The sequence below is a fragment of the Burkholderia sp. MSMB1826 genome (assembly GCF_001526325.1).
In the GTDB taxonomy this organism is placed as follows: Bacteria; Pseudomonadota; Gammaproteobacteria; order Burkholderiales; family Burkholderiaceae; genus Burkholderia.
Genome location: NZ_LOYN01000057.1, coordinates 57,672 through 156,794 on the forward strand (window position 1 = coordinate 57,672; position 99,123 = coordinate 156,794).

91 protein-coding genes (1 of these 91 cut by a window edge) are annotated in these 99,123 nt (G+C 66.6%); 53 read left to right on the top strand and 38 right to left on the bottom strand.

Annotation, left to right across the window (positions count from 1 at the left end):
• Window positions 1-417, bottom strand: the 5' portion of a protein-coding gene (kduI, locus tag WS95_RS30455) for a 5-dehydro-4-deoxy-D-glucuronate isomerase (protein ID WP_059827768.1). It extends 420 nt beyond the left edge of the window; 417 of the gene's 837 nt are visible here — the first part of the coding sequence; it begins with the start codon at window positions 415-417; the stop codon falls past the left edge of the window.
• Between the two features lie 280 nt (window positions 418-697).
• On the opposite strand from kduI, the gene kdgT reads away from it, so the two are divergent.
• Window positions 698-1,717, top strand: coding sequence for a 2-keto-3-deoxygluconate transporter (gene kdgT / locus WS95_RS30460; RefSeq protein WP_059827770.1), 1,020 nt, complete (start codon window positions 698-700; stop codon window positions 1,715-1,717).
• Window positions 1,718-1,890: 173 nt separating this feature from the next.
• On the opposite strand, the gene WS95_RS30465 is transcribed toward kdgT, so the two are convergent.
• Complete coding sequence (locus WS95_RS30465; RefSeq protein WP_059827771.1) at window positions 1,891-2,265, bottom strand: nuclear transport factor 2 family protein; 375 nt, start codon at window positions 2,263-2,265, stop codon at window positions 1,891-1,893.
• 100 nt (window positions 2,266-2,365) lie between these two features.
• Between WS95_RS30465 and WS95_RS30470 the strand changes: the two genes are divergently transcribed.
• From WS95_RS30470 to WS95_RS30485, 4 genes are all read left to right on the top strand, one after another.
• Window positions 2,366-3,349, top strand: a complete 984-nt coding sequence (locus tag WS95_RS30470; RefSeq protein ID WP_257139974.1) for a LysR family transcriptional regulator — start codon at window positions 2,366-2,368, stop codon at window positions 3,347-3,349.
• Between the two features lie 184 nt (window positions 3,350-3,533).
• Window positions 3,534-5,912, top strand: coding sequence for a DNA polymerase II (locus WS95_RS30475; protein ID WP_059827773.1), 2,379 nt, complete (start codon window positions 3,534-3,536; stop codon window positions 5,910-5,912).
• A 210-nt stretch (window positions 5,913-6,122) separates the two neighbouring features.
• The gene (locus WS95_RS30480) at window positions 6,123-6,440 is read left to right on the top strand and encodes a DUF4148 domain-containing protein (RefSeq protein ID WP_059827775.1); all 318 of its coding nucleotides are present in this window, start codon (window positions 6,123-6,125) and stop codon (window positions 6,438-6,440) included.
• Window positions 6,441-6,527: 87 nt separating this feature from the next.
• On the top strand, window positions 6,528-7,655 hold the full coding sequence (locus WS95_RS30485) for a J domain-containing protein (RefSeq protein WP_059827777.1): 1,128 nt from the start codon (window positions 6,528-6,530) through the stop codon (window positions 7,653-7,655).
• A 200-nt stretch (window positions 7,656-7,855) separates the two neighbouring features.
• On the opposite strand, the gene WS95_RS30490 is transcribed toward WS95_RS30485, so the two are convergent.
• From WS95_RS30490 to WS95_RS30525, 8 genes are all read right to left on the bottom strand, one after another.
• Complete coding sequence (locus WS95_RS30490) at window positions 7,856-13,345, bottom strand: AAA domain-containing protein (protein WP_059827779.1); 5,490 nt, start codon at window positions 13,343-13,345, stop codon at window positions 7,856-7,858.
• The gene (locus tag WS95_RS30495; protein ID WP_059827781.1) at window positions 13,342-14,538 is read right to left on the bottom strand and encodes a M48 family metalloprotease; all 1,197 of its coding nucleotides are present in this window, start codon (window positions 14,536-14,538) and stop codon (window positions 13,342-13,344) included. Before WS95_RS30495 ends, WS95_RS30490 begins: the two co-directional genes overlap by 4 nt.
• 146 nt (window positions 14,539-14,684) lie before the next feature.
• Window positions 14,685-15,590, bottom strand: a complete 906-nt coding sequence (locus WS95_RS30500; protein ID WP_059827783.1) for a LysR family transcriptional regulator — start codon at window positions 15,588-15,590, stop codon at window positions 14,685-14,687.
• A 61-nt stretch (window positions 15,591-15,651) separates the two neighbouring features.
• Window positions 15,652-16,896: an acyl-CoA dehydrogenase family protein gene (locus WS95_RS30505; protein WP_059827785.1), complete on the bottom strand. Its 1,245-nt coding sequence runs from the start codon at window positions 16,894-16,896 to the stop codon at window positions 15,652-15,654.
• A 39-nt stretch (window positions 16,897-16,935) separates the two neighbouring features.
• A complete protein-coding gene (locus WS95_RS30510) occupies window positions 16,936-17,694 on the bottom strand; it encodes an SDR family NAD(P)-dependent oxidoreductase (protein ID WP_059827787.1) in 759 nt (252 codons plus the stop codon).
• A gap of 7 nt (window positions 17,695-17,701) precedes the next feature.
• Window positions 17,702-18,466, bottom strand: coding sequence for an SDR family oxidoreductase (locus WS95_RS30515; RefSeq protein WP_059827896.1), 765 nt, complete (start codon window positions 18,464-18,466; stop codon window positions 17,702-17,704).
• Window positions 18,467-18,546: 80 nt separating this feature from the next.
• Entirely contained in the window at window positions 18,547-19,578 is a 1,032-nt protein-coding gene (locus tag WS95_RS30520) for a phosphotransferase (RefSeq protein WP_059827789.1), read from the bottom strand.
• Between the two features lie 19 nt (window positions 19,579-19,597).
• Window positions 19,598-20,272, bottom strand: a complete 675-nt coding sequence (locus WS95_RS30525; RefSeq protein WP_059827791.1) for a histidine phosphatase family protein — start codon at window positions 20,270-20,272, stop codon at window positions 19,598-19,600.
• A gap of 204 nt (window positions 20,273-20,476) precedes the next feature.
• Between WS95_RS30525 and WS95_RS34430 the strand changes: the two genes are divergently transcribed.
• The 4 genes from WS95_RS34430 to WS95_RS30540 all read left to right on the top strand — a co-directional run bounded on the left by WS95_RS34430 (window position 20,477) and on the right by WS95_RS30540 (window position 24,469).
• Window positions 20,477-20,632, top strand: coding sequence for a DUF3309 family protein (locus WS95_RS34430; protein ID WP_082747036.1), 156 nt, complete (start codon window positions 20,477-20,479; stop codon window positions 20,630-20,632).
• Between the two features lie 363 nt (window positions 20,633-20,995).
• The gene (locus WS95_RS30530; RefSeq protein WP_059503617.1) at window positions 20,996-21,733 is read left to right on the top strand and encodes a response regulator; all 738 of its coding nucleotides are present in this window, start codon (window positions 20,996-20,998) and stop codon (window positions 21,731-21,733) included.
• The gene (locus WS95_RS30535) at window positions 21,730-22,815 is read left to right on the top strand and encodes an ATP-binding protein (protein WP_059827794.1); all 1,086 of its coding nucleotides are present in this window, start codon (window positions 21,730-21,732) and stop codon (window positions 22,813-22,815) included. The genes WS95_RS30530 and WS95_RS30535 overlap by 4 nt, the downstream gene beginning before the upstream one ends.
• A gap of 382 nt (window positions 22,816-23,197) precedes the next feature.
• On the top strand, window positions 23,198-24,469 hold the full coding sequence (locus WS95_RS30540; RefSeq protein ID WP_059827796.1) for an MFS transporter: 1,272 nt from the start codon (window positions 23,198-23,200) through the stop codon (window positions 24,467-24,469).
• 92 nt (window positions 24,470-24,561) lie between these two features.
• On the opposite strand, the gene WS95_RS30545 is transcribed toward WS95_RS30540, so the two are convergent.
• Entirely contained in the window at window positions 24,562-25,509 is a 948-nt protein-coding gene (locus tag WS95_RS30545; protein ID WP_059827798.1) for a LysR family transcriptional regulator, read from the bottom strand.
• Between the two features lie 115 nt (window positions 25,510-25,624).
• Between WS95_RS30545 and WS95_RS30550 the strand changes: the two genes are divergently transcribed.
• The 16 genes from WS95_RS30550 to WS95_RS30625 all read left to right on the top strand — a co-directional run bounded on the left by WS95_RS30550 (window position 25,625) and on the right by WS95_RS30625 (window position 43,027).
• Entirely contained in the window at window positions 25,625-26,680 is a 1,056-nt protein-coding gene (locus WS95_RS30550; protein WP_059827799.1) for a 4-hydroxythreonine-4-phosphate dehydrogenase PdxA, read from the top strand.
• 48 nt (window positions 26,681-26,728) lie between these two features.
• Window positions 26,729-27,901, top strand: a complete 1,173-nt coding sequence (locus WS95_RS30555) for an L-rhamnonate dehydratase (RefSeq protein ID WP_059792118.1) — start codon at window positions 26,729-26,731, stop codon at window positions 27,899-27,901.
• A gap of 8 nt (window positions 27,902-27,909) precedes the next feature.
• Window positions 27,910-28,827 carry a dihydrodipicolinate synthase family protein gene (locus WS95_RS30560; protein ID WP_059827801.1) on the top strand — a complete coding sequence of 306 codons (918 nt, stop codon included), beginning with the start codon at window positions 27,910-27,912 and terminating at the stop codon, window positions 28,825-28,827.
• Window positions 28,828-28,924: 97 nt separating this feature from the next.
• Window positions 28,925-30,217 (top strand): MFS transporter, encoded by a 1,293-nt coding sequence (locus WS95_RS30565; RefSeq protein ID WP_059827803.1) that lies wholly within the window; start codon window positions 28,925-28,927, stop codon window positions 30,215-30,217.
• A 51-nt stretch (window positions 30,218-30,268) separates the two neighbouring features.
• Window positions 30,269-31,216 carry a YncE family protein gene (locus WS95_RS30570; RefSeq protein WP_059827805.1) on the top strand — a complete coding sequence of 316 codons (948 nt, stop codon included), beginning with the start codon at window positions 30,269-30,271 and terminating at the stop codon, window positions 31,214-31,216.
• A gap of 1 nt (window position 31,217) precedes the next feature.
• Entirely contained in the window at window positions 31,218-32,180 is a 963-nt protein-coding gene (locus tag WS95_RS30575) for an amidohydrolase family protein (RefSeq protein ID WP_059827806.1), read from the top strand.
• 208 nt (window positions 32,181-32,388) lie between these two features.
• Window positions 32,389-33,654, top strand: a complete 1,266-nt coding sequence (locus tag WS95_RS30580; protein ID WP_373557175.1) for an ABC transporter substrate-binding protein — start codon at window positions 32,389-32,391, stop codon at window positions 33,652-33,654.
• Window positions 33,638-34,597 (top strand): carbohydrate ABC transporter permease, encoded by a 960-nt coding sequence (locus WS95_RS30585; RefSeq protein WP_257139975.1) that lies wholly within the window; start codon window positions 33,638-33,640, stop codon window positions 34,595-34,597. Before WS95_RS30580 ends, WS95_RS30585 begins: the two co-directional genes overlap by 17 nt.
• Window positions 34,585-35,427 carry a carbohydrate ABC transporter permease gene (locus tag WS95_RS30590; RefSeq protein ID WP_059827810.1) on the top strand — a complete coding sequence of 281 codons (843 nt, stop codon included), beginning with the start codon at window positions 34,585-34,587 and terminating at the stop codon, window positions 35,425-35,427. The genes WS95_RS30585 and WS95_RS30590 overlap by 13 nt, the downstream gene beginning before the upstream one ends.
• A gap of 10 nt (window positions 35,428-35,437) precedes the next feature.
• Window positions 35,438-36,472, top strand: a complete 1,035-nt coding sequence (locus WS95_RS30595; RefSeq protein WP_059827813.1) for an NAD(P)-dependent alcohol dehydrogenase — start codon at window positions 35,438-35,440, stop codon at window positions 36,470-36,472.
• A 3-nt stretch (window positions 36,473-36,475) separates the two neighbouring features.
• Window positions 36,476-37,672, top strand: a complete 1,197-nt coding sequence (locus WS95_RS30600; RefSeq protein ID WP_059827815.1) for an ABC transporter ATP-binding protein — start codon at window positions 36,476-36,478, stop codon at window positions 37,670-37,672.
• A gap of 29 nt (window positions 37,673-37,701) precedes the next feature.
• Window positions 37,702-38,637 carry an AraC family transcriptional regulator gene (locus WS95_RS30605; RefSeq protein ID WP_059827816.1) on the top strand — a complete coding sequence of 312 codons (936 nt, stop codon included), beginning with the start codon at window positions 37,702-37,704 and terminating at the stop codon, window positions 38,635-38,637.
• The gene (xylB, locus tag WS95_RS30610; protein WP_059827818.1) at window positions 38,634-40,100 is read left to right on the top strand and encodes a xylulokinase; all 1,467 of its coding nucleotides are present in this window, start codon (window positions 38,634-38,636) and stop codon (window positions 40,098-40,100) included. The genes WS95_RS30605 and xylB overlap by 4 nt, the downstream gene beginning before the upstream one ends.
• Window positions 40,101-40,182: 82 nt before the next feature.
• On the top strand, window positions 40,183-41,259 hold the full coding sequence (locus WS95_RS30615; protein WP_059827820.1) for a MerR family transcriptional regulator: 1,077 nt from the start codon (window positions 40,183-40,185) through the stop codon (window positions 41,257-41,259).
• 334 nt (window positions 41,260-41,593) lie between these two features.
• A complete protein-coding gene (locus WS95_RS30620; protein WP_059827822.1) occupies window positions 41,594-42,547 on the top strand; it encodes a hypothetical protein in 954 nt (317 codons plus the stop codon).
• A 42-nt stretch (window positions 42,548-42,589) separates the two neighbouring features.
• The gene (locus WS95_RS30625; RefSeq protein ID WP_059827824.1) at window positions 42,590-43,027 is read left to right on the top strand and encodes a GNAT family N-acetyltransferase; all 438 of its coding nucleotides are present in this window, start codon (window positions 42,590-42,592) and stop codon (window positions 43,025-43,027) included.
• A 111-nt stretch (window positions 43,028-43,138) separates the two neighbouring features.
• Here WS95_RS30625 and WS95_RS30630 read toward each other — a convergent pair whose 3' ends face one another.
• The 3 genes from WS95_RS30630 to WS95_RS30640 form a co-directional block, all read right to left on the bottom strand.
• Window positions 43,139-46,024 (bottom strand): beta-propeller fold lactonase family protein, encoded by a 2,886-nt coding sequence (locus WS95_RS30630; RefSeq protein WP_059827826.1) that lies wholly within the window; start codon window positions 46,022-46,024, stop codon window positions 43,139-43,141.
• Window positions 46,025-46,293: 269 nt separating this feature from the next.
• Window positions 46,294-48,228 carry an SMP-30/gluconolactonase/LRE family protein gene (locus WS95_RS30635; RefSeq protein ID WP_059827828.1) on the bottom strand — a complete coding sequence of 645 codons (1,935 nt, stop codon included), beginning with the start codon at window positions 48,226-48,228 and terminating at the stop codon, window positions 46,294-46,296.
• 451 nt (window positions 48,229-48,679) lie between these two features.
• Entirely contained in the window at window positions 48,680-49,987 is a 1,308-nt protein-coding gene (locus WS95_RS30640) for a dicarboxylate/amino acid:cation symporter (RefSeq protein WP_059786353.1), read from the bottom strand.
• 579 nt (window positions 49,988-50,566) lie between these two features.
• On the opposite strand from WS95_RS30640, the gene WS95_RS30645 reads away from it, so the two are divergent.
• From WS95_RS30645 to WS95_RS30655, 3 genes are read left to right on the top strand one after another with little or no spacing between them, the layout of a single operon-like run.
• A complete protein-coding gene (locus WS95_RS30645; RefSeq protein WP_059827831.1) occupies window positions 50,567-51,721 on the top strand; it encodes a glycosyltransferase in 1,155 nt (384 codons plus the stop codon).
• The gene (locus tag WS95_RS30650; RefSeq protein WP_059786608.1) at window positions 51,718-52,278 is read left to right on the top strand and encodes a hypothetical protein; all 561 of its coding nucleotides are present in this window, start codon (window positions 51,718-51,720) and stop codon (window positions 52,276-52,278) included. The genes WS95_RS30645 and WS95_RS30650 overlap by 4 nt, the downstream gene beginning before the upstream one ends.
• 24 nt (window positions 52,279-52,302) lie before the next feature.
• Window positions 52,303-53,043 (top strand): polysaccharide deacetylase family protein, encoded by a 741-nt coding sequence (locus tag WS95_RS30655; protein WP_059786348.1) that lies wholly within the window; start codon window positions 52,303-52,305, stop codon window positions 53,041-53,043.
• Window positions 53,044-53,163: 120 nt separating this feature from the next.
• On the opposite strand, the gene WS95_RS30660 is transcribed toward WS95_RS30655, so the two are convergent.
• The 7 genes from WS95_RS30660 to WS95_RS30690 all read right to left on the bottom strand — a co-directional run bounded on the left by WS95_RS30660 (window position 53,164) and on the right by WS95_RS30690 (window position 61,973).
• A complete protein-coding gene (locus WS95_RS30660; protein WP_082747037.1) occupies window positions 53,164-54,411 on the bottom strand; it encodes a DUF3443 domain-containing protein in 1,248 nt (415 codons plus the stop codon).
• Between the two features lie 5 nt (window positions 54,412-54,416).
• Window positions 54,417-54,908 (bottom strand): DUF2844 domain-containing protein, encoded by a 492-nt coding sequence (locus WS95_RS30665; protein ID WP_059827833.1) that lies wholly within the window; start codon window positions 54,906-54,908, stop codon window positions 54,417-54,419.
• Window positions 54,909-55,308: 400 nt separating this feature from the next.
• Window positions 55,309-56,034: an OmpW/AlkL family protein gene (locus tag WS95_RS30670; protein ID WP_059827835.1), complete on the bottom strand. Its 726-nt coding sequence runs from the start codon at window positions 56,032-56,034 to the stop codon at window positions 55,309-55,311.
• 215 nt (window positions 56,035-56,249) lie between these two features.
• Window positions 56,250-58,211, bottom strand: coding sequence for an acyl-CoA synthetase (locus WS95_RS30675; RefSeq protein WP_059827837.1), 1,962 nt, complete (start codon window positions 58,209-58,211; stop codon window positions 56,250-56,252).
• Window positions 58,208-59,164 carry a fumarylacetoacetate hydrolase family protein gene (locus WS95_RS30680; RefSeq protein WP_059827839.1) on the bottom strand — a complete coding sequence of 319 codons (957 nt, stop codon included), beginning with the start codon at window positions 59,162-59,164 and terminating at the stop codon, window positions 58,208-58,210. Before WS95_RS30680 ends, WS95_RS30675 begins: the two co-directional genes overlap by 4 nt.
• Before the next feature lie 36 nt (window positions 59,165-59,200).
• The gene (locus WS95_RS30685; protein WP_059827841.1) at window positions 59,201-60,271 is read right to left on the bottom strand and encodes a VOC family protein; all 1,071 of its coding nucleotides are present in this window, start codon (window positions 60,269-60,271) and stop codon (window positions 59,201-59,203) included.
• Window positions 60,272-60,278: 7 nt separating this feature from the next.
• Window positions 60,279-61,973, bottom strand: a complete 1,695-nt coding sequence (locus WS95_RS30690; protein ID WP_059827843.1) for a bifunctional 3-(3-hydroxy-phenyl)propionate/3-hydroxycinnamic acid hydroxylase — start codon at window positions 61,971-61,973, stop codon at window positions 60,279-60,281.
• Between the two features lie 130 nt (window positions 61,974-62,103).
• Here WS95_RS30690 and WS95_RS30695 point away from each other — a divergent pair, with 130 nt between their 5' ends.
• The 3 genes from WS95_RS30695 (at window position 62,104) to WS95_RS30705 (ending at window position 64,034) form a co-directional block, all read left to right on the top strand.
• On the top strand, window positions 62,104-62,874 hold the full coding sequence (locus WS95_RS30695) for a TetR/AcrR family transcriptional regulator (protein WP_059827845.1): 771 nt from the start codon (window positions 62,104-62,106) through the stop codon (window positions 62,872-62,874).
• Window positions 62,875-63,057: 183 nt separating this feature from the next.
• Entirely contained in the window at window positions 63,058-63,675 is a 618-nt protein-coding gene (locus tag WS95_RS30700; RefSeq protein WP_034205764.1) for a LysE family translocator, read from the top strand.
• A 110-nt stretch (window positions 63,676-63,785) separates the two neighbouring features.
• Window positions 63,786-64,034 carry a hypothetical protein gene (locus WS95_RS30705; protein ID WP_034205765.1) on the top strand — a complete coding sequence of 83 codons (249 nt, stop codon included), beginning with the start codon at window positions 63,786-63,788 and terminating at the stop codon, window positions 64,032-64,034.
• A gap of 131 nt (window positions 64,035-64,165) precedes the next feature.
• Here WS95_RS30705 and WS95_RS30710 read toward each other — a convergent pair whose 3' ends face one another.
• From WS95_RS30710 to pobA, 7 genes are all read right to left on the bottom strand, one after another.
• Entirely contained in the window at window positions 64,166-65,524 is a 1,359-nt protein-coding gene (locus WS95_RS30710) for an MFS transporter (protein WP_059827847.1), read from the bottom strand.
• Window positions 65,525-65,716: 192 nt separating this feature from the next.
• Window positions 65,717-66,103 (bottom strand): 4-carboxymuconolactone decarboxylase, encoded by a 387-nt coding sequence (pcaC, locus tag WS95_RS30715; RefSeq protein ID WP_034206288.1) that lies wholly within the window; start codon window positions 66,101-66,103, stop codon window positions 65,717-65,719.
• Window positions 66,104-66,113: 10 nt separating this feature from the next.
• The gene (gene pcaD / locus WS95_RS30720; RefSeq protein ID WP_059827849.1) at window positions 66,114-66,899 is read right to left on the bottom strand and encodes a 3-oxoadipate enol-lactonase; all 786 of its coding nucleotides are present in this window, start codon (window positions 66,897-66,899) and stop codon (window positions 66,114-66,116) included.
• Window positions 66,899-68,272: a 3-carboxy-cis,cis-muconate cycloisomerase gene (locus WS95_RS30725; protein ID WP_059827851.1), complete on the bottom strand. Its 1,374-nt coding sequence runs from the start codon at window positions 68,270-68,272 to the stop codon at window positions 66,899-66,901. The genes pcaD and WS95_RS30725 overlap by 1 nt, the downstream gene beginning before the upstream one ends.
• 88 nt (window positions 68,273-68,360) lie before the next feature.
• Window positions 68,361-69,017, bottom strand: coding sequence for a CoA transferase subunit B (locus WS95_RS30730; protein WP_034205769.1), 657 nt, complete (start codon window positions 69,015-69,017; stop codon window positions 68,361-68,363).
• A 20-nt stretch (window positions 69,018-69,037) separates the two neighbouring features.
• The gene (locus tag WS95_RS30735; RefSeq protein ID WP_034205770.1) at window positions 69,038-69,754 is read right to left on the bottom strand and encodes a 3-oxoacid CoA-transferase subunit A; all 717 of its coding nucleotides are present in this window, start codon (window positions 69,752-69,754) and stop codon (window positions 69,038-69,040) included.
• Window positions 69,755-69,897: 143 nt separating this feature from the next.
• Entirely contained in the window at window positions 69,898-71,130 is a 1,233-nt protein-coding gene (gene pobA / locus WS95_RS30740) for a 4-hydroxybenzoate 3-monooxygenase (protein WP_059827903.1), read from the bottom strand.
• A 163-nt stretch (window positions 71,131-71,293) separates the two neighbouring features.
• On the opposite strand from pobA, the gene WS95_RS30745 reads away from it, so the two are divergent.
• The 3 genes from WS95_RS30745 (at window position 71,294) to WS95_RS30755 (ending at window position 73,754) form a co-directional block, all read left to right on the top strand.
• Window positions 71,294-72,220: a LysR family transcriptional regulator gene (locus tag WS95_RS30745; RefSeq protein ID WP_034205772.1), complete on the top strand. Its 927-nt coding sequence runs from the start codon at window positions 71,294-71,296 to the stop codon at window positions 72,218-72,220.
• A gap of 95 nt (window positions 72,221-72,315) precedes the next feature.
• Window positions 72,316-72,951, top strand: a complete 636-nt coding sequence (folE, locus tag WS95_RS30750) for a GTP cyclohydrolase I FolE (RefSeq protein WP_034205773.1) — start codon at window positions 72,316-72,318, stop codon at window positions 72,949-72,951.
• Window positions 72,951-73,754, top strand: a complete 804-nt coding sequence (locus WS95_RS30755) for an SDR family oxidoreductase (protein ID WP_059827853.1) — start codon at window positions 72,951-72,953, stop codon at window positions 73,752-73,754. The genes folE and WS95_RS30755 overlap by 1 nt, the downstream gene beginning before the upstream one ends.
• Before the next feature lie 49 nt (window positions 73,755-73,803).
• Here the strand turns inward: WS95_RS30755 and epsC are convergent, their stop codons facing one another.
• Window positions 73,804-74,724, bottom strand: coding sequence for a serine O-acetyltransferase EpsC (epsC, locus tag WS95_RS30760; protein WP_059786325.1), 921 nt, complete (start codon window positions 74,722-74,724; stop codon window positions 73,804-73,806).
• Between the two features lie 137 nt (window positions 74,725-74,861).
• Window positions 74,862-75,095 (bottom strand): hypothetical protein, encoded by a 234-nt coding sequence (locus WS95_RS30765; protein ID WP_006480138.1) that lies wholly within the window; start codon window positions 75,093-75,095, stop codon window positions 74,862-74,864.
• A gap of 278 nt (window positions 75,096-75,373) precedes the next feature.
• On the opposite strand from WS95_RS30765, the gene WS95_RS30770 reads away from it, so the two are divergent.
• The 3 genes from WS95_RS30770 (at window position 75,374) to fnr (ending at window position 77,601) form a co-directional block, all read left to right on the top strand.
• On the top strand, window positions 75,374-75,781 hold the full coding sequence (locus WS95_RS30770) for a DUF3005 domain-containing protein (protein WP_059786321.1): 408 nt from the start codon (window positions 75,374-75,376) through the stop codon (window positions 75,779-75,781).
• A gap of 502 nt (window positions 75,782-76,283) precedes the next feature.
• Window positions 76,284-76,751: a universal stress protein gene (locus WS95_RS30775; protein WP_034205776.1), complete on the top strand. Its 468-nt coding sequence runs from the start codon at window positions 76,284-76,286 to the stop codon at window positions 76,749-76,751.
• Window positions 76,752-76,854: 103 nt separating this feature from the next.
• Window positions 76,855-77,601 (top strand): fumarate/nitrate reduction transcriptional regulator Fnr, encoded by a 747-nt coding sequence (fnr, locus tag WS95_RS30780; RefSeq protein ID WP_027809557.1) that lies wholly within the window; start codon window positions 76,855-76,857, stop codon window positions 77,599-77,601.
• 46 nt (window positions 77,602-77,647) lie between these two features.
• Here fnr and WS95_RS30785 read toward each other — a convergent pair whose 3' ends face one another.
• Entirely contained in the window at window positions 77,648-78,541 is an 894-nt protein-coding gene (locus tag WS95_RS30785) for a LysR family transcriptional regulator ArgP (RefSeq protein ID WP_034205777.1), read from the bottom strand.
• Between the two features lie 111 nt (window positions 78,542-78,652).
• Here WS95_RS30785 and WS95_RS30790 point away from each other — a divergent pair, with 111 nt between their 5' ends.
• Entirely contained in the window at window positions 78,653-79,273 is a 621-nt protein-coding gene (locus WS95_RS30790) for a LysE/ArgO family amino acid transporter (RefSeq protein WP_034205778.1), read from the top strand.
• A 207-nt stretch (window positions 79,274-79,480) separates the two neighbouring features.
• Here WS95_RS30790 and WS95_RS30795 read toward each other — a convergent pair whose 3' ends face one another.
• Entirely contained in the window at window positions 79,481-79,726 is a 246-nt protein-coding gene (locus WS95_RS30795) for a hypothetical protein (RefSeq protein ID WP_257139978.1), read from the bottom strand.
• A gap of 363 nt (window positions 79,727-80,089) precedes the next feature.
• Between WS95_RS30795 and WS95_RS30805 the strand changes: the two genes are divergently transcribed.
• Window positions 80,090-81,037, top strand: coding sequence for an aldo/keto reductase (locus WS95_RS30805; protein ID WP_059786311.1), 948 nt, complete (start codon window positions 80,090-80,092; stop codon window positions 81,035-81,037).
• Between the two features lie 138 nt (window positions 81,038-81,175).
• Here the strand turns inward: WS95_RS30805 and WS95_RS30810 are convergent, their stop codons facing one another.
• The gene (locus WS95_RS30810) at window positions 81,176-82,156 is read right to left on the bottom strand and encodes a helix-turn-helix domain-containing protein (RefSeq protein ID WP_059827856.1); all 981 of its coding nucleotides are present in this window, start codon (window positions 82,154-82,156) and stop codon (window positions 81,176-81,178) included.
• Between the two features lie 177 nt (window positions 82,157-82,333).
• On the opposite strand from WS95_RS30810, the gene WS95_RS30815 reads away from it, so the two are divergent.
• From WS95_RS30815 to WS95_RS30835, 5 genes are all read left to right on the top strand, one after another.
• Window positions 82,334-82,867, top strand: a complete 534-nt coding sequence (locus tag WS95_RS30815; protein ID WP_059827858.1) for a 2,4'-dihydroxyacetophenone dioxygenase family protein — start codon at window positions 82,334-82,336, stop codon at window positions 82,865-82,867.
• Between the two features lie 18 nt (window positions 82,868-82,885).
• Window positions 82,886-84,190: an MFS transporter gene (locus tag WS95_RS30820; protein WP_059827860.1), complete on the top strand. Its 1,305-nt coding sequence runs from the start codon at window positions 82,886-82,888 to the stop codon at window positions 84,188-84,190.
• Window position 84,191: 1 nt separating this feature from the next.
• Window positions 84,192-85,313 (top strand): 2,3-butanediol dehydrogenase, encoded by a 1,122-nt coding sequence (locus WS95_RS30825; RefSeq protein ID WP_059827862.1) that lies wholly within the window; start codon window positions 84,192-84,194, stop codon window positions 85,311-85,313.
• The gene (locus WS95_RS30830; RefSeq protein ID WP_034205785.1) at window positions 85,291-86,013 is read left to right on the top strand and encodes an SDR family NAD(P)-dependent oxidoreductase; all 723 of its coding nucleotides are present in this window, start codon (window positions 85,291-85,293) and stop codon (window positions 86,011-86,013) included. The genes WS95_RS30825 and WS95_RS30830 overlap by 23 nt, the downstream gene beginning before the upstream one ends.
• A gap of 170 nt (window positions 86,014-86,183) precedes the next feature.
• Window positions 86,184-87,275: a porin gene (locus WS95_RS30835; protein WP_059827864.1), complete on the top strand. Its 1,092-nt coding sequence runs from the start codon at window positions 86,184-86,186 to the stop codon at window positions 87,273-87,275.
• Window positions 87,276-87,433: 158 nt separating this feature from the next.
• Here WS95_RS30835 and WS95_RS30840 read toward each other — a convergent pair whose 3' ends face one another.
• Window positions 87,434-88,564: an alpha/beta fold hydrolase gene (locus WS95_RS30840; protein WP_059827866.1), complete on the bottom strand. Its 1,131-nt coding sequence runs from the start codon at window positions 88,562-88,564 to the stop codon at window positions 87,434-87,436.
• A 255-nt stretch (window positions 88,565-88,819) separates the two neighbouring features.
• Here WS95_RS30840 and WS95_RS30845 point away from each other — a divergent pair, with 255 nt between their 5' ends.
• The 3 genes from WS95_RS30845 to WS95_RS30855 all read left to right on the top strand — a co-directional run bounded on the left by WS95_RS30845 (window position 88,820) and on the right by WS95_RS30855 (window position 91,061).
• The gene (locus WS95_RS30845; protein ID WP_059827869.1) at window positions 88,820-89,401 is read left to right on the top strand and encodes a TetR/AcrR family transcriptional regulator; all 582 of its coding nucleotides are present in this window, start codon (window positions 88,820-88,822) and stop codon (window positions 89,399-89,401) included.
• A gap of 140 nt (window positions 89,402-89,541) precedes the next feature.
• Window positions 89,542-90,063 (top strand): DUF2867 domain-containing protein, encoded by a 522-nt coding sequence (locus WS95_RS30850; RefSeq protein WP_059827905.1) that lies wholly within the window; start codon window positions 89,542-89,544, stop codon window positions 90,061-90,063.
• A gap of 173 nt (window positions 90,064-90,236) precedes the next feature.
• Entirely contained in the window at window positions 90,237-91,061 is an 825-nt protein-coding gene (locus tag WS95_RS30855; protein WP_059827871.1) for a hypothetical protein, read from the top strand.
• A gap of 67 nt (window positions 91,062-91,128) precedes the next feature.
• Here the strand turns inward: WS95_RS30855 and WS95_RS30860 are convergent, their stop codons facing one another.
• The 3 genes from WS95_RS30860 to WS95_RS30870 all read right to left on the bottom strand — a co-directional run bounded on the left by WS95_RS30860 (window position 91,129) and on the right by WS95_RS30870 (window position 93,591).
• Entirely contained in the window at window positions 91,129-91,491 is a 363-nt protein-coding gene (locus WS95_RS30860; RefSeq protein ID WP_156444617.1) for a hypothetical protein, read from the bottom strand.
• 100 nt (window positions 91,492-91,591) lie between these two features.
• Window positions 91,592-92,617 carry an alpha/beta hydrolase gene (locus WS95_RS30865; protein WP_059827876.1) on the bottom strand — a complete coding sequence of 342 codons (1,026 nt, stop codon included), beginning with the start codon at window positions 92,615-92,617 and terminating at the stop codon, window positions 91,592-91,594.
• 62 nt (window positions 92,618-92,679) lie between these two features.
• On the bottom strand, window positions 92,680-93,591 hold the full coding sequence (locus WS95_RS30870) for a DMT family transporter (protein ID WP_059827877.1): 912 nt from the start codon (window positions 93,589-93,591) through the stop codon (window positions 92,680-92,682).
• Between the two features lie 258 nt (window positions 93,592-93,849).
• On the opposite strand from WS95_RS30870, the gene WS95_RS30875 reads away from it, so the two are divergent.
• The 4 genes from WS95_RS30875 (at window position 93,850) to WS95_RS30890 (ending at window position 97,150) form a co-directional block, all read left to right on the top strand.
• Window positions 93,850-94,806 (top strand): LysR family transcriptional regulator, encoded by a 957-nt coding sequence (locus WS95_RS30875; RefSeq protein WP_059827879.1) that lies wholly within the window; start codon window positions 93,850-93,852, stop codon window positions 94,804-94,806.
• A gap of 385 nt (window positions 94,807-95,191) precedes the next feature.
• Complete coding sequence (locus tag WS95_RS30880) at window positions 95,192-95,902, top strand: PadR family transcriptional regulator (RefSeq protein WP_059827881.1); 711 nt, start codon at window positions 95,192-95,194, stop codon at window positions 95,900-95,902.
• A gap of 38 nt (window positions 95,903-95,940) precedes the next feature.
• Window positions 95,941-96,762, top strand: a complete 822-nt coding sequence (locus WS95_RS30885; RefSeq protein ID WP_059827883.1) for a siderophore-interacting protein — start codon at window positions 95,941-95,943, stop codon at window positions 96,760-96,762.
• 154 nt (window positions 96,763-96,916) lie between these two features.
• Complete coding sequence (locus WS95_RS30890; RefSeq protein WP_034205794.1) at window positions 96,917-97,150, top strand: hypothetical protein; 234 nt, start codon at window positions 96,917-96,919, stop codon at window positions 97,148-97,150.
• Between the two features lie 24 nt (window positions 97,151-97,174).
• Here the strand turns inward: WS95_RS30890 and WS95_RS30895 are convergent, their stop codons facing one another.
• Window positions 97,175-97,756 (bottom strand): undecaprenyl-diphosphatase, encoded by a 582-nt coding sequence (locus WS95_RS30895; protein ID WP_059786264.1) that lies wholly within the window; start codon window positions 97,754-97,756, stop codon window positions 97,175-97,177.
• Between the two features lie 433 nt (window positions 97,757-98,189).
• On the opposite strand from WS95_RS30895, the gene WS95_RS30900 reads away from it, so the two are divergent.
• Together WS95_RS30900 and WS95_RS30905 are read left to right on the top strand one after the other, a co-directional pair.
• Window positions 98,190-98,930, top strand: coding sequence for an acetoacetate decarboxylase (locus WS95_RS30900; protein ID WP_006485181.1), 741 nt, complete (start codon window positions 98,190-98,192; stop codon window positions 98,928-98,930).
• Window positions 98,931-98,981: 51 nt separating this feature from the next.
• On the top strand, window positions 98,982-99,123 hold a 142-nt coding region (locus tag WS95_RS30905; RefSeq protein WP_131932263.1), incomplete at its 3' end, for an SDR family NAD(P)-dependent oxidoreductase.

Here is a 99,123-nt window from a genome sequence, read left to right on the forward strand (position 1 = left end):
GGTCGGATAGGCCGTGTGCGCGGGCGCGCAGTTCAGGTAGAACTTCGCGGATTGCGCGCGATCGTCGCTGCCGAACACGACACCCTGCCCGCCTTGCCCGATGTAGATCGCCTCCTCCGTGCCCACCGCATGACGCTGGCCGTCGACCTCGACCCAGCCGGGCCCGCCGATGTTGATCGCCCCGAGTTCGCGCCGCTCCAGCAGATGGCTCACGCCCATCGCGGCGCCGAGCGACGCCGGCACCTCGACCGGCCGCGTCGCGGGCCACGCGCCGCCGACGACGATGCGGTCGATATGGCTGTAGGTGAGCGACAGTGCGTCCGGCGCGAACACCTTCTCCACCAGGAAATGCCGGCGCAGGCCGGCCGTGTCGAGCGTCTTCGCGTGTTCGCCGTGAATGCCATGCCGCACGTCCATGCCGGTTCTCCATCGGGAAGGGGGCCGCCGCCGGCACCGTCGCCGCCGGTCGCCCCGATGAGGATTGAAGCACACATTTCTTGAATTCGGAACGTCGATCCGGATTTTCGATCTCGTCTGGCGGATCGATAAATTCCTTTCAGATCAGCGCTATCTAGCATTACGGGTATACGACTACCGTCGAAACTCACAAAAACGGAACATCGTTCCGAATCCTGTCCTATAGTCAGTCAGCAGACATCATTCGACAACGGGACGCATCGACGTCCACGGAGGAGACGTGAAGCTGAAACAGGCCATCGACCGCATTCCGGGCGGACTCATGCTGGTCCCGATGCTGCTGGGCGCGTGCGTGCACACGTTCGCGCCGAACGCCGGGAAGTACTTCGGCTCTTTCACCAACGGCCTGATCGCGGGCACGGTGCCGATTCTCGCCGTCTGGTTCTTCTGCATGGGCGCGACAATCGACCTGCGCGCGACGGGCGTCGTGCTGCGCAAATCGGGCACGCTGCTCGCGACGAAAATCGCGGTCGCATGGCTCGCGACGGTGATCGCCGCGCGCTTCATCCCCGACGACGGCATCCGCACGGGCCTGTTCGCGGGCCTGTCGCTGCTCGCGATCACGACGTCGATGGACATGACCAATGGCGGCCTCTATGCGGCCGTGATGCAGCAGTACGGCACCCGGGAAGAAGCCGGCGCGTTCGTGCTGATGTCGATCGAATCGGGGCCGCTCGTCAGCATGCTGATTCTCGGCGCGGCCGGCGTCGCGGTGTTCGAGACGCGGCTGTTCGTCGGCGCGGTGCTGCCGTTCCTGATCGGCTTCACGCTCGGCAACCTCGACGTGGAGCTGCGCGAATTGTTCGGACGCTGCGTGCATCCGCTGATTCCGTTCTTCGGATTCGCGCTCGGCAACGGCATCGATCTGAACGTGATCGCGAAGAGCGGGCTGCCGGGCATCGCGCTCGGGCTCGCGGTGATCGTCGTGACGGGCGTGCCGTTGATGCTCGCCGACAAGGTCCTGGGCGGCGGCAACGGGACGGCCGGGCTTGCCGCGTCGTCGACGGCGGGCGCTGCGGTCGCGAACCCGGCGATCATCGGCGAGATGATTCCGAAGTTCAAGCCGATGGTGCCGGCGGCCACCGCGATCGTCGCGACCGCGTGCCTCGTGACGGCGATACTCGTGCCGATCCTGACGGCGATGTGGGCGAAGCGGGTAGCCAGAGCATCAGGGGTGCCGGTGAGGGGCGCGGCGCAAGTGGCGCATGGCGGGGCGATCGAGCACGAGGGGCATGTTTGAGGCGCAGGTTCGAGTCCGGTCCGCGGCACGCGATTCAAGCCAGTCGATGTTCTGCAGCCCAAAACCCCGGGGATTCGATGCATTCCCCGGGGGTTTTGTTCGTCGCTGTCAGCCCGCATCCGGTCGCCCGCTTGCGAAAACCGGACACCGATGCGCATCCGCCGCGCCGCGCTTCAGTCGAACGTACGCACGATGGCGGACGCCTTGGTCGCGATCAACCAGCTGCCCTCCACCTTATGCATGACGAAGTGATCGTTGAACAGCCGGTTGCCGATCCGCACCCGCACCGTCGCCGTTGAAAGGCCGTCAGAGACATGCTCCATCGAGAGAATCGCCTCGTCTCGAGGCGCGCCGGTCGATCGAGGACTGGGCCTCCCGCCGATGAGCGCCGCGTACTCCGACGACGACAGCGTGCGCAACCGGCCTTCATCCAGCCACTGAACGAAGCCGTTCGGATGGAAAATCTTGTCGAAGTCACGGCTCTGCGGCTCATAAGCGAGGTTGAAATAATCGTCGATCAAAGCGACGACGGCTTGGGTCTGGGTCATTGTCGGCTTTCCTCGGTAGTGAACGGCTCGTATAGTGAGCGATCCTTCCCGCTCTCTGCTACGGCGACCCGGTTATCGCTGCCATTACAGGAACACATGGATGATGGAAGACCTCGATGGAGGGCTGGTCAGCGGCTTGCTCGTCCTGGCAGCCCTGGCCGAATCCGGCAGCTTCAGCCGTGCAGCATCTCGTCTGGGCAAGACTCAGCCGGCGGTCAGTCGCGCCATCCAGCGACTGGAGGACCGCCTGCGCGCAAAGCTCGTGCATCGCACCAGCCGGCACGTCGAAGTGACGGACGCCGGCCATGCGTTGTTGTCGAAAGTGCTGCCGTTACTCCACGGAATCGAAGAGGCGGCCGTCGACGCCTCCGATCAGACCTCGGTCGTCAACGGAACGCTCCGTGTCGCATGCGATGCCGTGTTCGCACGCCTCGTGCTGGCGCCGGAGCTGACCCGGTTCATGAAGGATCACCCCGCGCTTCACCTGAAGCTGGAAACCCGGAGCGATCTCTCGGACCTGGTCAGCGAGGGATTCGATCTCGCCATCCGATTTGGACCGCCGTCCATTTCGACCTTGGTCTGCCGCAGGCTATACAGTCCGCGGGTACTGACTCTGGCCGCGCCGTCCTACCTGGAGCAGCGCGGTCGGCCGAGGTCGCCGCAGGATCTCGTCGACGGCGGCCATGAATGCATCCTCGCGATCGACCCGGCCACCGGCAGACCCTTCGACTGGGAGTTCTGGCGCGACGACGAGAAAGTGAAAGTGGCCGTCAGCGGCACCCTGACCGTCACGGATGCGGGAACCAAAATCGGCGCCTGCCTCGCAGGCTTCGGGATCGCCCAGGTGATCGACCTCGGAATCGACGCACACCTGCGTGCGGGCACGCTGGAGCCGGTTCTGACGGACTGGTGCGACGAGACGTTCCCGCTTTACGTCTACTATCCCAGTCGAAACCACGTTCCGGCCAAGGTAAGGGCGTTCATCGACTTCGTGGTCGGCATGATGCCCAGGCTACAGTCGACCGGCTATGGCGCCGGCCAGCGGTCGCCGGCAACCGTGCTCGAAACGCTGCATCGCGAATAGCGTCCTTCGTCCGTCGAGTGCCTGGCCGTCTACCCCGGCCGTCATCGCCATGCCGTCGCTTCCGTTGCGCCGCATCCGCATCGCTCGACGGCTTCCTGCCGCCTGTTGCCAAGCGCCCGCAGCGGCACGACAGCCGTTCAAGCGCTAAAATCCGCCGCCTGGGCATCCACGACGAGCAAGCGTTTTGACGGCGTTCGAGCAGGGTTTCATCCTTACCCGCCACTGGCGGGACACCGCATCCGGCATCGAGATCGAGTTCTGGCTGGCGACCGAACGCGGTCCGCGCCGCGTGCGGTTGCGCCCGCAGGAAGCCGTCGCGTTCATTCCGGCCGAACAGCAGGCGCTCGCCGAACACACGCTGGCCGGCGAACGCGAGGCGGAACTGCGCCCGCTCGCGCTGCGCGATTTCAGCCGGCGCCCGGTCGTCGGCCTCTATTGCCGGCGCTATCGCCACCTGTCCGGGCTCCAGAAGCGCCTCGCGGCGGCCGGCGTCGACGTCTACGAAGCCGACGTGCAGCCGCCCGATCGCTATGCGATGGAGCGCTTCATCACCGCATGCGTCGAGTTTCGCGGCCAGCCCGGCCGCGACGGCACGCTGACCGGCGCCGAGCTGAAGCCCGCGACCGGCTATCGCCCGGCGCTGCGCTGCGTGTCGCTCGACATCGAAACCAGCGTCCACGGCGAGCTGTATTCGATCGCGCTCGAAGGCTGCGGGCAACGGCAGGTCTACATGCTCGGACCGCCGAACGGCGATGCCGACGCGAGCGCCGTCGACTTCCGCCTCGACTACTGCGACACCCGGCCCGCGATGCTCGCGCGCCTGAACGACTGGTTCGACGAACACGATCCCGATGCGGTGATCGGCTGGAACCTCGTGCAGTTCGACCTGCGCATCCTGCATGCGCACGCGGAGCAATACGGCGTGCCGCTCAAGCTCGGGCGCGGCGGCAGCGTGCTCGACTGGCGCGCGCACGGCCAGCAGCCCGACCACTTCTTCGCAGGCGCGGCCGGCCGGCTGATCCTCGACGGCATCGACATGCTGAAATCGGCGACGTGGACGTTCCCGTCGTTCAGCCTCGAATACGTGTCGCAAGCGTTGCTCGGCGAAGGCAAGTCGATCGACAATCCGTACCAGCGCATGGACGAAATCCAGCGCCGCTTCGATCACGACAAGCCCGCGCTCGCGCGCTACAACCTGAAGGACTGCGAACTCGTCACGCGCATCTTCGACAAGGCCGACCTGCTGTCCTTCTCGCTGGAACGGGCGAGCGTCACGGGGCTCGCGGCCGACCGCACCGGCGGGTCGGTGGCAGCCTTCACGCACCTGTACCTGCCGCGCATGCACCGGCTCGGCTATGTCGCGCCGAACCTCGGCGACGTGACGGGGCAGAACAGCCCCGGTGGCTTCGTGATGGATTCGCGCCCCGGGCTGTACGACTCGGTGCTCGTGTTCGACTACAAGAGCCTCTATCCGTCGATCATCCGTACGTTCCTGATCGATCCCGTCGGGTTGATCGAAGGGCTCGCGAATCCCGGCGACGACGCATCGGTGCCCGGCTTTCTCGGCGCGCGCTTCTCGCGCACCGCGCACTGCCTGCCCGACATCGTGCGCCGCGTGTGGGAGGGCCGCGACGACGCGAAGCGGCAGCGCAACGCGCCGCTGTCGCAGGCGCTGAAGATCATCATGAATTCGTTTTACGGCGTGCTCGGCTCGACCGGTTGCCGCTTCTTCGACCCGCGCCTCGCGTCGTCGATCACGATGCGCGGCCACGAGATCATGCATCGCACGCGCAAGCTGATCGAAGCGCAGGGGTACGAAGTGATTTACGGCGATACCGATTCGACCTTCGTGTGGCTCGGCCGCGCGCACGACGACGACGAAGCCGGCGCCAAGGGCCGCGCGCTCGTCGAGCACGTGAATCGCTGGTGGCATGCGCACCTGCGCGACCAATTCGGGCTCGACAGCGCGCTGGAGCTGCAGTACGAGCGGCATTACCGCCGGTTCCTGATGCCGACCGTGCGCGGTGCGGAAGAAGGCAGCAAGAAGCGCTACGCGGGCCTCGCGGCGACCGCCGACGGTAGCGAGGATCTCGTGTTCAAGGGGCTCGAGACGGTGCGCACGGACTGGACGCCGCTCGCGCAGCAGTTCCAGCGCGAGCTGTACCGGCGCGTGTTCAGGCGCGAGCCGTACCGGGATTTCATTCGCGATTACGTGCGGCGCACGCTCGCCGGCGAATTCGACGACCAGCTCGTCTACCGCAAGCGCGTGCGCCGACCGCTGCGCGAGTACGAACGCAACGTGCCGCCGCACGTGCGCGCGGCGCGCATCGCCGACGAGTTCAACCTCGCGCAAGGCCGGCCGCTGCAGTATCAGCGCGGCGGCTGGATCAGCTACGTGATGACGACGGCCGGCCCCGAGCCGCTGGAGACGATGCGTTCGCCGATCGACTATGCGTTCTATCTGAGTCGTCAGCTGCAACCCGTCGCCGATGCGATCCTGCCGTTCCTGCGGGACGATTTCGAACGCGTGATCTCCGGGCAGGGGCAGTTGTTCGGCGACTGACGGAACGATGACGCGCCGGAACACGCGTCAGCGCAGTCGTCGCATCGCGCTTTCACATAACGTCGATCTCCATCGCGTTCCGTCAGCATCGCGCACTCTCACTCATTCTGGAACACAGTTCGCCTGGAATCGCCATTTATCAGGCCGGTCAAGGCTCCTAAACTTTCCTCGTCGGTTCAGCAAACCGCAACGAAATCGTCCGAGGAAACCGTGAAATCCATCATCGCCGCCATCGCCACTGTCGCCGCTACCGCCCTTCTCGCCGCACCGGCCGCGTCGTACGCACAGTCGTCGCACTCGACGCTCACGCGCGCGCAAGTGCGCCAGGAACTGCTCGATCTCGAGTCGGTCGGCTACGAGCCGGTCGCCGGTGACGGCGACAACTATCCGGGCGACATCGTCGCCGCGCAGGAACGCCTCGCCGCCAAGCGCCTCGCGGAACGCAAAAGCGCGGAAGCCGCCTACGGGGCGAACGGCGCACCGGGCATGGACTCGGGCGCGCCGGCGGCTGCGACGATGAAGCGCTAACGCGCCGCGAGCCGTTTCGGGGGGCGCACCCATCCGGCTAAAATACCGGCCTGCCGCGCCTCCTGCCGCGGCCGGAGGACATCGATCATGACCGCACGTCGCGGTGCCGCGGTCGCCATCGCGCCCAGCCACGAGACAGCCAGCCTGTCGAAAGCCCAGAAGACGTTCAATACGCTCGTCGAGCAAATCGAAAAGCGGCGCGAACGTCTCGGTGCGTGGGAAGCCGTCATGCCGGCATTCCAGAAGAAATTCGTCGACGCTCTATTGCCGCTCGAACAGGAGGCAACGGCGCTGCGCATCCGGCTGATCCATCTGCTCGACGACGCGTTCCTGCAGAAGGGATTGAGCAAGGCCGAGCAGCGCACGCTGTCCGACCTGATCGCCGACATGGCGCGCGATTTGCTGCACACCAGCGACGACGCGGCGTGGAAGGTGATTTACCACCGGCATGCCGGATCCGACCACGTCGGCAACGCAACGGCCGCTCCCGAGCCGACGAAACCGAAACGGGAACCCGAATCGCAGTCGCCCTCGCCCGAGGATCTCGCCTCGCTGTCCGCCGACGAACTCGCCGAGCGGATGCAGGCCGAACTCGACGCCCAGTTCGAGCGCGACATGGCCGCTCACGCGGCCCGCGAGGCGCAGCGTGCGAAGCGCAAGAAAGCACCGAAGCAATCGGCCGCGCAGGCGCGGATCGAGGCCGAACAGGCTGAATCGAACAAATCGATCCGCGAAATCTATCGCAAGCTGGCCAGCGCGCTGCACCCCGATCGCGAATCCTATCCGAACGAACAGGCACGCAAGACCGCGCTGATGCAGCGCGTCAATCACGCTTACGACAAGGGCAACCTGCTGCAGTTGCTGGAATTGCAACTGGAAATCGAACAGATCGACCGGCGCGCGATCGACGGCCTCGGCGAAGCGCGGCTGACGCGCTACAACGGCATCCTCGAGGAACAGTTGCGCGAGCTCGATCGGGAGATCGTGCACGTCGAGAACGATTTCAGGGGCACGTACGGGATCGCGTCGTCCACCAAGGTCGCGCCCGATACCGTGCTGCGCATGCTGACGCGCGACATTGCCGGCATGCAGCGGAGCAACCAGGACCTGGCCGTCGCGCTGCGCGAATTCGAGGATCCGGACAACGTCAGGCGCTGGCTGAAGGACATGAAGCGCCAGCCGGCGGCGTCTCGCTTCGACGACGATTCATACTAACGATACGGCGGCACGCATCCGCGCGCCGCCGCTATCCCCGTTCATCCGCCCCGCGTGAACACCCGGCGTCCCGGGATCGCCCCGTTTCGTCCGGTCAAATCGAACACGCCGTCGATCCACGCGAGGAACGTCGAAAACGTGAAGTCGGACCGCAGTTGCGTGCGGAACGCTTGCGTAAGCGGCGTATCGGACGCCGGCCATCACCCGGCCGGGTCTTCGACATAGCCCTTGCGTAGTTTCTCCGCCACCAGCTTGTCCATCTCGCGCTGTGCACGCTCGACGGTTTCGAATTGCTTGAGGTTGGCTTGTCCGGCCGATCCGATCCGACCGTACGTCACGTTCAGCTCCGTGCCTCGCAGGCGGGCGCGCCAGAACTTGCTGGAAGTGCCTTGCTCGCATCGCAGCGATCTCACGCGTTCCGTCGGCGCGCCAGTCGCCGCTGCAGTCTCGCCCTGCACAGTTTCCGCCTCCTGCGCGGGCGTCTGAACAACCGGCGTCGGCAGCTCGATTTCCTGATCGAGTGCTCGATCTTCACCGTCAGCAAGCATTGCCTCGATGCGCGCCAGCACCGCGGCCGGGTCATCAAGCCAATCTTTCCCGGGGATGTCCAGCACACGCCAGCCGAAGCCGCGCAGGATGCCGGGCCGGAATACATAGCGCTCCGCCGTATCGGTCACGACATGGGCTGGGTTGTCGAGCAGGATCGCAAGCGCGTAGTCCCGCTTCGACGAATCGACGATCGCCAGGTCGCAGCGGAATTGCGAACGGCCGACGTCGATATCGACCTGGTGACCGCGTGCGCGCAGTGCTTCGGCCAACGCATCGCGAATGGCGTCAGGCGATGTCCGCCGCGTGAACGCATCGCGCGCCCCCTGATTCAGCGCACCGAGCACCGCCTGTGCACGGTCGAACTGGCCCGTGGCGCTCGCCTGCGCAAATTGCAGGAATGCCCGCAGCGCGGCCGCGCCGTCGTTGTGCACGTTCGTGATCGCATCGGCTTGAATCGTGGAAACCACCGCCATCCGGTGCCTTGCGCGGCTGAAGATGACGTTCAGACGCTTTTCGCCGCCACGCTGGTTGATCGGCCCGAAATTCATCAGCATCCTGCCGTCCGGGCCCGGTGCGTAGCAGATGCTGAGGATGATCACATCGCGTTCGTCGCCCTGAACGTTTTCCAGGTTCTTGACGAACAGGCCGTTGAACTGGTCGTCGTCCTCGCGCACGTACTCGCGCTCGAGCCGCGTGGCGAAGTCGGCGTCTTCGGCCGCCAGTGCCTCCAGCGCCGCTTCGATCGCGTTCTGCTGCGCCTCGGAAAACGCGACGATGCCGAGGCTCAGGCCCGTCTCCCGGCGCAGCATCTCGCGTACGAGCGACGCGATATAGCGCGCTTCGGGCACGTTGCCCCGCTCGACGTACACGCCGTCGTCGAGCCGATGAAAACTGATCGGCCGCGCGAGCAACGCATCGGCGCCCACGATGCCGGCATCGTCCTGGCTCGACCGCACCGACCACCCGTCCTCGTCGGCGCGCTCCAGCACGCGGTCCGGAATCGTAACGAGACGACCGTCGTAGAACGCCGCATTGGAGAAGCTGATCAATGCTTCGTGCCGGCTGCGGTAATGCCACGCCAGCAGCGTCGCGGGCAGATTGCGCGCCGCCTGATTCAACAAGCTGTCGGAGTCGAGATTGATGGCGATGCGCTCGCCCTCTTCCTCGATCACGATCTCGTCGTCGCCATCCGCGCCCGCTGCCGTGAAAAAGCTCGTCGGCGGCAACTGCATCTCGTCGCCGACCACCACGACCTGACGGGCACGGCTGAGCGCAGGCACGGCTTCCTCGGTGGGAATCTGACTGGCCTCATCGAAAATCACCACGTCGAACAGATCGGGCGACAGCGGCAGCGTATCGGATACGGATAGCGGGCTCATCAGCCAGATCGGCTTCAGGTCGTTGACGACCATGCCCGTTTCGTCATCGGCGAGATCGCGGATCGAACGGTGGCGCATGCTTTTGCCGAACTCGTGTTCGAGCTCGCGCCGGCCGGTTGCGTAGCGCTTCTTGAAGGTCTTGCCGTCGGCATCGAGTTGCGTCGCCGATAACGACGACTGGCGCACGTGGTCGGCAAACTGCCGATGCAACGTCGCGCTCACGACCTGGGCATTCACGGTCAGCAATTCGCGCTGGATCCGGGCCGCGGCACGCGCGGCCTGTGCGAGCGCCACGCCGCCGAATCGCGCGAGCACCGGATTCTCGCGCTCCAGGCGGCGCAACGCCTCGTCGGCAATCAGCGCCTCCAGCTCCGCGGGCGCGAGGTCGACGGACTGCAGCGTCGCCGCATAGGCGGGGTCGGCCGCGTGGACCGCACGCAACAGCGGCAGCAAATCAGGCAGGTCGTCCAGTCCCTCCCGAAGATCGCGCAGCGCCTCGGCGATTTCGGCCAGCGACACGTCATCGTCCATGACCAGGTTGTCGCGGATGCGACGCTCGAGCTTGTCGAGGGCCTCGCGTGCGCCGGCATCGATACGCGCGGCAGCAAGCGGATCGACCGCCTGACGCAGATTCGCGATCCGTTCGCGCAGATCGCCGTCCGACGCCAGCCGCGCCTCCAGCTCGGCCAGCGCGCGCAGAAACGCCGCCATTTCGCTCACGCCATAGCGCTTGCGGCACTCGACATCGGCTGCGTCGAGTGCCGCAGCCGCGGCCTGCTCGGCGGCAAGCTGCTCCAGCACCTTGACGTAGCCGGGATGCACCGCATGCTGCGCGAAGTCGTAGCGACGCCGAAGCTCGCCGCGCAACCGCCACCATGCCGGCTGCAGCCATCGCATCGCCGACGCCTCGAGCCGGCGCGCGAGTGCGAGCGCCGACACGGTATCGCCCGGCGACAGCTTGTCTCGCCAGTGCACGGTGGCAGCCTGCGCGGCCGTGAGCGCGTCTGCGTGCGCCGACAACGCATCGCGGGCTTCTCGCAATACCGTCTGTGCGGACGACGCCGGATCGAGCACGTCGAGATGCGCGGCGAGGCCGGTATCGATCAGCCACTGGTAATCGGCTGCGATCGCGCATGCGCGCGACAGCGCCGTGGCGTGTCCGATCGACGCCACCGTGCTGTCGAGCACTGGATCGAGCGCGTCGAACAGCGCGTCGGCGTCCTGGCACAGTTGCTCGACCCGCCCGAATGCCCGCTCGTCGGCCAGCAGCGCCGCAGACAGCCGTGCGAAAGGTTGCGAGGCCAGACTGTTCGCGCCGAACCGTTCGCGCATCGCACGATGCACGCGTCGGGTCAGCTCGCCATGCCGGTCCCAAACGGCCAGCGCCGGCAAGCGCTCGCGCAACGTAAAGCCGACATCCGGTACCGCCGGCAGCGCGACCAGCCGCCGCAGCAAGGTGCGCACGCTGCCACCCAGCGCGTCGGGCGCAGCCGCCATCGCCGCTTCGAATGCATCGATACGTCGCTGCTGCACGTCGAGCGCGTCGATCAGCGCCGTTCGTCGCGCGTGCAACGCTTCGCTGTCGTGCGGTTGGGCGATCCAGCGCTCGTAGCAGCTCTTCAGATCGGCGACGAACGCCTTCTTGTCCGACTGCGAATCGTGGATGAGGCAACACAGCGCGTCCAGCCCGCTCTGCTTGAGCCGGTGGAACACCACGTCCAGCGCCGCACGCTTTTCGCATACGAACAGCACACGCTTGCCGCGCCCCGCGTAATCGGCGATGAGGTTGGTAATGGTTTGCGACTTGCCGGTGCCCGGCGGCCCTTGGATGATGAAGCTGCGCTGGCTGCGCGCCAGGCTCACCGACGCATTCTGGGTCGCATCGGAAGCCACCACGTTCCATTGCTCGCCTGCCGGCAGCGGCGCGGCCGCCGACGTTTCCACCTCGCGCGGCTCGATCGAGAACACCCGGTCGAATGCGGGATTCACGGTGGTCTCGTCGAGCAGTTGCGCGTAGTCGCGCACCAGCGACATCTTCCGGTAGTTGAAATTGGCCAGCGTGACCTGCGTCAGATCGAAATCCCACGCGTAGCGATGCCCGTCGGATTCCTGCAGCACGTAACCCTGCCGATCGTCGACGGCCTCCGCCGCTGCGTCGGCCATCTGAGGCCGACGCAGGCTGGCGCCCGGCGTGGCGCCGGCCTCGAAACGTTGCGGCAGTTCGCTCGGCCGCACCCATTCCTCGAACAACGCGCGGCCGAGCGGTCGGTAATCGTCTTGCGCATAGCTGAAAGAGGGCAGCCGACCGCCGTGCGAACCGCCTGCACGTGCCGCGGGCTTCCGCCGTCGGTATTGCTGCATGCGCTGTTGTGCCTTCTGGCGCACCAGCCGTACGGACGCCTTGTCGACGAGCCGAAGTTCGACCGAAGGTTCCGACCTCCGGATCTGCGTCAGGATATCCGCATGAATCTCAGCCAGCGTGATCTTGCCCAGGTCGACCGTCTCGGGTAACCGGATGTCGTAGAGCTGACTGAGATGGTGCCGCAGCGCCGGATTGAATTCGGCGTCGCCGCCAGCGCACTGGATCACGTACTGATCGCGCACGCCCTTGCGCTTGACGAGTTCGACCGGCAACCAGAGCAGGGGCGAGACGATACGCTCGTCGGGGGCGTCCTTCAGGTTGTGCCAGCGCAGGAACGCGATCACGAGACGCAGGTTGCTGAAGCCGAATTCGGCCCGTTCGCGGCGAGTATCGGCGATCAGCCGGTCCAGCGACGCGGGCAGGTACGGTTGATCGTCGAACCGCAGCCATTGCTGCAACGGCACCGCCTTGCCGGCCACGAGGTCGGCGGCGAACGGTCCGCCCCACGTGCAGATGTGCTCCGGGCGCACGCTTTCGATATGCAGCATCAGCGGCACGCTGGCCACGGTCAGGTTGACGGTCGCCGCGGTCGGCCGGAAATGCAGCAGCCGGTTGCGACGCGACAGATCGAACAAGCGATCGCGCAGGTGCGTCAGCACTGCACCGCGACGCGACGCCGCCCCTGTCGCCCCGGCCAATGCACGCTCGACGTCCAGGCCGAGCGGCTGCTCGCGCCACGTGCGCAGGCGCATCGCAAGCGCGGCCACGTCGGTCGCGCGGTCGTGACGGTTCACTTCCGTCATTTCGACGATCGCCGCCGCAACGATCGGATGCAGCCGTTCGTGAAGCACGAACAGATTGCGTCGATGCTCGACGAACGCGCGCAGGTCGCTTTCCGCTTCGAAGTTCAGCCCGCATGCGAGGCTGGCCAGCACCATCCCCAGCATGAACACGTCGGTGATCTCGTCGTGATGCCCGATGGATCGCTCCCAGCTCGCGTACCCTGGCAAATAGACGGGCCGCACGACCAGAGCCGCTGCGTCAAGCTGCAATGCAAGATCGGTCTGGCTGTGATGGCCATCGGGCGTGTGCTCCAGTTGCAGCGCACCGACGATGTTCAGGCCCGACGCAGGGTGCGGCTGGACGCGATGCACGGCGCCGACGTCCATCTGCGGCGCTTCGCCGTCGGGGCGTCGCAGCGCCAGGCTGCCCCCTTCGTCGATCACGATGCTGTCCGCGTCCAGCGACGCCACCTTGCCCTGCGCGTGAAGCTCCGCCACCTGCGCGAACAACGGCAGCACCAACACGAGCACGTCGTCGGTCGACAATGCCGCGCCGGCCTGCGCGGCAATCAGCGTACGCAGCGTGCGCGGCGCACCGTCGGCGATCCTGTCGTTCATGCGTCCTTCTCCTCGGCCAGTTGCCGCTTGTAGCGTTCGAGTTCGCGCTTGCCGAGGCCCGCGTCGCGCCGGAGGTTGAGCTGCAATGCGTCGAGACTGCCGAGCGACCGGGCAACCTGCCCGGCGCGCAACAACGCCACGTCGCGCTGATCGGGGTCCGCCAGCGCGAGATCCATCATCAGTGCGTTCAGGTAGCTGCGCACGCTGTCGTCGACACCTGCCGCGTCGAATGCATCCGGGCCGGCGACGGGCTCATCGTCGCGCCAGTCCGGGAACAGCATGCGCACCTGGGCCAGCACGGCGTCGCTGGCCAGCGACGCGCCGTCGAGGTAATGCGCGAGGAATCCGCGCGTCAGCGCCTGCAGGCGCGCCTGACCCGGCAAGTCGAGCCGCTCCAGCGAAAGCGGGCCGTGCAGGCGCGTGTCGATCCAGCTGTCGAGGCTTGCCTCGCCGTCCCACCACAGCGCAAGCGCACGGGCACGGATGAAAGTCTCGGGGTGGCTCAATGCCGCGCTGGCGCCCGATTCGTTCGATTCGATCTCGGCGGCCTGACGCAGATAAGCCGCTGCATCCACCGTGCTGATGCCCGTCTGCACCTTCACGAGTGTCGAAACGGCAGGCGCCACCGCATTCGCCGCCAATGCGCCGCCGCGATCGGCAAAGAGTTCGGTGTGCAACGCATAACGCCGAAACGTCTCGCGATGGCTGTCGGCTCCGCCGGGAGCGGCCACCGCGTCGTTCAGGATCCGATCGGCCGTCAGGAACCGGCCGCCGTCGAGCGACCACAGCAGATAGTGTGCGAGTTCGTGCCCGAGAATCGCCAGCAGCTCCTCCGGTGCCAGCCGCTCCAGAACCGGGCCCTGCAACAGGATGTGGATCTCGCCCGGTACGAATACGAGCGACGCATTCATCTGGGTGCCTGGCGACTGATAGAGCGTGGCCGGCACGTCGACGATCCCGAGCCGCTCCATCGCCAGCGCCAGGGCGGCATGGACGTTGCCGTGCGCATCGGCGTCGATCCGGTAGGTTTCCCGCAGCAACGAAGCGCGCAGCGATTCGAGCTGTTCGGCATGCGTCTGGCGCTCGCCGGTCCAGCGCCAGACGTCCGGCTCGTGCCGGCGCAAATAGTCGGCTACGGTTTCGTGGTACGCGAGCGGCGCCAGCGCGTGGCGATTCGGGGCGTGAGAGTCCATGCGAGGCACTCCGGTAGGGAAGTACCGATTCTACCGACGGATGACGTCGCCGCAACTGTCGAAAAGCGCCTTATCGATGGCCACCGCTCAGGACGGTGCGTGCGGCCGATCGCGTCGACGGAAACGACCGCATGCACGACATTCCCTCACCGCCCCTCCTCCATTCCGCCCATCAGCGCCATCAACTGCCCGCGCAGCCACTGGCTGCCCTGATCCTGATCGGCGCTGCGATGCCAGTAGCAGAAGTAGTCGAGCCCCGGCATCTCGAACGGCAGTTCGACAATCCGCGCCGGATAGCGCCGCAGCAGCCGCAGCGGCGCCGTCAGCGCGAGATCGCCGCGCATCGCGATCAGCGGCGCGACCATGTAGTGCTGCACGCGCATCTGGATGTTGCGGCGCAGCCCGAGCCGCGTCAGTTCCGCGTCGACGTGCCCGCTGCCTTTGCGCCGGCTCGATACGTGGATGTGGCCCATCGACAGGTAGTCGTCCATGGTCAGCGTGTCGCCCTTGAACGGGTGATCGGCGCGGATCATGCACGCGTAGCGGTCCTGCACGAGCAGCGCCTGGTGCAGGTGCGGGTCGCCGATCAGCGGCGCGTCGATCGCGAGGTCGACCGACCCGTTCGCGAGCGCGGTCGCGACTTCGCGTCGATCCATCGTGTAGCTGCGCACGTGCATGCCAGGCGCATGCGTCTGCAGCAACTCGCCGAGCGCCGGCAGCAGCAGCGCTTCGGTCAGGTCGCTCATGCTGAGCCGGAATACGCGCTCGGACGAAGCCGGATCGAACACGTCGCCTTCGTGCGCGCTCGAATCGAGCAGTTGCAACGCCTCGCGCACGCGGCCGACGATGTTCTCGGCCATCGGCGTCGGCATCATCCCGGCCGGCGTGCTGACGAACAGCGGATCGTTCAGCGTCTTGCGCAGCCGCGCCAGCGCGTTGCTGACGGCCGGCTGCGTGAGATTCAGCACCTCGGCCGCACGCGTCAGGTTGCGCTTGTTGTAGATCGCCTCGAATACGACGAACAGGTTCAGATCAATCTTCGAAAGGCGCATCGCCGGATCTCCTTGCCGAGATCTTACGGCGGGCGCCGTTCGTTCGTCCACGTCGCCCCGCTCAGCCGCGCGGCGGCGGCGTCAGGTACGGCGCCGTCGCACCGGGCTCGCCGTCCTTGATCTCCATCCGCGCGATCGCCTGCAGGTGCACCTCGTCCGGGCCGTCGGCGAAGCGCAGCGCGCGGCCCCAGGTCCACAGGTCAGCCAGCGGCGTATCCGGGCTCAAGCCCGCTGCGCCGAATACCTGCATCGCGCGGTCGCACACGTTGGTGTAGACGGTCGGCACGAGCGCCTTGATCATCGAGATCTCCTTGCGCGCGGCCTTCGCGCCGACCTTGTCGATCATCCACGCGGCCTTCAGCACCAGCAGGCGCGCCTGGTCGATCTCGATGCGCGAGCGCGCGATCCACTCACCGACGGTACCGTGTCGGTTCAGCGGCTTGCCGAACGCGACGCGCGACTGCGCGCGGTCGATCATCAGTTCCAGCGCCAGCTCGGCCGCACCGATCGAACGCATGCAGTGGTGGATGCGGCCCGGCCCGAGGCGCGCCTGCGCGAGCGCGAAGCCGCTGCCTTCCTCGCCGAGCAGGTTGCGCGCCGGCACGCGCACGTCGTCGAACGTGATCTCGCAGTGCCCTTCCGGCGCGTGGTGATTGACCACCGTGATGTTGCGCACGACCGTCACGCCCGGCGTGTCGCGCGGCACGAGGATCATGCTTTGCTGCTGGTGCGATTCGGCATCGGGATCGGTCTTGCCCATCACGATGAAGATCTTGCAGTTCGGATGCGCGGCGTTCGTGATGAACCATTTGCGGCCGTTGATCACGTACTCGTCGCCCACGCGCTCGATACGCGTCGTGATGTTGGTCGCATCCGACGACGCGACGTCGGGCTCGGTCATCGCGAACGCCGAACGGATGTCGCCGCGCAGCAGCGGCAGCAGCCACTGTTCGCGCTGCTCGGGCGTCGCGAACATGTGCAGCAGCTCCATGTTGCCGGTGTCCGGCGCGTTGCAGTTGAACACCTCCGACGCCCAGCTCACGCGCCCCATGATCTCGGCGAGCGGCGCGTATTCGAGGTTCGTCAGGCCCGTGCCCGGCTCGTCGTCCTTCAGGTGCGGCAGGAACAGGTTCCACAGGCCTTCCGCTTTCGCGCGCTCCTTCAGTTCCTCCATGAACGACACCGGATACCCGCCCGCGTGCACTTCGTCGTTCCACTGACGGATGCGCGGCACGATGTGCGCGTCCATGAACGCGCGCACGCGTTCGCGCAGCGCTTCCACTTTCGGGGTGTAGCCAAAGTCCATGATCGACTCCTCGAGATTGTCGTGTTCCGTTCGTTCGGTTCAGAAAGCCGAGACACCGCCGTCGACGGCGACGGCCTGCCCGGTCAGATAGGTGTTTTCCTTCGCGCACAGCATCAGCATCGCCGCGACGACTTCGTCGGGCCGGCCGAGCCGCTTCATCGGCGAGCCCTTTGCGAGAAAATCCTGGCGCTCGCCGATATCGCCGTCGGTGACCATCGGCGTCGTGCTGTAGAACGGACACACCGCGTTCACGCGGATGCCATGGCGCGCGTATTCGAGCGCGGCCGTCTTCGTGAGCCCGACCACCGCATGTTTCGACGCCGCATACGCGGCCAGCTTCGGCGCGCCGCCGAGCCCGGCCATCGACGCGACGTTCAGGATCACGCCTTCGCGCTGCGCGAGCATCTGGCGGATCTGGTGCTTCATCCCGAAGAACACGCCTTTCGCGTTCACCGCGAAGCTCAGGTCGAGATCGGCTTCGTCGGTGTCGATCAGCGCCTTCATCGGCGGTGCGATGCCCGCGTTGTTGATGCCGACGTCGAGCCGCCCGAAACGCGCGACGGCGTCATGCACCAGCGCCGCGACGTCCGTTTCGACGCGCACGTCGCAGCGCTGCGCGAGCACGTCGGCGCCGGCCGCGCGCAGCGGCGCGGCCACGCGTTCCAGCGCCTCGCCGTTCAGGTCGCCGAGCGCGAGCCGCGCGCCCATCGCGGCGAGTTCGCTCGCGAGCAGCGCGCCGAAGCCGCTCGCGGCGCCGGTGATCATCACGGCCTGCCCGGCGTAGCTGTCGAGTTTCATCGCGCACTCAGATCGTCAGACCGCCGTCGACGACGATGCATTCGCCGTTCGTGTAGCTCGCCGCATCCGACACGAGATACAGCACGGTGCCGGCCATTTCGCGCGGCTCCGCGTGGCGGCGCAGCGGGATCTTCGTCATCCACGCTTCGTAGATGTCCTTGTCGGCGAACAGCGCACCCGCGAACTTGGTCTTCGTGAGCCCCGGCAGCAGCGCGTTCACGCGGATGCCGAACGGCCCGCATTCCTTCGCGAACGCCTTCGTCATGTTGACGACGGCCGCCTTCGTGATCGAGTAGATGCCTTGCCGGTCGCCCGGCTGCAGCGCATTCACCGACGCCGTGTTGACGATCGCGCCGCCGCCGTGCGTTTTCATCAGCTTGCCGGCCTCGACCGACATGAAGAAGTAGCCGCGGATGTTCACGTCGACGGTCTTCTCGTACGCGGCGAGATCGGTATCGAGGATGTGCCCGAAATACGGGTTCGCGGCCGCGTTGTTCACGAGGATGTCGAGGCGGCCGTGCTTGCCGCGGATATGCTCGAACGTCGCGGCGATGTCCTCCAGACGCCCGACGTGGCACGCCAGCGCCTCGGCGCGACCGCCCGCCGCGACGATCGCATCGGCCACGGCCCGGCAGTCGTCGAGCTTGCGGCTGGATACGATCACGTGCGCGCCCTGCTCCGCGAGCAGCTTCGCGATTTCCTCGCCGATGCCGCGGCTCGCGCCCGTCACCAGTGCGATCTTGCCCGTCAGGTCGAACAGGTTCGTTGCCATGTTGCTGTGCTCCTCCATTGATTGGGATGTCGTGTCGCCGTGCGGCACTTCGCGGCAATGCGTAGCGCTTCGCGGCGCCGTCAGCGATGCGCGTCGATCGCGCCGACGGCCATTTCGGCCAGCCGGCCGGCCATTTCGCCGACGCGCAGCGCCTGCTCGCTCGATGCGTTGCCCTGCAGCGCGCGCGCCTTCACGCCCTGCGCGATCGCCGCGAGCCGGAAGAAACTGAATGCGAGGTAGAAATGCCAGTCGCGGATCGGCGCGATGCCGCGCAGCTCGCAGTAGCGCGCGACGATCGCCGCTTCGTCAGGAATGCCGAGCGCCGCGCGATCCTGGCCCGCCAGCCCGCGCACCTGCCCGCCGGATGGCAGCCGCAGGCACATGCAAAAATACGCGAGGTCGGCGAGCGGGTTGCCGAGCGTCGACAGTTCCCAGTCGAGCACGGCCTGCACGCGATAGCCGTCACGCGCGAACATCAGGTTGTCGATCCGGAAATCGCCGTGCACCAACGCCGGCCGGCCCGTGTCCTCGGGGCACGCTTTGGGCAGCCAGTCGATCAGCGTCTCCATCGCGTCGAGGCGCCCGGTTTCGGCCGCGCGATACTGCTTCGTCCACACGCCGATCTGGCGTTCGAAGTAGTTGCCCGGGCGGCCGTAGTCGGCGAGGCCCACCGCGTCGACATCGACGTCGTGCAGCGCGGCCATCGTCTGCAGCAGCGCGTCGTAGCAGGTCGCGCGCTCGGCCTTCGGCAGTTCCGGCAGCGCGGGATCCCAGAAGATCCGGCCATCCTCGAAACTCATCACGTAGAACAGGCTGCCGATCACGTCGCGGTCTTCGCAGAGGTGATACGGATGCGCGACCGGCACCGCGGTGCCCGACAGCGCGCGCAGCACGCGGAATTCGCGGTCGACCGCGTGCGCGGATTTCAGCAGTTCGCCCGGCGGCTGGCGGCGCAGCACGTAGCGGCCGCTCTTCGCCTTCAGCAGGAAAGTCGGATTCGACTGGCCGCCGGCAAACTTCTCCATGTCGACCGGGCCTTCGAAGCCCGGCACGTGCGTTTCCAGATAACGCGTGAGGCGGGCTACGTCGAGTTGCGGGGAAGGGTTCGTCATCGTCGCGATCGTTCGTGGGTCAGCCGTAGGTCCGCAGCGCGTGTCGTTCGGGATCCTCCAGATGCGGGATGCCGTTGAACGACGCGAGGTGGAACGCGTCGGCGTTGAAGAAAAACTGCGAAAGACTGCTGTTGCGGATCTGCAGGTTCAGCGCGATCGCGCTCGACGGCGGCGCCGCGAGCACCTGCTGCACGGTGACCGCGATCGGGCCGCCGGAACTCACCGCCAGCACGCGCTGGCCGCCGCCGTGGCGGATCGCGGCGCGCGCGTCGGCCACGCGCTGCTGGAAATGGGCCCAGGTCTCGGGGGCCGCGTCGCCGAGCTTGTCCTCGGCCCACAGGTGCAGCACCTGCCGCAGCGCGCGGAAGTGTTCCTTCATCGAGCCGGCCGCGAGCCGCGCGATCTCCGGGTAGTCGCTGGCGGCTGCCGCGAACAGCCCGTGGAAATCGTATTCGTTCAGGCCCGGATGGCGGTCGACCGCGACGCCTTCGCGGCCCATTCCGCGCAGGATCGCGGCGACCGTCTGCGCATGGCGGTTCATCGTGCCGCAGATCACGCGGTCGAACGTCAGGCCCTGCCGCGCGAAGTATTCGCCGAGCCAGACGCCCTGCCGGTCGCCCGCCGCGGACAGCCGGTCGTAGTCGTCGGTGCCGAACGACGCCTGCCCGTGCCGTACCAGAAAGAGTTCAGCCATTGCGCTCGCCTGAGGGAAAACCGAAGGTCCAGCATAGCGACCGGGCATGCATTTTTGAAATTTATTTTCTGAATTGGCCGGTATTCATCGCATGAATTTTCGGGATTCGAACAATGCGCTTGCGCCGGCTTTCACCGGCCACCGCGTCGCGGCACGCGGATTGCGTCGGCGCAGACCGTGTCGAATAAATTCAGGAGGGGTGCGATGCTCGGTACGATCCTCATCGTCGTTCTGATTCTGCTGCTCATCGGAGCTTTTCCTTCATGGCCGCATAGCCGAAGCTGGGGTTATTGGCCATCGGGGACCGTCGGGCTGATCGTCGTCATTGTCGTGATACTGGTGCTGCTCGGCCGCATCTGAGTACGGGCGCGCGTGCCGCTGGATGGGCACGCGCGCTTCGATAACACCATCGTGACTTCTTTACATCGGAGAGTAAGCCATAAAGAAAAACGCCACGGCATTGCATACGCTTACTCGCGCACACGCTCGGGCCCGGTCCGGCCACCCACGCACACGCGACGGTGCAGCGTGTGATCACGCGCGCCACTTCCGGCGGCCACGACGTCTCGCCGCTGCGCAGGTGCGGCATCCGATGATCCATCTGTAGTGCGTAATATGGCACGTTGCGGCGATTCGCGCGCCTCGCCCGTCTCCGTTCGGTTGCGCGGGCCGTGCGGTAGTATGGCGATTCGATGGAACCCCGATAGATCCGAACGAGTGGCCATGCCCGAATTTTCTTCATCTCCCGGCGCCGGCCAGCGCGCACAGGCGCTCGTCCTCATCGCCGAGGACGAACCCGAGATCGCCGAGATCCTGATTGCCTATTTCGCGCGCAACGGGCTGCGTACCGTGCACGCCGCCGACGGCCGCCGCGCGCTCGAACTCCACCTGTCGCTGAAGCCCGACCTCGTGCTGCTCGACGTGCAGATGCCGCACGTCGACGGCTGGAAGGTGCTCGCCGAGATCCGCCATCGCGGCGATACGCCGGTCATCATGCTGACCGCGCTCGACCAGGACATCGACAAGCTGACCGGGCTGCGCATCGGCGCCGACGACTACGTGGTCAAGCCGTTCAACCCGGCCGAAGTCGTCGCGCGCGCCCAGGCGGTGCTGCGCCGGTCGATGGGCGGCTCGCGCCAGGAAGAGCAGCGCGTGCTGCGCGCCGCGCCGTTCGAGATCGATCTCGAGCACCACGAAGCGACGGTCGAAGTCGACGGCGCGCGCCACACGCTCGTGCTGACGCTCACCGAATTCAAGCTGCTCGCGCAGCTCGCGCGCGCGCCGCGCCGCGTGTTCAGCCGCGCCGAGCTGATGGCGACCTGCCTGCCGGAAGGCGACGCGCTGGAGCGCACGGTCGACAGCCACGTCAGCAAGCTGCGCAAGAAACTCGACGATCTCGGCGTCGCGGGCGTGCCGGCCAGCGTGCGCGGCGTCGGCTACAAACTGTGGAGCGGCGAGTGAGACTCGATGGCCTGAGCCGCCAGATCGCGCTGACGATGGGCGCGATCGCCTTCGGCATCACGGTGCTGATCGTCGTGACGGCCTATGCGTTCTACTACCTGCTGTACCAGTACTCGCCGGAGTCGTTCCAGCCGCAGAGCTGGCTCCCGAGCGGGCCTGAGTGGGTGTGGATCGTCTCGACCACGCTGGTCGGCCTGCTGATTGCCGTCATCGTCGCGATCAATCTGTCGCGCCGCATCCTCGTGCCGCTGAATTCGGTGACGGACAGCATCCGCCGCGTCGCGCGCGGCGATCTCGGCGCACGCGCGGTCGCCGGCGACCGTTCGTTGAAGGAAGCGGCGCTGCTCGCCGACAACTTCAACGCGCTCGCGAGCGAACTGCAGCGCGTGACCGACGAGCAAACCTTCTGGAACGCGGCGATCGCGCACGAGCTGCGCACGCCCGTGACCGTGCTGCGCGGCCGGCTGCAGGGGCTTGCCGAAGGCGTGTTCACGCCGAGCGACGCGCTGTACCGCAGCCTGCTCGCGCAGGTCGAAGGGCTGACGCGGCTGATCGAGGATCTGCGCGTGGTCAGCCTCGCCGACAGCGGCCACCTGAGCATCGAGATCCGCGACACCGATCTCGCCGCCGAAGTGCGCGCCGTGGTCGACGTGTTCGCGCACGCGCTGCAGGCCGCCGGCCAGCATCCGGAACTCGATCTCGACCCGCGTCGCATGCGCTGCGACCCGGTCCGTATCCGCCAGGCGTTGCTCGCGCTGCTGGAGAACGCACGCCGCCATGCGGTGCCCGGCGCGATCCGGATCCAGACGCGCATCGAGAACGGCATGTGCCGGCTGCGCGTCGAGGACGACGGCCCGGGCATTCCCGCCGAGTTCGCGCCGCACGTGTTCCAGGCGTTCCGGCGCGTCGACGAGTCACAACCCGGCGGCACCGGCCTCGGGCTCGCCGTCGTCGCGGCGATCGCGCATGCGCATCGCGGCGAAGCGCTGTGCGTGCCGACCGGCGCGGGCGGCACGCGATTCGACGTGCAGTGGCCCGACGATCTCGTGCCGGCGGCCGACGGCGAGCGCTTCCCGACCTGACGCGCGGGCCTTGCCGCTCATGCGCGGCTCGCGCCCGCCCTGTTCGAGCGGTGGGCCGAATCCGGGCGCCGTGTATTTCATCGCCGATACCGTTCCCATCTCCGGCCGCACCGTACGCGACCACCGCGCGCACGGCGCCGGCGCGGTCGACTGTCGGCGGCATGCCGACGGCCGCCTCGCGCAATGCCTCCCGCGCCTCGGTCCGCGCGGTCGCCCGCTTGCGCGCCGCGCGGACACGTGCGGCCGAAACGGAAATGAATACCTGCGGTTATCGATTGATCCCGAAGATTCATTGGACAGTGTCTTCGCCGCCGCGCGATGCTGGGCTCGCCCGTGAACGCAGCGTCATTGCAACGCCGCGCACGCACATGGAGTGAGACACATGCCCACCGACCACCGTCAACGGCGCCACACGCTGTGGCTGCTGTGCGCGCTTTCGTTCATCCTCTACGTCGACCGCGTCAATCTCGCGACCGCGGCCGGCGCGATCAAGGCCGAACTCGGGCTGTCGAATACCGAGCTTGGCGTCGCCTTCTCCGCGTTCGCGTATTCGTATGCAATTTGCCAGATCGGCGGCGGCTGGATCGCCGACCGGTTCGGCGCCCGCATCACGCTGATCGGCTGCGGGCTGATCTGGGTCGTCTCCACGTTCGCGACCGGGCTCGTGCACAGCCTCGGGCTGCTGTTCGCTGCGCGCCTGCTGCTCGGTATCGGCGAAGGCGCAACGCTGCCGGCCCAGGCCCGGGCGATCACGCAGTGGTTCCCGCGCGAGCGGCGCGGTGTCGTGCAGGGCTTCACGCATTCGTTCTCGCGGCTCGGCAACGCGGTCACGCCGCCGATCGTCGCCGCGCTGATGACGTGGCTGTCGTGGCGCGCGGCGTTCTTCGTGATCGGCGCGGTCACACTGGCGTGGCTTGCATGGTGGATCGCCGGTTTCCGCGAGCATCCGCTGGGCGACGACGATGGCCACACGCGCGCCCGCCGCGCCACCGCATCCTCCGGGCCCACGCCGTGGGGGCCGCTGTCTCGCCGGATGGCGCCGACCATCTTCGTCTACTTCTGCTACGGCTGGACCGCGTGGCTGTTCTTCACGTGGCTGCCGACCTTTTTCCTGAACGGCCAGGGCCTCAACCTGAAATCGACCGCGTTGTTCGCGTCCGGCGTGTTCTTCGCGGGCGTGGTCGGCGACACGCTCGGCGGCTGGCTCTGCGACCGCATCTACCGGAAGACCGGCAACCTCGCGCTGTCGCGCCAGAGCGTGATCGTGACGAGCTTCGTCGGTGCGCTCGCGTGCCTACTGCCGCTCGCGTTCGTGCACTCGACGGCCGGCGTCGCGCTGTGCCTGTCGGGATCGTTCCTGTGCCTCGAACTGACGATCGGGCCGATCTGGGCCGTGCCGAGCGATATCGCGCCGGCCCATGCCGGCATCGCGAGCGGGATGATGAACGCCGGTTCCGCGATCTCGGGAATCCTGTCGCCGATCCTGTTCGGCTATCTCGTCGATCGCACCGGCAGCTGGACGGTGCCGTTCGTCGGCTCGGTCGCGATGCTGCTGTTCGGCATCGTCGCCGCGCTGCGGATTCGGCCGGACCGCGCGCTGTCCGACTCGATGCCGGCGCTCGGCGACGCGCCCGCCGCGCCGTCGGCACGCTGAAGCCGGTCTTCGCTGCCGCCGTCCCTTCCGCGCCGTCGTCACGCATCGCCGCGTTCCACGACGCGTGACCGGCGCGGCGGCGCACCGCCGGATCAGGCGCCGCCGTCCGCGCCCACGGCGTCCTGGTGAAACAGCGCGAGAAACTGCTGGGCGGGAATGCTCAACGGCCGGTCGCGCCGCACGAGGCTGCCGTACGACGGCAGCTTCTGCTCGAGCGTGTAGTCGACGATCGCGACGAGCCCGTGCGCCGCGTTGCGCTGCGCGACCGTCAGCGGAATCACGCCGAGCATCGACGAACGGTCGACGAGGTTCATCGTGGTCAGGATCGAGCCCGTTTCGACGAGCCCGCGCGGCATCGGCTGGTGACGCGCGCGGAATTCGCGCTCCACGACCTCGCGCGCCGGGCTGCCGGCCGGCTGCAGGATCCATGCGTAATCGAGCAGCGCGTCGAACTCGACCGGCCCCGCGCCCGCGAGCGGATGCGCGCGGCCCGCGATGATCGCGAGCGCCTCGTCGTCGACCACGCGGAAGTCGCAGTCGGTCCCGGCGTTGCGCCCGATCACCACTTCGAGCACGCCTTCGCGAAGCTGCGGCATCAGCCGGTCGCTCGTATCCACCGCGATGTCGATCGCGAGCAGCGGATAACGCGCCTTCAGCCGCACCAGCGCCTCGGTCAGCCGCCCCGGCGACGCCGCCATGATGCTGCCGATCGCGAGCCGCCCCGCGCTGCCCAGTTGCAGCTCGCCGAGCTCGCGGTTCAGCGCCTCCATGCTGCCGCGGATGCCGCGGAAATAGCCGAGCACGCGCTCGCCGGCCGCATTCAGCACGAGCCCGCGCCCGATGCGATCGAACAGCCGCTGGCCGAGCGCGCTCTCCAGCTCGGCCAGCATCTTCGTCGCGGCCGGTTGCGTGAGGCCCATCTGCTCGGCCGCCGCGCGCAGCGTCGAGCATTCGTCCACGGCGAGCAGCAGCGCGATCTGCCGCATCCGCAGCCGGTTCAGCAGTTGCGGGGTCGAATCTCGTCGGTCGATCGAGCCCATCTTTGATTACTCCAGGTTATCGATTCATCAAGAGTTTTCAATTTACCGACTCATTCCGTCTACCTAGCATCAACCCCATAGACCAACGGCCGCGCGCCGCCACCGGAGACACCGTATGCACACCCCCTCGACCGACGCCGCCCTGCCCGTCGTCGCGCTGACGCTCGGCGACCCCGCCGGCATCGGCGCCGAACTGATCGCGAAACTGCTCGCCCGCCCCGACGCGACCGCCCGCGCGAACCTCGTACTGATCGGTGATCGCTGGCTGTGGGAAGCCGGCCAGCGTGTCGCCGGCGTCGAGGTCGACGTCGAACCCGTCGCGTCGCTCGCCGCCGTGCGCGGCCGGCCGTCCACCGAGCGCGCCGCGTTCGTCGCGGTCGATACGGTCGATCCCGCGCTGGTCACGGTCGGCCAGGCGGGCGCTGCCGGCGGCCGCTCGGCGCTGACCGTGCTCGACCGTTGCCTCGACGCCGCGCGCGCCGGCGACGTCGACGCGATCTGCTTCGCACCGCTGAACAAGTACGCGATGAAGCTCGGCGGCCTGCGTCACGACGACGAACTGCACCACTTCGCCGAAGCGCTCGGCGTGACCGGCTACTTCTGCGAATTCAACACGCTCGGCGAACTGTGGACGGCGCGGATCTCGTCGCACATTCCGCTCAAGGATGCGGCCGCCCAGCTGAGCATCGAACGGATCGAACAGGCGTCGGAGCTGATCTACCGGTCGCTGCTCGCGAACGGCGTCGCCGCGCCGAAGGTCGCGATCGCCGCGTTCAACCCGCACGGCGGCGACGGCGGCAGTTGCGGCCGCGAGGAAGTCGACGTCATCGAGCCGGCCGTGCGCCGGTTGCAGGCGCGCGACTGGCCGACCGACGCGCCGTTCCACGGCCCGTTCCCGGCCGACACGATCTTCCTGAAGGCACAGGCCGGCGATTACCAGGCGGTCGTCACGATGTATCACGACCAGGGGCAGATCGCGATCAAGCTGCTCGGCTTCTCGCGCGGCGTGACCGTGCAGGGCGGGCTGCCCGTGCCGATCACGACGCCCGCGCACGGCACCGCGTACGACATCGCGGGCCGCGGCACGGCCGACGTCGGCGCGTCCTGGCAGGCGCTGCAGATCGCGTGCCGAATGGGCGCCGCGCGGCGCTCGCCCACCGTTTCGGCGTGACGCTCGCACGCCTTCTACACCGACGACATCGATTCCGGAGACACCCTCATGAAGATCCGATCCGTACGCGCCCGCGTATTCCAGTGGAAAGGCAAGACCGTCCCGCCGCAAGGCAACTTCTGCTCGAACGCGATGGACCTGCTGTATGCGCCGCAGGAAACGATGAGCACGTTCCGCTTCCATGCGTGGACGGTCGTCGAAGTCGAAACCGACGACGGCATCGTCGGCCTCGGCAACGTCGCGCTCGCGCCGCACGTCGCGAAGGCGATCGTCGACCAGTACCTCGCGCCGCTCGTGATCGGCCAGGACCCGTGGGACTACGAGTACCTGAGCCAGCGCATGTACCGCGCGACGCACGCCTGGGGCCGCAAGGGCATCGGCATGGCCGCGATCTCGGCGGTCGACATCGCGATCTGGGACATCCTCGGCAAGAGCGTCGGCAAGCCCGTGTTCAAGCTGCTCGGCGGCCGCACCAAGGAAAGGATCCCCTGCTACTACTCGAAGCTCTACCGCACCGACCTGAGGGCAATGCAGGAGGAAGCGCAGCAGTACCTGAAGGAAGGTTTCCGCGCGTTCAAGATGCGCTTCGGCTACGGGCCCGCGCACGGGCAGCAGGGCGTGGTCGAGAACCTGAAGTCGGTCGCGGCGATCCGCGAAGTGATCGGCTACGACAACGACCTGATGCTCGAGTGCTACATGGGCTGGAACCTCGAGTATGCGAAGCGCATCCTGCCGAAGCTGGAGAAGTACCAGCCGCGCTGGCTGGAAGAGCCGGTGATCGCCGACGACATCGACGGCTACGCGGAACTGAACCGGCTCACGACCATCCCGATCTCCGGCGGCGAGCACGAATTCACGCTGTACGGCTTCAAGCAGCTGCTCGACCGCAAGGCCGTGTCGGTCGTCCAGTACGACACGAACCGCGTCGGCGGGATCACGATGGCGCACAAGATCAACGCGCTGTGCGAGGCGTACAGCGTGCCGGTGATTCCGCACGCGGGCCAGATGCACAACTACCACCTGACGATGAGCACGCTCGCGTCACCGATGAGCGAGTACTTCCCGATGTTCGACGTCGAGGTCGGCAACGAGCTGTTCTATTACATCTTCGACGGCGAGCCGGTGGCCGAGAACGGCTTCCTGCAACTGCGCGACGACGTGCCGGGCCTCGGCCTCACGTTGAAGACCGAATTCCTCGACCAGTTCGACATCGTCGAGTGAGGCCGGCCATGAGCACACGCTACCAGGGCGTCTTTCCCGTCGTGCCGACGATTTTCGACGCGCACGGCGCGCTCGATCTCGACGGCCAGCGCCGCTGCATCGATTTCATGATCGATGCCGGCTCGCACGGCCTCTGCATCCACGCGAACTATTCCGAGCAGTTCGCGCTCGGCGACGACGAACGCGATCTGCTCACGCGCACCACGCTCGAGCACGTCGCGGGGCGCGTGCCGGTGATCGTCACGACGTCGCACTTCAGCGCGCGGATCTGCGCGCAACGCAACCGGCACGCCCAGGCGCTCGGCGCCGCGATGGTAATGGCGATGCCGCCGTACCACGGCGCGACGTTCCGCGTCTCCGACGCGCAGATCCGCGCGTACTTCCGCGAAGTCGCCGACGGCCTCGCCATTCCGCTGATGATTCAGGATGCGCCGGCCAGCGGCGTCGCGCTGCCCGCGTCGCTGCTCGCGACGCTCGCGCGCGAGATCGACGCCGTGTCGTACTTCAAGATCGAGACCGCCGGCGCCGCGTCGAAGCTGCGCGAGCTGATCGCGCTCGGCGGCGACGCGATCGAAGGGCCGTGGGACGGCGAGGAAGGCATCACGCTGCTCGCCGACCTCGATGCCGGCGCGACCGGTGCGATGACGGGCGGCGGCTATCCGGACGGGATTCGCCGGATCACCGACGCGTATTTCGCCGGGCGTCGCGACGACGCGTACGACGAGTACGCGCGCTGGCTGCCGCTAATCAACTATGAGAACCGCCAGTCGGGCTTCCTCACCGCGAAGGCGCTGATGAAGGAAGGCGGCGTGATCGCGTGCGACCGGCCGCGCGCGCCGTGGCCCGAGCTGCATCCGCAGGTACGTGCCGGCCTGCTCGACACCGCGCGGCGGCTCGACCCGCTCGTGCTGCGCTGGGGGCGCTAGACATCGTTTTTTCACCCGCAACGCGCGCGCGTTGCGCATCGGCGTGACGGCGGCCCGACAGAAGGCCGCCGCCGCTCATCGGAAGGACGGAGACACCATGAATCTGCTGAACCCCGCGACCCCGGCATACGAAGCCGGCGAAGCCATTCCGCGCCGCCGCTGGCTGCGCGTGATCCCGCCGCTGCTGCTCGCCTGCATCATTTCCTACATGGACCGCGTGAACATCGCGTTCGCGATGCCGGGCGGGATGAACGCCGATCTCGGCATGGACGCGACGATGGCCGGCCTCGCCGGCGGCATCTTCTTCTTCGGCTACCTGTTCCTGCAGATTCCCGGCGGCCGACATGCGGCGCTCGGCAGCGGCAAGGCCTTCATCGCGTGGTCGCTCGTGAGCTGGGCCGTGCTGTCGGCGCTGACCGGGCTCGTCACCCATACGTGGCAACTGTTGACGCTACGCTTCCTGCTCGGCGTGGCCGAGGGCGGGATGCTGCCCGTCGTGCTGACGATGGTCAGCCACTGGTTTCCCGATCGCGAACGCGGCCGCGCGAATGCGATGGTCATCCTGTTCGTGCCGCTCGCCGGGATGATCACCGCGCCGCTGTCCGGTTTCATCCTCGCCGCGTACGACTGGCATCACCTGTTCTTCAGCGCGGGCGCGCTGTCGCTGCTGTGCCTGGTCGTGTGGATGCTGTTCGCCGACGACGGCCCGCAGACCGCACGCTGGGTGTCGCCGCGCGAGAAGGCGTACATCCTCGACGCGCTGCGCGACGAGCAGGAACGCAAGCGCGCGGCCGGCACGCCGGCGGCCGCCTCGTTCGGCGCGCTGCTGCGCCACCCGACGATCTGGCTGCTCATCGCGATCAACTTCTGCTATCAGGCCGGCATCTACGGCTATACGATGTGGCTGCCGACCCTGCTGAAAAACCTCACGCACAGCGGGATGGGCAGGATCGGCCTGCTCGCGATGCTGCCGTACGTCGCGATGGTGATCGGGATGCTCGTCACGTCGTATTGGTCCGACCGGACCGGAAAGCGGCGGCTGTTCGTGCTGCTGCCGCTCGTCGGCTTCGCCGCGTGCCTCGCGCTGTCGGTGCTCACGCATGCGTCGATGGCCGTGTCGTTCGCGTTCCTGATCGGCTGCGGCTTCTTCCTGCAGGCGGCGGCCGGCGTGTTCTGGGCGATTCCGCCGAAGCTCTGCAGCGTCGAGGCGGCCGGCAGCGCACGCGGCCTGATCAACGCGCTCGGCAACCTCGGCGGCTTCTGCGGCCCGTATGCGGTCGGCGTGCTGACGCAGCACGTGAGCGCGGCGGCCGGCGTGTACAGCCTCGCCGTCACGCTGGCCGTGGCAGGCTTGCTCGCGCTGACGCTGCCCCGCCGCTGCGAAGACTGACGCGCGCGCCGACACACGGCGGGCACGCGAACGAAACAACGGAGACACACCATGAACGACATCCTGTTGCTGGTGCAGAAATGCGCCCACACCTTCAGCTTCTACGATCTCGAAACCCACGCCGCGCTCAAGCACATCGTGTTGCCGAACTTTCCGCACGAGTTCACCGTCGACGTGAACGACCGCTACGCGTACGTCGGCATTTTCGGGATCGAGACTGCGTGGTCGCGCGGTCATGAAGGCGATCACCGGATCGCCGAGATCGATCTCGTCGAGCGCACGCACACGCGCATGCTCGACCTGTGGCCGTACTACCGGCCGCACGGGATGGCGAGCGACCGCGACGGGAGGCTGTACGCGATGAGCGAGGCGCACGACATGCTGCTCGTATTCGACGAGCCGACCCGGCAATCGGTACCGAACATGGCCGTGCCGTCCGGCGGCGTGAAGACGCACCTCGTGACGCTCTCGCGCGACGCGAGCCGCGCGTACGGCGTGCATCTGCTGTCGAACACGGTCACGCAATTCCATCCGCGCGACGCGACGGTCGCGCCGCGCGCGGTGATGCCCGGCCCGCGCCCGGAAGGCAATGCGCTGTCGAGCGACGAGCGCACGCTGTTCGTCGCGAATCGCGGCGACGACACGCTGGTCGAGATCGACACCGAAACGATGACCTGCCGCCGCCGCGTGAAAACCCGCAGCGATCCGAACCGCATCTATCGGGCGAGCGCGCCCGACGGTCGGGACCTGCTGCTGCTGACCAATTCGGGCGAACGGTCGATCTCGGTATTCGACGCGCGCCAGCTCGAGGAGATCGAGCGCATCGCGCTGCCCGCGAACCCGACCGCGCTGTCGTTTCATCCGTCGCGGCGCGTCGCATACGTATCGTTCCAGGACGACCATGTGCGCGAACTCGACCTCGACGCATGGCGCTTCGTCGGTGCGCTGCCGACGCTGCGCGAGCCCGATGCGTCGTACGTGCTCGCCGGCGCGCTCTGACATGCGCGACGACGCGCCGCCCGACGGCATGCCCGACGCGCTCGTCGACGCGCATCATCATCTGTGGCGACTCGATGCGGGCGCGCACTACCCGTGGCTGCAGACGCACTACGACCCGGCGCGCTTCATGTTCGGCGACTACGCGGCGCTGTGCCGCAACTTCGGCGTCGACGATTTCCGGCGCGCGGCACGATGCGCGCCGCTCGTCGCCAGCGTGCACGTCGAAGCCGAACGTGCGCGTGACGAAGCGCTCGCGGAAACGCGCTGGCTGCACGAGGTCGCGGCCGCGCACGCGCTGCCGTCGGCGCTCGTCGCGTGGGTCGACCTGCTGGCCGGCGACGCGGACGAACGGCTCGCCGAACAGGCCGCATGGCCGCGCGTGCGCGGCGTCCGTTTCAAGCCGCGCACCGCGGCAGCGCCCGATGCATCGATCGACGAACCGGGCGCACTGCACGATCCGCGCTGGCCGGCGGCGCTCGAACGTCTCGCCGCGCACGGCCTGAGCTGGGATCTGCGCGTGCCGTTCTGGCATCTCGGCGACGCGGCCGCGATGCTGGCCGATGCGCCCGAAGTCGACGTCGTGCTCGAACACGCGGGGCTGCCGTGGGATCGTTCCGAAGCCGGGCTCGCGCGCTGGCGCCGCGGCATGACCGCGCTCGCCGCGTTGCCGCGCGTGACCGTGAAAATCTCCGAGCTCGGCTTGCGCGATGCGGCATGGAATGACGCGAACAACGCGCGGATCGTCCGCGACACGATCACGATCTTCGGCTGGCGGCGTTGCCTGTTCGCGAGCAATTTCCCGGTGGCCGGGCTGCGCGTGTCCTATCCCGCGCTGCTGCGCACGTTCGCCGGCGCGATCGCGCATCTCGACGGCCCCGCGCGCCGCGCGATCTGGCATGACAACGCGCTGCGCGTCTACCGGATCGCGCTCGACGATGCGCCGCAGCGTCCGTCGCGCGGGTAACGCCGCATTGGCCTCCCGTCGGTCGGTCGCCGTGCCCGCGCCCACCCCGACCACCACATTTTGTGCATCGCACGACCCGACCTGAGCAAAAAGTATCGGTTTGCAAACTCTTTTGATGTGGTGATCGCATCGCCCGCGTCACACCATTGTTCCTGCCGTCATCGGCGGCATTCGAACAAGCAGAATCAAGGAGACACGGGTGAACAAGATGCGAATCGTCGCAGCCGGCGTGCTGCTCGGCGCCTGTCTGCCGGGCGTCGCGGCCGCGCAGGTCTGCAAGGTGCCGACCCTTCGGGTGCTCGCGCAGAAGAGCCTCGGCCTGTCGGTGATGGAGAAATCGCTGGCCGACTACGAGAAGAAGAGCGGCACGAAGGTCGAGATCAGCTATTTCGGCGAGAACGACCGCCGCGCGAAATCGCGGCTCGACGCGTCGACCGGCGCGGGCTCCTACCAGATCTACTACGTCGACGAGGCGAACGTCGCCGAATTCGCGTCGGCCAACTGGATCGTGCCGCTCCTCAAGTACTACCCGAAGGAATACGACTACGACGACTTCCTGCCCGGCCGCCGCGCGGTCGCGAGCTACAACGGCGTCGCGTACTTCGCGCCGCTGATCGGCGGCGGCGACTTCCTGTTCTACCGCCGCGACCTGCTCGACGCCGCGCACATCCCCGTGCCGAAGACGCTCGACCAGCTCGTCGCCGCGATCAAGAAGCTCAACGCGCCGCCGAAGCTGTACGGCTGGGTCGCGCGCGGCCAGCGCGGCTCGGGGATGAACGTGTGGCGCTGGTCGCCGTTCATGCTCGGCATGGGCGGCGCGTGGACCGACAAGGGCGGCCAGCCCGCGTTCAATTCGCCGGCCGCCGTGAAGGCCACGCAGCTCTACGGCGACCTGTTCAAGTACGCGCCGCCGGGCGCCGCCACCTACGACTGGAGCAACGCGCTCGAAGCGTTCCGCTCCGGCAAGGTCGCGTTTATGATCGAGTCGACGCCGTTCGCGGACTGGATGGAAGACGCGAGCAAGTCGAGCGTGGCCGGCAAGGTCGGCTACACGCGGCCGCCCGCGCCGCTGCCGTCGGCCGCGTACGGTCACGGCTTCGCGATCTCGGCCGTCGGCGCGAAGGACGACTGCACGCGCATGGCCGCCGGCCGCTTCATCGCATGGGCGACCAGCAAGGACCAGGAGCAGGCACGGCTGCGCAACGGCGTGTTCAGCGACTACAACCGCTCGAGCACGATCGCCAGCCCGTACTTCAAGCAACACGTCGCGCCGCAGATCCAGGCCGGGCTGAACGACACCAACCCCGTCACGCAGGTGACGATCTGGCGCACGCCGCAGTGGCCGGATATCGGCGACAACCTCGGCATCGCGCTCGAACAGGTGTTCACCGGCACGCAGACGGACATCCGCAGCACGCTCGACGACGCGGACCAGTACGCGAAGGACGCGCTCGAACATGTCGCTCGCAAATGACGGCGCCGGCGGACGCGCGCTCGGCGTCCGCCCGGCCCCTTCCCAGCCTTCGGCCCGGCGCGCCGGCGCGCGCCGCGACCGCACGAGCCTGCCGTGGGTGTTCCTCGCGCCGACGCTCGTGCTGCTCGCGGTCCTGAGCCTCGTCCCGACGATCGCCGCGATCAACCTCGCGTTGCGCAACCGCGTGCTGCGCTACCCGGACAGCGAATACGTCGGCCTGCGCAACTTCGTCCGGCTCGCGTCGGACCGGCGCTTCCTGAACGCGATCGAGGTGTCGGTGCTGTGGGAAGTCGTCACGGTCGCCGGCGCGGTGCTGGTCGGCATCGCGCTCGCGGTGTTCCTGTTCGAGCGCGTGCACGGTCGCTGGCGCCGTGTCGCGTCGCTGGTGCTGATCATGCCGGTGCTGCTGCCGCGCGTGTCGGCCGCGTTCATCTGGAAGTTCATGTACGCGCCGCTCACCGGGATCCTGAGCTGGCTGCTCGGCATGCTCGGCGTCGAGCACACCGCGTTTCTCGCCGATCCGCATCTCGCGCTGTATGCGGTCGCGCTCGTCGACGTGTGGCAGTGGGGTCTGTTCTTCGCGGTCGTGATCCTGAAGCTGCTGGAGACGCTGCCGCCCGAGCCGCTCGAAGCCGCGCGGCTCGACTACGCGACGACGTGGCAGGTGCATGCGTACATCGCGCTGCCGATGCTGAAGGCGCCGCTCGTGAGCCTCGTGTTCATCAAGATGGTCGAATCGCTGCGCTCGTTCGACCTGATCTACGTGATGACCAAGGGCGGCCCCGGCATCGCGACCGAAACACTCGATCTCTACGCGTACCAGCAGGGCATCGGCCTCGCCGGCAAGGTGTCGTATGCGTCGGGCATGGCCGTGCTGATGATGGTCGCGACCACGCTCGTCTTCACGCTCATCTGGAAGAGGGTCAACAAATGGGACGACTGACGGCTCGCCGAATGGCTCGCCGCGGCCCTGCCGCCACCGTGTCCACCGTCGCGATCGCCGGCGCGATCCTGATCGTCGCCGCGTTCCCGCTGTTCTGGGCCGTGCTTAATTCGCTCAAGCACCTGCTCGACATCGTCACGCCGACGCCGCGCTTCCTCTTCACGCCGACGCTCGCGAACTACGAACAGGTGCTGTCGAGCCCCGAAGTATTGATCGGCCTCGGCAACAGCATCGCGATCGTCGGCGCGGCCGTGCTGATCGGCGCGCTGCTCGGCGTGCCGGCCGCGTATGCGATCGCGCGCTACCCCGTGCGCGGCAAGCGCGACATCCAGTTCTTCCTGCTGTCGCTGCGCTTTTTGCCGCCCGTCGCGGTCGCGCTGCCGCTGATCGCGATCTGGGTCGATCTCGGGCTGTACGACACGAAGCTGTCGATGATCGTCACGTACCTGCTCGTCACGCTGTCGACCATCACGTGGCTGTCGATTCCCGTCTTTCGCCGGCTGCCGCGCGAGATCGAGGAAGCCGCCGCGCTCGACGGCTACGGCCCGTACGCGGTGTTCTGGCATATCGCGCTGCCGGTGTGCGCGAGCACGCTGCTCGGCGGCATCGTGTTCAGCTTCGTGCTGGTGTGGAACGAACTGATGATCGCGCTCGCGCTCACGTCGTCGCGCAGCGCGACGCTGCCGGTGGTCGCGTCCGCGTTCACGTCGCTCGGCCAGGAAGTGCCGTGGGGCGTGATCAACGCGTCGACGGTGCTGCTCGCGCTGCCGCCGCTCGTATTCGTCGGCATGCTGAGCCGGCTGCTCAATTCGATCGTCAAGGGAAAATAAGGAGAACACGTTGAAAGCGCTCGTACTCGAACGCACGCGCGAGCTCGCGCTGCGCGACATCGACCTGCCGCAAGAGGTCGGCCCCGGCGACGTCCGGATCAAGGTTCATACGGTCGGCGTCTGCGGCAGCGACGTGCATTACTACGTTCACGGCGGAATCGGCCCGTTCCGCGTCGATGCGCCGATGGTGCTCGGTCACGAAGCGTCCGGCACCGTCGTCGAGACCGGCGCCGACGTCACGCACCTGCGCGTCGGCGACCGCGTGTGCATGGAGCCCGGCGTGCCGCGCCTCGATTCGCCCGCGACGCTGCGCGGGCTCTACAACCTCGATCCCGACGTGCGCTTCTGGGCGACGCCGCCGGTCCACGGCTGCCTGACGCCGTTCGTCGTGCATCCGGCCACGTTCACGTACCGGCTGCCCGACAACGTTTCGTTCGCCGAAGGCGCGATCGTCGAGCCGCTGTCGATCGGCCTGCAGGCCGCGAAGAAGGCGGCGATGAAACCGGGCGACCTCGCGGTCGTGATCGGCGCCGGCACGATCGGCGCGATGACGGCGCTCGCCGCACTTGCCGGCGGCGCCGCGCGCGTGATCCTCGCCGACGTCGTGCCGGACAAGCTCGCGCTGTTCGCCGGCAATCCGGCCGTCACGACTGTCGACGTGCGCACGCAGCCGCTCGCCGACGCGGTGGCCGACGCATCGGGCGGCTGGGGCGCGGACGTCGTGTTCGAGGCAAGCGGCAGCGCGAACGCGTATGCGGGCCTCGTCGATCTGATCTGCCCCGGCGGCTGCGCGGTGCTGATCGGGATGCCGGTGGCGCCGGTGCCGCTCGACGTGGTCGCGCTGCAGGCGAAGGAAGGCCGCATCGAATCGGTGTTCCGCTACGCGAACATCTTCCCGCGCGCGCTCGCGCTGATCGCATCCGGCGCGATCGACGTGAAGCCGTTCATCTCGCGCACGTTCCCGTTTTCCGAAGGCGTGCGCGCGTTCGAGGAAGCGGCGAGCGGGCAGCCGCGCGACGTCAAGATTCAGATCGAAATGGATTGAGCCATGGCCCGAATCGTCTGCCACGCATTGTCGAAGCACTACGACGGCGGCCCCGCCGTGCTGCATCCGCTCGACCTCGAGATCGCCGACGGCGAATTCATCGTGCTGCTCGGCCCGTCCGGCTGCGGCAAGTCGACGATGTTGCGAATGATCGCGGGCCTCGAGGCGATCACCGGCGGCGAGCTCGCGATCGGCGACGCGGTCGTCAACGACCTGCCGCCGCGCGAGCGCAATGTCGCGATGGTGTTCCAGAACTATGCGCTGTATCCGCACATGACGGTGTACGACAACATCGCGTTCGGCCTGCGGCGCCTGAAGGTGCCGGCCGACGAGATCGACCGCCGCGTGCGCGACGTCGCGCGCATCCTGAGCCTCGACGCGCTGCTCGAGCGCCGCCCGCGCGCGATGTCGGGCGGCCAGCAGCAGCGCGCGGCGATCGCGCGCGCGATGATCAAGACGCCCGACGTGTTCCTGTTCGACGAGCCGTTGTCGAATCTCGACGCGAAGCTGCGCACGCAGTTGCGCGGCGACATCAAGCGGCTGCACCGGCAGTTGAAGACCACCACGCTGTACGTCACGCACGACCAACTCGAAGCGATGACGCTCGCCGACCGCGTCGTGCTGATGCGCGGCGGCCGCATCGAGCAGATCGGCACGCCGGCCGAGCTGTACGGCCAGCCGCATACCGTGTTCGCGGCCGGGTTCGTCGGCACGCCCGCGATGAACTTCGCGGACGGCACGATCGCGCGCGTCGGCACGACCGTACTGCTCGACTGCAACGGCACGCGCTGGCCGCTCGCGTCCTCACGCTTCGCGCGGCTGCAGGACGGCCAGCAGGTGAAGGCCGCGATTCGCCCGAACCACCTGCGGCTCGTCTCCGAAGGCGATCCGACCCCGGGTACGCTCGCGCTGACCGGCACGGTCGAACTCGTCGAATTGCTCGGCGCCGAGGCGCTCGTCACGCTGGACTGGCGCGGCCAGCCGTGCGCGGCCCTCGTGCCGGCCCCGATGGCTCCGGCGCCGGGCGCCGTGGTAGCGTTGCGCTTCGACGAAGAAGCCCTGCATCTGTTCGACGCCGGCACCGAGCGCAACGTCGCGCTGCCGCCGGATGCGAACCCGATCGCGCACGCGGCGGCGCCGGCGGCCGCGACGCGCGCCACGCCGCCTGCCGCGACGGGCTGGTCGACGTCCCGTTCGTAGTACGCCGGCCTGCCCCGACGGAGCACACGATGAACCCGGATCTCGAGATCGTTCCCACCCACCGCGACGAATCGTTCCGCGCGTGGGTCCACGACTATCCGCATTCGGTCGCGAAGTGGCACTTCCATCCGGAGTACGAGATTCATCTGATCCAGGCGTCGCGCGGCAAGGTGTTCGTCGGCGACCACATCGGCGATTTCGGCCCCGGCAACCTGATCGTCACCGGGCCGAATCTGCCGCACAATTGGGTCAGCGAGCTCGCCGACGGCGAACGCGTGCCGTCGCGCGACGTCGTGCTGCAGTTCTCGCGCGATGCGATCGAGAAGATGGTCGGCGCGTTCAGCGAATTGCAGCCGGTGATCGACCTGATCGACGACGCGGCGCGCGGCGTGCAGTTTCCCGACCGCGTGGGCATCGAGGTCGCGCCGCTGATGCTCGAACTCGCGAACGCGCACGGCTGCCGGCGCGTCGGGATCCTGATGTCGCTGTTCGACCGGCTGTCGTCGTGCCGCGAGCGGCGCGTGCTCGCGGGGCCCGGCTACCGCAGCGACGCGCAGCACTACATGTCGTCGACCATCAACCAGGTGCTGTCGTACCTGCAGCAGAACCTGCCCGGCATGCTGCGCGAAACCGACGTCGCCGCGTTCGCCGGCATGAGCGTCAGCACCTTCACGCGGTTTTTCCGGCGTCACACCGGCTCGTCGTTCGTGCGCTACCTGAACCGGCTGCGCATCAACGAGGCCTGCGAGCTGCTGATGTTTTCCGACCTGACGGTGACCCACATCTGCTACCGGGTGGGCTTCAACAACCTGTCGAACTTCAACCGTCAGTTTCTCGCGATGAAACAGGTGCCGCCGTCGAAGTTCCGCGCGCTGCACCGGCTCAACGAACCGCACGGCCGCGACGACGCGCCGCCCCCGCGACGCGCGCCGCCGCGCGCCCCAGACAGGACGCTTCATACGTGACATATCTCGGCATCGATCTCGGCACGTCCGAGGTCAAGGTTCTCCTCACCGATTCCCGATCGGTCCCGCTCGCGACCGGCTCCGCCACGCTGTCGATCAGCCGGCCGCATCCGCACTGGTCCGAACAAAGCCCGCAGGCGTGGTGGCACGCGATGCTCGACGCGATCGCGTCGGTACGCGCCGCGCACCCGGCCGGCTTCGCCGCGCTGCGCGGCATCGCGCTGTCCGGCCAGATGCACGGCGCGACGCTGATCGACCGCGCGGACCAGGTGCTGCGCCCCGCGATCCTGTGGAACGACACGCGCGCCGGCACCGAATGCGTCGAGCTCGAGGCGCTGGTGCCGGAATCGCGCGCGATCACCGGCAACATGGCGATGCCCGGCTTCACCGCGCCGAAGCTGCTGTGGCTCGCGAAATACGAGCCGGCCGTGTTTCGCGCGGTGCACAAGGTGCTGCTGCCGAAGGACTACCTGATCTGGCGCCTGTCCGGCGAATTCGTGTCCGACCTGTCCGACGCGTCGGGCACGCTGTGGCTCGACTGTGCGCGCCGCGACTGGTCCGACCGGATGCTCGCCGCGACCGACCTGTCGCGCGCACAGATGCCGCGCCTCGTCGAAGGCAACGCGGCCGCGGCGCAGTTGCGCGACGCGCTGCGGCGCGAGTGGGGTATCGCCGGGCCCGTGACGATCGCCGGCGGCGCCGGCGACAACGCGGCGTCCGCGATCGGCATGGGCGTCACGGGCGCCGGCAGCGGTTTTCTGTCGCTCGGCACGTCGGGCGTGCTGTTCGCCGGCAACGACCGCTTCGCGCCGAACCCGGACGCCGCCGTGCACGCGTTCTGTCACTGCGTCGAAGGGCGCTGGCACCAGATGAGCGTGATCCTGTCGGCCGCCGCGAGCCTCGACTGGCTCGCGCGCGCGCACGGCACGACGCCCGGCGCGCTGGCGGCGCGCGCCGAGCGCGCCGATCCGGCTCGCGCGCCGCTGTTCCTGCCGTATCTGGGCGGGGAGCGCACGCCGCACAACGACGCGCATGCGCGTGGCGTGTTCTTCGGGCTGTCGAACGAACACGATGCCGATGATCTCGCGTATGCGGTGATGGAAGGCGTCGCGTTCGCGATGGCCGACGGCTACGACGCGCTGCGCGCGGCCGGCACGACGCTCGACGCGGTGTCGTTCATCGGCGGCGGCTCGAAGAGCGCGTTCTGGGCGCGGCTGTGCGCGAATGCGACGGGGCTCGCGATGCAGCGCCATGCGGACGGCGCGGTCGGGGCGGCGCTCGGCGCAGCGCGCCTTGCGCGGCTTGCGGCGACGGGCGACACGCTGGGGGAAGTCTGTGTCGCGCCGCCCGTCGCGGAGACGGTCGTGCCCGATGCCGCGTCGGCCGATCTGCTGGCGGGGCGGCTCGCGCGCTATCGGCGGTTGTATCGCGCGCTGCGGGACGAGTTCGCGGCCGCCGACTGAACGTTCGCGCGATCGCGCTTGACCCGACCCTTGGGATCGCCTTTATGCTGAGCGCAACGAATCGTCGGCAAAGAGGTGACGGATGGGTACGGACACACCCCGTTTGAACGCATCGGCCGCCGCCGCGCGGCTCGGCGTCTCGATCAAGGCGCTGCGGCTGTACGAGCGGCAGGGCCTCGTTACGCCAGCACGCACGCCGGCCGGATACCGCGCGTACGGCCCGGAAGACCTCGCGCGCGCTGCCGACATCGCGGCGCTGCGCAAGCTCGGCCTCGGGCTCGCGCAGGTAGCGGGCGTCCTCGACGGCGACGCGCGCCATCTCGACGCCGCGCTGGCTACTCACGAAGCGGCGCTCGATCACGAGATTCGAGCGCTCGTGAGCAAGCTCGACGGCGTTCGCGCGATGCGCGCCGACCTCACGCGCGGCCGGATGCCGGCCGATGGCGACCTGACGCGGCTACTCGGCGAAACGGACGCGGGTGTCGCGTTCAATCTGCCGTGGCCGTGGGGCGGCGAACGGTTCGAGTGTCGCGATATCCGGCCGTTGAACTACATCATCGGTTCGCTGGGGAGCGGCAAGACGCGGCTCGCGCTTCGGCTGGCCGATGCGTTGCCTGGCGCCGCGTTCGTCGGCCTCGATCGGCTGGACGACGATTGCGCCGCGGCATCCGACGCATTGCGTGCCGATCCGGAACTGAAGTCGCGCGTCGACCGCACGTCGGCGTTGCTCGTCGACAACGGCGCGACGCCGTCGGCGGCGCTGACCGCGCTGCTCGTCAGCCTCGAAGCGGAAAGCCCGCGCGTGCGGATCGTCGACATGATCGAACAAGGCCTCGACCGCGCCACCCAACTGGCATTGATCGCGCATCTGCGCGAACGCGCGGCCGCCGGCATGCGGCCGCTGTTCCTGCTGACCCGCTCGACGGCGATCCTCGATCTAGCAGCGGTCGGCCCCGACGAAACCATCCTGTTGTGCCCGGCCAATCACAGCCCGCCTGCGCGCGTGGTGCCTTACCCGGGCGCGCCGGGGTACGAGGCCGTGGCCACGTGCCTCGCGGCGCCGGAGGTGCGGGAGCGGATTGCGCGGCGGCCGGAAGCGCGCGCCGCCATGCTTCGTGCGGAGCAGGAAACGAATACTTCGCGACCTGCCCGTCGGTGAACGTGATGGCGCGCGACAACCGATAGATGTACGCATCCTGCCGGTAGATGCGAAGCGCGAGAAATCGCTCGCCGCTCAATTGGCGTTGCATTGCCCCGATCTACGTGCGCAGCGCTTCAAACCGATTCATGGTCGCAGCAACCTGACATGGATTCGCGTCCGAATTGACGCTATCGGACAAGTTCGTTGCTTGTCGGCCGCTGTCGGGACGCGTCGGCGAGTCGTCTTGTCCGGATGGCCAAAATCGCGCGCAAACAGTCATTCGTGTTCAACATGAAGGACGTCCGAAAGCGTTCGTTTCGGGTATCGTCCACCTTTCCTGCCAGCACGCCACATGACCGCAAATGGAAACAGTACCGGCCCGGCCGATATCGGCCCCTGCGACGCGATGAGCCGATTTCGCGTCACCTACGACGGGCCCGCGCTCGAATCGTCCGAGATGGACGTGCGCGAACTCGCGCCCGCGCTGCTCCCCTTCGGCGATTTGCTCGATGCGTCGACGCGCGCGCTGTGCGGCGATCAGGTTCGGCCGCAGGTGAACGTGCGCGGCAGCTTCAAGACCGGCAGCTTCGGCATCGATTTCACGCTCGCGACCTCCCTGCTCGGCCGCATGCGCGATCTGTTGAGCGGCAACGAAGGCACGGCACTCGCCAACGCGGTCACGATCCTGACCGCGCTCGGCATCGCCGCGCCAAGAGCGAGGAGCGGGCTTTTCGCGGTCCTCAAATGGCTGCGTGGGCGCGAGATCGCCCAAGTGCGAATGCGGGACTACACCGCGGTGCTGCACGTCGACGGCGACGCCCTCGAAATCGACCTGCCCGTGCTCACGCTTCTGCGCGACGTCCGCGTTCGCCACGCAACCGCGCAAGTGCTTGCGCCGCTCGCGCGCGACGGCATCGAGATGTTCGCGGCCGGCACCGACACGGAGGTGTACGAGACGGTCACCCGCGACGAGATGCCATGGTTTCACGCGCCCGAGCCAACCGCTGCGCTCCTGCTCGACGAGCATCGCAAGATGGCGTTCTCGATCGTGTCGCTTGCGTTCAAGGACGACAACAAATGGCGACTGTACGACGGCACGTCGACGATTCACGCGACGATCACGGATGCCGGCTTCCTGTCTCGCGTGAACAACAGCCAGATCAGTTTCAGCAAGGGGGACGTGCTCCTGTGCAATGTCCGTATGCAGCAGTGGCACACTTCGGACGGGGCAAAAACCGAGTACGAGGTCACGGATGTCCTCGAACATCGCCCGGCCGGCCTGCAGATTCCGTTGCCGGGCCTGTGATCCACGTCGAAGCCTCGCGCGCGACGCAACCGCTCACCACTCATGAAACCGGCAATCCATCTGCGTACTGCCTCCCGGGAAGACCTCCCGTTCCTGCTGACGCTCCGTCGGCCCACGATGACCGAGCACCTGGAGCGCGTCGGCGCGCCGACCGACGATGAAGCGCACGACCGGCGCATCCGCGCGAACTTCGACGACGCGATGATCGTCTGCGAAGGCGCCGACGCCATCGGCCTGCTGAAGGTGACGCGCGCGGCCGGCGAATGGCACGTCCATCAGATCCAGATCCACCCCGCGCGCCAGCGGCAGGGAATCGGCGAAGCCGTATTGCACGCGCTGCTGACCGACGCCGCGCATGCGCGCGTGCCGGTATCGCTCAGCGTGCTGCATGGCAACCCGGCGCGGCGGCTCTACGAGCGGCTCGGCTTTCGCGTCGCATCGGAAACCGACACGAGCGCGAACATGATCTGGCACGCGTGACGCCGCGCGACCCCATCAGGAGCCGGCGATACCCGCAGTTGCCACGCGCCCCGCTAAAAGCACGGGCCCTCCCGACGGAAAGGCCCGCTTCCACCTCGACCGCCCGAACGATCAATCGTCGTCGCGGCTCGCGACCTTCTGCGTCACACCCCGCAGCTTCGGATACGGCCGCGCGCCCATCATCCCCTTCCACAACACGCGGTTGAACTGATCCGCCGGCACTTCGTCGGCATCGTCGAAGTCGAACTTCGCCGTCACCTTCGCCCAGTACGCGGCGTCGTGCGTCGGCGTGACGTCCGGGCCGGCCGCGTATTGCAGCGCGTTCTCGCCCGCCGCTTCGGCCACGCGCAACCCGGTGCCCTTCAGCGCCGTCGACGCGACGGCCGTATAGCTCCACGACACCGGACCATGCACGTCGAACACGTCGGTCATCGGTCGCTGATACGCGGTATTCAGGTTCATGTGTTGCGTACCGAGCACGTCCTCGATGGTACGCAGCGCGTTGACCTGGCTGTAGCGCGTCCGGATCACCGCGCCCTGCTTCACATACGGCCCGACGATGTACGCGGGCCCGCGGTGCGAATCCACGTGATCGGGACCGTCCTGCACATCGTCCTCGGTTACGACGATCAGCGTGTCGTTCGCATAGGGGCTCTTCGCCACGGCCTCGACGAGCCGGCCGACGGCCAGATCGTTGTCCGCCTGCTGCGTTTCCGGCGTATTCACGCCGGCGAACGCCGTGCCGAACGCGCCCATGTGATCGTGCGACAGACGCACCAGCGACAGCGTCGGCAGGTTGCCGCTCGCGACGTACAGGTCGAACTCGCGCTTCCACTCGTTGAGGCGCCACTGATCCGGATACGTCTGGTCGAAGCCGCGGAAGTACACGTCGGTCATCGGCGCGAGCCGAGGATCGAGCGCGGCGGCCTGCACGACACCGGCCGCATGCGGATCGACGATCGGGTTCGCGGCCGTGCCGATGCTGCCGACGTTGTTCACGAGGAAGCCGTAGTTGCGGACGGTGCCGCCGCCGGCCAGCACCGCATCGAAGATGTAGCCGCGCTGACGGCCGAACGGCGCATCGGACGACGCATGGTTGCCCGTGCCGGGCAGCAGGTTCGCCGCACCGCCCGGCAGGGCCGCCGCCGCGTTGCTGTAGTTCGTCGTGCCGGCCGGGCCGGCCACCGCGTCGCGTTGCTGCACCGTTTCCCAGTTGACCGGCACGCTGCGGTTGGTGCCTTCGCTCTCGTACGACAGGCCGCGATTGACCGCCGCGTAGTTGATCTGCTGGGTGATCGTCTCCGTGTTGGTGACGCGCCCCTGCAGCGCCCACGACCAGCCGTCCATGCTGCCGTCGCCCGGGTTCATGAAATTGTCGAGCGTCACGAACTGGCTCGCGAGACGATGGAAGTTCGGCGTGATGTTGCGGCCGAACTGGGCCAGCCGCGGATCGCCGTCGGCGCCGTTGCCGATGTCGCCGAGCACCTGGTCGAACGTGCGGTTTTCCTTGACGACGTAGATCACGTGCTTGATGTGACGGCGCAAGAAGCCCATCACTTCGTTGTCGCGGTCGTTGTCTTCCGGACGATAGAAGTTGTTGCGGGCCGCCTGCTGCGTGAGCATCGGCAGTTCATGGGCCGCCGGCACCGGCGCGCTCACGAGCGACGCGCGCTCGAGCTGGAACTGATATTCGTTCGACGCGTGCGACGCGGCTGCCTGCGCCGGCGTTGCGCCGAACAGGTGATCCGGGTTCGGGCCGGTCGTGCTCTTGCCGTTCACGACGTACATCCACGTGCCGTCGGCGCTGAACGTCACGTCGTGCGGCTCGAACGCGGTGGGGATCAAGCCCGTGACGCGATACGCGCGCTCGCCGACGAGCGGTATGACGGCGATTTCGTTCGCGCCGGCGTTGGTCGCATACAGCGTGCGACCGTCGCGCGACAGCGTCACTGCGTACGTTGCCGCGCCCGTATGCGCCTGGCCGTGCGGGAGCACGCCGGCCGGCGCGCGCGCATCGATCCGGTTCACGACCGCGTTGCTGTCGGTGTCGATCACCGCGACCTGGTCGGCGTTGTCCTGCGCGACGAACAGCCGCGACTGCGATGCGTCGAGCGTCATGCCGAGCGCGTTGCCATCCAGCTTGATGCGTTTCACGAGGCGGCCATGCGACGGCGACGACACGTCGACCGCGACGATTTCGCGATCGCGATCCGACGATACGTATGCGATGCCGTTGCCCTTCATCGCGACCGCGAACGGGAACGTGCCGCCGGCATCGCCGCTACGGCCTTCGTTACCGGAGAAGAACGGACGCAAGTCATGCTCGTAGCGCACGCTGCCGGTCGCGGTATCGATCACGCTGATCGAATCGTTGTAGTTGTTCGCGACGACGAGCGTCTTGCCGTCGGCCGACAGCGCGAGACCGGCTGCGTTCGGCTGCACGCGAATGCCGACGCCCTTGCCGCCGTGGCCGAGCGCGATCGTGGTCGATAGCGCCCACGCGCCGCCGTGCTGCGCATACACGTAAACCGCATCGTCGCTGCCGCCGGTCGCATAGAGCTTGCTGCCGTCGTGCGAAAACACCAGGCCGACGAACGCGTTGGTCTGCTGAAGCACTTGCTTGAGCGCCGGGCGCGTCTTGTTCGCGCCCGCGACGTCGTACAGGAAGATGAACTGCGTCGACGCTGCGGTATCGACCGAGCCGTCCGGCTTGTACAGCGAGTTCTGACCGGCGGTGATGATCGCCAGCGTCTTGCCGTCGGGGCTCAATTGCGAGCGCACGGCCTCCCCCGCGACGAAATGCGGATAGGCCGTCAGCCCGGGATTCAGAAATTGCCGCACCGCGCCGCGCACGACCAGCGGCGTGACGAACTGGCCGCTCGGCACGCGGGCGGCATCGGCGGCGTTGAACCCGTCCGCATATGCCTGCGATGCAAACAGCACGGCCGACATGATCGCGCCGAGCCGGAGCGCGCGCTTGACCTGGATATTTTTCATAGGAATCCTCTGTACTGGTGGGGGCGAGTATCGTCTGACGTGTCCGGCATGATCCTGGCGTCGTCTGGCCGTATCGCGCAGCGGCGGGAGCCCGTACTATCGATCGAAATACGGCGCGTCGGCGATCGTCGACGTGCGGGAATTACATCGCCACCCAATGTCAAGCACGTGACCGGTTCCATTGCGGCCCGGACAATTACACATCGTTACAGCGAAGGCGTTTCGATGACAGCCATCGTATTGTCACCGCCGAGATCGGCGCATGCCCGTCACGGCGTCCACCGATACACGGTGATGCTGTTCCCCTTCACGTTGTTCTTCATCACCACGTACTCGCCGTTGGACCGACGGTATGCGCGGATGCTGTACATCGCATCGATCGCGCTGCTGGTGTCGACGGTCGCGGGGCTCGTGTTGATGAGCGTCGTGTCGAGATTGCCGGTCGTCAGATTGAACGCGTCGACGTTCGGCCACAGCGGCCCGCTGCTGCTGAACCAGTAGCCGACGAACAGGTGGTTGCCCGCCGCATCGATCGATTTCGCGCCGCTGTGCGGCAGCGTGATCACCGGGTCCGGCTTCGTCGTATTGCCCGCGCGCCAGCCGTGATACACCTCGATGCGCGTGCCGATCGACGTCCAGTCGTTGCTGCCGAGCGCGCCCTGCGCGAGCACCATCGTGTCGCTGTCCGCGAGATAGACGATGCGCGTGAGCGGCTGGATGCTGGCCGGAATGCGGGTCGCGACGCCCGGCCCCCACGACGGCTTGCCGTTCGCGTCGAAGCCGGTCAGTGGGTAGTGCGTGATCGCGCCGGTCTTGTCGAGGCCGGCCCATACGCCGCCCTGGCTGTCGAGGCTGAAGCCGCCCGTCACGCGCTGCGTCGTGTTGAACGCCGGGCCCGGAATCGAGCCGTCCGGAATCGCGATGTAACCGTTCGCCGCATTAAAGTGATAGAAGTAGAAGACCGGCGGATTCTGGCCGGCCGCGACGAGGATCCGGTTCGCGCCGACCGACGTGAGCAACCCGAAGTGTTCGTCGCGCTGCGTATCGCTCATGTTGATGCGCGGGTCCGACGGATACGTGAACGGATCGACTGTGTTCGCGACGAACTTGCCGCCCGCGCTGCCGCTGTATACGTGCGTGCTGCCGTAGAACAGCGCGCCGTCCGTGACCAGGTCCGGCGCGGCGATGCCTTCGAAGTTCAGCGACTGCAGCGTCCAGCGCAGATTGCCACCGCTGCCGTACGCATGAATGTCGGTCGCGCCGTTGCGGCCGAGATCCCAGCTGCCGCCCCACGGGTTGTTGAGCACATAGAGGTTGCCGCCGCTATCCTTGCCGATCCCGACGATGCGCGTGAAGCGTTGAGGGCCGACCTGCCCCTTGATGCCCGTCGTCGTGTCGAGATAGCCGCCGCGTACGCCGAACGTGCCGGCCAGCGCGGGCCGGCCCGATATCGAATAACGCTTGATGTTCTGGTCGGGGCCTTCGTCGCCCACCAGCAGTTGCCCGGCCGCCGCATCGACATACAGCGCCGACGGGTGCGAGCCGGCCGGCATCCGGATCGTATTCAGCAGCGCGCCGGCCGGGCTGAAGCCGACGATCGAGCCCGCATTCTTCTGCGCGACCCACACGTTGCCTGCGCCGTCCACCGCGAGTGCGCCCGGCGCCGACACGTCGATGTCCCGCTGCCACACGCCGTCGGTGGTGAACACGCGCACGCGATTGCCGTAGAAATCGCTCGCATAGAGCAACGAGCCGGCCGTCGCGAGCCCGGTCACGACGTCGATGCGCGGCTGGTTCGTCGCCGCGCTGATCTGGATGACGCGGTCGCGATACTTCGTCGCGCGGTTGTAGCGCCCCACCGCGCCGCTGCCGTACGTCTTGCCGGGCTGCAGCGCGACGAACAGCGACGTCGCGTTGCCGGTGATCGCGCTGCCCTGGAATTCCGAATGCGCACCGATCGAGCCGATGCTCTTGCCGTTCTGGTAGATCGCGACGCCGCCTTCATCCTCGTCCCACATCGACGCCGTGTAGATCACGCCTTCGGGCGCGACCCACATCGACCGCGCGACGTTGCCGACATGGGCGGCGAGCGTGCCGTAGGTATTGGCGATCCAGTCGGTGGTATTGCCCGCATATCCGGCCGGCGCGATCGTCGCAATCGCGGCGGCGAGCAGCACGGCCCGAATCGGTTTCCGGTCGACCATGGCGGATGCTCTCCTGAATGGTGGCGTCATTCACATGAAGGGGCGGCCGGATGGTTTGAAAATCGGTCGCGCGTAAATACTTCCGCTGAATCATCCGGCCCGGTCGGTATTACATCGGGCACGCATTCGATAGTCGGCCACGCCGAGCATAACGTCATATAAATCGAAAAAAATTGCGGGCCGCCCGAACAGGCGCGTGCCTCCGGTGCAGTGAACGTTCACTCACGGCAGGATTCGATATCGGGAAAATCCGGCTTTTGCCTGCGGGAATAACGCCGCTGAGTCGGTGCGACGTATCGATATGGCAAAGGCGGATAGAACGAAGGGTTGACTCGGCGAATCGGGCGAATCGCCGGATGCGGCCGCGGGAACGACCGGCGGAGCGTGTCGCGCGCCGGCCGGAATCCATGTCGAATCCCAGCCGGCTCGCATCAGTTGCCAGGCGAGGACATCATGCGGACGTCGCCGTCTCCCGCACTTGCGCCTGCTCGAGCCCGGCGTCGCCATCCGAATCCGCCTCGTCGCGCGGCTCGCCAAGCTGCCCTTCCCACTTCGCGACCACGGCCGCCGCGATCGAGTTGCCGACGGCGTTGGTGGCCGAGCGCCCCATGTCGAGGAACATGTCGACGCCCATGATCAGCAGCAATCCGGCTTCGGGCAGGTTGAACTGGTTGAGCGTCGCCGCGATCACGACCAGCGATGCGCGCGGCACGCCCGCCATCCCCTTCGACGTCACCATCAGCATCAGCAGCATCGTGATCTGCGTGCCGAGCGGCAGATGGATGCCGTACACCTGCGCGATGAACAGCACCGCGAACGTGCAGTACATCATCGAGCCGTCGAGGTTGAACGAATAGCCGATCGGCAGCACGAAGCTCGAGATCTTGCGGTTCACGCCGAAGCGGTCGAGCGCGTCCAGCAGCTTCGGATACGCGGCCTCGGAGCTGGCCGTCGCGAACGACAGCAGGAACGGCTCGCGGATCAGCCGCAGCAGCGTGAACGCACGCTTGCCGAGGAACGTCACGCCGGCCAGCGTCAGCACGGCCCACAGCAGCGCGAGCGCCAGATAGAAGCTCGCCATGAACTTCGCGAACGTGAGCAGGATGCCGAGCCCTTCGGTCGTGATCGTCGACGCCAGCGCCGCGAACACCGCGACCGGCGCGAACCCCATCACCGCGCCCGTCACCTTCAGCATCACCTGCGCGAGATCGTCGATCACGGCGGTCAGTCGCTTGCCCGCTTCGCCGAGCGCGGACAGCGCGGTGCCGAAGAAGATCGAGAACACGACGATCTGCAGGATTTCGTTGTTCGCCATCGCTTCGGCGATCGACTTCGGCACCAGATGCACGACGAAATCCTTCAGCGTGAACGCGCCGGTCTTCAGGTTGAGCGCCGCATCGGACGGCGGCAGCGGCAGGCTCAGGTGGCTGCCCGGCTGCAGGAGCGTCGCGGTCAGCAGGCCGAGCAGCAGCGACGTAAACGACGCGATGAAGAACCAGCCGAACGCCTTGACGCCCACGCGACCCACCGCGCTGCCGTCGCCCATCTGCGCGATGCCGACGGTCAGCGTCGCGAACACCAGCGGCGCGATGATCATCTTGATCAGGCGCAGGAACACATCGGACAGCAACGACACGTAACCGGCGACCTCCTTCGCCATCTTCGGGTCGGGAAACGCGCTGTGGCAGGCGTAACCTACGGCGATGCCAAGAATCATCGCGACAACGATGTACTTGGTAATGTTGTGCTTCTTTTTCATTAGTGATCCAAATTGCAAAGCGTATGTTGCTAACGGCTGGCCCATCATTCGCGTCCGGCTGCGAATCGAAACCTGTGTCTCCAAGCGGGCGACTTGTCCGCTTCGGGCGATCGCCTGGGCGGACAAGGGGGGGCATTCTAACGCAAATGGTGGGCCGGCTTTCAAATCTGAAAGCGACATCGGTTGATTTGCGTCCTGGTGTCGCCGCAAAAAGGATCGTGTCGCCGGTCCGGCCTGCTTTCGGCGCGCTCGGATGCCGGGGAATTCGGGTTGCGGGAAGGTACCGGTCGGGACCGCCGTGCCGGTCGCGATCGCCGGAGATCGTCACATAGGAGACGACACGATCCAGCGATCGCGACACATTCGCACAAAGATGCGCAGACCTCGACACTACGTCACGTAAACGATCTGTAATATTTGGAAATGATTGGCGTTGACGCCATGTCTTGACGTCGACACGCAATCTCGAGCCGGAGACGCGACATCGCGTTCGCGTCATTGCTTCCGTTCCATCAGGTCGAGCCCTTCATTTCATCAGTAATCCTTGTAAATGAAGGGCGGAGAGAAAGCGGCATCGTGATGAACATTCTGTACACCAACTTCCACGGCGATTATGGCGGCGGCCAGGACACCTACGTTCGCGATCTCGCCGTCGCGATGAGCCGCCATCACCGCGTGACCGTGGCGTCGCCGCAAGGCAGCCGCCTGTCGCGACTGCTGAAGGACAGCCCCGACGTGGGCATCTTCGACATGGAATTCAAGCCACGCTGGAACCGGCTGTGCCGGGAGATCCTGCGGCTGCGTCGATTGATCGTCGCGGAGCGCTTCGACGTGATCCACGTGAACGGGTCCGCCGATCACCGGCAGGTGATGCTGGCGCTGCTCGCGTGCCGGTATCGACCCGCGGTCGTGCTGACCAAGCACAACACCTATCGCGCCGACAGCTTCGGCAACCAGTTGCGCGCGCGGCTGGCGACCGACCATACGATCGCGGTCAGCGACTACGTCGCGAGCATGCTCGCGCTGCGCTCGCCGTACGACAACGTCACGGTCGTCAAGCACGGCGTGCGCCGGCCGGCTGCCGAACGACTCGCGGCCGACGAGATCCGCCGCCGCAAGATCGCGCTGTTCGGCGCGGCCGGCGCGGATGCGATCGTGCTGGGCAGCAGCGCCGGCACCGCGCCCGAAAAAGGCTGGATGGACCTGATCGCCGCGCTCGGCCGCCTGCCCGAAACCGAGCGCGAGCGGTTTCGCGTGCTGCTGGTCGGCGCGGAACCGTCCGGCGAGCAGCGCGCGCAACTCGCGCGGCACGGCATGGCGTCGCGCACCGCGTTCACCGGACGGCTCGACGATGTGCAGGCGCCGTTCTCGATCATCGATGTGTCGTTCGTGCTGTCGTACCACGAGAGCCTGTCGTACGCGTGCCGCGAAGCGATGTCGCTCGGCTGCCCCGCGATCGTGACGCGCGTGGGCGGGCTGCCCGAGAACGTCGAACCGGGCGTGGACGGTTGGGTCGTCCCGCCGCGCGAGCCCGCGGCGATCGAAGCGATCCTGCGCGCGATCGTGCAGGAACCCGGCTGCGTCCGTGCGATGGGGCGCAGCGCGCGGCTGAAAGGCAAGCGTGAGTTCTCGTTCGACGCATTCGTCGACGCGACGTTGTCCGTCTATCAGAAATCGGTTCGACACAACCCGTACCGCTGGGCGACCTCCTTGAGATCCACGCAATGGCGATGAATATCTGGAAGAAGTACTGGGACCTGCGCACGCAGGAATGTCCGTGCGACGTGCACTTCGTCGAATGGCTGGAATCCGTGCGCCTCAAGGGCATCCGCATCTATCACTTCGGTACCGGCGGCCACCACCACGTAGGCGTCGAATGCGCGCGGCCGCATCTGAACAACACCGTCTTCGGCGTGACGGCATCGCCGAAGGAATACAAGTCGTACGTCGATCTCGTCACGCGGCAGCCCGAGGTGAGCAAGACCTACCTCGCGTATTTCGGCGACATCTATACGAGCAATTCGAGCCTGCTGCCGACGTTCGACGCCGTCACGCTGTTTCATCCGTGCGAGTTCCGCGACGAAGCGAACAGCCGCTACGGCGCGAAGACCGACGAAGCGGTGCTCGACCTGTTCGCACGTCATACCGCGCCCAACGGCCACCTGCTGTTCTACAAGGGCTCGTCGGCCTACCGAAAGGCCGAGCCGATCATCGCGCAATGGGCCGCTCGTGCCGATTTCGCCGAGGTCGGCGACTTCAAGTCCCTGCGGATTTTCCGCAAGGCCGCGTAACCCCGCTTTCCTGCGATCCGCCCGATGCTTGCGCACACCCCACGCTATCCGATCCTGATGTATCACCAGATCCGCCCGCTGCCGCCGCCGAGCGACCGGCTGCGCAGCCTGAGCGTCGCGCCCGACGCATTCCGCCGCCAGATGACGCTGTTCAAGCGGCTCGGCTACCGCGGCCTGAGCGTGCGCGAACTGCAGCCGTACCTGCGCGGGGAGCGGCAGGGCAAGGTCTTCGGCATTTCGTTCGACGACGGCTTTCTCAACGTGCTGACGCATGCGATGCCCGTGCTGGACGCGCTCGGCTTCACCGCGACCTGCTACTTCGTCGCCGGCCGGTTCGGCGGCGCGAACGACTGGGACGCGGGCGCCCCGACCGCGCGCTCGCCGCTGATGACGTGCGCGGACATGCTCGCGTGGCGCGATCACGGCCACGAAATCGGCTCGCACACGCTCGATCACGTCGCGCTGTCGCATGTGTCTGCACCTGTCTCTGCGTTTCAGTTGACCGAATCGAAGCGGCAGCTCGAAATGCTGAGCGGCCAATGCGTCGAATCGTTCTGTTATCCGTACGGCGATCTCGACGCACGCGTGCGCGATCAGGTCATCGCTGCCGGCTACGACAATGCGACGACGACCCGGCGCGGATGCGCAGGCGCGGCCGACGATCCGTTTCTGTTGCCGCGGATTCCGGTGGCGGGCGGGGTCGGGGCGGTGAGGCTGTGGTTCAAGTGCATGAAGGGGCGAATAACAGGGTGCGCGCTTGAGTAGATCGACTGGACGAGCCGGTGTCACCCCGATCCAATACCCATCTCCTTCGGCGACTCAATTTCCAACCGATTGCAGATCAATGACAAGTATCTTGATGGGTTGCCGGCCCGCCTCAAGGCATCAGTATGCGACGTAAGGCGCAGAGCCGCCTTCCGCCGAACGATCCAGGCCAAAATAGATCGTTCGACCGTAAAAATATGGCAGCCCGAGATCTAGCCAAGAGGACGAGCCGAAGTGACCTGCGACGTCATTGAATGCATATGTTGAACTCCTCGAGAACAACGTATCTGCGTTAGCAACGGACAGGGAAATCATGCTCACTGTGCCGTCGAGCCCAACCAGAGTCGCAGCATAGGTGGTCGTCGTTGACGGGCAGTAGAATTGCGTGTTCTTGGCACACGCAATCTGCGCCGAGTCATCGAAGAAATTCGCATTTGATCCAGTATCGAAGAACGCGGCGACCTTTCTGGAAAGGAACGCTCCTGGCACATCACCCGTCGTCGTTGACATCAGCTTCGTGGTGGCGCCGAATGCATTGTTGCCTTGAGTGCCGATGCCAAAAATCAACGAGCCCGTCACGCTTTCCCGACCGTCTTCCGAAATCTGCGGCATTTGTACAATCACGCCGTTGTTGTCTGCGGCGAACTGACCGACAGGATTGCTGATCTGTTGCGATAGCGGCACGGTGACTTGTACGCAGCTCGAGTTTCCGTCCGCGCACGAGTAGTAGTTGCTCAACGACGCGACCTTCACACAGGGTGCACCACAATCATAGGGCGCCGGACCAATTCCAAGAATACCGTTTGCACCAAGAGCCGTGGCCGAGTTCGCAGCTTCATTCCCGTTTGTACACGAACTTGGCACGTTGTCCGTGGCAAGATCGCCGATGATCTGCACCGGCAAGGAACTCGCACGTTCATCGCCAATGGAAAGGTCAATCGTTCGAACCGTGCCCCACGTATAACTCGAAACGAACTTGCCGCATTCGGAAAGCGTCGATCCGTCGTTTGTAGTCGTTTTAGGCAGGCTGTCGATAACGCTTGGAATTGCATCACGTACGATCCGCAAGCCATACGATGCGGTGTCAACGAGCACATTGGACACCACCTGGCAGCGTGACGTTCCGGGCGCACAAATCTTGATGTTGACGGTCGGAATGTTGACGACGCGTGCAACGCCTCGCGCAACCGTAACGATTGCGGTATTTCCGGTGTTGCCGTCCGATGCGCCAGAACTACTGGCGCCCGTTTCGCCGGAACCTGAATCGCCGCCGCCGCACGCAACGAGGAAAGCCGCCGAGACGGTCATCAAGCTGAATATGCTGAACCACCGGACGACCGTCCGAAAAATGCTCATGATCATTTTCATGGGAGTTACAGGATATCGTTGCCGGTCAGGCCGGGCGGAAGCGCGGGCGGCAACCAGGCTTGCCCGGAAAATGCCCCCATGTGCCCTCCTGTCTTGATCACGAGATTGCGCGCCGAAACAGATACCGGCGTACGCCAGCCACGAAGTGCATGCGCGACTTCCACGCCCGCGCTGTAATCGCGAAGATAACCGCCGAGCAACGACCCGAGATCGGGAATCGTCGGCCCTTGCCACGCTATGCCGAAGACGATTCCGTCGCCCAATGTGTATTCGCGAATCACGGTTCCCGATCCGAGCGTAGTTTCACGGACGATGTAAACGGCTGGATTCGCCGTCAGGCCATCGGCCGCTCGATTCGCAGGCCGCATCACACGCACTTTCGCGGCCTGATCGGCGGCGGGCAGCGATATCGGTGCGCCGCCCAGTTCGGCATGCGCATGTGACGTTGCCAATCCCGCGATGAGCGCAGCGGCGTATGCATAGCTAATCGACTTCACATTTCCCTCCCGAGCAACACCCGCGTATGACGGTTCGGGACGCCTCCGCTGCGAGTGCGCTCCCTTGGAATCAAGTAACCCTCGACGCCTTGGTCGCCGCGATCGGTAACCAGGCGCCCCACATGGGCCGGCCACAACATTTATTGACATTAAACTCAATATTGATAATTTTGTCATTTATGTCGATAGAGCGCGTGCTCGAACGTTTCCTAACGTCGGTGTCATATTCATCTTTCGGGTTAGCAATCCTCAACATTCCGATCGCACTCGACGCATGTCGCGAGCAAGGATCACGAAACTGCGGTCGGGCCATGCGACGCTGAAACTCGACGGCGATCGTCACGTCGCCGCGCTGGGCGGCGACTGCAACATGCGTGCGACGTGTCCTGGCTAATGCGGTTCAGAAGCGGTATCCGACCGACAGGAACGTCACGATCGGATTGACCCGGAATTTGCTGGTGCTCGTGACCGTGCCGACGGATGACCGGGTAGTGAGCGTGGCGCGTGTCGATACCCACGAATACGCCACCGACGCATTGATCGACCAGTGAGAATCGATGTTGTAGGTCAGGCCGCCGTTGACGACGGGCGCAAAGGAATGACTGAGCGACACGGATGTCGGTCCCTCGAGCGCGGTCCCGACGGTCGGCGAGAAATAGATCTGGCCGGTGGAAACGGGATTGCTGAGCTTGATGTTGCTGAACCACGTGTAGGTGACGCCGGCACCCAGATACGGCCTGAACCGTGCATTCGGTTGGCCGATGTAGTAGTTGAAGATGATCGCCGGACTCCAGGCCCGCGCGGTCCCCAACTCGCCGAAGCCGCTGAGCGTACCTGCGCCGTTCAAGTGCCATGTCGGCGGAAAACCCATGACCGTCGTCGCCGCGATATGGTCGGTCAGGAAGTACGTTGCGGTCACTCCGAACGTATCGCTGCTTGCGATCTCCCCACCGCTGCCGGTCATCACTTGTGACTGGCCGAGCGCATTGACGGTCAGCGGATCCGCCGCCCCCTGCGGCGCAAAATGGGACCAGCCGGCATTGACCACCCACTGACCGGCTGATTGGGCATGCGCGCCAGAGATGGCCGCGACCAGTACGACGGTTCCTGCGCTGATCCGTTTCATGTTTGTCTCCAGATTTTGGTGTTGGTGTTCAAGAATCGTGAAACCTGTCTTCATCCTCGTGCGCCAGGCATGACTTTCGGGCTGGTCCTGCGCTTATGACACACGAGGCCAAAAGCATCGGGTGCTGCTTCGTCAAGAAAAATCCCTTTCTTCATTAACTTCGAATTCCTAAGTTATTTGCTTACTTCAACCCCAAACGTTCCAAGAATCGACAATCAGTGATGTTCGGGTTCGACAGAAGTCGAAAAGGCAAACGGGAAGCGGCCCATCACCGTATTGACCTTCGCAATCTGCGCGTAATCGCTCAGCGCCACATGCAGGGTGAGCCCGCGCGACGGGTCGTCCACCATGCTCACCCGCGCACCCTCGACGCCGGCATCCTTCAGCGCGGAGACCAGCGCGTCGAACGTCTCCCATCGTTTGAGTTCGGGCTTGAAGATCTTGCCGACCGCCGTAAGCGGCATCGCATCGACGATATGAATCCGCTTCGGTATCGCGGCGCGCTCGCCGATCATGCTGCGTATGAACGTGTCGAGCTCCGTCTCGGTTGCCGTTGCGCCGGCTTTCAACTGCACGTATGCGACTGGCAGCTCGCCAGCATGCACGTCGGGACGTCCGATTGCCGCAGCGATTTGCACTGCCGGGTGGCGGTGCAGCGGTTCTTCGATCGTCGCCGGATCGATATTGTGACCTCCCCGGATGATGAGCTCCTTGCGGCGGCCCGTGAGCCAGAAGTAGCCTTGGGCATCGCGTCGCGCGAGATCCCCGGTGTTGAGCCACTGCCGGCCGTCGCCGAGATCGAGCCACAGGCTCTTGTTCTGATCTTCCTGAAGATAGCCCGCGAACACGTTCGGCCCGGAAATCGTCAGCACACCGACTTCGTTCTCGACGCAATCGCGCACGTAGCGGCCGGCGTCGTCGAGTATCACCGCCTTCATCATTTGGCCGGGGATGCGCAAGCCGATCGAACCGAGACGCCGTTCGCCGCCTGGCGGATTGACGCTGCTTACGCATGCGCCCTCGGTGAGCCCGTAGCCTTCGAGGATCCGGACCCCGGTGCGATCCTGGAACAGGCGAAATACTTCCACGGGCATCGGCGCGGCACCGCAAAGTCCATATTCCAGCGAGTCGATGTTCCGGCCGTCGACGGGCACGTCGAGCAACGCCGAATACAAGGTCGGCACCGCGCTGAAGAAATTGATCCTGTGGTGCTCGACGATTTCCCAGAATCGTTTGACGACGCCGTCGCCGCGATAGCCCTGTGGCGTACCCAGCACCACATGTGCGCCGCGCGAGAACGGCACCAGGCCGGTTGCCAGCACGGCATTGACATGGAACAGCGGCAGTCCGCAGAACACGGTCTTCCCCGGGCCCATCCCGGCGCCGACGACCTGCCCGACGCTCCAGGCATTGGCCACCTCGTTGCCGTGCCGGCGAATCGCGATTTTCGGCAATCCCGTCGTGCCGCCCGTACAGAAGTAAGACGATATGTCGTCGGCTTCAAAACGCCGTGGGCTCAGCAGCGAATCGCCGGATTCACGCGACATCGCACTGTCGAAGTCATGGATCTCGACGTGGCGCGGAACGGCACCGCGCACGCCCGCGCGCCCGTGCAACCGTTTGCATTCGCGACGCTGCATCGCGCGGGCGGCAATTCGGCGCCACCCCCGCACACGCTCGGCCAGATCGATCAGGACGAGGCTTTGCAGCGATGGCACCTCGCTCAGGATGGGCTGGATCTTCGACCAGATATCCGTTCCCGGAAAAGGCGCCAGCGTCACCAGCACCTTTGCGTTTGCGGCCTTGAGCAGCGATGCGATCGCCGGCCCCTCCAGCAACGGATTGATCGCGCACACGATCCCGGCCGCTTCGCCTCCCCAGATGACGAAATGCGTTTCCGGCAAATTCGGCAGCACGTAGGCGACCACCGAGTGGCGATCGATACCGAGGCGTGAAAACATGTTCGCGGCGCGGGTGATATCCCGCAGAAGCGCCGCATAGTTCCAGCGCAATGGCTTGCGATGATCGTCGGCGCGCAGGAAAAATGACAAGGCCGGCGCGGTCGGGTCGATCGCCGCACCACGGCCGATCATCTCGTAAGTGCTGGCCGGGAGGTCGGCGGGCGGCCCCTGGTTTTCGATCCGAAGCACGTCCGCTTCGGTTGCGATGGCGTTCATGCGAGCTCGTTCACGATTCGGTTGCGTTGCACACCGAGGTCGATTGCCCCGTCCCTGCTCCGGATCCGCGACTCGACCAGATCCCCGGCCTTCAGGTACTGCGGGCGCGCGGCCTGAACCTTCGCGAAGATCCGCCACTTCATGTGCTCCGGCAGCAACGCGGCAACCCGTTGCTTCGCCGGCGACGGAATGCTGAGCGCGCATCCGGACGGCGTGCCCGTTGCAAGCAAGTCACCGGCGTTCAGATCCTGAACACCCGAAAGCTCCGTGAGCGTTTCGGCCGGACCATACACGAGGTTCGCGGTCGAATCGCTCTGGCGCACTTCCCCGTTCACGGTCAGCGTCAGTGTCAGCGCGCGCAGCCGCGCGATATCGCTTGAATCCAGCAGGCACAGATACGGCCCCACGGGCCCGAACGTCCGATAGCTTTTTCCCTTGTAAAACTGCATTTGAGGAATCTGGATATCGCGTGCGGAATAGTCGTTGACGATCACGAGGCCCGCCACGTACTCGTGCAGGTTCGTGTCCGTGATGGCTTGCCGGGACGTGATATCGCGGCGAAGCACGAGCCCCAGTTCGATCTCGTAGTCCAGAAACCGCACATGTTGCGGCCGGATGACGTCGGAATCGGCGGCGACGATGCAGCTCGTCGCCTTCGTGAAGATCATGTTGAACGACTTCGCATCCGGATTCATGCCGGACTCGATCATGTGCTGGCGATAGTTGGCGCCCTGACAAACGAACCGTTGATTGCGCGTGACCGGCGACAGCCACTCGACGTCCGATTCGCGAATCGTTTCTCCGTCGAGCGCGGCGAGGTCATCGATCCGATGTGCTCGCACGAATTCGCCGGTCGTCGGGTAGTCGCCCGGTATCGGCGTGATCCGGTGGTGCCTCACCACGCCCCATTGGGCGCGCCCCTGATGCCGGTAGTGCAAGACGTGCAATGCCATGAAGATGCCTCGAACAGGTCTGAGTGAAGATGAAGGTCACGCAAACAGCTTCGCGAGCGTGCGCAGCTTCGCAAACGTGACGTCCGGACTGGCCCGGAGATTTCGGATCAGCGATGCGATGCTTGCGGCGGTGATCTTCGGTTTGGTGAAGCTGCGCGGCATCCGCGGGCCCCACTGCGACATCGCTTCACGGCTGACTTCGTGGATGCCCGTCGCCACGTCCGCCGTGAACATGTCCCCATCGCAATAGTGTTCGTGCTTGTCGCCCCAAGGGTCCTGCCAATAGTCGAAGACCTGGCTGCCGAGAATGTGACGACCCATCCCCCATGCGTGCGTCCATCCTTTTTCGCTCAACACACGCTGCCCGATCCCGACGGCGTCCGCGTCCACCAGCTCGAATGCCGAGTGGCTGTAAAGCGCTGCGAATCCCTGTGCCAATGCCAGGGTATGGTGATCCGTGGGGGTCGCCCCGCGATCGAGCCGCAAGAACGCGACGGCGGGCGATCCATCCGGCAACACCTGAACGTCGCTCGGGATGAAACCGAAGTGAGACGTGTACCACGCGCAAGTCGCCTGGAAATCGGCGAGTTCGAGCACGACATGACCGAGGCGAATCACTTCCGGCGCCGCCAGCGGCGCACGCTGGGTATCGTTCACGCGAACGATGGAATCGGGCGAGTTGAACGCTAACGCCGACCGGTGCGGCAGGGCGCCGGCCCGCGCTTGTCCCGCGACCGCGTCGACACGAAAACCCGACGGATCGACGAGCGTGACGCGATGGCCGCCTCCGGGCCACGGCGACGGCTCCACGTCCGACGCGCCCGGCACGTCGGCAAGCTTTCGCAGTGCGTCGATACCGTCAACTTCAAGCCCGAAGCCGACGAAACGATTTTTTTCAGCCTGCCGGATGACATAGCAGAACGGTGTGGCGGCCGTGCCTCGGAGAAACAGATATTCGCCGTCACGGGATACCGTTCGCAGGCCGAAATCGTTGAGAAATCGTTCGGCCCGTTCGAGATCGGGACGCTCGAACATCAAATAGGAAAGTGCCCGAGCCTTCGTCGTCGGCTGGGGACTCCGTGCGGGTTGTGCAGTCGTGAGCTTCATGGGGGCCTCAGGAAATCGGCTGGGCAATGTGATCGGACAGCGACGACAACGAGGTGCGTGCACCAAGCAATCGCAGGGATTCGAGAACCAGACGGGTCGAGTCGGCCACCGGGCCTTCGTGCAGGACCGTTTTGTCCGGCCGAATCACGGCCGCCCAGCCAAACCGCACGACACCCGGCATGAATGTACCGTCCAGGTCCTCCCATCCGTCGTCCTCGATGCGATGAAGGCGCTGCCCGCGGTGCACGACCTGCACCACGACACCGCCCGCCGCGATCAGCGCGGCTCGCGCGCCGGCGTCGAGTTCGACGCCTGGATCCCGTCCGAATCCGATCAGCGCGAGACCACTACCGAACACGTCGTCGCTCAGGCGGATCGTCCCATCGTGCCTGCGCAGCCATCCCTGCGGCAGGGCTGCGCCGCGCACGAGCCGCGTGGACGAATGGCCGGGGACGAACAGACCGCTCCGGAACGCATTCTTCGGCTTGATCCCGAGTTCGTCGAAGTGATTCCGTAGCGGCGGAACGAGCCGCGTCAATCGCATCAGACCATGCGTAAACAACGCGATCCCGGCGTTTCGCGGCATCACGAGCTTGCCCATGAATTTCGCGACGCCGATCATCGCCTTGGCGTGCGGTCGTCGTTCCTGATCGTAGGAATCCAGGATTTTCGGGATTGCGTGGCCTTTGACGACCCACGCCAGTTTCCAGCCGAGATTCGCGGCATCGCGCAGGCCGGCGACGAGCCCCTGGCCAACGAACGGCGGAGTGATATGGGCGGCGTCACCCGCGAGAAAAACGCGCCCTTTGCTGAACGTCGTGACGGTTCGGGCATGAAAACGGTACACGGCCTTGCGTTCGATCACCATGTCCTCGATGTCGCCCCACGGCGCGAGCAGTTCGCGGATGCGTTCGTCGGATTCCATTTCTTCTCGCGTCTCGTCGGGATGGAGCATGAACTCCCAACGCTCGCGCCCCCCGGGTGCGGTCATATGAGGCGTTGGCCGCCGATGGTCACAGATGAACTCGACATGGTCGATGGGTCGGCGCACGTTTCGCGCGTCGACGATCAACCAGTCCTCCGCGAACGTCTTGCCCTTGAAATCCTGTCCGATCAGCTGGCGCACGATCGAGCTGGCGCCGTCGGCACCGACGACGTAGCGGGCGCGCACGACGTGCCGTGCGCCCGGCCCGCTGTCGAGCGTGGCGGCGACGTAATCGGCGTGCTCGTCGAGCGAGACGAGCGTCACACCGAGCGCCATTCGGGCCGTGCGGTGCGCGGCTAGTCGCGAACGCAAGCATCGCTCCAGGTCCGGTTGATAGAACGTCACGAGCTTCGGATGGCCATCGATGCTCCCCAGCGTATTGATGCGCCCGAACTCTCCGAACCAGGGAGAGCGCATCCGGACGTACGGGATCGCCACCGTATCGAGGTCGGCTTCGTTCACCCCGATGTACTGCAGGATGCGAAGCGCGTCGTTGTCGAGCGCGATCGCACGTGGCGCCATGAAGATCTCCGCTGCCCTGTCGACGACAAGCACGCGCACGCCGTCCCGGCCAAGAAGCGCACCGATCGCCGCGCCGACGGGACCGCAGCCCACCACGAGCACGTCTACATCCGACGGCAAGTCGCGGCCGCCCGAAGAGCTCATGCCGTCGTTGCCTTCATGGACGCCCGGCTCGCACGTCAGGTTTGTCTCCACCACCGTTCCATCTCCAGTTCTTGAGACTGGCCACTGCCGGCCGCCTTTATGACATTGAAATCATAATTGATGATTTTGTCAATTTTGACGTTCGAACGTATACTCAAACACCGAATCCATACGCACGCCGATGCCCAACACTTCTTCCCGTCGCACCAGAACACCGTCGCCGGCCGTCTTCTCGAACGGGCAAGGGCCGTCGAGCCCTGAGGTTCGCGAGCCTCGAGGCGCGCGCCGAAAGCGCGAGACGCGGGCGCGCCTGCTGGATGCCGCCTTTGTACTCATGGCGCAAAAGGGGATGGAAGGCGTCGCGATCAATGAAATTACGGAAGCCGCGGACGTGGGGTTCGGGTCGTTCTACAACCACTTCGAATCGAAAGAAGCGATTCATGCCGCGGTTTTGGAAATCGTGTTCGAGGAGTTCGCGGATACCCTGGACCGCATCGCAGGCAACCTCACCGACCCCGCCGAGATCATTTCTGTATCGCTGCGCCATACGTTGCTGCGAGCCAGAAGTGAGCCGGTTTGGGGACAATTTCTCCTCCGCGAAGGGTTGTCCATGCGAGCGCTCAGCCGCGGCCTCGGACCCAGGTTGTTGAGGGATATTCAGAAAGGCATCCTCGCGGGGAGATTCTCGGCAAGTGACCCGCTGATGAGCGTGATCACGGTCGGGGGTGCGGTACTGACCGCCATTGCGATCGAGCTCCGATTCGATGCGGACGAGAAGCCGGTTACCGACATGTTGAACATGATCGGGTACAGTCAGAACGGCTTTGCCGAGCGCGCAGCTTCATCCCTGTTGCAGACCTTGGGTGTGCCGCAAACTGAAGCGATAGAGATTGCGAATCGCCCATTGCCGCCCGCTGGGACATCTGAGCCCAACGAATCGCAAGAACGTTAGCGGCCTATCGTTCGCCTGTGATAGGCAGAACCCTGCCGGGTACCCGCGTAGCACTGACGGTCGCCGTCACGCACTCGCACGTCTCCGTACCGGCATTCGTCAAGCCAACTGTACCGGTACTGTACAGAAAACCGTCGCTAAACTGATCTCCATCCCAGCCTCGAACCGAATGGAGAATCCGCGATGGAATTCCTCACCCTCAGCGCGTTGCCCGCCGGCATGCTGTTCGCGCTCGTCACGTCGATCACGCCCGGCCCCAACAACACGATGCTGCTCGCGTCCGGCGTCAACTTCGGTTTCCGCCGCACGATGCCGCACCTGTTCGGCATCAGCATCGGCGTCGCGATCCTGATGCTCTGCGTCGGCTTCGGCCTCGGCGAAGCGTTCAAGCGCCTGCCGCTGCTGTACACGATCCTCGAAGCCGCGAGCGTCGCGTACCTGTTGTATCTCGCCTGGCGGATCGGTACGTCCGGCGAAGTGAAGGCGCACGGCGCCAAGCCGCGCCCGATGACGTTCATCGAAGCCGCCGCATTCCAGTGGGTCAACCCGAAGGCGTGGATGATGGTGCTGACCGCCGCGACGACGATCCGCCTGTCCGCCGACTACGGAATGAACGCCGCCTGGATGTCCGTCGTGTTCATCCTGATCGGCTTCCCGTGCATCTGCCTTTGGGCCGCGTTCGGCCTCGGCCTGCGGCGCTTCCTGTCGAATCCCCGCGCGCTGCGCATCTTCAACGTGACGATGGCCGTGCTGCTGATCCTGTCGCTGTACCCGCTCGTCGCGCACCTGCTGCCGCGCTGAGCCCTCGCAAGCCCGCCCGTTGAGCTTCACGTGAGGCAGGCGTACCCTTTCGGTACGGGCGCGTGCAACCGCTTCGGCGGTTGCACCGCCGCTCTGCATGGAGATTGCCGATGAAGCCAATGCTGAGAACGGGCGAGTACATCGAAGGAATGCACTGGATCGCCGAGTATCACCCGCTCACGCACGATATTCGCGTGCTGCGCGAGAACATCGAAGTCGGCACGTACTGCGCGCCGCCGACGCTGTTCGGCGACGAGGAAGAAATGGGCGCCGCGAACCACGACGATCATCGCGGCCGGGAAGCCGCGTTGCGCGCGTACCTGCGCAACTTCGTCAAGGAGCACGACGCGGAGGAGTAACGGTGCGACGGCCGGAATGTCGACGGGCCGCGAACGCGGCCCGGTCTATCGTCGTACGCCGGTCGATCGGCATGCGAGCGGCCTGAATCGATCAGGCTGGGGGCCGGTGCATCGCCCGGCCCGAACGTCGCTCAATGCCCGAGCGACTCGATCTTGCCCGCCGGCTGCGCAACGCCGTGCGGCCGCGCCATCTGCTTGATCAGCAGCGCGACGCACGCGAGCACGCCCGCGACGGCGATCGTCGCGAACACCCCTGCGAACGAGAAGTGCCGGCGCGTCAGTTCGGCGACGAGGAACGACCCGGCGATCCCGCCGAACCGGCCGACGCCGAGCATCCACGCGACACCCGTGCCGCGCCCTTCGGTCGGATAGAACGCGGCGGCCAGCGCCGGCATCGACGACTGCGCGGTGTTCATCAGCACGCCGGCCACGAACACGATCAGCACCAGCAGCCCGACGTTGCCGGCCGCCTGCCCGATCGCATACACGCTCACCGCCGTCAGCGCGTAGCACACGGCGATCACGCGATTCGCGTTGAAGCGGTCCATCAGCACACCGCACAGCACGGCGCCCACCCCACCGAGCGGGAACAGCGCCGAGATCAGCGTCGCGCTCTTCGGCGTCAGGCCCGCATCCTTCAGCAAGATCGGCATCCAGTTGATCGACGCGTAGAAGATCACGAGCCCCATGAAGTAGGCAAGCCACAGCATCACCGAGCCGACGATGTACGAGCGCGACAGCACGACGCCGAGGCCCTTGCCGCCGGTCTGCGGCGCGGCTTCGGTCAACGCGAACGAGCCGGCGTTCAGCGCGTCGCGCGAGATGTGCGCGAGCGTCACGCGGATCCTGTCGATGCCCTGGCCATTCGCGACCATGAAGCGCACCGATTCCGGCATCTTCAGCAGCAACAACACGCCGAGCAGCAGCGGCGTCACGCCGCCGAGCACCAGCACGCTGCGCCAGCCGAAATGCGGAATCATCCACGCGGCCAGGAAACCGCCGAACGCGGCGCCGAGCGGAAAGCCGCAGAACATCAGGTTGATCACGGTCGCGCGGCGCTTGTCCGGGCAGAATTCGCCCATCATCGTGACCGCGTTCGGCATCGCGGCGCCGAGCCCGACGCCGGTGACGAAACGCAGGATCGTCAGGTGTCCGATCGTGTTCGAGAACGCGGACATCAGGCACGCGGCGCCGAACAGGAACACCGAGCCGAGCAGCAGCGAGCGGCGGCCGAGCCGGTCGGACAGCGGGCCGGACACGAGCGCACCGCACGCGAGGCCGAACAGTGCGGCGCTGAGCACGGGCGCGAGATCGGGCTTGGTCAGGTTCCATTCGCCGAGCAACGACGGCGCGATGAAGCCGATCGCGGCCGTATCGAAGCCGTCGAGCAGCACGATCACGAAACACATGAGGAAAACGAGCCATTGAAAGCCGCCGAACGGCTGCTCGTTGATGAAGGTCTGGACATCGACCACGGGTGCGCGATTCATCGCTTGTCTCCTTGTCGGCCGAAACGCGCGCGTCGGCGCCTTCCGGTCCCATGCAACGTTGATATATGCAACAAGCGCGGCCTCGTGGCCGCGCCTTTCCTTCGTTCACGCACCGATTCGCTGCCGGTGCGTTCTTCATCGACGACGGCCCGCCAACCTCGGCGGGCCGCCCGATCGGATCACCGCCGGCCTTTAACCGGCTGCATCTTGCTCCTTGAAGATCTTGTCCGCGAGATGGAACGCGGAATTCGCGGCCGGCACGCCGCAATAGATCGCGGTCTGCAGCAGCACTTCCTTGATCTCGTCGCGCGTCACGCCGTTGTTGCGCGCAGCACGCAGGTGCAGCGCCAGTTCCTCGCCGCGGTTCAACGCCACCATCATCGCGATGGTCAACAGGCTGCGCGTATGGCGCGGCAGCCCGTCGCGGGTCCAGATCTCGCCCCACGCATAACGCGTGATCAGGTTCTGGAATTCGTCGGTCACCTCGGTGCGGTTCTCGAGCGAACGGTCGACGTGCGCGTCGCCGAGCACGGCGCGACGCACCTTCATCCCTGCTTCGTAACGTTCCTGGTCATCCATCGCCGGCACCTCACGCAATCAGGAAATCGAGCAGCGCGCGGTTGAAACCGGCGGTGCATTCGATGTTCGAAATGTGCGCGGCGTCGAATTCGACGTGCAGCGCACCGGGAATCGCGGCGGCAAGCGCGCGGCCCTGCTCGGGCGGCGTCGACATGTCGTTCGCGCCGGTCACGACGAGCACCGGCAACGCGATGCCCTTCACTTCCTCGCGCAGATCGGCCGCGTTCAGCGCGTCGCAGTTGGCCGCGTAGCCGTCCTTGTCGGTATGCACGAAGGTGTCGCGGATCGCATCGAACAGGCGCGGCTCGCGTTCGACGAATGCGTCGGTGAACCAGCGCGGCAGCACGGCGTCGGCGAGCGCGGCCATGCCCTCGGCGCGCGCCTTCTGCGCACGCGGCGCCCACACTTCCGGCGAGCCGATCTTCGCGGCGGTATTCGACAGCACCGCGCGCACGATGCGCGACGGGTAGCGTGCGGCCAGCGCGGCGCCGGTCAGCCCGCCCATCGAGATGCCGCAGAAATGCGCGCACTCGATACCGACGTGGTCGAGCAGGCCGATCACGTCGCCCGCCAGTTGCTCGATCGTGTACGAACCGGCCGGCGCGTCGGAGTGGCCGTGACCGCGAGTGTCGTAGCGCAGGATGTTGAAGTGCTGGGCAAGCGGGCGGATCTGCGGCGCCCACATCTGCAGGTCGGCGCCGAGCGAATTCGAGAAGACGAGCCACGGCGCGTCGTCGCGTGCGGCACGGTCGATCCGGTAATGCAGTGTCACGCCGTTGACAGTGGCGAAAGGCATCAATGTTCTCCTGGTTGTTTCGCACCCGCATGCAGCGCGAGCACGGCATCGACATAGGCCTGCGCCTCGCCGACGTAATGTGCGGGATCGAGCAGCCGCGCGAGCGCGTCGCGCGACAGATGGGCCGACACGGTCGCATCGGCGGCGAGCACGTCGAACAGCGTCGCCCCGGTGCGCACGGCTTCCTTCGACGCGTGCTCGACGACGTGGTGCGCATCGAGCCGGCCGATGCGGTCGCCGAGCGCGAGCATCACGGCTTCGCCGAGGATCAGCCCGTGCGTGCGGTCGAGGTTCGCGGCGAGGCGCTCCGTATTCACGTCGAGGCCCGCGACGATCTGCGCGATCTGCGCGAGCGCGCCGCCCGTCAGGCGCGCGAGATCGGGCAACGCATCCCATTCGGCCTGCCAGCCGCCGAGTGCGCGCTCGTGCTCCTGCACCATCCCCGCGAACACGGTCGCAACGAGGCTCGGCGCGCGCACGGCGGCCGTCAGCACGGCCGCGCAGCCGACCGGGTTGCGCTTGTGCGGCATCGTCGACGAACCGCCCTTGCCGGCGGCAGCCGGTTCGCCGAGCTCGCCGACTTCGGTCTGCATCTGCAGCGACACGTCGCGCGCGATCTTGCCGAGCGTACCGATCAGCATCCCGAAGCACGACGCGGCTTCCGCGATGCGGTCGCGCTGCGTATGCCACGGCACGGCCGGCAACGCGAGCTTCAGGTCGGCCGCGAGCGCGGCGCTCACGCCGGCTGCGTGTTCGCGCAGGCTCGCGAGCGTGCCGGCGGCGCCGCCGAACTGCAGCACGAGCACACGTTCGCGCAACTCGGCAAAACGCGCGCGATGGCGCAGCAGCGCATCGAGCCATTGGGCGAATTTGAGGCCGAGCGTAATGGGCAGCGCCTGCTGCAGCCACGTGCGGCCGATCATCGGCGTCGCGCGATGGGCGCGCGCGAGCGCCGCGAGCGACGCACAGGCTTCGTCGAGCATCGGTTCGAACGCGTCGAGCGTGTCGCGCAACTGCAGCACGGTCGCGGTATCGATGATGTCCTGGCTCGTCGCGCCCCAGTGGACGAACTTCGCGGCCTCGGGGTCGTCGGCCTTTACTTGCGCGGTGAGTTGCTTGACGAGCGGAATCGCGAGATTGCCGCCGAGCGCCGCGCCGTGCGCGAGCGCGTCGGCGTCGAGCCGGCCGGCGTCGCACGCGCGTTCGATCGGCGCGACCGCGGCGGCGGGAATCACCTGCTGCGCGGCAAGCGCGCGGGCGAGCGCGGCCTCGACGTCGAGCATTCGCTGGATCGTCGCGCGGGGCGACCAGATCCGGTTGAGCGGCTCGGTGCCGCAGATCAGGGAGGTCAGGCGGGCGCTGTCTTCGAGCATGGCATCGGAATGGGGAAACGGCGTGCGCCTATTGTCTACCCAAGCGCGCCGGCGTGCGCTCGAAAGCGCGCACCGGCATGCTTGCCGTTCAGGCGGCGGCCTTCTGCGTCGCGTCGATCAGCGGCACGCCGGTCAGCTTCTGCAGCTCGTCGAACGACAGGTCGGTGAAGATCTCGTTCACCGCGAGGCCGTCGGCCGTCACGTCGAGCACCGCGAGATCGGTGTAGATGCGGCTCACGCATTGCACGCCGGTGACCGGATACGAGCACTGCGCGACGATCTTGCTCTCGCCCTGCTTCGTCAGGTGCTCCATCATCACGAACACCTGCTTCGCGCCGATCGCGAGGTCCATCGCGCCGCCGACGGCCGGAATCGCATCGGGCGCGCCCGTGTGCCAGTTCGCGAGGTCGCCGGCAGCCGACACCTGGAACGCGCCGAGCACGCAGTAGTCGAGGTGGCCGCCGCGCATCATCGCGAACGAATCCGAGTGGTGGAAATAGGCGCCGCCGGTGAGCAGCGTCACGTGCTGCTTGCCGGCGTTGATCAGTTCGTCGTCTTCCTCGCCGGGCGCGGGCGCCGGGCCCATGCCGAGCAGGCCGTTCTCGCTGTGCAGGAAGATTTCCTTGGCCGGATCGAGGTGGTTCGCCACCAGCGTCGGCACGCCGATGCCGAGATTCACGTACGCGCCTTCGGGGATGTCCTGGGCGACGCGCTTGGCCATTTCATCGCGGGTCAGTCGTTTCATGTCGGTTTTCCTCAAGGCGATCAGGCGGCTTGCGATGCAGCGTGTTCGGCGGCCAGTTCGGCCGCGTGCGCGGCCTGCGGCACCTCGACGACACGCTGGACGAAAATGCCCGGCGTCACGATGTGCTCCGGGTTCAGCGCGCCGAGCGGCACGACTTCCGACACCTGGACGATCGCGACCTTCGCGGCGCTGGCCATGATCGGCCCGAAGTTGCGCGCGGTCTTGCGGTACACGAGATTGCCCCAGCGGTCGCCCTTGTACGCCTTCACGAGCGCGAAATCGGCGTGGATCGGCGTCTCGAACACATAAGGCTTGCCGTCGATCACGCGCGTTTCCTTGCCTTCCGCGAGCTTGGTGCCGTAGCCCGTCGGCGTGAAGAAACCGCCGATGCCGGCGCCCGCCGCGCGGATGCGCTCCGCGAGGTTGCCCTGCGGCACGAGTTCCAGCTCGATCTCGCCCGCGCGGTACAGTGCGTCAAACACCTGCGAATCGCTCTGGCGCGGGAACGAACAGATGATCTTGCGCACCTTTTTCGCCTTCAGGAGCGCCGCGAGACCCGTCTCGCCGTTGCCCGCGTTGTTGTTGACGATCGTCAGGTCGCGCGCGCCCTGTTCGATCAACGCGTCGATCAGCTCGGACGGCATGCCGGCCGTGCCGAAGCCGCCGATCATGATCGTCGCGCCATCGTGGACGTCGGCAACCGCCGACTGAAGCGATTCGAAAATCTTGTTGACCATGTCTCTTCCTGATGCGAACCCGCGGCTCGTGCGCGGCCTGTCGAGGGGACACGCGCGTGCCGCGTGCCGCGCCGGAGGCCCTCGTCGACCCCGGCTTTTGTTCGCTATTCGAACCTAGATTCGATTAGCGAACGATGGGCCGATCATAGAGGCGCGCACAGCGCGTTGTCAAGGCGGGTTGCCTCGGGGGCCGTCGCGTCGTCGAACGGCAGGCCGACGTAGTTTTCGGCGAGCGATTGCGCGGCCGCCCGCGAACGCGTCACGTATTTCAGCTCGGCAAACTTCAGGCGATTGACGAACGGCGAATCGTCCGGCGACGCATGCAGCATGTTCGTCATGAAGTACGAGAAGTGCTCGGCGCGCCATACGCGTTCGAGACAGGTCGCCGAATAGGCGTCGAGCGGCGTCGCGTCGCCCGTCCGGTAGCGCGCGCCGAGCGCGCGGGACAGCGCGCGAACGTCGGCCACCGCGAGGTTCATGCCCTTCGCGCCGGTCGGCGGCACGATGTGCGCGGCGTCGCCGGCGAGGAACAGGCGTCCGTGCTGCATCGTTTCCGACACGAAGCTGCGCATCGGCGTCACGCTCTTCTGCGTGATCCGGCCCTCGGTCGGCGTCCAGCCGGTGTCGTTCGAGAAGCGCGTGTGCAGTTCGTCCCAGATCCGTGCGTCGGACCACTGGGCGAGGTCTTCATCCGGCTTGCACTGCAGGTACAGGCGCGTGACCGTGGGCGAGCGCATCGAGAACAGCGCGAAACCGTTGTCGTGGTGCGCGTACACGAGTTCGTCGAGCGACGGCGCCGCGTCGGCGAGGATGCCGAGCCACGCGAACGGGTAGACGCGCTCGAACGTCTTCAGCCGCTCGGCCGGAATCGTCTGGCGCGCGATGCCGTGGAAGCCGTCGCAGCCGGCGATGTAGTCGCAGTCGATGCGATCGGCCCGCCCGTCCGCGTGCTTGAACGTGACGAACGGACGCTCGCTTTCGACGTCGTGCAGCGCGACGTCGCTGACTTCGAAATGCATTTGATGGCCGTGTTCGACGCCGGCCGCGATCAGGTCGCGCACGACTTCGTGCTGGCTGTAGACGGTGATCGCGCGCCCGCCGGTCAGCCCGGACAGGTCGATGCGATGACGCTGGCCGTCGAACAGCAGCTCGATGCCGTGATGTTCGAGCCCTTCGCGGCGCATCCGCTCGCCGAGGCCGGCTTCGTTCAGCGTGTCGACCGTGCCTTGCTCCAGCACGCCGGCGCGGATGCGGTTCTCGCAGTATTCGCGCGAACGCGCTTCGACGAGGATGGAATCGACGCCTTGCAGGCGCAGCAGATGGGACAGCAGAAGGCCGGACGGGCCGGCGCCGATGATGGCGACCTGGGTGCGCATGTTTGTCTCCTGACGGCCGCGATCGGCGCTTTCGCGCACACTTCGGGCCTATGCGAAATTGAACATTGGTTCGAGTGGTGAACGCATTTCAGCGCTTTCCCGACTATGCGGCAACGCGATTGCCGAGATAAGTTGTATACGTTTCCGCGATACTGGTCCGACGATGGATGCGCTCGATCTGAACCTGATTCCCTACCTCGTCGCCCTCGACGACACGCGCAACGTGAGCCGCGCTGGCGACTTGCTCGGCGTGAGCCAGCCGCGCGTGAGCACGGCGCTCGGCCGGCTGCGCGAGTACTTCGGCGATCCGCTGTTCGTGCGCACGTCGCGCGGGATGGAGCCGACGCCGCGCGCGCTCGCGCTGCTGCCGGCCGCCCGAGACGCGCTCGCGCAGATCGAGCGCGGCCTCGTCGCGCCGCACGATTTCGATCCGGCCGCGAGCACGCATACGTTCTCGATCGCGCTGTCTGACGTCGGCGAGATCGTGTTCCTGCCGAAGCTGCTGCAGGCGTTCGCGACGCTCGCGCCGCGCGCGAACCTGCGTTCGGTCTCGCTCGCGCACGACGAAGTCGGCCGCGGCCTCGAAGCCGGGTCGATCGATCTCGCGGTCGGCTACTTCCCCGATCTCGACGGCAACAACTTCTTCCAGCAGCGGCTGTTCACGCACCGGTTCGTCTGCCTGATGCGGCGCGGCCATCCGTTCGAGCAGGCGCCGCCGTTCACGGTCGAGCAGTTCCTCGCGTGCGGGCACGCGGTGGTGCGCGCCGAAGGGCGCAGCCAGGAAGTGCTCGAGAAATATCTGGCGAAACAGCGCATGCAGCGCCGCGCGGTACTCGAAACGCCGCACTTCATGAGCCTGCCGTTCATCCTGAGCCGCACCGACCTGATCGCGACGGTGCCGCACGCGATCGGCTATGCGTATGCGGCCGAGCACGCGTTCATCGTGCCCGTCGAGCCGCCGCTCGCGCTGCCGCGCTTCGACCTGAAGCAGCACTGGCATCGCAAGTATCACAACGACCCGCGCACCGCGTGGCTGCGCGGCGTCGTCGCGTCGCTGTTCAACGACGAGCAGGACGAATGGCCGAAGTGAGGAAGCGGGCGCGGCCGCCGCACGCACGCGCGGCGAAAGCATGAAACAATGCCCGGATATCGGCCGCCGCAGGCGGCCTTCGATGGAGCCACTACATGGGTAAGGGAAAGAAAACCGCACAGGCTCAGCCGGTCGCCTCGCGGCCGAGCCGTGAAGAAGCGGAAGACGCCGTGCGCGTGCTGCTGCGCTGGGCCGGCGACGATCCCGCGCGCGAAGGCCTGCTCGACACGCCCGCACGCGTCGTGCGCGCCTACGAGCAGTTCTTCGCCGGCTACGCGCTGGAGCCGCGCGACATCCTCGCGCGCACGTTCAGCGAAGTCGACGGCTACGACGAAATGATCGTGCTGAAGGACATCCGCTTCGAGAGCTACTGCGAGCACCACATGGTGCCGATCATCGGCCGCGCGCACGTCGCGTATCTGCCGAACCATCGCGTCGTCGGCATTTCGAAGCTCGCGCGCCTCGTCGACGCGTTCGCGAAGCGCCTGCAGATCCAGGAAAAGATGACCGTGCAGATCGCCGACACGCTGTTCGACGTGCTGCAGCCGAAGGGCGTCGGCGTGATCCTCGAAGCCGCGCACCAGTGCATCTCGACGCGCGGCGTGCACAAGCCGGGCGTCGAGATGGTCACGTCGCGCATGCTCGGCACGTTCCGCACCGATCCGTCGACGCGTCGCGAATTCCTGTCGATCGTCGCGAATCCTTCCTCGGTCAACCTGACGAATACCTGATGGAGCAGACGAAGCAAACGGCGCACGCGCCCGTCGTGCTCGTGACCGGCGCCGCGCGCCGGGCCGGGCGCGCGTTCGCCGAGTATTTCGCCGCGCACGGCTATCGCACCGCGGTGCACTACGACCGTTCGGCCGATGCCGCGCAGGCCGCCGCCCGCGCGATGGCCGAACGCGGGCACGATTCGGCCGCGCTGCAGGCCGACCTGTCCGATGCCGCGCAGATTACCGCGCTGATCGATCGGGTCTATGCGCACTTCGGGCGCCTCGACGTGCTGGTCAACAACGCGTCGGTGTTCTGGCAGGACCATTTCCCGAGCTTCGATCTCGCGGCGTTCGACCAGGCATGGGCCGTCAACTGCCGCGCGCCGATCCTGCTCACGCGTGCGTTCTACGAGCGGGCCCGCGCGGCCGGCACGCAGGGTGTCGTCGTGAACGTGGTCGACCAGAAGATCAAGGAAAACTTCCATCGCGACCATTTCAGCTACACGGTCGCGAAGGCCGCGCTCGGCAACCTCACGCAGATGCTCGCGCTGTCGTCCGCGCCGGTGCTGCGCGTGAATGCGGTGTTCCCGGGGCTGATGCTGCCGAGCGACGATCAGACGCAGGCCGACTTCGAACACGCGAGCCGCGCATCGACGCCGCTCGCGCGCATCGCGGGCCCCGACGACGTCGCGAGCGCGATCCTGCTGCTGACGGGCAATGCGTACAACGGCGTGGATTTCGTCGTCGATGCGGGCCAGAACCTGATCCGCGTGGACCAGGACGTGCTGTACAAGCACCGCTCGCCGGACGGCAAGCACTGACGCACGCGCGGCGCGCCCGCTCGAACCGAGCGCGCCGCCTCCCGCCGTGTTACGGCTTCTCGGCGCTGCCGCCTTCGCGGACCTTGCCCTGCGCGACGCTCGTGCCGGGCGGCACGCTGTGCGTGAGCCACACGTTGCCGCCGATCACCGAGCCGCGCCCGATCGTCACGCGGCCGAGAATCGTCGCGCCCGCGTAGATCACCACGTCGTCCTCGACGATCGGGTGCCGGGCATTGCCCTTCACCAGCGCGCCGTCGCCATCGGCCGGGAAACTCTTCGCGCCGAGCGTGACGGCCTGATACACGCGCACGCGCTCGCCGATGATCGCGGTTTCGCCGATCACGACCCCGGTGCCATGGTCGATGAAGAAGCTCGGGCCGATCTGCGCGCCCGGGTGAATGTCGATGCCGGTCGCCGAATGGGCGATTTCATTGATGAACCGCGCGAGCAGCGGCACGCCGAGCCGGTGCAGCGCGTGCGCGAGCCGATGGTGCATCATCGCGAGCACGCCGGGATAGCACAGCAGGATCTCGGTGATGTGCTGCGCGGCCGGATCGCCCGCGTACGCGGCCTGGATGTCGCTGACGAGCAGCGCGCGGATCGCCGGCAACTGCCGGCCGAATTCGCGCGCGATCTCGAACGCGCGTTCGTCGAGCTCGGCGAACGGCGTATCGACATGCTCCGGCAGGAACGGCAACGCGCGGCGGATCTGCTCGGACAGGACGCGCAGCGTGCTTTCGAGCGTGTGGCCGACGTAGTAGTCGACGCTTTCGTCGGTCAGGTCGGGCGCGCCGTAGTGTGTCGGAAACATCGACGCGCGCAGGCCGGTCACGATCTTGCAGATCGCATCGCGTGACGGCAGTTCGCGGATGCCGCGCGGATGGCGCGTGCGATGGAGTTCCTCGCGCGATTCGCGCAAGCCGGCGACGATTTCTTCGAGGCCCCACTGACGGGCGGGTGATGTCGACATAGGCCAATGCGGGCAGCCGCGCTCGGTTGCACGGCCGCTAATAAAGTGACGGGTTCCGCAAGATTACCGCGTTTCTTGTCCGGGGGCGGCACCCCGGGGATCGGCCGGACGGCCGACGCCGCATCGGCGCGACGGCGTCACATCGAGATGCTGCTCGCGTCGATCCAGCGTACGGCCCAGTCGCGCGCGTGCGCGATCGCGTCGCCTTCGTCGTTGAACTGGAGCTCGATCGGAAAAAAACGGTTCGCGACGAGCTCCCCGTCGCTCGATCGGGAGATCACGACGTAGGGCTTGAACGAACCGTCACTGGCGCGTGCGGGCGCGCAATTCAACAGATAACCGCGGTGCGTGAAGGCAGTAGTCGCTTGCATGAGTCCGCCACCTCTAGTCCCTTGCTTTGTTGTTCGCTACCCGTCTGTAAGGGTGCTGCGGCGCCCCGGCGCGGGCAGAGGCGGCGAGACTTCATCCCCTGTCGCCGCTTCGCAGGAAAAGAATCATACTCTGTAGAAAACGCGTCTTCTAGCTGAAATAAATCATGACAAATCAGTGCGCGTCGCGCGACCGCGGCGATCGCCCGCGCGCCTTTTCCCGTCGCGCCCGGAACGGGATTTGCTTTGATCCGGAGCGTATCGCCGCCAGGAGAGCCGCGATGGAATCATCCGCTCGAACAGCGCACGCGCGTCCGCGCAGCATCGAACTCGACAACGACGACACGCACGACAGCACGGTCGACACCGACGGCAAGAACCGCGAAGCGTCGCGCCTCGCCGGAGCCGGGCCGATCTCGCCCGACCAGGTCACGCGCAGCAACGCGTCGCTCGTCAACGCGATGCCGGAAGCCGGCGACGGCTTCGCCGGTTTCGACAGCCGAGCCGACGGCAATCATCCGGCGTTCGCGTTGCGCGCCGGCTACAGGGTGATCGAGAAAGGCTTCGACACGCCGCCCGCGGTCGACGCGCCGTACGGTCCCGTTCACCGGATGCACGGCAGCGCGTACTGGCCCGGCCACGGCCGCCGGCCGGAGCGCGTCATCGAGTTGACGGTCGCGCCGGGATAACCGGTACGGCGTTTGAATCGATCGTTCGTTCGCGAGCCGCCGTCGATCGATGGCGTGAATCGGCGCGTGCGAGTCGACCGCGCGCCGATACGCGCTCGAATGGTGCGGGCGCGAACGATTCCGCGCATGGGCCTCGGCATTCGGCGTCATGCATGTCGCGCATCGCATCGACGCACATGCATTGACCGAAGTCATGGCTCGCCCCGGCGCGATTGCGATTGAATGGCGATGCGTGCGGCGCATCGGCATGGTCGCCGTGCCGGATCGATGCGTGCGCATGCGTTATCGCCGACGATGCGGCCGAACACACGACCCGCGTCGCGCGGTGCGGCATGCGTCGCGCGCATGGCCATGCGCGACGGCGACAGGAACGGCGAGGCCGCGCGGCACGGCGGGCATCTCGCTGCACGATCGTGCCCGTTGGTTTACTCTGCCTCGCAGCATTGCCCGGCCCGATCGGCCATCCGGCCGACTGCGTTTCAACCCGCCACTCGGAGACACTATGTACAAGCGTATTCTGGTTGCCGTCGACGGCAGCGACACGTCCCGCCATGCGTTCGATGCCGCGCTGGCGCTCGCGAAAGCGCACGGCGCGGAGCTGCAGCCGTTCTACGTCGTCGAGAACGCCGCGATCTACTACAACGTGCCCGGCTACGATCCGTCGGTGCTGCGCGATCAACTCGTCGCGCAAGGCAACGCGCTCGCGCAGGATTTCGCGAAGCTGATGCAGGCCGCCGGCGTGAAAGGCGAAACGCGGCTGAACGAAGCGACGTCCCTCAACGACGTATCGTCGCTGATCCTCGACGGCGCGAAGACGTTCGGCGCCGATCTGCTCGTGCTCGGCACGCACGGCCGCCGCGGCTTTCGCCGCCTCGTGCTCGGCAGCATCGCCGAACAATGCGTGCGCCACGCGACGCTGCCGGTATTGCTGATTCCGGCGGCCGCCAACGCGGACGAGCCGGCCGCCTGAGCGGCGTTCGGCGGGCGTGGCCGGTCGCGACGTTTTGTCACCCGACAGCGGCAACTTGCGGTGGGACAATGATTTCGTCGATTCAACGCCGGAGTAAACGATCATGCTGACGCCCGTCGCCACCCGCCCCGCCGCCACGCCCCATGCCGGTAGCTGGGCTCCCCGCCAGGCCCCGCACTGCTCGTCGTGCGCGATGCGGCACCTGTGCATGCCGCAGGGCCTGGCGCCCGAAGCGCTCAGCCGCCTCGAGTCGGTCATCTGCGCGGCACGCCCGGTCAAGCGCGGCGAAGCGCTGTTCCGCGAAGGCGACGCATTCGACAACCTGTACGCGGTGCGCTCCGGTTCGCTGAAAACCGTCGCGACACGCCACGACGGCCGCGAACAGGTCACGGGCCTGCACCTCGCCGGCGAAGCGCTCGGCCTCGACGGCATCTGCGACGACACGCACCCGCGCACCGCGGTCGCGCTGGAAGACAGCTCGGTCTGCGTGATTCCGTACAGCGCGCTCAAGGCGCTGTGCTCGGAAGCCGGCTCGATGCAGTTGCGCATGCACAAGCTGATGAGCGAACAGATCGTGCGCGAAACGTCGCAGACGATGCTGCTCGGTTCGCTGAACGCCGAAGAGCGCGTCGCCGCTTTCCTGCTCGACGTCTCGTCGCGCTACCTGAAGCGCGGCTACTCGCCGTCGGAATTCAACCTGCGGATGACGCGTGAAGACATCGGCAGCTATCTCGGGATGACGCTCGAAACGGTCAGCCGCACGCTGTCGAAGTTCCAGAAGCGCGGCCTGATCGAAATGCAGGGTCGCCACGTGCAGATCGTCGACTTCGACGGCCTGCAGCACCTCTGACACCGCACGGCGCGCGCCTCGCGCGCCGCTTGCGTCACGTCGCCGGTCAATCGAGAAACAGCGCGGCACGCGCCTTCAGCGCCGCGCTGAAATCGTCGAGCCAGCCGATCGACAGACGCCAGCTCTGCCAGTACAGATCGATGTCGATGGTTCGCCCGCGCGACATGTCGATCAATTCACCCGCCGCCAGTTGGCGGTCGACCATCCGGTCCGGGCACATCCCCCATCCCAATCCCGTTTCGCATGCGCGCAAATAGCCCGCGACGTGCGGTATCCAGTGCTGCGGCGGATCGAGATCCGCACGCGTCACGCGCCGGATGAAGCGCGCCTGCAACCCGTCCTTCGGATTGAACATCACGCACGGCGCGCGGCGCAGCGCATCGCGCGTGATCCCCGCGTCGAAATAACGTGCGTAAAACGCCGGCGCGCACACCGCGCGATAGCGAATCCGCCCGAGCCGCTCCGACCGGCATCCCTGGATCGGCTCCGCCTGCGCGGTCACGGCCCCCTGCACGCTGCCGTCGCGGATGCGCGAGGCCGTGTAATCCTGATCGTCGATCACGAGGTCGAGCAGCGTCTCGCGTTCCGTGCAGAACGGTCCGACCGCGTCGATGAACCACGTCGCGACGCTGTCGTCGTTGACGGCCACGCGCAACGTCGGCCACGCGCTCGCGATCTGGCCCGGCAGCGCCGGCATCCGGCCGCCCAGTTCGGCTTCCAGCAACTGCACGCGTTCGGTATGCCGGCACAGCAGCGCGCCCGACGTGGTCGCGACGCACGGCTGCCCGCGCTTGACGAGCACGCTGCCGACCCGCTCCTCCAGCAGCTTCACGCGCTGCGACACCGCCGACGGCGTGATATTCAGCTCCTTGGCCGCCCGCTCGAACGAACCGTGGCGGATCACGGCCGCGAGCGCATCGAGCAACGCGTAGTCGAGCATTAGATTTCCTTAATCTGCATTAGGTGATTTAGCTTCTCTTATTTCCGTGCTGCTCGCAGACTAGCGCTACCCGATTCATTCGTCTACCGCTTCCACGGCTGTCCCCTCATCATGAACTGGCTCGCTTTTTCCCACGGCGCCGCACTGTGCGCGTCGCTCATCGTCACCATCGGCGCGCAGAATGCGTTCGTGCTGCGCCAGGGCATCATGCGCTCGCACGTCGGCAAGATCGTGCTGCTGTGCGCGCTGTCCGACATGATCCTGATCGGCGCGGGCGTCGGCGGCGCATCGGTGCTCGTCGAACGCTATCCGACCTTCGTCCATGCGGTGCTGTACGTCGGCCTCGCGTATCTCGCGTGGTTCGGCATCAACGCGCTGCGCCGCGCGTTCAAGCCGGGCCACGACACGCTCGACGTGCGCGGCGACGCGGTCGCGCCGCCGCCGCAGAGCGCGCTCGCGATCGTGCTGATGACGCTCGCGTTCACGTGGCTCAACCCGCACGTGTATCTCGACACGTTCCTGCTGATCGGCACGGCCGGCGCGCGCGAGCCGGAAGGCGGGCGGCTCGCGTTCGCGATCGGCGCGATGACGGCCAGCGTCGTGTGGTTCGTCGGGCTCGGCTATGGCGCGCGATTGCTGGCCCCGTGGTTCCGCAAGGCCGTCGCGTGGCGCGTGCTGGATGGCGCGATCGGCAGCATGGTGCTGTTTCTCGCGGCCGTGCAGTTGCGATAGGGAGGGAAGTGTCGCGGCCGATTCCGTCGTTCGGGTCGTAGTCGTTGCCCGTGCCATCTAAGCCGGCCGTGAACCACCGGGCTTCGGTCCCTCCTTTCATTGCCCGCCCCGCAGCGGATCGAGCGTGCCCGCTGCGGACCGAATCCTTGACCGGCGCGAAATCGCGCGATGCGTCGAATGGGAGAGATTCCGGCCAGGCGTCCAGCGTCAATTCCACCGGGGCGGCTTCTTGCGCCCATGGAACGGACTGGGAATTTCCTTCAGGCACGCGCGATCGGTCAGCTTGCGCCGCGCGTCGCGCTTCGAAAGGGTCACCTTCGGGGCCGGGCCGTCGACTCCGGAATCCCTGTCGCCTTCCACCGCGCCGTCGGGGAAAAAGTCCAGCACGATGCCGCCGCTCTTGCCCTTGACGGGCGGGCGCGCAATCGTGATCTCGCCTTCGCACCATGCCATCCCGGGGCGATTTCATTCGAGTCGCTTCCTGCATCCGCCGCCAATCCTCCGCCGGCCCCAGCGCCAGCGCCTCCGGAATGCCTGCCCCTGCGCCACCTCGTCGAACACGGCGGCCATCGCCTTCCCCTCTCGTCCTTCACGAAAATCAGTAATAACTACAACATTTCGTGCGTGCCGGACCGGCGCTCGAACGGATCGCACCGCCGCGATCCCGTCGCGTCGTCCGCCATGCCGGCACGCGAGCACGAAACCTGCAGGTCGGTGCAGCGCCAGCGGAACCTCGCCACGCGCTGCGCCGTCTCAACGCGACCGGCTTCAGTCGCGCAGTCCCCTCCCGTCACCCTGCAGATATCGGAGCAGAACATGGCACATCGCACCCTCGGTACCTCCAGCATCCAGGTTTCGCCGCTCGCGTTCGGCGGCAACGTCTTCGGCTGGACCGTCGACGAAAACGCATCGTTCGCGTTGCTCGACGCGCTCGCCGACACCGGCATCAATTTCATCGACACGGCCGACGTCTATTCGGCGTGGGTTCCCGGCAATCACGGCGGCGAATCGGAAACGATCATCGGCAAGTGGCTGAAGCGCTCGGGCAAGCGCGAGCAGGTCGTGATCGCGACCAAGGTCGGCCTGCTCGGCGCCCGCGCGGGGCTGTCGAAAGACAACATCCTGAAAGCCGTCGACGATTCGCTGCGCCGCCTGCAGACCGACTACATCGACCTGTATTTCTCGCACCGCGATCTGGCCGATACGGCCCCGCTCGAAGAAACGCTCGGCGCCTATCAAACGCTGATCGATGCCGGCAAGGTGCGCATCATCGGCGCGTCGAACTACAGCGGCGCGCGCCTGCGCGAGGCCGCCGCGATCAGCGCGCGCGACGGGCTGCCCGCCTATCAGGTCATCCAGCCCGAATACAACCTGCTCGACCGCGCCGACTACGAACGCGATCTCGAGCCGGTCGTGCGCGACCTGAAGCTCGGCGTCGTCAACTACTACGCGCTCGCGAGCGGCTTCCTGTCGGGCAAGTACCGCAGCGAGGCCGACCTGAAGAAGAGCGTGCGCGGCGATCGCGTCGCCGGCTATCTGAACGAACGCGGCCTGCGCATCCTCGCCGCGCTCGACGCCGTGTCGGCGAAGCACGGCACGCAGCCGGCCGCGATCGCGCTCGCGTGGCAGATCGCGCGGCCGACGATCACCGCACCGATCGCGAGCGCGACGTCGCTCGCGCAGCTCGCCGTGCTCGGCGACGCGATCCGCGTCACGCTCGATCAGGACGACATCCGCCGAATCGACGAAGCCAGCGCGCCCTGAAACCGGTGACGACGGGGTGCACGCTGCCGTCGTCTTCGTCGAAGTCAATCGGCGGCGCCGACCCCACCGCCGCACGGATGTCTTGACTCGCGCGGCCGCTTGCGTTGACCGCGCCGCCAAACCCTCGGAAAACCGGCATCACTCCGCGGCCGCGCGCACCGCGTCGCGTAGCGCCATCGGCGACGCGCCGTAGCGCTCGCGGATCGCGCGGCTGAAATGCGCCTGGCTCGAAAACCCCCAGCGAAACGCGATCTCGCCGATGCTCGTCTTGCGCAGCCGCGCATCCGTCAGCTCGCGATGCGCGTGCGACAGCCGCTCCGACCAGATGTGCTGCGTGATCGACTCGCCTTCGGCCGCGAAGAGGCGGCCCAGATGCCGCAGCGACAGCCCGACCGCATCGGCGACGGCCTGCGGCCCGAGTTCCGGTTCGCCGAGATGCGTCGCGATGTACTGCTTCGCGGTCAGCAGATACGACAGCGACGCGCGCGACGCGCCCGCACCGTTCACTTCGGCGTCGATGAGCTCCGCGATCAGCGTGCGCGTGTGCTCGGCGAACCGCTCGGCGTCGCGCTCGACCGGCGTCTTCATGAATCGCTCGACGCTCGCGCGCAACGTCGCGCCGAGCATCGCGCCCGCGCCCGGCTTCGGCGCGATCCGCAGCGGCAGCGCGGCGAGTTCCGCATCGAGCCGGTCGTCGAATGTCGCGATCGGGATGTCGATCAGCAGTTGCCGCATCGGCGTCAGGAATCCGAACAGATACGGCACGCGCGTGTCGTAGACGACGATATCGCCGGCTTCCGCCAGCAGGCATCGATCGCGCTGGATGAAATACGCACGCCCGCTCACGATCTGGCACGCGAACAGCGACTCCTTCGGCAACTGGCGCACCAGCGCTGGGCTGCGCTCGATCACGTGATCCTGCCCGCTGATGTCGGCGATGCCGAGGCCCGGCAGCGCGATGTCGGTCTTCTCGACGTCGAGCCCGGCCGGCGACAGCGACGAGCAGCGCAGGCCGACCAGCGTCGCCGCGTTGAACGCATCCCAGTACGCCATCCTGTCGCGCGCCGGCACGTCGGCCGTCGAGCCTCGCGTGCATGAAAAAACGGTCGAATTCGTCACGTCGCCTCCTGCTGGCGCCTGTCGTGCGCGGCGGCACGGATTGGGGGATGGTCCGTCTGGTTTTTGGTGCGATGCAATGTCCGGCGCGGTCAAGCAATTCGTCCGGCCCAGTCAAGAGCGGCGCGCACCGGCTGGCTAAAGTCGAGCCCACGACACCCATACACCAGGAGACACACCGTGGTCGACAAAGCCGTATCCGAATTCTGGCAAAACATCCCGGCGATTGCCAATCCGTTCAAGCCCGATGCGCTGCCCGAAGCCTACACCCCGAACGCGGCCACCGACGACGAACGCTATTACGTTCCGTTCACCGAAACGGTTTCGTCGCGGCCGCTGTGGATCTCGCCGTCGCAGAACAAATGGTGCGACATCCTGATGGCGAAGGAAGCCGGGCTCGTGAACCGGCACTATCACCCGCACGAAGTGTTCGCGTACACGCTGTCGGGGAAATGGGGCTACCTCGAACACGAATGGACCGCGACGCGCGGCGATTTCGTGTACGAGACGCCGGGCGAAGGCCACACGCTCGTCGCGTTCGATCACCCCGAGCCGATGCGCGCGTTCTTCATCGTCAAGGGCCCGCTGATCTGGCTCGACGACGCCGGCAATCCCGACGGCTACTTCGACGTGCATTCGTACATCGCGATGTGCAAGGCGCATTACGAGAAGGTCGGCCTCGGCGCGCAAGCGATCGAGAAGCTGTTCCGCTGACGCGCAGCGAGGCTCGCGATGATTTCCCCGTCCTCCTCCCGCCCCGCATGGACGTACGAGAACAGGCTGCTGCTGATCCTGTTCATGACGTTCGGCTTCGTGTTCTTCGACCGCCTCGCGCTGTCGTTCCTGTTTCCGTTCATGTCGGCCGAGCTGCACCTGACGAACACGCAGCTCGGCATGGTGTCGTCCGCGCTGGCGCTCACGTGGGCGCTGTCGGGCGCCGTCACCGGCGCATGGTCCGACGCGCGCGGCACGCGCAAGCCGCTGCTGATCGCGGCCGTGCTCGGCTTTTCCGTGTGCTCGGCGCTGTCGGGCCTCGTCGGCGGCTTCACGAGCCTGATCGCGTTTCGCGCGCTGATGGGCATCGCCGAAGGCCCCGTGCTGCCGCTGTCGCAATCGCTGATGGTCGAGAGTTCGACGCCGAGCCGCCGCGGGCTGAACATGGGCCTGCTGCAAGGCTCGGCCGCCGGCCTGCTCGGCGCGATGATCGGCCCGCCGGTCGTGATCGGCATCGCCACCGCATACGGCTGGCGCGAGGCGTTCTACGTGTCGTGCATTCCCGGCTTCCTGATCGCGTTCTGCATCTGGCGCTGGGTGCGCGAAGTACCGCCCGGCGGCGTGCGCCACGCGCAGGCCGATATCGCCGCGGCACCGGCCGCCGCCGGCGCGACGGTCAGCCGCTGGGCGCTGCTGAAGGAACGCAACATCCTGCTGTGCGTGCTGATCAGTTGCTTCTTCCTCACGTGGTTCGTCGTGATCATCTCGTTCGCGCCGGTGTTCCTCGTGGAAAGCCGCTACCTGTCGCCGTCCGACATGGGCGTCGTGATGACCTGCCTCGGCGCCGCGTGGGTGTTCTGGGGCTTCGCGGTGCCGGCGATCTCCGACCGGATCGGCCGCAAGCCGACGATGATCGTATTCGCGCTGATCGCGGCCGCGTGCCCGGTCGTGCTGATCCACGTCGGCTCGGTCTGGGCGCTCGGCGCGCTCGTGTTCGTCACGTACACGGGCCTCGGCTGCTTCACGCTGTTCATGGCGACGATCCCCGCCGAAACCGTGCCACCGCACGCGATCGCGAGCGCGCTCGGGCTGATCATGGGCGCCGGCGAGCTGATCGGCGGCTTCGTCGCGCCGACCGTCGCCGGCTTCGCGGCGGACCGGTACGGCCTGCAGTTCGCGATGTGGACGTCGACCGCCGGCGCGGTCCTCGCGTGCGTGCTGTCGTTCGGCCTCGTCGAAACCGCGCCGGCCGTACTGCGCAAGCGCGCGCTCGCAGGCGCCGCCGCCGGCCGCCTCGATGCGCGGAACCTCGGAGGACGCTGACATGCGCGCACTTCAATGGCATGGCCCGCGCGACGTCCGTCTCGTGGAAATCGACACGCCGCATGTCGGCCCCGGCGACGTGCGCATCGCGGTCGCGTATTGCGGCATCTGCGGCAGCGACCTGCACGAATATGCGGACGGCCCGCACGCGATTCCGGTCGACGCGCCGCATCCGCTGTCGCGCCGCACCGCGCCGCTGACGCTCGGCCACGAGTTCTGCGGCACCGTCGTCGAGATCGGCGAAGGCGTGACGACGGTGCGCACGGGCGACCGCGTCGCGGTCGAGCCCGAGTATCGCTGCAGTCAGTGCGCGTACTGCCGCTCGGGGTCGTACAACCTGTGCGAGTCGATGGGCTTCGCCGGGCTGATGGGCGACGGCGGGATGGCCGACTTCGCGGTCGTGCCGGCCTACATGCTGCATCGCCTGCCCGATGGCGTGAGCCTCGAACAGGCCGCGGTGATGGAACCGGCCGCCGTGGCGCTGCACGCGCTGCGGCGCGGCGAGCTGCGCCTCGGCGAGACCTGCGCGGTGTTCGGGCTCGGGCCGATCGGCCTGCTGCTGATCATGCTCACGAAGCTGCAGGGCGCGACGACGATCGTCGCCGTCGACGTGTCGCCCGAACGGCTCGCGGCCGCCACGCGCTTCGGTGCGACGCATGCGTTCGACGCACGCGGGCTCGATGCGTCCGCGTTGCAGGACGCGATTCGCGCGGCCACGGGCGGGCTCGGCGTCGATACGAGTTTCGAAGCGGCCGGATTGCAGGCCACGTTCGAATCGGCGACGCGGGCACTGCGCAAGGGCGGCCGCGTCGTGATGGTCGGCCTGATGCCGCACGCGGGTTTCGACGCGTTTCGCGCGGTCAACGACGAGCTGACCTTCACCGCGAGCGTCGGCTATCGGCATGCATACGAAGACCTCCTGCGCATCGTCGCGTCGGGCGCGCTCGACCTCACGTCGATCGTCACCCGCACCGTCTCGCTCGAGAATGCCGTCGCCGACGGCTTCGACGCACTGCTCGCCGACCGCACGCAGATCAAGATTCTCGTTTCACCCGCGCAGCGGCCGGCCCGTCGCGCCTCCACCATCGGGAGTATCGAGCATGAATCGTCAGTGGGCGTTTGACGGGCAATCGGTCGTCGTGACGGGCGGCACCTCGGGCATCGGCGCGCGCACCGCGCTGCGCTTCGCCCAGGCCGGCGCATCGGTCGTCGCGCTGGGGCTCGACGCGGCCGGCCCGCATGCGCCCGTGCATGCCGGCATCCGCTGCGTCGAACTCGACGTGGCCGACGGCGCCGCCCTGACGCGCACGATCGCCGCGCTGCCGCTGCTCGACGTGCTCGTCAACGGCGTCGGCATCAGCCGCCACGCGGACGAGTACCGGATGGACCAGTTCGAGCACGTGCTGAACGTGAACCTGACGTCGGTCATGCGCGCATCCGACGCCGCGCGGCCCGCGCTGGCGGCGAACGGCGGCAGCATCGTCAATGTCGCGTCGATGTACACGTACTTCGGCAGCAAGGACCGGCCCGCGTACAGCGCGAGCAAGGGCGGCATCGCGCAACTCACGCGCTCGCTCGCGCAAGCGTGGGCCGATCGCGGCATCCGCGTGAACGCGGTCGCACCGGGCTGGATCGACACGCCGCTCAGCAGCGCTCTGATGGCCGACACGCAGGCGTCGCGCCGCATCCTCGAGCGCACGCCGCTCGGGCGCTGGGGCACGGCCGACGAAGTCGCGGAAGTCATCCTGTTCCTGTGCTCGCCCGGCGCGTCGTTCGTCACCGGCGCGATCGTACCGGTGGACGGCGGGTATTCGACGGTCTAGCACGCCGAGCACGGCGCATCGGCGGATCGACGCGACCTGCCGATGCGCATTGCGCGGCGCTCTTCGACTGTCGACGAGCCGGGTCGCCCGGCTCGGGTTTCTTCATATCAATCAGTAGTCCGACTAAAAAATATCCGGCTCGATCGGACCCTGTGAGGAGCACTTTGGAGATGACGAAAAAGACCTTTCTGGCACTCGCGGCCTGCACGCTTCCGGCCGCCGCGCTCGCCCAGAGCAGCGTGACGATGTTCGGGCTGATGGATGCCGGCATCAGCTACGTCGGCAATCAAGGCGGCCACGGCAGCGCAAAATTCGACGACAACATCTTCTTTCCGAACCTGCTCGGCTTCGAAGGCAAGGAGGATCTCGGCGCAGGCACGCGTGCGATCTTCCGGCTCGTCAACCAGTATTCGCTCGGCAACGGCTCGATCATCGGCGGCGGGATGTTCGCGCGCACGGCTTATGTAGGATTGCAGAACGACCGTTACGGCACGCTGACACTCGGCAACCAGTACGAGTTCATGGTCGATTCGCTGGCTGCTGGCGGCAACGAGATCGCGCAGGATCTCGTCGGTCTGTACGGCTTTCGCAACGGGCCGTTCGACCGGCTCGCGCTGCCGAACAACCCGACCGGCGCATTCGACTGGGACCGCGTCGCCGGCAGCAATCGCGTCGCGAATTCGGTCAAGTACACGAGCCCGTCGCTGTCGGGCCTGACCTTCGGCGCGCTGTACGGCTTCGGCAACGTCGCGGGATCGATCGGCGCGAACAACACGGTCAGTGCGGGCGTCAGCTACGACAACGGGCCGTTCGGCGCGGGCGCTGCCTATACGAACCAGAAATACGGCGCGGCCGACGGCCTGCCGCCCACCAGCGTGCGCAACTGGGGCGCGGGTGTGCACTACACGGTCGGCACGGTCACGGGGAAGGCGCTCTTCACGACCGTGCACAACGCGCAGAACGGCGCGGGCGCGTGGTCGGCGGAAGCCGGCGCCACCTGGCGGCCATCGCCGGTATGGGTGATCGGCGCGAGCTACACGTACATGAAAGGCAACGATACGCTCGACAACGCGCACGCGCATCAGTTGCTCGCTGCCGTGCAGTACTGGCTGTCCAAGCGCACGATGGTGTACGTCGCGGGCGTGCATCAACGCGCAAGCCGCGGCAGCCACGCGCAGATCAACGGCGTGATGGACGCGGACGGCGCGTCGAGCGGCGCGTTGCAGTCGATCGCGCGGATCGGATTCAGTACGCGGTTCTGATCCGGCGCGGGCCGCCGGCGTTCCGGCCTCCGCGCGGCAGACGACGAACGCGCGCCGCCGGTTCGGCCGCTGCGTTCGTCCGTCGTCCTTCACGTTTCACTCGGCGTTCGAAGGCCGCGGGGCCGGAAGCCGATGCCATGACGGCCGCCGCTCCCGAACTAATCGCCGGCACGCTCCGCCGCGCCGACCTCCTTGGCGAAGGCGAGCAGCAACTCGCCGAGCCGACCCGGTTGCTCCTGCTGAATCCAGTGCCCGGCGCCGTCGATCAGCTCGATGCGATTCATTCTCGTCGTCGCCTTCGTCCTCATCAGGTCGAGCGCGCCCGGCGCCGAATAGGTACCCCAATCGCTCTTTCCGCCAATAAAGAGCGACGGGACATCGATGGTCTTGCCCGAAAACAGGCGCAACTCGGCGTTCAGATCAGGATCGGAAAAGACCCGATAAGCCTGCAGGGCGCCTTGAAATCCCGTGCGGCCGTACTCCGCCGTGTACACCGCGAGTTCCGGCTCGGTGAGCCACTTGCAGGCCCGGACGTCGGCGGCGGACGGCTGGAATGGCGCGACGGTCTGGGGCATCGTCTTGCCGAGATCCATCACGTAATAGGTGGGCATCCGTGCAAGCTCCGTGGCGGTCCGCGCCTTCAGCGGATACGGCTTGTTTCCCGGCCAGTCCGCACTCTTGACATGGAAGAACGCACGAAGAAAGGCGTGCAAGCCTTGAGGCGGGTGCCACATGTCGTCGTTCGCCTGCCGTGTGCTCAAGTATTGCTGGTAATACTCCCTCGGCGGGTCGAGCGATGCCAGCGCGGCCGCCAACTTCTGGTTCTCGGTGTTCGGATGAGCCGACGGTGCGTCGCTTTGCGCGGTGTCGAACGGAAAGGCCGGCGGCCCGGGAAACGGTGCGCTCATCAGCACGACCGACGGAAAGACGTCCGGTCGCGCCAGCGCGCAATAGGCCGCAACCGGCGAGCCGAGGTCGTGCCCGACGAGCATCGTCGTGCGCCGATATCCCAACGCCGAAACCAGTCCAAGGGCATCGCGCGTCATATTCAGGAGACCGAATGGCTCCAGAGGGGCGTCATAGTCGTTCACCCAGCCGGTGGTGCGCCCGAAACCCCGCTGGTCGGGCGCAACGACGTGATACCCGGCGTCAGCCAGGATCGGGAGAAGGTGCCGCCAACCGTAAGCCAGATCCGGAAAGCCGTGCAGAAGCAACGCGAGCGGCCGGCCGGGACTTTCGTAGCCGGCCTCGAGAATATGGACATCGAGGCCGTTGACCCCGTGGATCATGCGTGAGCGAACCCCGCCGGGAAGCGTTCCTTCGCCATATGTCGACGTGCCCAAATCAGTTCCTCCCTGAGGGGTTGCGCGGGCCGGTCGAAGTAACGCCGCAACCAGGCCGGCCGCGCCCATCGCCAGCACCGCTCGTCGGGATGCCGATGGCTGGATTGCATAACGGGACATCGCTCATCTCCGATCTATGGTGATCACCATACTATGGCGATCACCATAGCCACGTCAAGCGGAACGTGGTAGCTTGTCGGCATGACACGCAAGACTGACGCGCGCGCTCGCGCCATTGCCACGGCCGAGCGACTATTCCGCATCCAGGGCTACACCGCGACCGGCTTGACCCAGATACTCGAAGAAAGCGGCGCGCCTAAAGGGTCGTTCTACTTTCATTTCCCACGGGGCAAGGCGCAACTCGCGGAAGAAGCCATCGACAACTATGTTGCGAAGCGAATGGCTGTCTTACGGGATATCTCGGGGAGTACGGCGGGCGATGCGCTGGATTTCGTTCATCGACTTTTCAGCGCGTTCGCGGCCGAAATGGTCGCCTCCGATTTCCAGTATGGATGTCTGATGCAGAATCTCGCGAATGAGCTGCCCGCGCTCGACGCCGAGCTGACCCAACGCGTGGCGCGCGGATTTGCCGAATCGACCGCGATTATTGCGGCGCATTTCAGGGGGTGCGGTTTCGCTCCCGCGCGCGCGTCCTCTGCCGCAGCCGCATTGGTGGCCGCCCTCGAAGGCGCACGGACGATCGCCCGCCTGGAACGCACGCCGGCTGTATTCGAAGCGCTGGCAGAGGTCAGCGCCCAAAGGTGGGCTACCCCCGACGAGTGATCCGGTCCGACGCTCATTGCCGGACCGCCACGATCGGTTTGCTTCGGCTCGAGCAGGAACGCTTCGCGCTCATTCTCCCGACTGCGTCCATTCGGGTCCCGCCGAGGCAGCCGGACAACTTGAGTGCATGGAGAATGGGCATGCAGAAGCAACCGAAAAAGGCCGAGCAGGTCGGCCCGCCAGCGACCTCGAGGCTGAGCCGGTCGTACGGCACCGCCGATTTTGTCGACGCATTTTCGGTGGAGTTGCCGGCGACGGCCTGCAACGACGCTGAGTCTCTCGCTCGATCCATCTTTGCAGGACAACCCCAATGGATCGCCATGCTGCAGGGAGTTCGCGACATGGCCGTCCGGCCCTTCGGCCTTAAAACGACGATCGACCTGAAAGCCGCGAAGGACGATCGGCTCAGTATTTTCCGCGTGTTCGAACGGCACGAAGACGAGATCATTCTGGGCGAGGACGACGCCCATCTCGATTTCCGCGTGTCGGTTCTCGTGCAGCCTGCCGCCGAGGATCGGCCCCGGCAACTGATACTCACTACGCTCGTCTTCTACAATCGTCTGCTGGGCCGCGCCTATCTCGGCGTGATCGCGCCTTTCCATCGCCTCGTCGTGCGAGCCTCGCTCGACCAGGCACAGAAGCTCGGATGGCCCGGCCGGTAGCGGCGAGAACGACGCATCGCTGTCCGTTTCCACCGGATCGTCACACGCTCGCCGCCGCCGCCGGCACGCGCCCGTGCCCGATACCCATGTGCGTGGCCGCCATTCGCCATCGTACGAAAGCATCGGCAATACCAGTCAGGAAAAAACGCCTTTCAGCCGAGCGCCAGGACTTCATGAACACCGTCGACCATACGATCGCCGCCAGGGACGCGCATCCGCACGGAGATGCAGGCGTTTGGGCAGACGTACCGCTGAAGCGCATGGCGGGGGCAAACTGGCGCGCGTGGCTGCTGGCGCTGTCGATCGTCGCCGGTTGCGCCCCCGTGTCAGCGAGCAGTGCGGACATGCAATTCAGCGGACCCGACATCCCGCTGGAGCGGGCGATCGAGGCTGACGATCCCGCCGCCGTCGCGATCGCGATCGCCGGCGGGGCGTCGGTCAATGCGCGCGGCGCCCGCAACGTCACGCCGCTCGAATTCGCCGTCGCCACCCATCGCAAGAAGGCCGCCGCGGCGCTGATCGCGCACCATGCCGATCCGAACCTGCGCGATGCCGACGGGGACAGCGCGGTTTCGCTCGCGGTCAACGCCTATCGGCGCGATCCGTCGCTGCTCGCGATGGTGCTCGATGGCGGCGGCAATCCCAATGCGGTGCGCCCGGATGGCGATCCGGTGATCGTACGTTTCCTCAACGATCGCAACCTCGACGCGATCACCTATCTGCACGCGCGCGGCGCCGATATCGATGCAGAGGTCGACGGACAGCCGATGGTGGTGGATGCTGCGTGGGGAGCGGACTGGGATGTCGTATGGCGGTTGATCGAGCTCGGCGCCCGTACCGATACGCCCAAGGCAGCGGCCGGCTTGGTCGAGACATTCAGGATCCCGGGCGCCACCTTGCCGGACAGCCCGGTCTACCCTTTCAAGGTGAAGGTATGGGTGCATCTGAAGGCTCAGGGCCTCGATCCCGTGCCGCCGGCGGGGATGGAGCGTCCATGACGGTCGATGAACGGCCATCTCGGCGCGTGTCCGCGTGGGCGCAGAGCACGTCGATATCCCCAGTCCGCTACATCAAGTCGATGGCGGCAGAATCGCCCGGGGCAGCGATCACCTCGAGCTGCCATTCGGCGGAGGGCCTGGCGATGCGGCCGGAGCGGTCGAGCCCCTCCATCAGCGCCCACCAGTTCGGATCGTCCTGCCCGAACTCGACGCACGTGCCGTCGTCGAAGCGCAGCATCAGGACAACGATGTCGCCCACGAAGATGTCGCGCAGTTCGGCCCGCGCGCCGACGAGCACAGCGAAGGACAGCCGCTTTTCCGTGCCGTTCGCGAAAACCAGCCGCACACCATCGGTCTCGATATACCTCGCTGGCTCATGGCGGCGAGCGAAGCGGGTCAATCGTGCGTTGATGCGATCAATCCAGCCCATCTTCGGATCCACATGTCGCTGACGATACCTGACGCCGCCGTCGCGGCCGGCGCTCATTCCGGCATTTTACGGTTCGCGGTCCGAGCGATGTCTCGCTGCATCAAAGGTTTTTGCTTCGAAGCCAGGCGCGAAGCGCTTCGATGTGCCGGGCCTTGCATTCCAGCGGCAACCAATGCCCGGCCGGCATCGTCGTCACGGTCAGGTCCGCGCATGCCGCACGCATGGGGTCGCCCTGGCGATTTCCGGTGATGCTGCAAATCTGATCGAATTCGCCGTTGACGAACAGTACCGGCTGCAACAGACGGCCGCCATCCGGCGCGCTGCGTGCGTAAGCGATGTTGGCCTCATCGTTCAGATACCACGCGCAGGCGGGACGGAAGCCATGCGTATCGAACGACGCGACCAGCGCTTCAAAGTCCGCCGGCGGCCACAGAGCCGGATCGGGGCGAGTCGGCGGCGCACGATGCGCGGCACCGAACCGCCCTCCGTTGCGCGTGACGACCGCATTCGGCGACACCTTGCCGATCCCGTCAGGGTCGCCCGGTCGAAAAATCGACGCCAGCGATGCTGTCCGGTCCGCATCCAGGTCGGCTACCGCCGCGTCGAAATGCGTCGTGTAGTAGCGGTAGTAGTCCCACTGGCCATCGGGATACGCGTCGGCAGGATAAATCGTCCGGTCGATCAGCGGAACGACCGTGCTCAGCGCGTGCCCGTCGGGTTGATAGGCCAGCGACGTCAGCACGACGCCACGGCTGCGCTCGCGCTCATGTGCGGACAACTCGGCGGCCACGACGCTACCCCAATCGTGCCCCACCCAGATCGCAGGCTCGCCGCCGAGATGATCGTGGAGTTCGGTCATGTCCTTCACAACGGCCTCGATGGTATAGGCGTCGTGGGCTTCAGGCGCAAAAGAGCCGCCGTAGCCGCGCAGATCCGGCGCAACGCAGTGCCAGCCGTCGGCGGCAAAGGCCTCCATCTGGGCGCGCCACATCAAGCTCAAGCTCGGCCAGCCATGCAGAAAAAATATCGGCGGTCCCTCGGCCGGCCCGCTCTCGAGATAGTGCGTCGGCCGACCCGTCACGTCGAGCGTGCGCGATACCAGCGAGTGTCGAGATGTCTCCGTCATGATCCGAAGCTCCGGTTGGTTTCAGAGGGTTGCCGAGGGTGAAAGGGCCACCGTTCGCCGGGCTACTTGCGATCGATCATCAGCGCCACACCCACCAACGCGATGCCGCCGGCCATCAGCTTCACGCGCGTCAATGGCTCGTGCAGCAAAAGCGCCGAGAGACCCAGCGCGATCACCGGCGCCGCATAGTTGAAGGTGTTGGCGAGCGTCGTCGAGACCCGGGCGTTGAGCGTCAGGAACACGGCGTAACCGATCAGCGTGCTCGCCACGACGAGAAACGCGAGTGCAGCCCATGCCGCCGGCGATACGCGCGCAAGATGCGTCGTCGCAGCGATCCCCGACACCGCGACGATCGCGCCGAGCACCGCACCGGCCGATATCAGCTGTATCGCCAGGCCGATGACGGGATCGCGAGGCAACGCCAGTCGCGGCGCGAGCAGCGATCCGGCTGCCCACGCGGCCGTCCCGGCAAGCGCAAGTGCGGCGCCCATCGGGCGGAAGTCGCCGCCGGTGGCAGAGGTCCAGCCCATCAGCGCGAGACCGGCAAAGCCGATGGCGACCCCGGCGACCTGACGGCCTCTCAGCGGCCGATGAAACACCGCCCATGCGAACAACGCCAGAAAGAGCGGCGAAGACGAACCGAATACCGCGGCCACCCCTGCCGGCAGAAAATGCGTGCCCCAGATCGCGAGCGCCTGACTGGCCACCAGCATGATGACGCCGATCGACGCCGCCCCACCCGACTCGCGGACCGACGCAGGCGAACGGCGCCAGCGAGCCAGCGCGAAAGGCGCAACGACCAGCGCCGCAAGCGAGAAGCGCAATGTCGCCACCATCAGCGGATGCAACGCGTTCCCGGCGACCTTGAAAGCCAGGAAATTGGCGCCGTTGTAAAACCATTGATAGCCGACGGCGAGCGCGACCCAGCCGCGGCGGGCGCTCCAACCGGCATGGGTCGTGGTTGCCGCCGTCACGGGCTACCCTTCCGCCCGCCGAGTGCGGCGATCGTCACCTCCTTGCTGCGGAGGCACAGGCTCCTGAAATGCTCGATATAAGGGGCTGCCATGGGGCTGTTTCTGTCGATGACCTCGTATGCGATTGCTTCAATGCTAGCGAGCGCTTCGTTATCCCGATAATGTGGAGTTTCTATCGCCGTTATCCGCTTATTGAATAACCGCGTTACGCCTGCTTTACTTCTGCAATGGATCGAGCCGGAACTCACGGAGGCGCCAGTGGACTCCCGTCTTATCGAGTACTTCTTGCGTGTGGCCGAACTCGGCAGTATCAACAAGGCCGCCATCGACTTGCGGCTCTCCCAGCCGGCGCTGTCGCGCCACATCGCGCTGCTCGAGCATCAACTTCGCGCGAAGCTCTTTACGCGAACGCGCGGCGGCGTTCAGCCGACCGAGGCCGGCATGCTGCTGGCGGAGCGAGCAAGACCCATTCTTCGTCAGTTGACCTCCCTGGTCGAGCAGGTCGGCGACCGCGCCGCGGGCCAGTTGGCGATAGGCGTCGCACCGTCCTGGCGCAATCTCTTCACAACGAATTTCGTGGCGCGGTTGGTCGCCGACTATCCGCGCGTGAGGCTTCGTGTTCACGAGGGCGTGAGTCACGAGCTGCGCGATGTCATGCATTCCGGCATGCTGGATCTCGCTATCGTCCCGTTCGAAGCGTCGCCGCCGCAGGGCTATGTCCATACACCCCTCGTTCGGGAACCCCTCGTTCTCGTGAGCGCCAAGGACGCCGGCTTGAGGCCCGACAAGGCGGTGCCGCTGTCGCGTCTCGGCGATCGCAAACTCGCGCTGGCGGGAAAACAGAACGTCATCCGCTCGACCATCGAGCACGCGATGGTCCGTCGCAACTTCGAGCTCGACATCCTGTTCGAACTCGACGCGATGCATCTCTCGATGGAACTCGCCCGGCGAGGTATCGCCGACACCGTCACGCCATGTTGCGCGGTCAGCGGCAATGCGTTCTGGGAAGATTCGATCTCGTGGAGTCCGATCCGGGGCGCGTACATCACCTGGGCGCTCTGTGAAAATACGGCGCGCTCGCATTCGCAAGCGGTGCTCGAGGGGAAACGGATGATCGTCGGGATGGTCGACGAAATCGTCGACAGCCGAACCTGGCGCGGGGCCGAGCGCCTGAACGCGAATATCGATCCGCTGTTCGTGAAAAGGGGCGGTTGAATCCGCAAGCACGCTGCCGGCACGTGGGAGCAGCATCCACGCGAAGCCGCGGATCGCTCCGTACCACGCACATGGCCATCGTATCGAGCCCGTGTCGTCCGTTTGCAAGCGTTCGAGGCGCGCGCCTCGACGCTACCGGTACGTCGCCAAGCCCGGCGCGTTAGGCAGATCGCCGGCTCCTTCTTACCCATGCGCCTGCATCGCGGTATAGCGCGTGGCCGTAACCGGCTTCGAATCGACTTCGGATTCCGGTTTGGGGATTGAGGCCCTACAACCCGCCAATCGGCACCGCCCCGCACTCCCATCCCACCCCAATAATTCCCCTTGACGCCCTATCTTTCGATATATATCTTTAGATATGTTTTACGACATATAGGACACGATCATGCGACACAACCACTTCCGCGGCCATGCCCGATGCGACGGTCATGGTGCGCATGCCCGCCCCGACTGGTTCGCCGGTCTCTGGTACGCGATCGGCCGCCACCGTCGCGGCCACGATGCGTTCGGTGGCGGCCCGTTCGGCGGCCGGGGCGGGCGCGGCGGCTTTGGCGATTTCGGCGACGACGGCATGCCGCGCGGCCGCCAGTTCAGCTCCGACGATCTCCAGCTGCTGCTGCTCGCGCTGGTGGCCGAACAGCCGAGCCACGGCTACGAACTGATCAAGGCGCTCGACACGCGCTCGAACGGTTTTTACAGCCCGAGCCCCGGCATGGTGTATCCGGCGCTCACGTATCTCGAGGAAGTCGGCTTCGTCGCGTCGCAAGCGGAAGGCAACCGCAAGCGCTATGCGCTGACCGACGCAGGCCGCGCGCATCTCGACGCGCAGCGCGAGCGCGTCGACACGCTGTTCGCGCGCCTCACGCACCTCGCTCGCAAGATGGAGTTCATGCGCCGCGCGTTCGCCGGCGAATCGGCGGGCAGCGAAGCGCAGGACGAGTCGCAGGCAGGCTGGCTGCCGGAATTCGTCGAGGCGCGTCTCGCCCTCAAGCGCGCGCTGCTGCACAAGAGCGCCGCCGATGCCGACGAACAGCGCCGCATCGCGGCCATCATGCGCCGCGCGACGGCCGAAATCGAGGGCGGCACCGGCGCGTGATCCGCGCCGCCGCCCCACCACTCAAGGAGAACGGATCGATGCAGAACACGTCCGAGCGCACCGTCACCCGCGTGCGCCACCCCCTCAAGTTCCGCCTGCTGCAGGTGCTGCGCGTGCATACCGTGACGCCGCATCTGCTGCGCGTCACGCTCGGCGGCCCCGACCTCGCCGATTTCGAATCCGCGTCGTTCGACGATCACGTGAAGGTCTTTTTCCCGCCGCCGGGCGCGGAGCGGCCCGCGCTGCCGACGCTCGGCGCGAACGGCCCCGAGTTTCCGGAAGGCGAACCCAAGCCGGTCGCGCGCGACTTCACGCCGCGCCGCTTCGACCGCGCCGCCCGCGAACTCGATCTGGAATTCGTGTTGAACCATCCGGGCCCTGCCTCGCAATGGGCCGCACAGGCGCGCGTCGGCCAATGGCTCGGCATCGGCGGCCCGCGCGGTTCGTTCGTCGTCCCGACCGATTTCGACTGGCATCTGCTGATCGGCGACGATACGGCGCTGCCGGCCGTCGCGCGGCGTCTCGAGGAATTGCCGGCCGGTGCGCGCGCGGCGGTCGTGCTGGAAGTCGCGGATCGCACCGCGCAGATCTCGTTCGATACGCGCGCCGACGTGCACGAAATCTGGCGCTTTCGCGCCGAAGCCGACGCGGCGAACGGCGACGCGCTGCTCAATGCCGTGCGCGACCTGCCGCTGCCGTCGTCCGGCGACGGCTACGTCTGGGCGGCCGGCGAAGCACTGTCGATGCGCGCGGTGCGTCAGCACCTGACCGGCGAACGCGGCGTCGACAAGTCGCGCATCCGCGCGGCGGCCTACTGGAAGCGCGGCGCGGCGGCCGTGCACGAAACGCTGGAAGACTGACCGGAAGATGCGCGCCCGCTTGCCGGGCGGCTGAAACAATCGTGGCGCCGGCGCAGCGGCGGGCTTGGCATCGGCATCGCGGCTGGTATATATCTACGTCTGCGACGCCGCTGTCGGGCGACAGCCGCCGCAGCCCGCCCAGGAGCGCCCGGTCATGACAAAAGAAAGCCACGCTTCGCCTTTCCTTCGCCACCTGAAGATCGCCGGTTATTGCGGCCTCGCCGCAGTCGTTCTCGCGCTGTTCGTCGCGATGTGCGCGATCCTGACGGAAAGCGCCCGCGACCGCGATGCCGCGCGGCATCCGGCCGATACGCCCGAACTGCACGACGCGGGCGGCGGCCCGTCCGCCTCGGCCGAATCGGCCCGCACAGCCGGCTCGTCCGGCTGACCGCGTCCTGCCGCTTTCTTTCGCTTACGGCGCCTGCCGGCGCCCCATCACGGCCGCGTACACCAAATCGCCGAGCCGTTCGAGCAGCGCGGTCACGCGTTGCCCGTACAGGTGCGCGGCCAGCGCGCCCGCCGTGCCGACCAGCACGCCGCCCGCCATGTCGAACGGCCAGTGCACGCCCGCATAGATGCGCCCCCATGCGATCGCGACGGCCATCGCGGCCATCACGAAACCGGTGACCCGCGTCGTGCCGCCGAGCAGCAGCCCGACCGCCATGCTCCACGCGAACGTCATGTGATCGCTCGGAAACGAGCTGTCCGGCGCGTGCGGAATCAGCTGCGTGCCGACGCCGGCCATGAACGGGCGCGGCGAGAACCACACATGCCCGAGCAGCTGCGCGAGCGCGAGCGCCACGCACACGCCCACGCCGGCTTCGATCGCCTGACGCCGCGCGGGACGCGCGCCGACGATCCAGGTCAGCAGCAGCATCGCGGGCAGCGCATAGACGAGCCAGTCGGCGGCGAAGATCGCGAGGCGGGCAACGCCCGGGTGCGGCGCACCCCCGGCATTGATGGCGGAAAAGAGGGCGAGATTGAGGTTCTGCATGAATCCGGTTGCGTGGCGCGTAAAAGATCGGCCGGTTGCCCGGCCGGAGGCGAACGAATGCTAGGGCGTGGCCGCTTAAGCGATGCTTAACGTGGCAGCCGCTCGAACCAAGGCCGAGCGGCGAACGCACTTAGAGCCTGCACCGCAACACAAGTTCACACAATTGTCATACTGCCGCGCGAACGTCCCCGTAAAAGCTCACCACGCCTCCCGTAAAGGCTCACCTTTTTCACATGATGGCGTCATCGACACGTGCCACCATCGCCCGGCCGGCGTGCCATCGGGCCGTTTGCATCGTTCATCTCAATATTTACGCGTCGAATTATTCGAAATCGGCAACAATTAATTCCAGATGCGGCATCGCACAACGGCAACGCACAGGCATACGATTACGACCACTCATCCACGAAGCGATCAACAACAAGGAGTCCGCATGAAACCCAGCGATGTCCGATCGAAAGCGTTTGCGATGCCGTTGACCAGCCCTGCGTTCCCGATGGGCCCGTACCGTTTCGTCGATCGTGAGTTTCTGATCATCACGTACCGCACCGATCCGGACCGCCTCCGCGAAATCGTCCCCGAGCCGCTGCAGGTCACCGAGCCGCTCGTGCATTACGAATTCATCCGCATGGCCGATTCGACCGGCTTCGGCGATTACACCGAAAGCGGCCAGGTGATCCCCGTCGAATACAACGGCCAGGCGGGCGGCTATACGCTGGCGATGTATCTCGACGATCACCCGCCGATCGCCGGCGGCCGCGAGCTGTGGGGCTTCCCGAAGAAGCTCGCGTCGCCCACGCTGCACGTGAACACCGATCACATCCTGGGCACGCTCGACTACGGCAAGGTGCGCGTCGCAACCGGCACGATGGGCTACAAGCACAAGGAGCTCGACATCGACGAGCAGACGAAGCGGCTCGCCGGCCCCAATTTCCTGCTGAAGATCATTCCGCACGTCGATGGCACCGCGCGCGTCTGCGAACTGGTGCGCTACTACATGCAGGACATCAAGATGAAGGGCGCGTGGACGGGCCCCGCATCGCTCGAGCTGGCGCCGCACGCGCTCGCGCCGGTGGCCGATCTGCCCGTGCTCGAGATCGTCGAAGCACGCCACCTCGTCGCGGATTTGACGCTGGGCCTCGGCGAAGTCGTCTACGATTACCTGGCCCAGTAACACGGCCGTAGTCCTTCTCCCTGTCAATCCTTTCACCACGGGAATTCGAACATGAGCAACCTGAATGGCAAGACCGCCGTCGTCACGGGCGCCGCGAGCGGCATCGGCAAGGAAATCGCGCTGGAGCTGGCCAAGGCAGGCGCGGCCGTCGCGATCGCCGACCTGAACCAGGACGGCGCGAACGCGGTCGCCG

What these genes read in the sequence shown, in the direction of transcription:
- WS95_RS30465 (WP_059827771.1), bottom strand. Translation starts at nt 2,265, where the DNA reads ATGACCCAGACCCAAGCCGTCGTCGCTTTGATCGACGATTATTTCAAC.
- WS95_RS30470 (WP_257139974.1), top strand. Translation starts at nt 2,366, where the DNA reads ATGATGGAAGACCTCGATGGAGGGCTGGTCAGCGGCTTGCTCGTCCTG.
- WS95_RS30485 (WP_059827777.1), top strand. Translation starts at nt 6,528, where the DNA reads ATGACCGCACGTCGCGGTGCCGCGGTCGCCATCGCGCCCAGCCACGAG.
- WS95_RS30490 (WP_059827779.1), bottom strand. Translation starts at nt 13,345, where the DNA reads ATGAACGACAGGATCGCCGACGGTGCGCCGCGCACGCTGCGTACGCTG.
- WS95_RS30495 (WP_059827781.1), bottom strand. Translation starts at nt 14,538, where the DNA reads ATGGACTCTCACGCCCCGAATCGCCACGCGCTGGCGCCGCTCGCGTAC.
- WS95_RS30500 (WP_059827783.1), bottom strand. Translation starts at nt 15,590, where the DNA reads ATGCGCCTTTCGAAGATTGATCTGAACCTGTTCGTCGTATTCGAGGCG.
- WS95_RS30505 (WP_059827785.1), bottom strand. Translation starts at nt 16,896, where the DNA reads ATGGACTTTGGCTACACCCCGAAAGTGGAAGCGCTGCGCGAACGCGTG.
- WS95_RS30510 (WP_059827787.1), bottom strand. Translation starts at nt 17,694, where the DNA reads ATGAAACTCGACAGCTACGCCGGGCAGGCCGTGATGATCACCGGCGCC.
- WS95_RS30515 (WP_059827896.1), bottom strand. Translation starts at nt 18,466, where the DNA reads ATGGCAACGAACCTGTTCGACCTGACGGGCAAGATCGCACTGGTGACG.
- WS95_RS30520 (WP_059827789.1), bottom strand. Translation starts at nt 19,578, where the DNA reads ATGACGAACCCTTCCCCGCAACTCGACGTAGCCCGCCTCACGCGTTAT.
- WS95_RS30525 (WP_059827791.1), bottom strand. Translation starts at nt 20,272, where the DNA reads ATGGCTGAACTCTTTCTGGTACGGCACGGGCAGGCGTCGTTCGGCACC.
- WS95_RS34430 (WP_082747036.1), top strand. Translation starts at nt 20,477, where the DNA reads ATGCTCGGTACGATCCTCATCGTCGTTCTGATTCTGCTGCTCATCGGA.
- WS95_RS30530 (WP_059503617.1), top strand. Translation starts at nt 20,996, where the DNA reads ATGCCCGAATTTTCTTCATCTCCCGGCGCCGGCCAGCGCGCACAGGCG.
- WS95_RS30540 (WP_059827796.1), top strand. Translation starts at nt 23,198, where the DNA reads ATGCCCACCGACCACCGTCAACGGCGCCACACGCTGTGGCTGCTGTGC.
- WS95_RS30545 (WP_059827798.1), bottom strand. Translation starts at nt 25,509, where the DNA reads ATGGGCTCGATCGACCGACGAGATTCGACCCCGCAACTGCTGAACCGG.
- WS95_RS30550 (WP_059827799.1), top strand. Translation starts at nt 25,625, where the DNA reads ATGCACACCCCCTCGACCGACGCCGCCCTGCCCGTCGTCGCGCTGACG.
- WS95_RS30555 (WP_059792118.1), top strand. Translation starts at nt 26,729, where the DNA reads ATGAAGATCCGATCCGTACGCGCCCGCGTATTCCAGTGGAAAGGCAAG.
- WS95_RS30560 (WP_059827801.1), top strand. Translation starts at nt 27,910, where the DNA reads ATGAGCACACGCTACCAGGGCGTCTTTCCCGTCGTGCCGACGATTTTC.
- WS95_RS30565 (WP_059827803.1), top strand. Translation starts at nt 28,925, where the DNA reads ATGAATCTGCTGAACCCCGCGACCCCGGCATACGAAGCCGGCGAAGCC.
- WS95_RS30570 (WP_059827805.1), top strand. Translation starts at nt 30,269, where the DNA reads ATGAACGACATCCTGTTGCTGGTGCAGAAATGCGCCCACACCTTCAGC.
- WS95_RS30575 (WP_059827806.1), top strand. Translation starts at nt 31,218, where the DNA reads ATGCGCGACGACGCGCCGCCCGACGGCATGCCCGACGCGCTCGTCGAC.
- WS95_RS30580 (WP_373557175.1), top strand. Translation starts at nt 32,389, where the DNA reads ATGCGAATCGTCGCAGCCGGCGTGCTGCTCGGCGCCTGTCTGCCGGGC.
- WS95_RS30585 (WP_257139975.1), top strand. Translation starts at nt 33,638, where the DNA reads ATGTCGCTCGCAAATGACGGCGCCGGCGGACGCGCGCTCGGCGTCCGC.
- WS95_RS30590 (WP_059827810.1), top strand. Translation starts at nt 34,585, where the DNA reads ATGGGACGACTGACGGCTCGCCGAATGGCTCGCCGCGGCCCTGCCGCC.
- WS95_RS30600 (WP_059827815.1), top strand. Translation starts at nt 36,476, where the DNA reads ATGGCCCGAATCGTCTGCCACGCATTGTCGAAGCACTACGACGGCGGC.
- WS95_RS30605 (WP_059827816.1), top strand. Translation starts at nt 37,702, where the DNA reads ATGAACCCGGATCTCGAGATCGTTCCCACCCACCGCGACGAATCGTTC.
- WS95_RS30615 (WP_059827820.1), top strand. Translation starts at nt 40,183, where the DNA reads ATGGGTACGGACACACCCCGTTTGAACGCATCGGCCGCCGCCGCGCGG.
- WS95_RS30620 (WP_059827822.1), top strand. Translation starts at nt 41,594, where the DNA reads ATGACCGCAAATGGAAACAGTACCGGCCCGGCCGATATCGGCCCCTGC.
- WS95_RS30625 (WP_059827824.1), top strand. Translation starts at nt 42,590, where the DNA reads ATGAAACCGGCAATCCATCTGCGTACTGCCTCCCGGGAAGACCTCCCG.
- WS95_RS30630 (WP_059827826.1), bottom strand. Translation starts at nt 46,024, where the DNA reads ATGAAAAATATCCAGGTCAAGCGCGCGCTCCGGCTCGGCGCGATCATG.
- WS95_RS30635 (WP_059827828.1), bottom strand. Translation starts at nt 48,228, where the DNA reads ATGGTCGACCGGAAACCGATTCGGGCCGTGCTGCTCGCCGCCGCGATT.
- WS95_RS30640 (WP_059786353.1), bottom strand. Translation starts at nt 49,987, where the DNA reads ATGAAAAAGAAGCACAACATTACCAAGTACATCGTTGTCGCGATGATT.
- WS95_RS30645 (WP_059827831.1), top strand. Translation starts at nt 50,567, where the DNA reads ATGAACATTCTGTACACCAACTTCCACGGCGATTATGGCGGCGGCCAG.
- WS95_RS30650 (WP_059786608.1), top strand. Translation starts at nt 51,718, where the DNA reads ATGAATATCTGGAAGAAGTACTGGGACCTGCGCACGCAGGAATGTCCG.
- WS95_RS30655 (WP_059786348.1), top strand. Translation starts at nt 52,303, where the DNA reads ATGCTTGCGCACACCCCACGCTATCCGATCCTGATGTATCACCAGATC.
- WS95_RS30660 (WP_082747037.1), bottom strand. Translation starts at nt 54,411, where the DNA reads ATGAAAATGATCATGAGCATTTTTCGGACGGTCGTCCGGTGGTTCAGC.
- WS95_RS30670 (WP_059827835.1), bottom strand. Translation starts at nt 56,034, where the DNA reads ATGAAACGGATCAGCGCAGGAACCGTCGTACTGGTCGCGGCCATCTCT.
- WS95_RS30675 (WP_059827837.1), bottom strand. Translation starts at nt 58,211, where the DNA reads ATGAACGCCATCGCAACCGAAGCGGACGTGCTTCGGATCGAAAACCAG.
- WS95_RS30680 (WP_059827839.1), bottom strand. Translation starts at nt 59,164, where the DNA reads ATGGCATTGCACGTCTTGCACTACCGGCATCAGGGGCGCGCCCAATGG.
- WS95_RS30685 (WP_059827841.1), bottom strand. Translation starts at nt 60,271, where the DNA reads ATGAAGCTCACGACTGCACAACCCGCACGGAGTCCCCAGCCGACGACG.
- WS95_RS30695 (WP_059827845.1), top strand. Translation starts at nt 62,104, where the DNA reads ATGCCCAACACTTCTTCCCGTCGCACCAGAACACCGTCGCCGGCCGTC.
- WS95_RS30700 (WP_034205764.1), top strand. Translation starts at nt 63,058, where the DNA reads ATGGAATTCCTCACCCTCAGCGCGTTGCCCGCCGGCATGCTGTTCGCG.
- WS95_RS30705 (WP_034205765.1), top strand. Translation starts at nt 63,786, where the DNA reads ATGAAGCCAATGCTGAGAACGGGCGAGTACATCGAAGGAATGCACTGG.
- WS95_RS30710 (WP_059827847.1), bottom strand. Translation starts at nt 65,524, where the DNA reads ATGAATCGCGCACCCGTGGTCGATGTCCAGACCTTCATCAACGAGCAG.
- pcaC (WP_034206288.1), bottom strand. Translation starts at nt 66,103, where the DNA reads ATGGATGACCAGGAACGTTACGAAGCAGGGATGAAGGTGCGTCGCGCC.
- pcaD (WP_059827849.1), bottom strand. Translation starts at nt 66,899, where the DNA reads ATGCCTTTCGCCACTGTCAACGGCGTGACACTGCATTACCGGATCGAC.
- WS95_RS30725 (WP_059827851.1), bottom strand. Translation starts at nt 68,272, where the DNA reads ATGCTCGAAGACAGCGCCCGCCTGACCTCCCTGATCTGCGGCACCGAG.
- WS95_RS30730 (WP_034205769.1), bottom strand. Translation starts at nt 69,017, where the DNA reads ATGAAACGACTGACCCGCGATGAAATGGCCAAGCGCGTCGCCCAGGAC.
- WS95_RS30735 (WP_034205770.1), bottom strand. Translation starts at nt 69,754, where the DNA reads ATGGTCAACAAGATTTTCGAATCGCTTCAGTCGGCGGTTGCCGACGTC.
- pobA (WP_059827903.1), bottom strand. Translation starts at nt 71,130, where the DNA reads ATGCGCACCCAGGTCGCCATCATCGGCGCCGGCCCGTCCGGCCTTCTG.
- WS95_RS30745 (WP_034205772.1), top strand. Translation starts at nt 71,294, where the DNA reads ATGGATGCGCTCGATCTGAACCTGATTCCCTACCTCGTCGCCCTCGAC.
- folE (WP_034205773.1), top strand. Translation starts at nt 72,316, where the DNA reads ATGGGTAAGGGAAAGAAAACCGCACAGGCTCAGCCGGTCGCCTCGCGG.
- WS95_RS30755 (WP_059827853.1), top strand. Translation starts at nt 72,951, where the DNA reads ATGGAGCAGACGAAGCAAACGGCGCACGCGCCCGTCGTGCTCGTGACC.
- epsC (WP_059786325.1), bottom strand. Translation starts at nt 74,724, where the DNA reads ATGTCGACATCACCCGCCCGTCAGTGGGGCCTCGAAGAAATCGTCGCC.
- WS95_RS30765 (WP_006480138.1), bottom strand. Translation starts at nt 75,095, where the DNA reads ATGCAAGCGACTACTGCCTTCACGCACCGCGGTTATCTGTTGAATTGC.
- WS95_RS30770 (WP_059786321.1), top strand. Translation starts at nt 75,374, where the DNA reads ATGGAATCATCCGCTCGAACAGCGCACGCGCGTCCGCGCAGCATCGAA.
- WS95_RS30775 (WP_034205776.1), top strand. Translation starts at nt 76,284, where the DNA reads ATGTACAAGCGTATTCTGGTTGCCGTCGACGGCAGCGACACGTCCCGC.
- fnr (WP_027809557.1), top strand. Translation starts at nt 76,855, where the DNA reads ATGCTGACGCCCGTCGCCACCCGCCCCGCCGCCACGCCCCATGCCGGT.
- WS95_RS30785 (WP_034205777.1), bottom strand. Translation starts at nt 78,541, where the DNA reads ATGCTCGACTACGCGTTGCTCGATGCGCTCGCGGCCGTGATCCGCCAC.
- WS95_RS30790 (WP_034205778.1), top strand. Translation starts at nt 78,653, where the DNA reads ATGAACTGGCTCGCTTTTTCCCACGGCGCCGCACTGTGCGCGTCGCTC.
- WS95_RS30795 (WP_257139978.1), bottom strand. Translation starts at nt 79,726, where the DNA reads ATGGCATGGTGCGAAGGCGAGATCACGATTGCGCGCCCGCCCGTCAAG.
- WS95_RS30805 (WP_059786311.1), top strand. Translation starts at nt 80,090, where the DNA reads ATGGCACATCGCACCCTCGGTACCTCCAGCATCCAGGTTTCGCCGCTC.
- WS95_RS30820 (WP_059827860.1), top strand. Translation starts at nt 82,886, where the DNA reads ATGATTTCCCCGTCCTCCTCCCGCCCCGCATGGACGTACGAGAACAGG.
- WS95_RS30825 (WP_059827862.1), top strand. Translation starts at nt 84,192, where the DNA reads ATGCGCGCACTTCAATGGCATGGCCCGCGCGACGTCCGTCTCGTGGAA.
- WS95_RS30830 (WP_034205785.1), top strand. Translation starts at nt 85,291, where the DNA reads ATGAATCGTCAGTGGGCGTTTGACGGGCAATCGGTCGTCGTGACGGGC.
- WS95_RS30835 (WP_059827864.1), top strand. Translation starts at nt 86,184, where the DNA reads ATGACGAAAAAGACCTTTCTGGCACTCGCGGCCTGCACGCTTCCGGCC.
- WS95_RS30840 (WP_059827866.1), bottom strand. Translation starts at nt 88,564, where the DNA reads ATGATCCACGGGGTCAACGGCCTCGATGTCCATATTCTCGAGGCCGGC.
- WS95_RS30845 (WP_059827869.1), top strand. Translation starts at nt 88,820, where the DNA reads ATGACACGCAAGACTGACGCGCGCGCTCGCGCCATTGCCACGGCCGAG.
- WS95_RS30850 (WP_059827905.1), top strand. Translation starts at nt 89,542, where the DNA reads ATGCAGAAGCAACCGAAAAAGGCCGAGCAGGTCGGCCCGCCAGCGACC.
- WS95_RS30855 (WP_059827871.1), top strand. Translation starts at nt 90,237, where the DNA reads ATGAACACCGTCGACCATACGATCGCCGCCAGGGACGCGCATCCGCAC.
- WS95_RS30860 (WP_156444617.1), bottom strand. Translation starts at nt 91,491, where the DNA reads ATGGGCTGGATTGATCGCATCAACGCACGATTGACCCGCTTCGCTCGC.
- WS95_RS30865 (WP_059827876.1), bottom strand. Translation starts at nt 92,617, where the DNA reads ATGACGGAGACATCTCGACACTCGCTGGTATCGCGCACGCTCGACGTG.
- WS95_RS30880 (WP_059827881.1), top strand. Translation starts at nt 95,192, where the DNA reads ATGCGACACAACCACTTCCGCGGCCATGCCCGATGCGACGGTCATGGT.
- WS95_RS30885 (WP_059827883.1), top strand. Translation starts at nt 95,941, where the DNA reads ATGCAGAACACGTCCGAGCGCACCGTCACCCGCGTGCGCCACCCCCTC.
- WS95_RS30890 (WP_034205794.1), top strand. Translation starts at nt 96,917, where the DNA reads ATGACAAAAGAAAGCCACGCTTCGCCTTTCCTTCGCCACCTGAAGATC.
- WS95_RS30895 (WP_059786264.1), bottom strand. Translation starts at nt 97,756, where the DNA reads ATGCAGAACCTCAATCTCGCCCTCTTTTCCGCCATCAATGCCGGGGGT.
- WS95_RS30900 (WP_006485181.1), top strand. Translation starts at nt 98,190, where the DNA reads ATGAAACCCAGCGATGTCCGATCGAAAGCGTTTGCGATGCCGTTGACC.